The 111,113-nt window shown below is 68.7% G+C and carries 103 protein-coding genes and 2 riboswitches (2 of these 105 only partly in view); of the genes, 33 read left to right on the plus strand and 70 right to left on the minus strand.

What is annotated here, in order from left to right:
• The 3 genes from AC1RGU_RS26610 to AC1RGU_RS26620 form a co-directional block, all read left to right on the plus strand.
• Window positions 1-838 carry the 3' portion of a helix-turn-helix domain-containing protein gene (locus AC1RGU_RS26610; RefSeq protein WP_492698763.1) on the plus strand. 125 nt of this gene lie to the left of the window's left edge, so the window shows 838 of its 963 coding nt (coding positions 126-963); the start codon falls outside the window, past its left edge; the stop codon is at window positions 836-838.
• Between the two features lie 69 nt (window positions 839-907).
• Window positions 908-3,217 carry a primary-amine oxidase gene (tynA, locus tag AC1RGU_RS26615; protein WP_492698765.1) on the plus strand — a complete coding sequence of 770 codons (2,310 nt, stop codon included), beginning with the start codon at window positions 908-910 and terminating at the stop codon, window positions 3,215-3,217.
• Window positions 3,214-4,365, plus strand: coding sequence for a serine hydrolase domain-containing protein (locus tag AC1RGU_RS26620; RefSeq protein WP_492698767.1), 1,152 nt, complete (start codon window positions 3,214-3,216; stop codon window positions 4,363-4,365). Before tynA ends, AC1RGU_RS26620 begins: the two co-directional genes overlap by 4 nt.
• 34 nt (window positions 4,366-4,399) lie before the next feature.
• Here the strand turns inward: AC1RGU_RS26620 and AC1RGU_RS26625 are convergent, their stop codons facing one another.
• From AC1RGU_RS26625 to ruvA, 4 genes are all read right to left on the minus strand, one after another.
• Window positions 4,400-5,806 carry an aldehyde dehydrogenase family protein gene (locus AC1RGU_RS26625; protein ID WP_492698768.1) on the minus strand — a complete coding sequence of 469 codons (1,407 nt, stop codon included), beginning with the start codon at window positions 5,804-5,806 and terminating at the stop codon, window positions 4,400-4,402.
• Between the two features lie 124 nt (window positions 5,807-5,930).
• Complete coding sequence (locus AC1RGU_RS26630) at window positions 5,931-6,923, minus strand: helix-turn-helix domain-containing protein (protein WP_159272810.1); 993 nt, start codon at window positions 6,921-6,923, stop codon at window positions 5,931-5,933.
• Window positions 6,924-6,958: 35 nt separating this feature from the next.
• Complete coding sequence (locus AC1RGU_RS26635) at window positions 6,959-7,855, minus strand: hypothetical protein (protein WP_492698770.1); 897 nt, start codon at window positions 7,853-7,855, stop codon at window positions 6,959-6,961.
• The gene (gene ruvA / locus AC1RGU_RS26640) at window positions 7,852-8,424 is read right to left on the minus strand and encodes a Holliday junction branch migration protein RuvA (RefSeq protein WP_056577514.1); all 573 of its coding nucleotides are present in this window, start codon (window positions 8,422-8,424) and stop codon (window positions 7,852-7,854) included. The genes AC1RGU_RS26635 and ruvA overlap by 4 nt, the downstream gene beginning before the upstream one ends.
• A gap of 168 nt (window positions 8,425-8,592) precedes the next feature.
• Here ruvA and AC1RGU_RS26645 point away from each other — a divergent pair, with 168 nt between their 5' ends.
• Genes AC1RGU_RS26645 through AC1RGU_RS26655 form a run of 3 tightly spaced genes read left to right on the plus strand, consistent with a single transcriptional unit; the run spans window position 8,593 to window position 10,633 of the window.
• The gene (locus AC1RGU_RS26645; protein WP_062479248.1) at window positions 8,593-9,534 is read left to right on the plus strand and encodes a PhoH family protein; all 942 of its coding nucleotides are present in this window, start codon (window positions 8,593-8,595) and stop codon (window positions 9,532-9,534) included.
• A gap of 1 nt (window position 9,535) precedes the next feature.
• The gene (gene ybeY / locus AC1RGU_RS26650) at window positions 9,536-10,003 is read left to right on the plus strand and encodes an rRNA maturation RNase YbeY (RefSeq protein WP_159279409.1); all 468 of its coding nucleotides are present in this window, start codon (window positions 9,536-9,538) and stop codon (window positions 10,001-10,003) included.
• Window positions 10,004-10,015: 12 nt separating this feature from the next.
• On the plus strand, window positions 10,016-10,633 hold the full coding sequence (locus AC1RGU_RS26655) for a class I SAM-dependent methyltransferase (RefSeq protein WP_492698771.1): 618 nt from the start codon (window positions 10,016-10,018) through the stop codon (window positions 10,631-10,633).
• Here the strand turns inward: AC1RGU_RS26655 and dtd are convergent.
• Window positions 10,605-11,048 carry a D-aminoacyl-tRNA deacylase gene (gene dtd / locus AC1RGU_RS26660; protein WP_159279411.1) on the minus strand — a complete coding sequence of 148 codons (444 nt, stop codon included), beginning with the start codon at window positions 11,046-11,048 and terminating at the stop codon, window positions 10,605-10,607. The genes AC1RGU_RS26655 and dtd overlap by 29 nt on opposite strands.
• A complete protein-coding gene (locus tag AC1RGU_RS26665) occupies window positions 11,045-11,959 on the minus strand; it encodes a cation diffusion facilitator family transporter (RefSeq protein WP_062479235.1) in 915 nt (304 codons plus the stop codon). The genes dtd and AC1RGU_RS26665 overlap by 4 nt, the downstream gene beginning before the upstream one ends.
• 151 nt (window positions 11,960-12,110) lie before the next feature.
• Between AC1RGU_RS26665 and AC1RGU_RS26670 the strand changes: the two genes are divergently transcribed.
• A complete protein-coding gene (locus AC1RGU_RS26670) occupies window positions 12,111-12,590 on the plus strand; it encodes a FecR family protein (RefSeq protein WP_492698773.1) in 480 nt (159 codons plus the stop codon).
• A 4-nt stretch (window positions 12,591-12,594) separates the two neighbouring features.
• Window positions 12,595-13,212: an OmpA family protein gene (locus AC1RGU_RS26675; RefSeq protein ID WP_062479230.1), complete on the plus strand. Its 618-nt coding sequence runs from the start codon at window positions 12,595-12,597 to the stop codon at window positions 13,210-13,212.
• A 52-nt stretch (window positions 13,213-13,264) separates the two neighbouring features.
• Here AC1RGU_RS26675 and tyrS read toward each other — a convergent pair whose 3' ends face one another.
• The gene (tyrS, locus tag AC1RGU_RS26680) at window positions 13,265-14,497 is read right to left on the minus strand and encodes a tyrosine--tRNA ligase (protein ID WP_139706046.1); all 1,233 of its coding nucleotides are present in this window, start codon (window positions 14,495-14,497) and stop codon (window positions 13,265-13,267) included.
• A gap of 160 nt (window positions 14,498-14,657) precedes the next feature.
• On the opposite strand from tyrS, the gene AC1RGU_RS26685 reads away from it, so the two are divergent.
• On the plus strand, window positions 14,658-16,004 hold the full coding sequence (locus tag AC1RGU_RS26685; RefSeq protein ID WP_492698774.1) for a M23 family metallopeptidase: 1,347 nt from the start codon (window positions 14,658-14,660) through the stop codon (window positions 16,002-16,004).
• A gap of 17 nt (window positions 16,005-16,021) precedes the next feature.
• Window positions 16,022-17,170: an anhydro-N-acetylmuramic acid kinase gene (locus AC1RGU_RS26690; protein ID WP_492698776.1), complete on the plus strand. Its 1,149-nt coding sequence runs from the start codon at window positions 16,022-16,024 to the stop codon at window positions 17,168-17,170.
• A 6-nt stretch (window positions 17,171-17,176) separates the two neighbouring features.
• Here the strand turns inward: AC1RGU_RS26690 and mdtD are convergent, their stop codons facing one another.
• From mdtD to AC1RGU_RS26720, 6 genes are all read right to left on the minus strand, one after another.
• Window positions 17,177-18,610, minus strand: a complete 1,434-nt coding sequence (gene mdtD / locus AC1RGU_RS26695; protein WP_492698777.1) for a multidrug transporter subunit MdtD — start codon at window positions 18,608-18,610, stop codon at window positions 17,177-17,179.
• Between the two features lie 94 nt (window positions 18,611-18,704).
• Window positions 18,705-19,070 (minus strand): iron-sulfur cluster insertion protein ErpA, encoded by a 366-nt coding sequence (gene erpA, locus AC1RGU_RS26700; protein ID WP_056577477.1) that lies wholly within the window; start codon window positions 19,068-19,070, stop codon window positions 18,705-18,707.
• 197 nt (window positions 19,071-19,267) lie between these two features.
• On the minus strand, window positions 19,268-19,660 hold the full coding sequence (gene rpsI / locus AC1RGU_RS26705; RefSeq protein ID WP_062479216.1) for a 30S ribosomal protein S9: 393 nt from the start codon (window positions 19,658-19,660) through the stop codon (window positions 19,268-19,270).
• A gap of 12 nt (window positions 19,661-19,672) precedes the next feature.
• Window positions 19,673-20,104: a 50S ribosomal protein L13 gene (rplM, locus tag AC1RGU_RS26710; protein ID WP_056577471.1), complete on the minus strand. Its 432-nt coding sequence runs from the start codon at window positions 20,102-20,104 to the stop codon at window positions 19,673-19,675.
• Between the two features lie 206 nt (window positions 20,105-20,310).
• On the minus strand, window positions 20,311-21,579 hold the full coding sequence (locus AC1RGU_RS26715) for a S1C family serine protease (RefSeq protein WP_492698778.1): 1,269 nt from the start codon (window positions 21,577-21,579) through the stop codon (window positions 20,311-20,313).
• Window positions 21,576-22,205, minus strand: coding sequence for a hypothetical protein (locus AC1RGU_RS26720; RefSeq protein ID WP_492698780.1), 630 nt, complete (start codon window positions 22,203-22,205; stop codon window positions 21,576-21,578). The genes AC1RGU_RS26715 and AC1RGU_RS26720 overlap by 4 nt, the downstream gene beginning before the upstream one ends.
• Before the next feature lie 135 nt (window positions 22,206-22,340).
• On the opposite strand from AC1RGU_RS26720, the gene AC1RGU_RS26725 reads away from it, so the two are divergent.
• Entirely contained in the window at window positions 22,341-23,300 is a 960-nt protein-coding gene (locus AC1RGU_RS26725; protein ID WP_159272803.1) for a 23S rRNA (adenine(2030)-N(6))-methyltransferase RlmJ, read from the plus strand.
• A 10-nt stretch (window positions 23,301-23,310) separates the two neighbouring features.
• Here the strand turns inward: AC1RGU_RS26725 and AC1RGU_RS26730 are convergent, their stop codons facing one another.
• The 4 genes from AC1RGU_RS26730 to ahcY are packed head-to-tail and all read right to left on the minus strand — an operon-like array spanning window position 23,311 to window position 27,116.
• Window positions 23,311-23,949 (minus strand): septal ring lytic transglycosylase RlpA family protein, encoded by a 639-nt coding sequence (locus AC1RGU_RS26730; protein WP_492698782.1) that lies wholly within the window; start codon window positions 23,947-23,949, stop codon window positions 23,311-23,313.
• 53 nt (window positions 23,950-24,002) lie between these two features.
• Window positions 24,003-24,827 carry a methylenetetrahydrofolate reductase [NAD(P)H] gene (gene metF / locus AC1RGU_RS26735; RefSeq protein ID WP_492698784.1) on the minus strand — a complete coding sequence of 275 codons (825 nt, stop codon included), beginning with the start codon at window positions 24,825-24,827 and terminating at the stop codon, window positions 24,003-24,005.
• A gap of 10 nt (window positions 24,828-24,837) precedes the next feature.
• Complete coding sequence (locus AC1RGU_RS26740) at window positions 24,838-25,671, minus strand: TlyA family RNA methyltransferase (RefSeq protein ID WP_492698786.1); 834 nt, start codon at window positions 25,669-25,671, stop codon at window positions 24,838-24,840.
• A 5-nt stretch (window positions 25,672-25,676) separates the two neighbouring features.
• The gene (gene ahcY / locus AC1RGU_RS26745; protein ID WP_095947939.1) at window positions 25,677-27,116 is read right to left on the minus strand and encodes an adenosylhomocysteinase; all 1,440 of its coding nucleotides are present in this window, start codon (window positions 27,114-27,116) and stop codon (window positions 25,677-25,679) included.
• A gap of 65 nt (window positions 27,117-27,181) precedes the next feature.
• Window positions 27,182-27,250: riboswitch (S-adenosyl-L-homocysteine riboswitch) on the minus strand.
• Window positions 27,251-27,501: 251 nt separating this feature from the next.
• Here ahcY and phaP point away from each other — a divergent pair.
• The 6 genes from phaP to AC1RGU_RS26775 all read left to right on the plus strand — a co-directional run bounded on the left by phaP (window position 27,502) and on the right by AC1RGU_RS26775 (window position 32,817).
• Complete coding sequence (phaP, locus tag AC1RGU_RS26750; RefSeq protein ID WP_492698788.1) at window positions 27,502-27,999, plus strand: TIGR01841 family phasin; 498 nt, start codon at window positions 27,502-27,504, stop codon at window positions 27,997-27,999.
• A 22-nt stretch (window positions 28,000-28,021) separates the two neighbouring features.
• Window positions 28,022-28,951: an alpha/beta fold hydrolase gene (locus AC1RGU_RS26755; RefSeq protein WP_492698790.1), complete on the plus strand. Its 930-nt coding sequence runs from the start codon at window positions 28,022-28,024 to the stop codon at window positions 28,949-28,951.
• 43 nt (window positions 28,952-28,994) lie between these two features.
• Complete coding sequence (locus AC1RGU_RS26760; protein WP_492698791.1) at window positions 28,995-29,432, plus strand: hypothetical protein; 438 nt, start codon at window positions 28,995-28,997, stop codon at window positions 29,430-29,432.
• Window positions 29,429-30,502: an alpha/beta fold hydrolase gene (locus AC1RGU_RS26765; RefSeq protein ID WP_062482906.1), complete on the plus strand. Its 1,074-nt coding sequence runs from the start codon at window positions 29,429-29,431 to the stop codon at window positions 30,500-30,502. Before AC1RGU_RS26760 ends, AC1RGU_RS26765 begins: the two co-directional genes overlap by 4 nt.
• A 26-nt stretch (window positions 30,503-30,528) precedes the next feature.
• Entirely contained in the window at window positions 30,529-31,122 is a 594-nt protein-coding gene (locus tag AC1RGU_RS26770) for a GNAT family N-acetyltransferase (protein ID WP_492698793.1), read from the plus strand.
• A 66-nt stretch (window positions 31,123-31,188) separates the two neighbouring features.
• Complete coding sequence (locus AC1RGU_RS26775) at window positions 31,189-32,817, plus strand: peptide chain release factor 3 (protein ID WP_095947934.1); 1,629 nt, start codon at window positions 31,189-31,191, stop codon at window positions 32,815-32,817.
• Between the two features lie 4 nt (window positions 32,818-32,821).
• Here AC1RGU_RS26775 and AC1RGU_RS26780 read toward each other — a convergent pair whose 3' ends face one another.
• From AC1RGU_RS26780 to AC1RGU_RS26800, 5 genes are all read right to left on the minus strand, one after another.
• Window positions 32,822-33,625 carry an ABC transporter permease gene (locus AC1RGU_RS26780; protein ID WP_492698794.1) on the minus strand — a complete coding sequence of 268 codons (804 nt, stop codon included), beginning with the start codon at window positions 33,623-33,625 and terminating at the stop codon, window positions 32,822-32,824.
• Window positions 33,626-33,809: 184 nt separating this feature from the next.
• A complete protein-coding gene (locus tag AC1RGU_RS26785) occupies window positions 33,810-34,850 on the minus strand; it encodes a DNA methyltransferase (RefSeq protein ID WP_492698796.1) in 1,041 nt (346 codons plus the stop codon).
• Complete coding sequence (locus AC1RGU_RS26790) at window positions 34,847-36,037, minus strand: hypothetical protein (RefSeq protein WP_492698798.1); 1,191 nt, start codon at window positions 36,035-36,037, stop codon at window positions 34,847-34,849. Before AC1RGU_RS26790 ends, AC1RGU_RS26785 begins: the two co-directional genes overlap by 4 nt.
• An 85-nt stretch (window positions 36,038-36,122) precedes the next feature.
• The gene (locus AC1RGU_RS26795) at window positions 36,123-36,905 is read right to left on the minus strand and encodes an ABC transporter permease (RefSeq protein WP_492698868.1); all 783 of its coding nucleotides are present in this window, start codon (window positions 36,903-36,905) and stop codon (window positions 36,123-36,125) included.
• Window positions 36,906-36,973: 68 nt separating this feature from the next.
• Window positions 36,974-37,969 (minus strand): ABC transporter ATP-binding protein, encoded by a 996-nt coding sequence (locus AC1RGU_RS26800; protein ID WP_492698800.1) that lies wholly within the window; start codon window positions 37,967-37,969, stop codon window positions 36,974-36,976.
• Window positions 37,970-38,064: 95 nt separating this feature from the next.
• Between AC1RGU_RS26800 and AC1RGU_RS26805 the strand changes: the two genes are divergently transcribed.
• Window positions 38,065-38,889 (plus strand): HAD-IIB family hydrolase, encoded by an 825-nt coding sequence (locus tag AC1RGU_RS26805; protein WP_492698802.1) that lies wholly within the window; start codon window positions 38,065-38,067, stop codon window positions 38,887-38,889.
• A 130-nt stretch (window positions 38,890-39,019) separates the two neighbouring features.
• On the opposite strand, the gene AC1RGU_RS26810 is transcribed toward AC1RGU_RS26805, so the two are convergent.
• The 5 genes from AC1RGU_RS26810 to uvrA form a co-directional block, all read right to left on the minus strand.
• Window positions 39,020-40,216 carry a porin gene (locus tag AC1RGU_RS26810; RefSeq protein WP_492698803.1) on the minus strand — a complete coding sequence of 399 codons (1,197 nt, stop codon included), beginning with the start codon at window positions 40,214-40,216 and terminating at the stop codon, window positions 39,020-39,022.
• A gap of 225 nt (window positions 40,217-40,441) precedes the next feature.
• Complete coding sequence (locus AC1RGU_RS26815) at window positions 40,442-41,410, minus strand: Bug family tripartite tricarboxylate transporter substrate binding protein (protein ID WP_062477370.1); 969 nt, start codon at window positions 41,408-41,410, stop codon at window positions 40,442-40,444.
• Between the two features lie 105 nt (window positions 41,411-41,515).
• Window positions 41,516-42,562, minus strand: coding sequence for a histone deacetylase family protein (locus AC1RGU_RS26820; protein WP_492698805.1), 1,047 nt, complete (start codon window positions 42,560-42,562; stop codon window positions 41,516-41,518).
• Window positions 42,563-42,596: 34 nt separating this feature from the next.
• The gene (ocd, locus tag AC1RGU_RS26825; RefSeq protein ID WP_062477364.1) at window positions 42,597-43,646 is read right to left on the minus strand and encodes an ornithine cyclodeaminase; all 1,050 of its coding nucleotides are present in this window, start codon (window positions 43,644-43,646) and stop codon (window positions 42,597-42,599) included.
• A 116-nt stretch (window positions 43,647-43,762) separates the two neighbouring features.
• The gene (uvrA, locus tag AC1RGU_RS26830) at window positions 43,763-49,513 is read right to left on the minus strand and encodes an excinuclease ABC subunit UvrA (protein WP_492698870.1); all 5,751 of its coding nucleotides are present in this window, start codon (window positions 49,511-49,513) and stop codon (window positions 43,763-43,765) included.
• Window positions 49,514-49,698: 185 nt separating this feature from the next.
• Between uvrA and AC1RGU_RS26835 the strand changes: the two genes are divergently transcribed.
• Window positions 49,699-50,829: an ABC transporter substrate-binding protein gene (locus tag AC1RGU_RS26835; protein ID WP_062477357.1), complete on the plus strand. Its 1,131-nt coding sequence runs from the start codon at window positions 49,699-49,701 to the stop codon at window positions 50,827-50,829.
• A 16-nt stretch (window positions 50,830-50,845) separates the two neighbouring features.
• On the opposite strand, the gene AC1RGU_RS26840 is transcribed toward AC1RGU_RS26835, so the two are convergent.
• The 5 genes from AC1RGU_RS26840 to AC1RGU_RS26860 form a co-directional block, all read right to left on the minus strand.
• The gene (locus AC1RGU_RS26840) at window positions 50,846-51,034 is read right to left on the minus strand and encodes a hypothetical protein (RefSeq protein WP_056577413.1); all 189 of its coding nucleotides are present in this window, start codon (window positions 51,032-51,034) and stop codon (window positions 50,846-50,848) included.
• Between the two features lie 131 nt (window positions 51,035-51,165).
• Window positions 51,166-52,860, minus strand: coding sequence for an MFS transporter (locus tag AC1RGU_RS26845; RefSeq protein ID WP_492698807.1), 1,695 nt, complete (start codon window positions 52,858-52,860; stop codon window positions 51,166-51,168).
• A gap of 213 nt (window positions 52,861-53,073) precedes the next feature.
• A complete protein-coding gene (locus AC1RGU_RS26850) occupies window positions 53,074-53,712 on the minus strand; it encodes a 2-hydroxychromene-2-carboxylate isomerase (RefSeq protein WP_492698809.1) in 639 nt (212 codons plus the stop codon).
• Entirely contained in the window at window positions 53,709-53,978 is a 270-nt protein-coding gene (locus tag AC1RGU_RS26855; protein WP_082818188.1) for a DUF1289 domain-containing protein, read from the minus strand. The genes AC1RGU_RS26850 and AC1RGU_RS26855 overlap by 4 nt, the downstream gene beginning before the upstream one ends.
• Window positions 53,975-54,463, minus strand: a complete 489-nt coding sequence (locus AC1RGU_RS26860; RefSeq protein ID WP_056577405.1) for a YbaK/EbsC family protein — start codon at window positions 54,461-54,463, stop codon at window positions 53,975-53,977. Before AC1RGU_RS26860 ends, AC1RGU_RS26855 begins: the two co-directional genes overlap by 4 nt.
• A gap of 449 nt (window positions 54,464-54,912) precedes the next feature.
• On the opposite strand from AC1RGU_RS26860, the gene nirB reads away from it, so the two are divergent.
• The 4 genes from nirB to AC1RGU_RS26880 are packed head-to-tail and all read left to right on the plus strand — an operon-like array spanning window position 54,913 to window position 60,432.
• Window positions 54,913-57,432: a nitrite reductase large subunit NirB gene (nirB, locus tag AC1RGU_RS26865; protein ID WP_492698810.1), complete on the plus strand. Its 2,520-nt coding sequence runs from the start codon at window positions 54,913-54,915 to the stop codon at window positions 57,430-57,432.
• Between the two features lie 26 nt (window positions 57,433-57,458).
• Entirely contained in the window at window positions 57,459-57,800 is a 342-nt protein-coding gene (gene nirD, locus AC1RGU_RS26870) for a nitrite reductase small subunit NirD (protein WP_062477342.1), read from the plus strand.
• 50 nt (window positions 57,801-57,850) lie between these two features.
• Window positions 57,851-58,663, plus strand: a complete 813-nt coding sequence (locus tag AC1RGU_RS26875) for a formate/nitrite transporter family protein (RefSeq protein WP_062477339.1) — start codon at window positions 57,851-57,853, stop codon at window positions 58,661-58,663.
• Between the two features lie 17 nt (window positions 58,664-58,680).
• Window positions 58,681-60,432, plus strand: coding sequence for a bifunctional protein-serine/threonine kinase/phosphatase (locus tag AC1RGU_RS26880; RefSeq protein ID WP_492698812.1), 1,752 nt, complete (start codon window positions 58,681-58,683; stop codon window positions 60,430-60,432).
• A 17-nt stretch (window positions 60,433-60,449) separates the two neighbouring features.
• Here the strand turns inward: AC1RGU_RS26880 and AC1RGU_RS26885 are convergent, their stop codons facing one another.
• The 8 genes from AC1RGU_RS26885 to AC1RGU_RS26920 all read right to left on the minus strand — a co-directional run bounded on the left by AC1RGU_RS26885 (window position 60,450) and on the right by AC1RGU_RS26920 (window position 67,425).
• Window positions 60,450-61,370, minus strand: a complete 921-nt coding sequence (locus AC1RGU_RS26885) for a hydroxymethylglutaryl-CoA lyase (RefSeq protein ID WP_159279439.1) — start codon at window positions 61,368-61,370, stop codon at window positions 60,450-60,452.
• Between the two features lie 164 nt (window positions 61,371-61,534).
• Window positions 61,535-61,831 (minus strand): acylphosphatase, encoded by a 297-nt coding sequence (locus AC1RGU_RS26890; protein WP_159279440.1) that lies wholly within the window; start codon window positions 61,829-61,831, stop codon window positions 61,535-61,537.
• 9 nt (window positions 61,832-61,840) lie between these two features.
• Window positions 61,841-63,010 (minus strand): acyl-CoA dehydrogenase family protein, encoded by a 1,170-nt coding sequence (locus AC1RGU_RS26895; protein WP_492698814.1) that lies wholly within the window; start codon window positions 63,008-63,010, stop codon window positions 61,841-61,843.
• Window positions 63,007-64,242: a CaiB/BaiF CoA transferase family protein gene (locus tag AC1RGU_RS26900; protein WP_492698815.1), complete on the minus strand. Its 1,236-nt coding sequence runs from the start codon at window positions 64,240-64,242 to the stop codon at window positions 63,007-63,009. The genes AC1RGU_RS26895 and AC1RGU_RS26900 overlap by 4 nt, the downstream gene beginning before the upstream one ends.
• Window positions 64,239-65,252 carry a Bug family tripartite tricarboxylate transporter substrate binding protein gene (locus AC1RGU_RS26905; protein WP_492698817.1) on the minus strand — a complete coding sequence of 338 codons (1,014 nt, stop codon included), beginning with the start codon at window positions 65,250-65,252 and terminating at the stop codon, window positions 64,239-64,241. Before AC1RGU_RS26905 ends, AC1RGU_RS26900 begins: the two co-directional genes overlap by 4 nt.
• A gap of 23 nt (window positions 65,253-65,275) precedes the next feature.
• Complete coding sequence (locus tag AC1RGU_RS26910; RefSeq protein WP_095746917.1) at window positions 65,276-65,665, minus strand: cupin domain-containing protein; 390 nt, start codon at window positions 65,663-65,665, stop codon at window positions 65,276-65,278.
• Window positions 65,662-66,411, minus strand: coding sequence for an IclR family transcriptional regulator (locus AC1RGU_RS26915; RefSeq protein WP_492698819.1), 750 nt, complete (start codon window positions 66,409-66,411; stop codon window positions 65,662-65,664). Before AC1RGU_RS26915 ends, AC1RGU_RS26910 begins: the two co-directional genes overlap by 4 nt.
• A gap of 93 nt (window positions 66,412-66,504) precedes the next feature.
• A complete protein-coding gene (locus AC1RGU_RS26920) occupies window positions 66,505-67,425 on the minus strand; it encodes a 2-hydroxyacid dehydrogenase (protein WP_492698820.1) in 921 nt (306 codons plus the stop codon).
• An 87-nt stretch (window positions 67,426-67,512) separates the two neighbouring features.
• On the opposite strand from AC1RGU_RS26920, the gene AC1RGU_RS26925 reads away from it, so the two are divergent.
• A complete protein-coding gene (locus tag AC1RGU_RS26925) occupies window positions 67,513-67,827 on the plus strand; it encodes an EthD family reductase (RefSeq protein ID WP_062477314.1) in 315 nt (104 codons plus the stop codon).
• Here the strand turns inward: AC1RGU_RS26925 and AC1RGU_RS26930 are convergent.
• From AC1RGU_RS26930 to AC1RGU_RS26965, 8 genes are all read right to left on the minus strand, one after another.
• Window positions 67,805-68,875: a hypothetical protein gene (locus AC1RGU_RS26930; protein ID WP_492698822.1), complete on the minus strand. Its 1,071-nt coding sequence runs from the start codon at window positions 68,873-68,875 to the stop codon at window positions 67,805-67,807. The two genes, AC1RGU_RS26925 and AC1RGU_RS26930, sit on opposite strands and share 23 nt — an antisense overlap.
• 60 nt (window positions 68,876-68,935) lie before the next feature.
• Complete coding sequence (locus AC1RGU_RS26935) at window positions 68,936-69,898, minus strand: DUF4349 domain-containing protein (RefSeq protein ID WP_492698824.1); 963 nt, start codon at window positions 69,896-69,898, stop codon at window positions 68,936-68,938.
• A gap of 59 nt (window positions 69,899-69,957) precedes the next feature.
• Window positions 69,958-71,958, minus strand: a complete 2,001-nt coding sequence (locus AC1RGU_RS26940) for an acetyl/propionyl/methylcrotonyl-CoA carboxylase subunit alpha (protein ID WP_492698826.1) — start codon at window positions 71,956-71,958, stop codon at window positions 69,958-69,960.
• Entirely contained in the window at window positions 71,951-72,622 is a 672-nt protein-coding gene (locus tag AC1RGU_RS26945) for a DUF4126 domain-containing protein (RefSeq protein WP_062478695.1), read from the minus strand. The genes AC1RGU_RS26940 and AC1RGU_RS26945 overlap by 8 nt, the downstream gene beginning before the upstream one ends.
• A 19-nt stretch (window positions 72,623-72,641) precedes the next feature.
• Window positions 72,642-73,436 carry an enoyl-CoA hydratase/isomerase family protein gene (locus AC1RGU_RS26950; RefSeq protein ID WP_492698828.1) on the minus strand — a complete coding sequence of 265 codons (795 nt, stop codon included), beginning with the start codon at window positions 73,434-73,436 and terminating at the stop codon, window positions 72,642-72,644.
• A 13-nt stretch (window positions 73,437-73,449) separates the two neighbouring features.
• The gene (locus AC1RGU_RS26955) at window positions 73,450-75,072 is read right to left on the minus strand and encodes a carboxyl transferase domain-containing protein (protein ID WP_492698830.1); all 1,623 of its coding nucleotides are present in this window, start codon (window positions 75,070-75,072) and stop codon (window positions 73,450-73,452) included.
• Window positions 75,069-76,736 (minus strand): AMP-binding protein, encoded by a 1,668-nt coding sequence (locus AC1RGU_RS26960; protein ID WP_492698832.1) that lies wholly within the window; start codon window positions 76,734-76,736, stop codon window positions 75,069-75,071. The genes AC1RGU_RS26955 and AC1RGU_RS26960 overlap by 4 nt, the downstream gene beginning before the upstream one ends.
• A gap of 68 nt (window positions 76,737-76,804) precedes the next feature.
• A complete protein-coding gene (locus AC1RGU_RS26965) occupies window positions 76,805-77,977 on the minus strand; it encodes an isovaleryl-CoA dehydrogenase (protein ID WP_062478706.1) in 1,173 nt (390 codons plus the stop codon).
• A 127-nt stretch (window positions 77,978-78,104) separates the two neighbouring features.
• Here AC1RGU_RS26965 and AC1RGU_RS26970 point away from each other — a divergent pair, with 127 nt between their 5' ends.
• Window positions 78,105-79,145, plus strand: coding sequence for an AraC family transcriptional regulator (locus tag AC1RGU_RS26970; RefSeq protein WP_095746925.1), 1,041 nt, complete (start codon window positions 78,105-78,107; stop codon window positions 79,143-79,145).
• 277 nt (window positions 79,146-79,422) lie between these two features.
• Here the strand turns inward: AC1RGU_RS26970 and AC1RGU_RS26975 are convergent, their stop codons facing one another.
• The 4 genes from AC1RGU_RS26975 to AC1RGU_RS26990 form a co-directional block, all read right to left on the minus strand.
• Window positions 79,423-79,749, minus strand: a complete 327-nt coding sequence (locus AC1RGU_RS26975) for a thioredoxin family protein (protein ID WP_492698835.1) — start codon at window positions 79,747-79,749, stop codon at window positions 79,423-79,425.
• Between the two features lie 86 nt (window positions 79,750-79,835).
• On the minus strand, window positions 79,836-80,528 hold the full coding sequence (locus AC1RGU_RS26980; protein WP_492698837.1) for an HAD family hydrolase: 693 nt from the start codon (window positions 80,526-80,528) through the stop codon (window positions 79,836-79,838).
• 89 nt (window positions 80,529-80,617) lie between these two features.
• Window positions 80,618-82,501 (minus strand): phosphomethylpyrimidine synthase ThiC, encoded by a 1,884-nt coding sequence (gene thiC, locus AC1RGU_RS26985; protein WP_492698839.1) that lies wholly within the window; start codon window positions 82,499-82,501, stop codon window positions 80,618-80,620.
• A 93-nt stretch (window positions 82,502-82,594) separates the two neighbouring features.
• Window positions 82,595-82,700, minus strand: a riboswitch (TPP riboswitch).
• A gap of 27 nt (window positions 82,701-82,727) precedes the next feature.
• Window positions 82,728-83,159, minus strand: coding sequence for a YchJ family protein (locus AC1RGU_RS26990; RefSeq protein ID WP_095746929.1), 432 nt, complete (start codon window positions 83,157-83,159; stop codon window positions 82,728-82,730).
• A gap of 178 nt (window positions 83,160-83,337) precedes the next feature.
• Here AC1RGU_RS26990 and AC1RGU_RS26995 point away from each other — a divergent pair, with 178 nt between their 5' ends.
• Window positions 83,338-83,748, plus strand: a complete 411-nt coding sequence (locus AC1RGU_RS26995; protein WP_159272773.1) for a hypothetical protein — start codon at window positions 83,338-83,340, stop codon at window positions 83,746-83,748.
• Window positions 83,749-83,781: 33 nt separating this feature from the next.
• Here the strand turns inward: AC1RGU_RS26995 and AC1RGU_RS27000 are convergent, their stop codons facing one another.
• The 9 genes from AC1RGU_RS27000 to AC1RGU_RS27040 form a co-directional block, all read right to left on the minus strand.
• Window positions 83,782-84,522 (minus strand): hypothetical protein, encoded by a 741-nt coding sequence (locus AC1RGU_RS27000; protein WP_492740812.1) that lies wholly within the window; start codon window positions 84,520-84,522, stop codon window positions 83,782-83,784.
• Between the two features lie 461 nt (window positions 84,523-84,983).
• Window positions 84,984-85,343 (minus strand): hypothetical protein, encoded by a 360-nt coding sequence (locus tag AC1RGU_RS27005; RefSeq protein ID WP_492698842.1) that lies wholly within the window; start codon window positions 85,341-85,343, stop codon window positions 84,984-84,986.
• Between the two features lie 129 nt (window positions 85,344-85,472).
• Entirely contained in the window at window positions 85,473-86,306 is an 834-nt protein-coding gene (locus AC1RGU_RS27010) for a metallophosphoesterase (protein ID WP_159272770.1), read from the minus strand.
• A gap of 8 nt (window positions 86,307-86,314) precedes the next feature.
• Window positions 86,315-87,445, minus strand: a complete 1,131-nt coding sequence (locus AC1RGU_RS27015; protein WP_492698844.1) for an acyl-CoA dehydrogenase family protein — start codon at window positions 87,443-87,445, stop codon at window positions 86,315-86,317.
• A 40-nt stretch (window positions 87,446-87,485) separates the two neighbouring features.
• Entirely contained in the window at window positions 87,486-88,733 is a 1,248-nt protein-coding gene (locus tag AC1RGU_RS27020) for a glutamate carboxypeptidase (RefSeq protein ID WP_447747411.1), read from the minus strand.
• A gap of 90 nt (window positions 88,734-88,823) precedes the next feature.
• Entirely contained in the window at window positions 88,824-90,008 is a 1,185-nt protein-coding gene (locus tag AC1RGU_RS27025; RefSeq protein ID WP_095746933.1) for an acetyl-CoA C-acyltransferase, read from the minus strand.
• Window positions 90,009-90,070: 62 nt separating this feature from the next.
• Window positions 90,071-91,891: a bifunctional isocitrate dehydrogenase kinase/phosphatase gene (gene aceK / locus AC1RGU_RS27030; RefSeq protein ID WP_062478759.1), complete on the minus strand. Its 1,821-nt coding sequence runs from the start codon at window positions 91,889-91,891 to the stop codon at window positions 90,071-90,073.
• Window positions 91,892-91,926: 35 nt separating this feature from the next.
• Window positions 91,927-92,661 (minus strand): carbonate dehydratase, encoded by a 735-nt coding sequence (gene can / locus AC1RGU_RS27035; protein ID WP_062478745.1) that lies wholly within the window; start codon window positions 92,659-92,661, stop codon window positions 91,927-91,929.
• 12 nt (window positions 92,662-92,673) lie between these two features.
• Window positions 92,674-93,117, minus strand: coding sequence for a MerR family transcriptional regulator (locus AC1RGU_RS27040; RefSeq protein ID WP_070062936.1), 444 nt, complete (start codon window positions 93,115-93,117; stop codon window positions 92,674-92,676).
• Window positions 93,118-93,211: 94 nt separating this feature from the next.
• Between AC1RGU_RS27040 and AC1RGU_RS27045 the strand changes: the two genes are divergently transcribed.
• The 4 genes from AC1RGU_RS27045 (at window position 93,212) to AC1RGU_RS27060 (ending at window position 97,392) form a co-directional block, all read left to right on the plus strand.
• Window positions 93,212-94,270, plus strand: coding sequence for an MBL fold metallo-hydrolase (locus tag AC1RGU_RS27045; protein ID WP_307696343.1), 1,059 nt, complete (start codon window positions 93,212-93,214; stop codon window positions 94,268-94,270).
• Between the two features lie 23 nt (window positions 94,271-94,293).
• Entirely contained in the window at window positions 94,294-95,607 is a 1,314-nt protein-coding gene (locus tag AC1RGU_RS27050) for a leucine-rich repeat-containing protein kinase family protein (RefSeq protein ID WP_492698847.1), read from the plus strand.
• Window positions 95,604-96,533, plus strand: a complete 930-nt coding sequence (locus AC1RGU_RS27055; protein WP_492698849.1) for a pseudouridine synthase — start codon at window positions 95,604-95,606, stop codon at window positions 96,531-96,533. Before AC1RGU_RS27050 ends, AC1RGU_RS27055 begins: the two co-directional genes overlap by 4 nt.
• Window positions 96,534-96,621: 88 nt before the next feature.
• Entirely contained in the window at window positions 96,622-97,392 is a 771-nt protein-coding gene (locus tag AC1RGU_RS27060) for an SDR family oxidoreductase (protein ID WP_062478757.1), read from the plus strand.
• 714 nt (window positions 97,393-98,106) lie between these two features.
• On the opposite strand, the gene AC1RGU_RS27065 is transcribed toward AC1RGU_RS27060, so the two are convergent.
• The 5 genes from AC1RGU_RS27065 to glyQ are packed head-to-tail and all read right to left on the minus strand — an operon-like array spanning window position 98,107 to window position 103,566.
• A complete protein-coding gene (locus AC1RGU_RS27065) occupies window positions 98,107-99,054 on the minus strand; it encodes a M48 family metallopeptidase (protein ID WP_492698872.1) in 948 nt (315 codons plus the stop codon).
• A gap of 57 nt (window positions 99,055-99,111) precedes the next feature.
• On the minus strand, window positions 99,112-99,891 hold the full coding sequence (locus AC1RGU_RS27070) for a lysophospholipid acyltransferase family protein (protein ID WP_095947897.1): 780 nt from the start codon (window positions 99,889-99,891) through the stop codon (window positions 99,112-99,114).
• The gene (gmhB, locus tag AC1RGU_RS27075) at window positions 99,891-100,469 is read right to left on the minus strand and encodes a D-glycero-beta-D-manno-heptose 1,7-bisphosphate 7-phosphatase (protein ID WP_070062939.1); all 579 of its coding nucleotides are present in this window, start codon (window positions 100,467-100,469) and stop codon (window positions 99,891-99,893) included. Before gmhB ends, AC1RGU_RS27070 begins: the two co-directional genes overlap by 1 nt.
• A 37-nt stretch (window positions 100,470-100,506) precedes the next feature.
• A complete protein-coding gene (gene glyS, locus AC1RGU_RS27080) occupies window positions 100,507-102,642 on the minus strand; it encodes a glycine--tRNA ligase subunit beta (RefSeq protein WP_492698874.1) in 2,136 nt (711 codons plus the stop codon).
• Between the two features lie 15 nt (window positions 102,643-102,657).
• Window positions 102,658-103,566: a glycine--tRNA ligase subunit alpha gene (gene glyQ / locus AC1RGU_RS27085; protein ID WP_062481784.1), complete on the minus strand. Its 909-nt coding sequence runs from the start codon at window positions 103,564-103,566 to the stop codon at window positions 102,658-102,660.
• A gap of 227 nt (window positions 103,567-103,793) precedes the next feature.
• Here glyQ and AC1RGU_RS27090 point away from each other — a divergent pair, with 227 nt between their 5' ends.
• From AC1RGU_RS27090 to AC1RGU_RS27100, 3 genes are read left to right on the plus strand one after another with little or no spacing between them, the layout of a single operon-like run.
• Entirely contained in the window at window positions 103,794-104,762 is a 969-nt protein-coding gene (locus AC1RGU_RS27090) for a diacylglycerol/lipid kinase family protein (protein ID WP_492687425.1), read from the plus strand.
• The gene (locus tag AC1RGU_RS27095) at window positions 104,759-105,586 is read left to right on the plus strand and encodes a metallophosphoesterase family protein (RefSeq protein WP_492698851.1); all 828 of its coding nucleotides are present in this window, start codon (window positions 104,759-104,761) and stop codon (window positions 105,584-105,586) included. Before AC1RGU_RS27090 ends, AC1RGU_RS27095 begins: the two co-directional genes overlap by 4 nt.
• Before the next feature lie 53 nt (window positions 105,587-105,639).
• On the plus strand, window positions 105,640-106,434 hold the full coding sequence (locus AC1RGU_RS27100) for a phosphatase PAP2 family protein (protein ID WP_492698853.1): 795 nt from the start codon (window positions 105,640-105,642) through the stop codon (window positions 106,432-106,434).
• 7 nt (window positions 106,435-106,441) lie between these two features.
• Here the strand turns inward: AC1RGU_RS27100 and AC1RGU_RS27105 are convergent, their stop codons facing one another.
• The 4 genes from AC1RGU_RS27105 to AC1RGU_RS27120 all read right to left on the minus strand — a co-directional run.
• Window positions 106,442-107,512, minus strand: coding sequence for an asparaginase (locus AC1RGU_RS27105; protein WP_070062943.1), 1,071 nt, complete (start codon window positions 107,510-107,512; stop codon window positions 106,442-106,444).
• 111 nt (window positions 107,513-107,623) lie between these two features.
• A complete protein-coding gene (chrA, locus tag AC1RGU_RS27110) occupies window positions 107,624-108,871 on the minus strand; it encodes a chromate efflux transporter (RefSeq protein ID WP_492698856.1) in 1,248 nt (415 codons plus the stop codon).
• Window positions 108,872-108,907: 36 nt separating this feature from the next.
• On the minus strand, window positions 108,908-110,536 hold the full coding sequence (gene lnt, locus AC1RGU_RS27115) for an apolipoprotein N-acyltransferase (RefSeq protein ID WP_492698857.1): 1,629 nt from the start codon (window positions 110,534-110,536) through the stop codon (window positions 108,908-108,910).
• Window positions 110,536-111,113, minus strand: the 3' portion of a protein-coding gene (locus tag AC1RGU_RS27120) for a CorC family transporter (RefSeq protein WP_062482253.1). The gene runs 301 nt beyond the window's last position; the window shows 578 of its 879 coding nt (coding positions 302-879); its start codon lies off the right edge, out of view — the gene reads right to left on this strand; it ends in the stop codon at window positions 110,536-110,538. The genes lnt and AC1RGU_RS27120 overlap by 1 nt, the downstream gene beginning before the upstream one ends.

The raw sequence follows: 111,113 nt of genomic DNA on the forward strand, positions 1-111,113 counted from the left end.
AGACCTGCACCTGGATTTCGTGCAGGTGTTCCACGAACACGCCAACCAGACGGTGCTGCAGCACGGCCACGGCCGCCCGGGCGCCCTGTGCCTGGCCGTGATCGACGTGACGGCCCCGGGCAGCTGGTACTGCGGCCACGACCTCGACGGGCGGCGGCTCATCGCGCTGTCGCCGCAGCGCGAGTTCGAGCTGCTGGCCGGCGCCGGCATGGACCTGATGGCCGTGTGCGTCGACACCGAACCGCTGGCGAAGCTGGCCACCACCCTGTTCGGCCCCGACTTCGCGCTGCGCATGCCCGCGCCCGCGCCGGTGCAGCACCCCGGCTTCGACGAAACCGCCTTCACCCGCCTGCTGGGCGCCGCCCTGTCGCTGGCGCGCGACAACCTCGCGCAGCTCGAACAGCCGGCCGCGCGCCACATGCTGTCGCTGTCGCTGGCCGACGCGGTGCTGCAGTGCATGGGCTCGAAGGCCTTCGAGGCCCGGCTGCCCGCCAGCACGGCGGCGCGCCGCCACATCGTGGCCAAGGCGCGCGAGTACATGCAGGCGCACGCCGACGAGCCCATCAGCGTGCCCGACCTGTGCGCGGCCACGGGCGTGTCGCGCCGCTCGCTGCAGTACGCCTTCGAGGACGTGCTGCACCTGAGCCCCGTCACCTACCTGCGCGTGATGCGCCTGAACCGCGTGCGCTGCGAGATGCAGGCCTGCCGCGAGGACACCATCGGCGACATCGCCGCGCGCTGGGGCTTCTGGCACCTGTCGCGCTTCGCCATCGACTACGCGCGCCTGTTCGGCGAGCTGCCGTCCGCCACGCGCGCGCGGTGGTTTGCCAAATCTTGATAACGCCCGCGCCGGCGGCGCTCTTACCTTCGCGGTTGTCCACCACAACACGCGAAGAAGGATGCAGCCATGCGCAGCAGCTACCACCGAACGCCCGGCCGCGGCGCCGCACGGCGTCTCCTGGGCACCGCCCTGGCCTCTGCCCTGGCGCTCGCCCTCGGCCCCCTGAGCACTGAGCCGGCCCTGGCCCACGGCGGCGCGGCCCACATGGTGCCGCTGAAGAAGACGGTGGAAGACTTCGGCGGCACGCTGCGCTGGGACAGCTTTGCCAACGTGTTCACCGTGGCGCGCAACGGCACGCTGGTGCGCCTGAAGCCCAGCTCGAAGACGGCGCTGGTCAACGGCCAGCCGATGCAGCTGGACGTGCCCGTCGTCATGCGCAAGGGCGCGGCCTACGTGCCGCACGACTTCGTGAACCAGGTGTTCCAGTCCAGCCTGGACAAGACCTTCGTGGTCGAGCGCGTGCCCAACCCGTTGAACCCGCTCACCGAGGCCGAGATCCAGGCCACGCTCGAGGTGCTGAAGGCCTCGGGGCGCCACAAGGCCGGCCTGCGCTTCACCGAGATCAGCGTGAAGCGCCCGCCCAAGGACGAGGTCTGGAACTTCGCGCTCACCGGCCAGCCCGTGCGCGCGCCGCGCCAGGCGGCCTTCGTGGCGCTGGACGGCAAGAAGGTCATCGAGGGCACGGTCGACCTCGCGGCGCGCACGCTCACCGCATGGAAACCCATCGAGGGCGCGCACGGCATGGTGCTGCTGGACGACTTTGCCACCGTGCAGAGCGCCATCGAGGCCAGCCCCGACTACGCCAAGGCGCTCGCCACGCGCGGCATCGCCGACGTGAAGAAGGTGGTGGCCACGCCGCTCACCGTGGGCTACTTCGACGGCAAGGATTCGCTGCGCCAGGAAGACCGCCTGCTGAAGGTCGTGAGCTACCTGGACGTGGGCGACGGCAACTACTGGGCCCACCCCATCGAGGGCCTGGTGGCGGTGGTCGATCTGGAGCAGAAGAAGGTCATCAAGATCGAGGACGGCGGCCTGGTGCCCGTGCCGCTCAAGCCCACGCCCTACGACGGTCGCGACCGCGCGGCCACGCCCGCGCCCAAGCCGCTGGAGATCACCGAGCCCGAGGGCAAGAACTACACGATCACCGGCCACACGATGCACTGGCGCAACTGGGACTTCCATGTGCGGCTCGACTCGCGCGTGGGCCTGGTGCTGTCCACCGTCACCTACAACGACAAGGGCACGAAGCGCAAGGTGATGTACGAAGGCTCGCTGGGCGGCATGATCGTGCCCTACGGCGACCCCGACACCGGCTGGTACTTCAAGGCGTATCTCGACTCGGGCGAGTACGGCATGGGCACGCTCACCTCGCCCATCGAGCCGAACAAGGACGCGCCGCAGAACGCCGTGCTGCTGGACGCCACGCTGGCCGACTACACCGGCGCCCCCACCAAGGTGCCGCGCGCCATCGCCGTCTTCGAGCGCTATGCCGACCCCGAGTTCAAGCACCAGGAAATGGGCAAGCCCAACATCAGCACCGAGCGGCGCGAGCTGGTGGTGCGCTGGATCAGCACGGTGGGCAACTACGACTACCTGTTCGACTGGGTGTTCGCCGAGAACGGCACCATCGGCATCCACGCCGGCGCCACCGGCATCGAGGCCGTGAAGGGCGTGAAGGCGCGCACCATGCAGGACCCCACGGCCGCCGAGGACACGCGCTACGGCACGCTGCTGGACCACCACATCGTCGGCACCACGCACCAGCACATCTACAACTTCCGCCTCGACTTGGACGTGGACGGCGAGCAGAACACGCTCACCGAGGTCGACCCCGTGGTGCTGCCCAACACGCGCGGCGGCCCGCGCACCAGCACCATGCAGACGGTGCAGCGCACGGTGCGCACCGAGCAGCAGGCGGCGCAGAAGTTCGACCCCTCGACCATCCGCCTGCTGAGCAACCCGTCGCGCAACAACAAGGTCGGCAACCCGGTGTCGTACCAGCTGGTGCCGTACGCGGGCGGCACGCACCCGATTGCCAAGGGCGCCAACTTCGCGAAGGACGAGTGGATCAACCACCGCTTGAGCTTCATGGACCGCCAACTGTGGGTGACGCGCTACGACCCCGAGGAGCTGTTCCCCGAAGGCAAGTACCCGAACCGCTCGAACAAGGACACGGGCCTGGGCCAGTTCACGGCCGACAACCAGGAGATCGTGAACACCGACAACGTGGTGTGGCTCACCACCGGCACCACGCACGTCGCGCGCGCCGAAGAGTGGCCGATCATGCCGACCGAGTGGGTGCATGCGCTGCTCAAGCCCTGGAACTTCTTCGACGAGACGCCGACGCTGGGGCTGAACCGGCCTGCCGCGAAATGACAGCGAACGACGAGGCCATCGGCCGCTACGAAGACCTGATGACGCTGCCGCCTGCGCTGCAGGCGCCGACCTACCGCCAGATGGACCGGCTCTACGCGACGCGCGCGATCCGGCGCGGCACGCAGGTGCATCCGCTGCCCGAGGGCACGCCCGTCGACGCGCAGCGCTTCGGCATCGACGGCTTCATGGCGCGCAACCACACGGCCGGGCTGCTGGTGATCAAGGACGGCCACGTCGTGCTCGAGCGCTACGCCATGGGCAACGACGCGGCGACGAAGTGGCTGTCGTTCTCGGTCGCGAAGTCGCTGACCTCCACACTGGTCGGCGCGGCCGTGAAAGATGGCCACATCGCCAGCCTCGACGACCCGGTGGTGCGCTACCTGCCCGCGCTGCGCGGCTCGGCGTACGACGACGTGACGGTGAAGCAGGTGCTGCAGATGAGCTCGGGCGTGGCCTGGAACGAGGACTACCTCGACGCCGACTCCGACCGGCGGCAGCTGATGCGCGTGCAGCTCACGCGCGAAAAAGGCGCGGTGCTGGCGTTCATGGCGAAGCGCCCGCGCGTGGCACCGGCGGGCACGCGCTTCAACTACAGCACAGGCGAGACCTGCCTGGTCGGCGAGATCCTGGCCAGCGCGATCCGCCGGCCGATCAGCGACTACCTCTCGGAAAAAATCTGGGCGCCCTTCGGCATGGAGGCCGATGCGTACTGGCAGCTCGATGCGGTCGATGGCCAGGAGTTCACCGGCAGCGGCGTGAACGCCACGCTGCGCGACTTCGGGCGCTTCGGCCTGTTCGTGCTCGGCGGTGGCATGGCCGGCGGCCAGCAGGTGCTGCCCGACGGCTGGGTGGCCGATGCCACGCGCGTCGATGCGGCCAGCCACCTTGCGCCCGGCACGCTCGCGGGCTTCGAACCGATGGGGTACGGCTACCAATGGTGGACCTTCCCGACCGGCGAGAAGGCGCTGCCCGAACTCGACGGCGGCCTGTTCGCCGCGCTCGGCATCTTCGGCCAGCAGGTCTACATCCATCCGAAGGAACGGCTCGTGGTCGCGATCCACAGCACGTGGCCGGCGCCGATCCATCCGCCGAGCCTGGTCGAGACCGATGCGCTGCTCGGCGCACTGACCGCCGCGCTGCGCACCTGAACAGAGCGTGGCGCACGCCACGCTCTGCAACGCGTCAGGAGAAGATCACCTGCGCGTCGGTGTACTCCTTCAGCCCTTCTTCCGCGAACTCCACGCCGAGCCCCGAGGCCTTCACGCCGCCGAAGGGCGCGTTGGGCTGGATGGCGCCGTGCTTGTTGATCCACACCGAGCCGCACTCCAGGCGCGAGGCGATGCGCCTGGCATGTTCGATGTCCTTGGACCACACGGAACCGCCGAGGCCGTTCTCGCTGTCGTTGGCGGCGCGGATGGCCTCTTCGACGTCGGTGTAGCGAATGACGGGCAGCGCGGGCCCGAACTGTTCTTCGTCGACCAGCGCATCGCCGTTCTTCAGGCCCGCGACGATGGTCGCGGGGAAGAACAGGCCCTCGCCCGGTTCGCCGCCCGTGAGCACCTGGCCCTTCTTTTTCGCATCGGCCACGAGCCGCGCGACCTTGTCGAACTGCATGCGGTTCTGCACCGGGCCGAGCACGTTCTTCTCGTCCATGCCGTCGCCCATCGGCACCTGCTTCGCAAAGGCCGCGAGGTGCTCGCACACCTCGTCGTGGATGCTGGCGTGCACGTACAGGCGCTTCATGGCCGCGCAGGTCTGGCCGTTGTTGAGGAACGCGCCCCAGAACAGGCCTTCGGCAATGGCCTTGGGGTCGGCGTCGGGCAGCACGATGCCGGCGTCGTTGCCGCCGAGTTCGAGCGTGAGCCGCTTCATGGTGCTGGCGGCCGACTGCATCACCTTCTTGCCGGTGGCGCAGGAGCCGGTGAACACGATCTTGCGGATGACGGGGTCGCTCGCCATGTCGGCGCCGAGGTTGGAGGTGCGGTCGTCGCAGCTCACGCTGTTGACGACGCCTTCGGGCAGCACTTCGTTGAGCAGCTCGACAAAACGCAGCGTGGCCAGCGGCGTGTAGGGCGAGGGCTTGATGACGACCGTGTTGCCCGTGCGCAGCGCCGGCAGCACGTGCCACACGGCGATCAGCACGGGGAAGTTCCACGGCGTGATCGAGCCGACCACGCCCACGGGCTTGCGGAAGATCTCGACGTGGCCCTGCGCGTTGTCCTGCAGCACGCGCGGCGGCAGCGACAGCGCCGCGGTGGCGCCGGCCCAGGCCGCGGCGCCGCCCAGCTCCCAGCGCGACCCCAGGCCGTTGAGCGGCTTGCCCTGCTCCAGCGTGAGCAGGCGCGCCAGCTCTTCGGCATGCGCGCCGATCTTCTCGGTGACGGCGCGGCAGGCCGCGGCCAGTTCGTCGTCGGACTTTCGCGACCAGCTCGTGAAGGCCTTTTGCGCGGCGGCCACGGCGGCGGCGAGGTCGTCGCGCGAACCGTTCGGCGCGGTGCCGATCACCTGGCCGTTGGCGGGGTTGCGCACTTCGAAGGAGGCCGTGCCTGGCACCGCGCGACCGCCGATCGTCATTCTTGTCTCTTGCATTGCTTTGTCCTGGTTGGGTTGACGCTGGCGCGCGCCGCCGCAGGGCGGGCGCGCCAGGCCAATGTAGGAAAAGCAGGGGCCGGCGTCTTGGAGCCAGGCGTCAGCGAATGGACTCAGGCGTCAGTCAGTGCGCAAGCGGCCCGAGGGCGAGGCGTCCCGGCGGCACGCCGTAGCGCTTGCGGAACTCGCGGTAGAAGAACGACAGGTCGTTGAAGCCGCAGTCGTAGGCGACCACCGCGATGGCCGGCGCGGGGCCGCCCTGCCGGGCCGCCGCATCGAGCGCGGCACGCGCCGCCGCCAGCCGGGTGTCGAGGATGTGGCGGCTCGGCGAAACGCCCAGCGCCTCGAAGGCCCGCTGCAGCAGCCGCGGCGACACGCCCAGGTGCCGCGCCAGTTCGCCCGCGTGAAAGGCCGGGTCGTGGAACTGCAGCGCCACGTGGTCCATCGCGCGGCGCAGCACGCCCTCGCCCGCGTTGCGCGACAGCAGCGCCGGCGCCTGCCGCGCGCGCTCGACCAGCACCGAGCCGAACACGCCGAGAAAGGCTTCGACCAGGTGCGCGTCATCGGACTGCCCGCTGTCGAGCAGGCGCGCGAGGATGGCGCGCATCGCGAAGCCCAGCGCATCGCCGCGCCGCACGCACACGCCGCCCTGCAGCGTGGGGCCGAAGCGCGCGAGCATGTCGGCGCGCGGCAGGTGCACCGACACCTGCTGCGAGCTGGCGCCGTCGTAGACGAACTCCGAGGGCCGCGCCGAATCGATCAGCACGATGTCGCCGGCCTGCACCGCGATCTGCTGCGCGCCCTGGCACATGAGCGCACCGCCGTGGTCCTGGAACACGAGGAAGAAATGCTCGCGGTCGTCGCGCCGGATGGCCTGCGCATCGCGGTGCACGCGCTGCAGGTTCTGGCCGATGAGCGCCACGTCGACCCCGCCGGCGCGCCGCACCTCGATGCCGCCCGAGACGGTCTGCTGGCGCGGCATGGGCACGGGCGTGAAGTTGCCGCACACGGCCTGCAGGCGCGGGCCGACGAGCTCGAACGGCATCTCGGCGCGCATCCGCGGCGTCAGCGGGCCGCCGCTCAGGTGCGCGGGCGAATCGAAGAAAGAAGCGCTCACAGAGGGTGTCTCCTTGCAGGGCGCCGGGCCAGCGCTCAGTCCTCGTCCATGACCCGCGAGCGGCCGAACCAGAAGCCGAGCACCAGGCCGACCGTGGCGGCACCGATGCCGCCCCACAGGCTCAGGAAAGTGTAGACGTTGTAGCGCCCCGGATGCTGCGCGAGCGCACTCGCCAGTGCGGGTTCATTGAGGCCGCCGAGCCCGCGCGCGGCGGCGTAGTCGAAGCCCGCGGCACCCAGGAAATGCGGTGCCACGAGGATCGGCAGCGCCGTGAAGAACGGAAACCACGCGCCGCGCATCCGGCGCCAACGCATGAAGATCGCCGCGACGAGCAGCACCGCGCCGACCGCGACGGTGCCGAGCGCGAAGGGCTGGCGCGCGAGCGGCAGCAGCCAGGGCCAGATCCACGGCAGCGGGTACAGCGGCCATTCGGCGCGCGGCGCCAACCCACCCGGCCGCGCGACGACCGACCAGCCCAGCGTGTCGAGGCCGCTGAACACCAGCGCCGACACGCAGGCCACGGCCGCGACGAGCAGGCACACGCTGCGAAACGGAGACGCGCTGCCTTGCAGAAAGCCGGGCGATGGCTCCGGTGGCAACGCCGGCGACCGGGGCCAGCCCGACTGCCAGTGCCGCACGACGATCGACGGCGGCACCGGCGGCGGTGCCACGTCACCGCGCACCAGCCAGTCGATGAACAGGATGCCGACCGCGAAAGCCATGACCGCCGTGAGCCATGCGCAGACGCCCGGCATGTCGACGAAGCCGGCCGGCGTCAGCATCGGCAACTGGCCGTAGGCCACGCCCGCGAAGCCGTAGAGCCAGATGATCGGCACCGACAAGGCCATGGCCGTGTGCATGAGCACGGCGTCGGTTTCGGCCGACTCGTGGCGCAGCGCCTGCGCGCGCGACCACGCCTCGCGCCAACTCACTTCGCCAGGGCTTTCAGTGCCATCTTGATGCCGTCGCTCACGCTCGCGTCCTTCGGCAGCGCCTTCAGCGCGAGCGCGGCTTCCTTGTCGCTGTAGCCCAGCGCCACCAGCGCCTGCAGGATGTCGGCCTGCGCGTCGGACGCGGCATGCGCCGGCAGGCCGATGTCGGCGCCCAGCTTGCCCTTGAGCTCCAGCAGCAGCCGCTCGGCGGTCTTCTTGCCGATGCCCGGGATCTTCACGAGCCGGCCCAGCTCCTGCGTGGTGATGGCCTGCGCCAGCTCGCCCACGCTCATGCCCGAGAGCAGGCCCAGCGCGGTGCGCGGGCCCACGCCGGTGATCTTGATGAGCTGGCGGAAAGCCGCCCGCTCCTCGGCGGTGCCGAAGCCGTAGAGAATCTGCGCGTCCTCGCGCACGACGAAGTGCGTGAGCAGCGACACCTTCGCGCCGACGTTGGGCAGGTTGTAGAACGTGCTCATCGGCACGTCGACCTCGTAGCCGACGCCGTTGCAGTCCACCACCACCTGCGGGGGGTTGCGCTCTGCGAGCGTGCCGGTCAGTTTGCCTATCATTGGCTCCCCCCCGTTGCTTGCTCACTTCGTGTAGCCGCGTCCCCCCTCAAGGGGGCAACACCGGCGGCCCGGCAAAGCCGGTTCCGCGGTGTTACCCGCCTTGGATTGCGTTTTTTCGAGCGTGGCTGGTCTTGCATGGGCTGCCAATTAGATGGAAATGGATACCGCGTGATTCTGCGACACACCTTTACCCCCCTGAACAATTCGCGCCTCGGCCACCTGTGCGGCCCGCTGGATGCGCACCTGCGCCGCATCGAGGACGCCCTGGGCGTGAAGATCGCGCACCGCCACGAGCAGTTCAAGGTCGACGGCCCCAAGGCCCCGGCGCAGCGCGCCATGGAGGTGCTGCAGGCGCTGTACGAGATCGCCCAGCGCGCCATCGACCCGGCCGTGGTGCAGCTCACGCTGGCCGGCGACGGCTCGATGAGCGACGAGGACGCGGCCATGCTCGTCACGCGCCGCGCCGACCTTCGCGCGCGCACGCCCACGCAGGCGCTGTACCTGGACAACATCGCCAAGCACGACATCACCTTCGGCATCGGCCCGGCCGGCACCGGCAAGACCTACCTGGCGGTGGCTTGCGCGGTCGATGCGCTGGAGCGCGCGGCGGTGCAGCGCATCGTGCTCACGCGCCCCGCCGTGGAAGCCGGCGAGCGGCTGGGCTTTCTGCCGGGCGACCTGACGCAGAAGGTCGACCCCTACCTGCGCCCGTTGTACGACGCGCTGTACGACCTCATGGGCTACGAGAAGGTGCAGAAGGCCTTCGAGCGCAACGTGCTCGAGATTGCGCCGCTGGCCTTCATGCGCGGGCGCACGCTGAACAACGCCTTCGTGATCCTCGACGAGGCGCAGAACACCTCGGTGGAGCAGATGAAGATGTTCCTCACGCGCATCGGCTTCGGTGCCAAGGCGGTGGTGACGGGCGACGTGAGCCAGATCGACCTGCCCAAGCAGCAGCTCAGCGGCCTGATCGACGCCGAGCGCGTGCTCAAGCGCGTGGCCGGCATCGCGACCACGCACTTCACGAGCGCCGACGTGGTGCGCCACCCACTGGTGGCGAAGATCGTCGATGCCTACGACGGCCAGCGCAAGCGCTCGGGAGGCCACTGACATGGCGGCCTCTCTGCTTCCGGCCCTGTCGCTGTCGCTGCAGTTCGGGCGCTTCAAGGGCGTGGAGCGGCACCGCGCCGCGCTGCCGCGCCACAGCGTGACGCGCTGGATCCGCCACGCGCTGGACATCGACGGCGAGATCACCGTGCGCATCGTCGATGCCGAGGAGGGCCAGCGCCTGAACCGCGAGTTCCGCGGCAAGGACTACGCCACCAACGTGCTCACCTTCGACTATGCGCAGGGCCCGGTCGTGATGGCCGACCTGGTGCTGTGCGCGCCCGTGGTGGCACGCGAGGCCAAGGAAAACCGCAAGACGCTCGCCGCGCACTACGCGCACCTGCTGGTGCACGGCACGCTGCACGCGCAGGGCTGGGACCACGAAACGAGCGAGGCCGACGCGGACGAGATGGAAGCGTACGAAATCGAGATCCTCGCGGGCCTGGGCATCCGCAGCCCGTACGGGCGCTGAGCGGAGGTCGCGATGGCGTCGGGCACCGATCCCTGGCTGCCGCGCTGGCTGCCGCTGCTGCGCGCATGCGCCGGCGACGGGCCGGTGCTCGAACTGGGGTGTGCAGCGGGTCGCGACACCGCCACGCTGGTCGACGCCGGCTTGCGGGTGGTGGCGGTCGAGCTGTCGTCCGACGCCCTGGCGCAGGCGCGGCAACGCGTGCCCGCAGGGGCCGAGTTCCATTGCGGCGATTTCCGCGACGCATGGCCGCTCGCGGAGGGCGCCACGGTCGGCGCCGTGCTCGCGAGCCTGTCGCTGCACTACTTCGCGTGGGACGAGACGCTGGCACTGGTGCGGCGCATCCACCGCGTGCTGCAGCCCGGCGGCGTGCTGCTGTGCCGCCTCAACTCGGTCAACGACCGGCATCACGGCGCGCGCGGCCCGTCGACCAGCGGGCGGGACGAAGACTTTTTCTACACGGTGGACGGCGTCCCCAAGCGCTTCTTCGACCGCGCCGCGGTCGAGCGGCTGTTTGCCGACGGCTGGCAACTGCAGCACCTCGAGGAGGTGCGCGTGCTGCGCTACGACGAACCGAAGGTGGCGTGGGAAGCGGTGATCCGGCCTACGCCGTCATCTGCAGCGGGATCGTGACCGGCCCGTCGTTCAGCAGGTGCACCTGCATGTCGGCACCGAACTCGCCCGTTGCCACCACCGGGTGCGCGCCGCGCGCCTGCGCCACGAAGTACTCGTAGAGCCGGCGGCCCTCGTCGGGCGGCGCCGCGAGCGTGAAGCTGGGGCGGTTGCCGCCGCTCACGTCGGCGGCCAGCGTGAACTGGCTCACGACCAGCAGGCCGCCGCCGATGTCCTGCACGCTGCGGTTCATCTTGCCGGCCTCGTCCGAGAAGATGCGCAGCTTGAGGATCTTGGCGAGCAGGCGGTCGGCCACATTGTCGGCGTCGCCGCGTTCGGCGCACAGCAGCACCAGCAGGCCGGCCTCGATGGCGCCGACGGTCTGGCCGGCAATGTCGACGCGGGCGTGGGCGACGCGCTGGAGCACGGCTTTCATGAATGGTGGTCCTCGAGTCGGGTGGCGCGCGCTTCCATGGTGAGCGGCAGCAGTTGGATGGTCACGCGCAGGCCGGGCACGGCGTCCATGAGCGCCTGCTCCAGCTCGTCGCGCAGGTTGGCGGCGCGCTGCAGGGTCCAGTCGCCGGGCACGTGCATGTGCAGGTCGGCAAAGCGGCGCTGGCCGGCGCCGCGCGTCACCATGTCGTCGAAGCGCAGGCGGTCGCCCTCGGCATGGTTGGCGGCGAACGCGTCGAGCGTGGCGCGCACGGTGGCGAGCGTCTCGGCATCGAGCGCCTCGTCCATCAGGCCCTGCGACGAGCGCCACACGAGCTTGAAGCCCTCGCGCACGATGTTGAGCGCCACGCCGATGGCGATCAGCGGGTCGAGCCAGAGCCAGCCGCTGAAATGCACGGCCACGATGCCGACCAGCACGCCGACCGAGGTCCACACGTCGGTCATCAGGTGGCGCCCGTCGGCCTCCAGCGCGATGGAGCGGTGCGCGCGCGCCGCGCGGAACAGCACGAACGCCAGCGCCGCGTTGAAGCCCGAGCTGATCACCGACAGCGCCAGGCCCCAGCCCAGCTGCTCCAGCGGCTGCGGCGACAGCAGCCGCAGCACCGACACCCACAGGATGGCGACGGCGGCAGCCACGATCAGCAGGCCCTCGAAGCCCGACGAGAAGTACTCGGCCTTGTGGTGGCCGTAGGGATGGTCCTCGTCGGCCGGGCGCTCGGCGATGGTCACCATGGCCAGCGCGAACATGGCGCTGGCGAGGTTGACGCAGGACTCCATGGCGTCCGAGATCAGGCCCATCGAGTTCGTCAGGTAGCCGGCCCATCCCTTCAGGAGGATGGTGATCAGGGCCACCGCGACAGAGACGCGAAGCAGCGTTTTAGGGGTCAACGTCATGCAGAAAGAACAAGATCAGGTAAAAAGGGCCTGTGCGGGCGGGCATTACGTCGCAGGAATCGGCTGAATTATCAGCCGCGTGACCATATGTAACGCCTTCGCCTTAATATTTGCGCTCATTGCGAAGCAATCAGTCACAGAGAGGCAAATGATGAAGAAATTTTTGACCGCCGCCCTCGGGCTCGCCATCGTCGGCGCAGCCACCCTGGCCCAGGCCCAGGCACCCGCCGCAGCAGCGGCCGCGCCCCAGCAGGCCGGCTTCGTGAAGACGGTCCGCGGCAACGTCCAGCTGCTCGACAGCGCCGGCGCCACGCGCACGGCCGCCCCCGGCGACGCGCTGGGCGCGGTCGATCGCATCGTGACCGGCCCGGATTCGTCGGCGGCCGTCGTGCTGCGCGACAACACCACGCTGATGGTCGGCCCGTCCTCGCGCATGGACCTGAAGGAATTCCACTTCGACGGCACCACCCGCGACGGCGGCATGCTCGTGTCGCTGCTGCGCGGCTCGATGCGCATGATCACGGGCCTCATCGGCAAGACCAACCCCGACGCCGTGCGCGTCGAAACCCAGACCGCCACCATCGGCATTCGGGGCACGGACTTCATCGTGCAGACCAACGGCCAACCCTGAAAAGATGCAGACACCGCCACGCCGCTCCCCCCTTCTTCCTGCGACCGCGCTGGTCGCCCTTTTATTGGCCGCCTGCTCCTCGCCGGGCACGCGCGTGGTGCTCCTGCCCCAAGCTGACGGCACGCCCTCCGCCGTGGTGGTGCGCGCCAAGGACGGCGAAGAAGTGCTCTCCAAGCCCTACCAGCGCGCCACGGCCGCAGTAGGCGCGAGCGGTGCGCCGGTGGTCGATCAGGCCGACGCGGCCAAGGTCCAGGCCGAGAACAAGCCCCTGTTCGACATGCGCCCGCCGCTTCCGCAGCGCTACACGGTGTTCTTCGAAGTGGGCACCACCACGCTGACGGCGGCGTCGCAGCAGATCATGACCGAGGCGCTGGCCGCCGCGCTGGCCCGCAGCGGCGGCGACATCGTGGTGACCGGCCACACCGACACCAAGGGTGCCGGCGAGCAGAACGACCAGCTGTCGCGCCGCCGCGCGCAGGAAGTGGTGCAGTTGTTCGTGGAGCGCCAGTTCCCGGCGAACCGCATCGAGGCCGTCGGCCGCGGCGAACGCGACCTGGCCGTGCCGACCGCCGACGAGGTGGACGAGCCGCGCAACCGGCGCGTGACCATCGAGGTCCGCTGACACCGCCGCCCTGCCCCCATTGAAAAAGGCCCCGAAGGGCCTTTTTTTGCGATCAGCTCAGGGTCACCCGCGCAAACTTGCGCTTGCCGACCTGCACCACGTAGCTGCCCGCGGGCAGCTTCAGGCCCTTGTCGGACACCACGACCGAGTCGATGCGCACGCCGCCGCCGTCGATCAGGCGGTTGCCCTCGCCCGACGACGACGCCAGGTTGGCCTGCTTGAGCAGCTGGCCGATGCCCAGCGGGGCACCGCTGAGCGCCACCTCGGGAATCTCGTCGGGCACGCCGCCCTTGCTGCGGTTGATGAAGTCCTGCTCCGCCGCGTCGGCTGCCGCCGCGCTGTGGAAGCGCGCGGTGATTTCCTTGGCCAGCGCCACCTTGGCGTCCTTCGGGTTGCGCCCGGCCGCGATCTCGGCCTTCAGCGCCTCGATCTGCGCCACCGACTGGAAGCTCAGCAGCGTGTACCAGCGCCACATCAGCGTGTCGGAGATCGACAGCACCTTGGCGAACATGCTGTTGGCGTCCTCGCTGATGCCGATGTAGTTGCCCTTGCTCTTGGACATTTTCTCGACGCCATCGAGCCCTTCGAGCAGCGGCATAGTGAGTATGCACTGCGGCTCTTGGCCGTATTCCTGCTGGAGATGGCGGCCGACGAGCAGGTTGAACTTCTGGTCGGTGCCGCCCAGCTCGAGGTCGCTTTCGAGCGCCACCGAGTCGTAGCCCTGCATCAGCGGGTACAGGAACTCGTGCACCGAGATCGACTGGCCGGCCTTGAAGCGCTTGTTGAAGTCGTCGCGCTCCATCATGCGCGCCACCGTGTATTTGGCCGCCAGCTGGATCATGCCGCGCGCGCCCAGCGGGTCGCTCCACTCCGAGTTGTAGCGGATCTCGGTCTTGGACTCGTCCAGCACCAGCTTGGCCTGGGCGAAGTAGGTCTCGGCGTTGGCGCGGATCTGCTCGGCCGTGAGCGGCGGGCGGGTGCTGTTGCGGCCCGAGGGGTCGCCGATCAGCGAGGTGAAGTCGCCGATCAGGAAGATCACGCGGTGCCCCAGGTCCTGGAGCTGGCGCATCTTGTTGAGCACCACCGTGTGTCCGATATGAATATCCGGGGCGGTCGGGTCCAGGCCCAGCTTGATGCGCAGCGGCTTGCCGCTGGCTTCCGCCTTCTGGAGCTTCTTGACCCACTCGTCCTGCGGCAGCAGTTCGTCAGCGCCGCGGAGGGAGATTTCGAGGGCTTGTCTTACACCATCGGAGAGGCTGGTGGATGTAACAGATTCGGCGTTCATGGGCTTTTTTGGCGGTTTTTCCGGTGGCCGAAGCTATACTCAGCCCGACTTTTCAAGCGCCGGATTCTAAGCGGCGCTTTTTTCCGCACCGTCTCCTGCCGCCCTGAACGCACTGGGCCTTGCAGCACGGACCTGCAGAACCTGAGTTGGAATCCACAGTTTGATCAACGGCATCCTTGCCGCCGAGGAGCTTCTCGCTTCCCGCGTGGCGTACACATTCCGGACGTACCCCAAGCAGATCACCGCAGCGATCGCTGCGATGCTGCTCAGCGCCGGCACCCTCGCGGTCGCCTCGCTCGGTCCCGACGCGTCCGACCTCCCCATCCAGCAAGTGCTCGAAGCCACCGCGCCGGTGTCTTTCGCCGACCAGTCGGCGTCGCTCGAGAACTTCAGCTTCACGCTGTTCCGCACCGACGTCTCGCGTTCGAGCGACACGGCCGACACGCTGATGAAGCGCCTGGGCATTTCCGACCCCGCCGCCACCGCCTTCGTGCGCGGCAACGCCGAAGCGCGCATGGCGCTGTTCGCGCGCGTGGGCCGCACCGTGACGGCCGAAGCCACGCAGGAAAACCAGCTGCAAAAACTGAGCGCCCGCTGGATTCCCGACGCCGACGGCGGCTTCAAGCGTTTCGTCGTCGAGCGCACGCCCACCGGCTTCGTGGCCCGCACCGAGCGCGACATGCTGACGCCGGGCACGCGCCTGGCCAGCGGCACCATCCGCAGCTCGCTGTTCGCCGCCACCGACGACTCGCGCATTCCCGACGCCGTGGCGAGCCAGCTGGCCGACATCTTCGCGGGCGACGTCGACGTGCGCTCGCTGCGCAAGGGCGACCGCTTCGCCGTGGTCTACGAGACCTTCGAAGCCGACGGCCAGGCGCTGCGCAGCGGCCGCGTGCTCTCGGCCGAGTTCGAGAACAACGGCAAGGTCCACCAGGCCGTCTGGTTCCAGCCCCCGGGCGCGGGCCAGAAGGGCAGCTACTACCGCCCGAACGGCGACAGCCTGCGCAAGGCCTACCTGGCTTCGCCGGTCGAGTTCTCGCGCGTGTCCAGCGGCTTCGCGATGCGCATGCATCCGATTTTGAACAGCTGGCGCCAGCACAACGGCATCGACTACGCGGCGCCCACGGGCACCGCAGTGCGCACGGTCGGTGATGGCACGGTCGATTTCGCCGGCACGCAAAGCGGCTACGGCAACATCGTCATCATCAACCACCGCAACAACCAGCAGACGGCTTACGCTCACCTGAGCCGCATCAACGTGAAGGCCGGCGAGAGCGTGAGCCAGGGCCAGACCATCGGCGCCGTCGGCTCGACCGGCTGGGCCACCGGCCCGCACCTGCATTTCGAATACCGCGTCGCCGGGGCCTACCAGGACCCGACCACGATCGCGCAAGAAGGCGGCGCCCCGATCACCGCGGCCCTGCGCCCGGCCTTCGAACGCATCGCCGTGGGCGCCCGCACCGAGCTGGCTGCCGCCTTCTCGGTGATCCAGGCCAGCGCCGACTGAGCCTCGCTCCCCAAGGCATGGCCGCCGCACCGCAGCAGCCGCAGCAACGCTTCATCGGCCTGATGTCGGGCACCTCGCTCGACGGGGTCGACGGCGTCATTGCCGATTTCTCCGACGACGGCCACCTCGCGGTGATCGGCCACGCCAGCGCCGACTTTCCCGCCCCGCTGCGTGCCGAGCTGATGGCGCTCAACACCCCCGGCGACAACGAACTGCATCGCGCGGCCCTGGCCGGCAACGGCCTGGCACGGGTGTATGCCGACGTGGTCGCGCAGCTGCTGGCCAGCACCGGCACGGCACCCCGCGCCGTCACCGCCATCGGCGCCCACGGCCAGACCGTGCGCCACCGGCCGCTCGAATTCGACGGCACGGGCTACACGCTGCAGGTCAACAACCCCTCGCTGCTGGCCGAGCTGTGCGGCATCGACGTGGTCGCCGACTTCCGCAGCCGCGACCTCGCGGCCGGCGGTCAGGGCGCCCCGCTGGTGCCGGCCTTTCACCGGGCGCTGTTCGCCCGGCCCGACGCGCCCGTCGCCGTGCTGAACCTCGGCGGCATCTCCAACCTGAGCCTGCTGCCCGCCACGAACGCGCCGGCGGGTACTGCGCCCCTGCTGGGCTTCGATTGCGGCCCCGCCAACGCGCTGATGGACCACTGGTGCCAGCGCCACCTCGGCCAGCCCTTCGACCGGGGCGGCCAGTGGGCGGCCAGCGGGCGCGTGCTGCCCGAGCTGCTGGCCCGGCTGCAGGCCGAACCGTATTTCGCCAAGGCGCCGCCGAAGAGCACGGGGCGCGATTTATTCCACCCGGACTGGCTTACGGGCCATCTGGGTACGGCCACCTGGGCGCCTGTCGACGTGCAGGCCACGCTGGCGGAGCTGACCGCGAGCACCTGCGCGGCAGCACTACGCAGCTATCAAAAAGAGAGCGCCTTGCTGATCGTCTGCGGCGGCGGCGCGCTCAACGACCACCTCATGGGCCGCCTGCGCGCCCTGCTGCCAGGCGTGCAGGTGCAGGCGTCGTCGGAACACGGCCTGCCGCCCCAGCAGGTCGAAGCCGCCGCCTTCGCGTGGCTGGCCCGCCGCACCGTCCGGCGCGAACCCGGCAACCTCGCAAGCGTGACCGGCGCGCGCGGGGCGCGGGTGCTCGGGGCGATCTACCCCGCCTGAATTGCGTCAGCCCTGGCCGGAAACCTCCGGCTGCGCAGGCTGCGCCGCCCGCACTTCTGCGGGCAAATGCCAGAAGATCAACGCAGAAGCCACCGTGATGAGCCCCATGGTCGCGAACGTGGCCTGGAACGCATCGAGCGTCTGCACCGCCGTCGTGGTACCGAAAACGCCGTTGTAGCCCGCCAGCACCGCGCCGGCCGCGGCCACGCCCAGGCTCATCGCCAGCATCTGCACCATCGACAGCAGGCTGTTGCCGCTGCTGGCCATGCCGCCGTCGAGGTCCTTCAGGGTGATGGTATTCATCGCCGTGAACTGCAGCGAGTTGACCGCGCCGAACACCAGCAGCTGCAGCAGGTGCAGCGCCACCGGCTGCCCCGGCGCCGTGAGGCCGAAGCTGGCCATGGTGCAGCCGACCAGCACCGTGTTGGCCACCAGCACGCGGCGGTAGCCATGGCGCGTGATCAGCGGCGTGGCAAAGCGCTTCATCGCCATGCCGGCCAGCGCGACCGGCAGCATCATCAGCCCGGCGCGCACCGGCGAATAGCCCATCGACACCTGCAGCAGCAGCGGCACCAGGAAGGGCATGCAGCTGCTGCCCAGGCGCGAGAACAGGTTGCCCAGCAGGCCGATGCTCAGCGTCGGAATGCCGAACAGCGCGGGCGAGAACAGCGGCTCGGGCGTGCGGGCCGCGCGCAGCCAGTAGGCGACCACGCTGGCGAAGCCGAAGATCAGCACCGCCATCACCCCGCCCTGGCGCAGCCCGAGCCCCGAGACGCCATCGACCGCCAGCGAGATCGCCACCATGCCGAAGGCCAGCAGCGCGTAGCCCACGCCGTCGAAGCGCTTCTGGAGCGCGCCGCGCAGGTCCGGCATGTAGCGCAGCGTGGCGATGCAGCCCGCCAGCCCCACCGGCACGTTGATCAGGAAGATCCAGTGCCAGGAGGCGTATTGCACCAGCCAGCCGCCCAGCGTGGGCCCCAGCAGCGGCCCGATGAGCCCCGGAATGGCCACGAAGCTCATCGCCTGCAGGAACTCGCCGCGCGGCACCGTGCGCAGCAGCGCCAGGCGCCCCACAGGCAGCAGCAGCGCCCCGCCCAGGCCCTGCACCACCCGCGCCGCCACGAGCTGCCCCAGCCCCTGCGAGAGCGCGCACAGCACCGAGCCGGCGGCAAACAGCACGATGGCGCAGAAGAAGATGCGCCGCGTGCCAAAGCGGTCGGCGATCCAGCCCGAGGCCGGGATCAGCATCGCCATCGTGAGCGCGTAGGCCACCACCACCGACTGCATGCGCAGCGGGCTCTCGCCCAGGCTGGCGGCCATCGCGGGCAGCGCCGTGTTGATGATGGTGGCGTCCAGCGTCTGCATGAAGAAGCCCACGGCCACGAGCCACAACAGGCTCTTGCGGGAGGGATCGACGGGGGCGGCGGTTTCGGAGCTCATCGGGAAGGCGCGGATTCAGAAGGAAAAACGACAGGCAGCAAAAAGCCGCCCGGAGGCGGCTTTTTCGAGGGGGCTGGTCAGCAGCATCCAGGCATCAGGCCGAGAAGCTGGAACCGCAGCCGCAGGTGCTGGTGGCGTTCGGGTTCTTGATGACGAACTGGGCGCCCTGCAGGTCTTCCTTGTAGTCGATCTCGGCGCCGAGCAGGTACTGGTAGCTCATGGCATCGATCAGCAGCGACACACCATTCTTGGTCATGGTGGTGTCGTCTTCGTTGGTGATCTCGTCGAAGGTGAAACCGTACTGGAAACCCGAGCACCCGCCGCCCTGCACGAACACGCGCAGCTTCAGGTCGGGATTGCCCTCTTCGGCGATCAGGTCGGCGACCTTGGCGGCCGCGCTGTCGGTGAAGACGATCGGCTCGGGCATCTGGGTCTGGATGTTTTCGGCAACAGCGCTCATGGGGTGAAACTCCTTGGGGGGCCGCTTGGGCGGCCAATGGGACGGATGCTACTGCAATGCCGCAATCTCGGCAGGCCGACTGTGGCGAGCACCCATCGCAAGTGGGGTCGGGCGCCGCATCCGCCAAGAGCACCTGGGGGACGCGGCCACGAAAAAGCCGCCCGAGGGCGGCTTCTTGTCTCGCAACGAGCAGGGGATCAGCGCTTGCTGAACTGCTTGCGGCGACGGGCGGAGTGCAGACCGACCTTCTTACGTTCGACTTCACGTGCGTCACGCGTCACGAAGCCGGCTTGGCTCAGGACGGGCTTCAGCGAAGCGTCGTAGTCGATCAGGGCACGGGTGATGCCGTGGCGCGTGGCGCCGGCTTGACCCGATTCGCCGCCGCCGTTCACGTTGACCATCACGTCGAAAGCTTCGAGGTTGTTGGTCAGCGCCAGGGGCTGCTTGGCGATCATGATCGAGGTTTCACGGCCGAAGAACGCTTGGATGTCCTTGCCGTTGACCGTGATCTTGCCGGTGCCTTTTTTCAGAAACACACGGGCGACGCTGGATTTGCGACGGCCGGTGCCATTGTTCCATTCACCAATCATTCTCAAGGCTCCTTACAGTTCCAGCACTTTGGGCTGTTGGGCGGTATGCGGGTGCTCAGCACCACCGTACACCTTGAGTTTCTTGATCATCGCGTAACCAAGCGGGCCCTTGGGCAGCATGCCCTTGACAGCCTTTTCCAGGGCACGGCCCGGGAACTTGTTCTGCATGTCGCGGAAGTTCGTCGCCGTGATACCGCCCGGGTAGCCCGAGTGACGGTAGTACACCTTGTCGATCGACTTGGCGCCGGTGACGCGCAGTTGCGCGGCGTTGATGATGACGATGTAGTCACCGGTATCGACGTGAGGCGTGTAAATGGCCTTGTGTTTGCCGCGCAAACGGAGAGCAACTTCGCTGGCTACTCGTCCGAGGACCTTGTCGGTCGCGTCAATCACAAACCACTCGTGCGTCACGTCAGCGGGCTTGGCGCTGAACGTTTTGGTCATGAGTTTTTCTCTTGAAAGAGGGTTTGGCGAGCCCTTTTCCACGGTCGGCGTTCCTCTGCTGGGAATCTCTTAGGTGGGTTTTCACGCCTGCCTGCCCAGTGATGAGCAGGTGAACATGCCTTCGCCGCGGGGCTACAAAAACGCTGCGAAGCCCGCGATTATATGAAGAAATGGCCAAACGGCCAATTTCCGGGCTTCCGGGGGCCTCAGCGCTGGATGCGGACGAGTTCCAGGGTCTCGCTGGTCACGGCGGCATAACCGCGTCGGTACATGGCCTCGAAGTTGACGATCCGCCTCAGGTCGGGGCTATACAAGACGGTTGCCTTGAACGGCGTGCCCACGGGTGAAGCGCCGGTGCCATAGGAGACGTAGATCCAGCCGTCATAGCTGATATGAACCACATTGAGCTCCACGCCGTCCACGCGCGCCGTGTGTTCAGCGCCCACCGAGGCGTTGAGTTCATGCCGCAGCCGATCCTCGGTGGTCGCCACATAGTCGAGGTGCCAGCGCATGCCCGGCTGGACGTCGTCCTTCGGCGCCCAGCCGCCCGGCGGCGATGCGCTGTCGAACAGGCCGCCAACCGACGAAGTGAGGGTCACCACCTGCCCGTTGGCCTTCTCGATCCGGCTGCCGGCGTTGAACGACACCTCGTCGCCGCTGACCCGGTCCACCCGGTAGATCACCGGCGCCCGGTTGCCCGTCAGCCGGTCGGTGCGCAGGTACTCGAGCGCGTCGCCGGCGCGCAGCGGCTCGGTCAGCGGGATGCCCGCCCCACCGGCGTCGGCCACCCGGCGGGCGGCAGCGCCCGCAGGCTCCCGCGCGCGCGCCGCCAGCTGCGCCTGGGCGCGGGCCGGCAGCTCCGCCAGGAACTCGGCCGGCATCGCGAAATTCAGGTTGCCGCCGTCGCGGGCGGCGAAGGTGGTGATGCCCAGCAGGCGGCCGTCGCTGTCGAACAGCCCGCCGCCACTCGATCCGGGGGCGATGGCGGCCGTGGTCTGCAGCAGCCGGGCCTCGCCGTCGCCGCCGCGCAGGCCCGACAGCAGGCCTTCGCTGAGCGTGTTTTCCAGCCCGCGCGGGTTGCCGATGGCGTACACGCGCTGCCCCACCCGCGCGGTGCCAGCAGGCGCCAGCGCCACCGGCGGCGCCGTGAAGTTGGCGACCTTGATCTGGCACAGGTCGCGCCCCGGGTCCGGGTACTCGAGCGTGGCGCCGTAAGTGACGTTGTCGCGCTTGACCACGAAATTGCTGGCCTTGGCGAGCACGTGGCAGTTGGTGACGAGGCGACCGGGCGCGATCACCACGGCGCTGCCGGCGCGCAGCGGGCGCTCCTGCGCGTCGAAGGTGCGCACGGCCCAGACGCTGCCCGTCAGCTTGGCGAACAGGGCGTCGGGCTCCAGCGCGGCGGCTTGGCCGGCGGCCAGCAAGGCGCCTGCGGCACACAGCCACGGCGCGGGGTTCGTCCAGACCGGCTTCACGGCTTGGCAGGCAGCAGGCCGCGCAGGTCGTCCATCGAGACCCGGGCGTCGGGCGCCGCGGACGGCGCTGCAGGCGCGGGGCGCGCTGGAGCGGGCGGTGCGACCGCCACGGGAGGAGAAGGAGGTGGAGGAGGCGCCACCACGGCCGGCGCGGGCACAGGGGCTGCGGCGGTCTTCGGCGCCGGCGCGGCCGCCATCTCGGTCGTGCCGATCTTCATGCCGACCGTCGCCTCGTCGCCGGTCTGCGCGCTGCGGTCGAAACTGCGCACCTCGCCGAAGATCAGCCGGATCCAGCTCGGGTAGTTGAAGCCCGCCCCGGTGCCGGTGTCGATCGCCACGCCGATCAGGCCGCCGATCATCACGTTGCCGACCAGGCCGACGTTGGCGCGCGAGATCGCCTGGCCGCGAGCCGGCGGCTGGCCGGCCTGGGTGCATTCGATGCTCAGGTTCTCGCCCGAGCGCCGCACCGGCAGGGTCAGGCCGGAGCGCACCACCGCATCATTGCGGTCGTTCGAAACCCGGCAGCGGGCGCCGTCGACCACCTTGCCCTCGGGTGAAAGGGTCTCGATCTTCACGTTCTGCGTGGTGCCGTGGGTGACCGAGGCGCAGCCCGTCAAAATAGACAAAACGCCCGCGCCGACGCACAGGCCCCAAAATCGCCATCCGGCTCCTCGCATTGCTGCCCCTCGTTGTGTTTTGTAAATCAATGTAGCGCCGCGCGAGTCTAGCGCTCCCCTTTTCACTTTTTCAGGCCTCATTCCATGTTCAGTTACCGCCACGCGTTCCATGCCGGCAACCACGCCGACGTGCTCAAGCACACGGTCCTGATTGCCACCCTCGACCACCTGCTTGAAAAAGACGCCGCGCTGACCGTCGTCGACACCCACGCCGGCGCCGGCCTGTACCGGCTCGACGGCGACTACGCCGGCACCAGCGGCGAAGCGGCCGACGGCGTGCTGCGCTTCTTCCCCGCGCCGACAAAAGCGGCCGAAACGCCCGCGCCAGCCGCGAAAACGGCTGGCAAGAAAGCGGCAGCCCCCGCCGAGGAAAAGCCGGTCGCCGAAGCCATCGCCCGCTACCTCAGCGTGATCCACGACTTCAACCCCAAGGGCGGCGCCCGCGTCTACCCTGGCTCGCCGTTCATCGTGCAGCACCTGCTGCGCGACCACGACAAGCTCAAGCTGTTCGAGCTGCACCCGACCGATTCGCGCACGCTCGGCGCCAACATCGCGCAGCTCGAAGCCGGCCGGCAGATCGCCGTGTTGACCGAAGACGGCTTCGGCAGCGCCACCAAGTTCCTGCCGCCGCCCTCGCGCCGCGCGCTGGTGCTGATGGACCCGAGCTACGAAATGAAGACCGACTACGGCCGCGTGCTCGACTTCGCGGCCGAGGCGCTCAAGCGCTTCGCCACGGGCACGTATGCGGTCTGGTACCCGATCATTCCGCGCCCCGAGGCGCACGACCTGCCGCGCCGCCTGAAGACGATGGCGACCAAGGCCGGCAAGTCGTGGCTGCACGCCACGCTGACCGTCAAGTCGAGCAAGATCACGAAGGACGCCGCCTCGGGCGAAACGCAGCGTCCGGGCCTGCCGGCGAGCGGGATGTTCCTGATCAACCCGCCCTACACGCTGAAGGCGCAACTGGCCGAGGCACTGCCCCAGCTGGCCGAGCGCCTGGCGCAAGACCGCAACGCCGCCTACTCGCTCGAGAGCGGCGGCTGAGGCCGGCCGCTCAGCGGCGCTTGCGCGGCGGCACGATCACCCGCTTGCGCGCGGGTGCCGGCGCGCGAACGCGCGACGTCGGCGCCTCGGGCAACAGCGCGGGCTGCAGATCTTCCGCCGCCACGGCCTGGCCGCCGCAGCGCATGCCCTCGCGGTCGATGACCGACAGCGCCACCTGCTTGATGCCCATGCTCGTGAGACCGATGCGGTCGGCCGCGGCGCGGCTCAGGTCGATGATGCGGCCCGGCGTGAAGGGCCCGCGGTCGTTGACGCGCACCAGCACCTCGCTGCCATTGACCAGGCTGCGCACGCACACGCGGGTGTTGAAGGGCAGGCTCTTGTGGGCCGCCGTCATGGCGCCCATGTCGAAGCGCTCGCCGTTGGCGGTCTTGCGCTGATGGAACTGGATGCCGTACCACGAAGCCCCACCGCGCTCGAAGATCTCGCGCGGCTCATCGCCGGGCACGCCGTCGTCCAGCGCCTCGCCGGTGCCCGACACCGCGAGGTCGTAGCGCACCGACGGCACGGCCGAGCGCGGCGCGGCGCCGGGCGGCACGGCCAGGCCGCGTCCCAGCGGCTGCAGCCGCTTGCCGGACGCCCCCGGCGCGGCGGCGGTGTCCGCGTCTTTCTCCTGCGTGGCAGGCGGCATGGTGCACCCTGCGAGCACGCAGGAGACCGCGACGGCGACCGCGCGCAGCCCTCTCAATCCAGGCGCTCCAGAATGGCCAGCGTGGCCGCCGACTGGTTCATCGTGTAGAAGTGGATCGCGGGTGCGCCGCCCTTTTGCAGGCGCTCGCACAGGTCGGTCACCACGTCCAGGCCGAAGGCCTTGATCGAGGCCGTGTCGTCGCCGAAGCCCTGCAGGCGCAGGCGAATCCAGCGCGGGATCTCGGCGCCGCAGGCGTCCGAGAAACGCATGAGCTGCGTCGAGCTCGTGATGGGCATGATGCCCGGCACGATCGGCGTGTCGAGCCCCAGCTTGCGCGCGTCGTCGACGAAGCGGAAGTAGGCCTCGGGGCTGAAGAAATACTGCGTGATGGCCGAGTCGGCCCCCGCCTTCACCTTGGTCGCGAAGGCCTGCAGGTCGGCTTCGGGCGAGCGCGCCTGCGGGTGAATTTCGGGGTAGCAGGCCACCTCGATGTGGAAGTCGCGGCCGGTCTCCTCGCGGATGAAGGCGACCAGGTCGCTCGCGTACTGGAACTCGCCGCCGATGCCGTAGCCGCTGGGCAGGTCGCCACGCAGCGCGACGAGGCGCTTCACGCCCATGGCCTTCAGCTCGGCCAGCTGCTCGCGCACGGTGGCGCGCGTGGCGCCGATGCACGAGAAGTGGCTGGCGGCGTCCACGCCCTCGGCCAGGATCTCCTGCACCGCACCGAAAGTGCCCTGGTGCGTGGAGCCGCCCGCGCCGTAGGTGACCGAGCAGAACTGCGGCTTGCGCACATACAGCTGCTGGCGCACGGCGCGCAGCTTGACCGCGCCTTCGGGCGTCTTGGTCGGGAAGAATTCGAAACTCAGCGGAAGGCGCACCTGCGTCTCCTTAGGAACCGTCGCCCGCCTTGGCAGCAGCACGAACGGCGTGAATGAAAAACTCGCGGTTGCCGTCGCCCCCGGCGATCGGGCTGTCGAACCAGCGCAGCACCTTCAGGTCGAGCGCCACGCAGGCGTCGTGCAGGCGCTTCTCGACCACAGGGTACATCGCCTCGTCGCGCACGATGCCGCCCTTGCCGACCTGGCCGGGCTGCAGCTCGAACTGCGGCTTGACCAGCATCAGCAACTGGCCGTCGTCGGCCAGGAACTGCACCACGGCCGGCAGCACCAGCGTGAGCGAGATGAACGACAGGTCGCCGACGATGAGGTCGAAGCGCGGTTCGGCCGGGGCTTCGACAACTTCGACCGCCTCGCCAGTTTCTGCGCCTTCTTCATCGTCCACCTGAAGATCGGCCGGCGACAACGCCCGCGCATTGACGCCTTCGATGGCGACCACGCGTGCGTCCTCGCGCATGCGCGGATGCAGCTGCCCGTGGCCCACATCGATGCCCACCACCTTGGCGGCACCGTGCTGCAACAGGCAGTCGGTGAAGCCGCCGGTCGACTGGCCGACGTCCAGGCACAGCGTGCCCGTCGGGTCCACGCCGCTGGCTTTCAGCGCACCTTCGAGCTTGAGGCCGCCGCGCGACACGTAGCGTGCCTCGGCGGCGTCGGCGAGCTCGAGCTCGGCCGACTCGGGCACTTCGTCCTTGTTCTTGACGACATTGCGCCACGCGTCGCTCGTGCCCGCGTCACGCCAGCGCATGCCGCCGGCGATGAGCCGGACAGCTTGCGAACGCGAGGCGGCCATGCCGCGCTCTACCAACAGTTGATCGGCGCGCACGCGGATCAGTAGCGGTAGGTGTCCGGCTTGTAAGGGCCGTTCTTGCTCACGCCGATGTAGGCGGCCTGGGCGTCGGTCAGCTCGGTGAGCATGGCGCCGACCTTCTTCAGGTGCAGGCGCGCGACCTTCTCGTCCAGGTGCTTGGGCAGCACGTAGACCTTGCCGGCTTGATACGCATCGGGCTTGGTGAACAGCTCGATCTGGGCGATGGTCTGGTTGGCGAACGACGACGACATCACGAAGCTCGGGTGGCCCGTGCCGCAGCCCAGGTTCACGAGGCGGCCCTTGGCCAGCAGGATGATCTTCTTGCCGTCCGGGAAGGTGATGTGGTCCACCTGCGGCTTGATCTCTTCCCATTCGTACTTCTCGATCGACGCGACGTCGATCTCGTTGTCGAAGTGGCCGATGTTGCAGACGATGGCCTGGTCCTTCATCTTGACCATGGTGTCGTGCGTGATGACGTCCTTGTTGCCGGTGGTGGTCACGAAGATGTCGGCCTTGTCGGCGGCGTACTCCATGGTCACGACCTTGTAGCCTTCCATCGCGGCCTGCAGGGCGTTGATCGGGTCGATTTCGGTGACCCACACCTGGGCGCTCAGGGCGCGCAGGGCCTGGGCCGAGCCCTTGCCCACGTCGCCGTAGCCGGCCACGCAAGCCACCTTGCCGGCGATCATCACGTCGGTCGCGCGCTTGATGCCGTCGACCAGCGATTCGCGGCAGCCGTACAGGTTGTCGAACTTGCTCTTGGTGACCGAGTCGTTCACGTTGATGGCGCGGAACAGCAGCGTGCCCTTGGCGCTCATCTCGTTGAGGCGGTGCACGCCGGTGGTGGTCTCTTCGGTCACGCCGATGATCTCGGCCGACTTGCGGGTGTACCAGGTGTCGTCCACGGCCAGCTTGGCCTTGATGGCGGCGTAAAGAATGCGTTCTTCTTCGCTGGTCGGGTTGGCGAGCACGCCCAGGTCTTTTTCGGCGCGCTGGCCCAGGTGCATGAGCAGCGTGGCGTCGCCGCCGTCGTCCAGGATCATGTTCGGGCCTTCGCCCTTCGAGCCCTTGGGACCGAAGTCGAAGATGGCGTGGGTGTAGTCCCAGTAGTCCTTCAGCGACTCGCCCTTGATGGCGAACACCGGCGTGCCGGCGGCGGCGATGGCGGCGGCGGCGTGGTCCTGCGTCGAGAAGATGTTGCACGAGGCCCAGCGCACTTCGGCGCCCAGGGCTTGCAGCGTCTCGATGAGCACGGCCGTCTGGATGGTCATGTGCAGCGAGCCCGTGATGCGCGCGCCCTTCAGGGCCTGGCCCTTCGAGAACTCTTCACGGATGGCCATCAGGCCGGGCATCTCGGTTTCGGCGATCTTGATTTCCTTGCGGCCCCAGGCGGCAAGGGACAGGTCGGCAATCGCCTGGTCGGCGGTCGAGACGGGGGTGGGCTTGAGTACAGCGCTCATGTGAACTCCAAAACTGGTTTGAAAGATGCCACTGCGTACGGGGAAGAAAGACTCACCGCGAGAACAGCGGGTGAGCGTGGTTGCGATGTGGTCCGAGCCTCACGCCTGACGGCGCTGCAACGCTCCTCGGAGCGCCGGATTGTAGTCGCGGCCGCCCGGCCCGCCAATCGACCGGGGCATCCCACATCACGGAAAGCGCGGACGCCCGCCAGGCCGGGCCGTGCGGCGCGGGCCACCCCGGGAAACTCCGCAGGCAAATCCGCGCTTGGAGCGCCCTGAGCCGCGCCGGCCCGGCGTATCGTGGCGGCGGGCCCCGGCCGCCCGGCCGCTGCCTGCATCCACCCGTTCGATTGTTTTCATCACCCGACACAGGAGATTCCGCACCATGGCCATTGCCAAGAAAGCCGCCGCGAAAAAAACCACCGCCAGCAGCGCCGGCGCGAAGCAGGCGGCGCCGTCCGCCGCGGACATGCTCGATCCGATGAAGAACCTCAAGGGCATGGCCGAGCGCCTGCAGAACCTGAACCTGACCGGCGGCGCCGGCAAGCTGCTCGACAGCGGCCGCAAGGACCTGCAGGCACTGATGCAGGCCAACGAAAAGTCCTACCAGGGCCTGCAGACCGTGGTGCAGCGACAGACCGAAATGATCAAGACGGCCATCGCCGAGTGGCAGACCGCCGCCAAGGCGATGCCGGGCAAGGACCCGAAGGAAAACCTCGCCAAGCTCGACGAGCTGGGCCGCCAGTCGTTCCAGCGCGCCGTCGACGACATCAAGGAACTGGCCACCCTGGCCGCCAAGTCGCAGGCCGACGCCTTCGACGTGGTGCGCCAACGCATCCAGGCCAACGTGGACGAGGTCACGAAGCTGCTGCAGCGCAAGTAACAAGAAGCAAAGAAAGGCCCGCATGACCGCCGTCGCGCCCCGCACCGAACGGCGCACCCGCGCCAACGGCATCGAACTGGCCTGGGACAGCTTCGGCGACCCCGAGGCGCCGCCGCTGTTGCTGGTCATAGGCCTCGGCGCCCAGATGGTCGCCTGGGACGACGCGTTCTGCGCCGCCCTGGCGCAGGCCGGCGGCCACCACGTGATCCGCTTCGACAACCGCGACATCGGCCACTCCACCCACCTGCCGCACGCCGGCGTGCCCGACATCCAGGCGCTGATGCTGCAGGCCATGGCCGGGCGCCCGCTGCAGGTGCCCTACACGCTGCGCGACATGGCCGACGACTGCGCCGGCCTGCTCGACGCGCTGGGCATCGCGCGCGCCCACGTCGTAGGCGCGTCGATGGGCGGCGCCATCGGGCAGGAGATGTCCATCCATCACCCGGGGCGGATGCGCTCGCTCACCAGCATCATGTCGAGCACCGGCGACCCGGCCCTGCCGCCGCCCACGCCCGAGGCGCTGGCGGTGCTGTTCGCGCCCGCGCCGACCAGCTTCGAGGCCTACCTGCCGCACCACGCCAAGCTGTGGCGCGTGCTGCGCGGGCCCGACGCCTTTCCGCTCGACGAGGCGCGCGACGCTGAACGCGCGCAGCTGGCCTTCCTGCGCGGCCTCAACCCAGGCGGCGTGGCGCGCCAGCTGGCAGCCGTGTTCGCGTCGGGCAACCGCAAGCCGGCGCTGCGCGCGGTGCAGGTGCCCACGCTGGTGATCCACGGCGACGTCGATCCGCTGGTGCCCGTGGCCTGCGGCATCGACGTGGCCGAGGCCATTCCCGGCGCGACGCTGCTGCGCATTCCGCGCATGGGCCATGCGCTGCCGATCGCGATGTGGCCGCAGATCATCGAGGCCATCGCCGCGCACACCGCACGGGCGGCGCGGCGCGACGATCACTGAAAGAAAAAAAGAGACAACGACAAACCCAGACGGAGGTGTTTTCATGAGCCAGTTTCCGTCCCTCGATCCCATGGCCCTGTGGCGCGAGCTCACGGCCCAGTGGGAAAAAAGCACCAACGAATTCGCCAACGAAGCCATGGCCTCGGACCCGTTCCGCCAGGGCATGCACGGCGGCATGAACGCCTCGCTCACCGCGCAGAAAGCGGTGGGCGACCTGATGGCGCGCTACCTCACGCTGCTGAACCTGCCCACGCGCGCCGACTTGCAGGCGCTGGGCGAGCAGCTGCACCGCATCGACGACCACCTGGCGGGCATCCGCCGCGCGCTGGAAGGCGGGGCCGGCCCTGCCGCGCGAACCGCCGATACGGCCACTGCGCCGCCCCGGCCGCGTCGGACCAAGCAACCGCCCGCAGCGGCGGCGGCGCCTGCCGCCAAGACCGCCGCCGCAAAGAAACGCCCCGCTGGAAAGCGCCGCTCATGAGCGCGCCGCCCGACACCTTCCAACTGCCCGACATCCGCGGCGAGATCGAGCGCACGATCCAGCGCAACATCAAGGGGCTGGACTTCCTGACCTCGACCGCGCCCGCCGTCGGCCTCACGCCCAAGGACGAGATCCACCGGCGCGGCACGCTGAGCCTGTACCACTACCGCCCGATGGTCGACGAGATCTACCGCGTGCCGGTGCTCATGGTGATGGCCACCACCAACCGCGCCTACATCTTCGACCTCGCGCCGGGCCAGAGCATGGTCGAGTACCTGCTGCTCAAGGGCTACGACGTCTACGTGATGGACTGGAACGCGCCGCGCCCCGACGAGAAGCGCCTGCGCATCGAGGACTACGTGCTCGACTTCATTCCCGATTCGATCCGCCGCGTGCAGGAAGACTCGGGCGAGGACGACGTGACCATCGCCGGCTACTGCATGGGCGGCGTGCTCTCCACGCTGTACGCGGCGCTGCACCCCGGCGGGCCGATGAAGAACCTGGCGCTCTTCACCACGCCGATCGACTTCAGCCGCATGAAGCTCTTTCATGCGTGGTCCGACCGGCGCTACTTCGACGTCGACCGCCTCATCGACACCGTGGGCAACGTGCCGCCCGAGATGCTGTTCGCCTCCTTCGACATGCTGCGCCCCGCCGGGCGCGGCGCCGGGCTGGTGCAGCTGTGGGACAACATGGCCAACGACGAGTTCGTCAAGTCGTACCGCATGTTCGACCGCTGGGGCGCCGAGATGCTGCCGCTGGCCGGCGAGTACTTCCGCCAGACGGTGAAGGAGCTCATGTGGGACAACAAGCTGCACAAGGGCGAGCTGGTGCTCGGCGGGCGCCCCGTGCTGCTGAAGAACATCACCGTGCCGGTGCTGCACGCGCTGGCGCAGCACGACCACATCGTGCCCTACGAGGCGGGGCAGCCGCTGATCGCCGGCATCGGCTCCACCGACAAGGAAGAGGTGGTGCTCAAGGGCGGCCACGTGAGCCTGGCGGCCGGCACCAACGCCGTGCGGCGGCTGTGGCCCAAGCTCGACGAGTGGCTGGGCGTGCGCTCCACCTGACGAAGACAACCATCGAACACCTTCCCATGACCGCATCTTCTTCTCGCACCTACCCGCGCACCGTCACCCACGCGGACGGCGACATCGCCCTGCGCCTGATGACCGGCGCCGACGCCCCCGCCGTGCTGGCCTTCGCGCAGGCGCTGCCGGCGCACGACCTGCTCTTTCTGCCGCGCGACATCACCGAGCCCAAGGTGATGGCCGCCTGGGTCCGCGCCATCGAGCGCGGCGACATCGACAGCGTGCTCGCCGTGCGCGACGGCGCCGTGCTGGGCTGCGCCGCCGTCATCCGCGACCCGCACTCGTGGTCGGGCCATGTCGCCGAGCTGCGCGTGCTGGTCTCGCCCACGCTGCGCGGCGGCGGGCTGGGCCAGCAGCTCGCGCAGGAGGGCTGCGCGCTGGCCTTCGCGCACGGCCAGGAAAAGATCGTCGCCCAGATGACCGTCGACCAACGCGGCGCCATCGCCGTCTTCCAGGCCCTGGGCTTCCGGCCCGAGGCCCTGCTCACGCGCCACGTGAAGGACCGCGAGGGCAAGGCGCACGACCTCGTGGTGCTGAGCCAGGACGCGGCGCAGGTCGAGGCGCAGATGCGGGCGTACGGGGTGACGGAGGCGTTTTAGGCCTACAGCCCGGGGTTGGCGGGGCGGCCTCCTAAAATCGGGGGATTCCCCTGCAGATTGCCCACCTTGTCTTTTCTCGCCGAAACCCGCCGCCGTCGCACCTTCGCGATCATTTCCCACCCTGACGCCGGCAAGACCACGCTGACCGAAAAACTGCTGCTGTTCTCGGGCGCGATCCAGATCGCCGGCTCGGTGAAGGCCCGCAAGGCCTCGCGCCACGCCACCTCCGACTGGATGGAAATCGAGAAGCAGCGCGGCATCTCTGTGGCCTCGTCGGTGATGCAGATGGTGTACCGCGAGCACGTGATCAACCTGCTCGACACGCCCGGCCACAAGGACTTCTCGGAAGACACCTACCGCGTGCTCACCGCCGTCGACTCGGCGCTGATGGTGATCGACGCGGCCAACGGCGTGGAAGCGCAGACGCGCCGGCTGATCGAGGTCTGCCGCCAGCGCGACACGCCCATCATCACCTTCGTCAACAAGATGGACCGTGAAGTGCGCGAGCCGCTGGACATCCTGGACGAGGTGGAGCGCGAACTCGGCATGCCCTGCGTGCCCATGACCTGGCCCGTGGGCCAGGGCAAGAGCTTCCGCGGCATCATGAACCTGCGCACCCAGGCGATGACGGTGTTCGAGTCGGGCAGCGAGCGGCTGCCGCACGACTTCGAGACCATCCCGCTGAGCGAGCGCGACACGCTCGTCAAGCGCTTCGGTGCCGACTTCGAGCACGCCATGGAAAGCATGGAACTGGCCACTGGCGCCTCGCCCACCTGGGACCGCGAGGCCTTCCTGGCCGGCAAGCAGACGCCGGTGTTCTTCGGCTCCGGCGTGAACAACTTCGGCGTGATGGAGGTGCTCGACGCGCTGGTCGACCTGGCGCCCTCGCCGCAGTCGCGCACCAGTACCACGCTGGTCAACCGCCAGCCGGTGGTGAAAGAGATCCAGCCCGAGGACAAGGACTTCGCGGGCGTGGTCTTCAAGGTGCAGGCCAACATGGACGCCAACCACCGCGACCGCATTGCCTTCGTGCGCATGGCCTCGGGCAAGTACACGCCGGGCATGAAGCTCAAGGTGCAGCGCACGTCGAAAGAGCTGCGCCCCACCAGCGTCGTGACGTTCATGAGCCAGCGCCGCGAGGCGGTGGAAGAGGCCTACGCCGGCGACATCGTGGGCTTCACCACGCACGGCGGCGTGCAGCTGGGCGACACCATCACCGACGGCGCGAACCTGCAGTTCACCGGGCTGCCCTTCTTCGCGCCCGAGCTGTTCATGACCGTGATTTTGAAGAACCCGCTGCGCACCAAGCAGCTGCAGCAGGGCCTGGCCCAGCTGGGCGAGGAAGGCGCGATCCAGGTGTTCCGCCCCGAGGTCGGCGGCCCGATGCTGCTGGGCGCCGTCGGCCAGCTGCAGTTCGAAGTGGTGCAGCACCGCCTGAAGGCCGAGTACGACGCCGACGTGCGGCTCGAGGGCTGCCAGTACACGGGCGCGCGCTGGATCACGGCGGACACGCCGGCCGAGCTGCGCGAGTTCGTCCACGCCTACCCGGTGCGCATGGCCAAGGACGCGGCCGACACGCTGGCCTTTTTGTGCACGTCGCCGTACGACGTGCGGCTGGCGCAGGAGCGTTTTCCGAAGATCCACTTCCATCCGCTGCGCGAGCACGCGGGCCTGGCGCTGCAGAGCGCCGGCTGATCGGCTAGCTGCCCGACGAGGTGTAGTGGCGCAGCCCGAGGCGCCACGCACCGAACGCCGCCGCGAGGAACACGAAGCCCGCGAGCGGCGACACCCACCCCACCCAGGCCGGTGCGCCCAGCGGATCGGGCTTGCCCAGGATCGCCAGCACCGGGTAGTACGCCACGCAGGCCAGCGGCACGATGAAGGTCAGCACGCGGCGGAACCACTGCGCATAGAGCGCCAGCGGGTACTGCGCGGCCTGCACGCCGCCGTAGGTGAGCACGTTGGCGATCTCCAGGCTCTCGACGGTCCAGAACGACAGCGTGCCCTGCAGCACGAGGATGCCGAGGAACAGCGCGATGCCACCGGCCAGGGCGAACAGCGCGACGGCCACGGCGCTGGGCGTCCATGCGATGTCGGCCTGCACGGTCGCAAAGGCCAGCACGAGCAGGCCCTGCAGCAGACGGCCCAAGCGGCTGATGCGCACGTCGTGGCCCATGAGCTGCAGCGCAAGCGGGCGCGGGCGCAGCAGCAGCCGGTCGAAGGTGCCGGTGCGCAGGAACTCGGTGCCCAGCACGTCGAAGCCGCGGCCCAGCGCATCGGCAAGGGCGAACATGCAGTTCACGAGGCCGTAGAACAACGCGACTTCGCCGATGCCCCAGCCCTGCACCTCGCCGAAGCGATGGAACAGCGCCCAGACGGCGACGACCTCGATGCCTGTGCCGAGGAACTGGCCGAGGGTCAGCAGCAGTGCGGACGCGGGGTACCTGGCCTGGCCGCTGATGGAAGCGGCCATGAGGCGGAGGAAAAGGGGAAGTGCGCCCATCTTCAGTGGCCCTCGCCGCTGTTCAGGGCGCGTGCACAGGCCACCGGGTACTTCCCTCCGCGAATGTCCCCCGGGCTTCGCCCTCCTCCTTGATTTCGCTGCGGGAAGCACCCAGTGTCCTGCGCACACCGAGCGCGGTCGTGGTGCGGGTCGATCCACCGCCGTGCGGATTGCGTCATGCCACTCATTGCTCGTAGCAGATGTCGAGCCTGATCAATGCGCCGCGCGCATCGATGCGATCGGCGCGGAAATAGAAGCGGCCGCGGTAGCTGTCGAGGTGAAGGGGCACGGTGACCGGGTCGCCCCAGCTCGTCACCGAGAAGCCCTGCCCTTGCAGCCATCGCAGCAGGGCGTCCAGGCGCTGCGGGTCGGCGTCGACGCGGATGTCGGCGTCTGCGGGCGGCGTGCCCTGTGGGTCCTGCTGCCAGCGCGCGAAGCTGCCGAACAGCGTGAAGACGTGTCCTTCTTCGCGCATCGCATGGAGCAGCGCGGCCGTGGCCGGCAGGTCGATGCGCTCGCGCTGCTTGCGAAAGACCAGCGCGTGTTCGTGGCGCCGGTCGGTGCGGGCATCGGTGTCGTTGTCTGCCGCGTCGTGCGGATAGACCAGCACGCGCTCCTCCTCCATCGTGAAGAGCGAACCCAGGATGCGGGCGAGATCGAAGGCCAGCGGCAGCACGCGATCGCCGAGCCGCAGGTTCTCCACCATCGCGATGCAGGCACCGCCCTCGCGCAATCCGGCGCGCACGCGGTGGAAGACGTTGCGCAGGCCATCGAGGTGCTGCGCGTAGCTCGGGCTGTCGTAAAGCTGGGACGTTGCCTGCGCACCGGTCCAGCGGCAACCGAAGTAGGGGACGTTCGTCAGGCACAGGTCGAAGGGCGGCAGCGCGGCGTCTTCGAGCGCATCGCACGAGGCGTGCAGGAGCGTCGTGCCGTGGGCGAGGCCGTGGCGTGCCAGCCGCTCGCGGATGAGGTCGATGCGGCCTGCATCGACTTCGCAGCCCAAGGCCCGTCGGTCCTCGAGGCGTGCCGCGAGCAGCGTCGTTCCGAAACCGGCGAACGGGTCGAACACCGTGTCCCCCGGTTGCGAGAACCGGCGCACGAAGGGCAGCATCTGCTCGACCCATCCGCAATCGCGCCCGCCCATCGGGTCCCGCGCGCGCAGGTCGTCCGGCAGCCGGTAGCGCGGCGATTCATGGTCGAGCATCAGCCAGCTGTGACTGCTCATAGGCAGGCCTTCGCGGTGCGCGTGTCGAGCAGCACGTCGTGCCCCGGCTCCCAGCCAGCGCACAGCTGTCCGTCGGCAAAGTAGACGAGCTTGTAGACATCGCCGGTCGCGTGGCGCGCGTGCATGGCGCCGTAGTCGGCGCTTTCGAAGACGACCTTCAGGCCGCTGTCGGCGCGCAGGCGCAGGTTCCAGAAGTAGTAGCCCTCGGTGAGGCTTTCGAGGGTCCACCCGCGCGAGATGTCGGGAGCGTCGAGGCAGGCCGTCAGCAGCGCGTCCATCGAGACCCGCTGCGTGCGCAGATAGCGCGCGGTGGCGTTGTCGCGATAGCCCTCGTCGAGCCGCGAGAACTCCCGGAAGACGACGGTGCCGGCGCCGCATTGCCGTGCCCACGCGAGGTACGCGGCCACGTCGGTCGGCTGCGCGACGCCGCCGCGCTGGAGGATGCACACGAGCCGCAGCGCCACCGCATCGGCGAGCTGGCGCGCGGTGCGCTCGAACACGACGGGATCGCCGATGGCCACCTCGGGCCGGAATCGCATGATGGCCTGGTTGACCGCGCCGTCGTGGTGGTGGCGGGACAGCTCCAGCCAGCTCATTCCGAAGCCTTGCAGCGCGCGCCGCAGCACCTCGCCCTGCGGGCCGGCAAAGCCTGCGCCGTTGGTGTAGAGCACACGGTCTTCGACCACCGGGCCTTCGCTTTCGCCCGCGGCCAGCGTGTGCAGCAGCCGGAGCATCCAGTCGGCGTCGTCGCTCGTTTCCAGGCCCGAGAGCGACCACGACAGCGGCACGCCGCGCAAGGCCCGCAGCGCACGGGACAGGCCGTCGAAGTAGTCGGGCGCCGGACGCAGCCGGGACGCCGAGGTTCCGCCGTCGGTCTTGCGCAGGTTTTCCGAGCAGAAGCCGCAACGTGCCGAGCAAGGCTTCACGGACGCGTACGGCGTGAACGTGAGGGGCAGCGCAAAGCGTCGCTCAATGCCGCCGATCGTGTGCGTGTGCCAGCGCGCGGCCTCGTTCGAAGGCGGCGTGCGAAGGGTCACCCCGCGCACGGAGCGGTGAAGGCGTTCGAAGAGCGGGGAACTCGCGCTGCGCGGCAGATCGGCCACGGCGATCTGGTCGATCGCGCAGGTCACGGTCCGCGCAACGAGGGACACCGGCGTATCGGCTTCAACGGGAATGACGGGACGCATGGCAGGGGTGGGGTTGTCGCACCCGCCACCATACGACAGCGCTGCCTCCGAGGGCGGGAGTGGCTCCCTGCGCGCGCCCGTCACCCTAGCCACCTTGCACCTGCAGACTGCGCATCGTGCGCCCCATCGCCATCCGCCCGAACGCGACCAGCGCGACGATCCAGAAGCACTGCAGCCCCAGCGCGGCCAGCGCATGCCAGCCGCTCAGGTGCCCGAAGTACAGCCGCGCCGGAATGTCGAACAGCCCCGCCAGCGGCTGCACCAGCAGCGCGGTCTGCCAGGCGTCCGGCAGCAGCGCCAGCGGCAGCAGGTTGCCCGAGAACACGATGACCACGGGCGTCGCCACCGCCTGGATGCCGCGTTCGTTGAGCGCCGCCGTGGTCGCCACGTTGAGCAGCATCACCATCGCGGTCGAAAGCAACAGGCCCAGCCCCACCGACAGCAGGAACGCCGCGCCGGCCAGCGCGTTCGCAGGCAGCTGCCAGGCCCAGTCGCCCAGCCCCACCAGCGGCAATGCGACCGCGGCGAAGGCCGCCATCAGTGCCACGCGCGGCAGCAGGCGCGCCGCGATCCAGCCTGCGGTGCGCGCGAACCACAGCGCGTAGGCGTCCACCGGGCGCAGCCGGTCGTAGGCGACGGCGCCGGTGCGCGCGGCCTGCGCCACTTCGGGGTCGCCGAGCCAGGGCATGAGCACCAGCAGGCCCTGCGCGAGCCAGGTGTAGGTGATGGCCTGGGCCAGCGACATCGACGAGGCCGCGCCCGCGATGGCGCTGCCGCTGTAGAACGCGGCGAACACCATCACCTTGATGCCGCCCCACCAGCACTGCGTGGCAAAGCCCGCGAGCGCCGCCGTGCGGTACTGCAGCATCTGCAAAAAGCGTGAGACGAACGCCGCGACATACGGCCGGGCGAGGTCGCGCGGGCCCAGGGCCGGCCTCACGCCTCGGCCGCTCCGTGCATGGCGTAGAAGCGCGCGATCACGGCTTCGATCGCGAGGCCTTCGAGGCGGATGTCTTCCACGGCGTGCGCGCCGGCGATGCGCGCGATGAGCGCGGGCGCGGGGGTCTGCTTGGGGTCGAAGTCGAGCACCAGCGTCTGGCCGTCGCGCGAATGCACGGTGGCGCCGTCGACCTGCGCGGGCAGCGTGGCGCCCTGTGCAAAGTCGACCACCAGCCGGCGCTCGGCCATCACCTGCGCGCGCAGCGCCTCGACCGGGCTGTCGGCCAGCACGCGGCCGTGGCCGATGACGATCACGCGCTGGGCCAGGGCCTCGATGTCGTGCATGTCGTGCGTGGTCAGCAGCACGGTGGTGCCGCGCTCGCGGTTGGCGCGGCGCACGAAGTCGCGCACGGCGAGCTTCGAAGGCGCGTCGAGGCCGATGGTCGGCTCATCGAGGAACAGGATGTCGGGCTCGTGCAGCAGCGCCGCCGCGATCTCGGCGCGCATGCGCTGGCCCAGCGACAGCTGTCGCACCGGCTGGTCGAGCACGCGCTCCAGGTGCAGCAGCGCGACCAGCTCGTCGCGCGTGCGGCGGTAGCGTTGCGGATCGACGCGGTAGATGTCGCGCAGCAGGTCGAAGCCGTCGCCCACGGGCAGGTCCCACCACAGCTGCGTGCGCTGGCCGAAGACCACGCCGATGCGCGCCACGTGCCGTTCGCGGTCGGCAAAGGGGTCGCGGCCGTCGACTTCCACGCGCCCGCCGTCGGGCCGCAGGATGCCCGAGAGGATCTTGATGGTGGTCGACTTGCCCGCGCCGTTGGGCCCGATGAAGCCCAGCAGCTCGCCGCGCTCCAGCGCGAACGACACGCCCGACAGCGCCTCCACCGTGCGGTGACGGCGCTGCAGCAGGCCTCGCAGCGCACCGCGCAGACCGGGGTCGCGCTCGGACACCCGGTAGGTCTTGCGCAGGTTGTCGACGAGGATGTGAGGCATGGTGGAAGGTGCCGCGCCGGCCTGAAAGCGCGGCGGGGGCGGGATGCTACACGAAAGCGCCGGTACGATCACGGGCCCTTTCGAGAATCCTGTCCATGTCTTCGCCTCCCCTGCCCGCCTCGCCCCACCACCTGCTGCCGCTCACGCGCTGGCCCGCCGACGCGCGCGCCGCGCTGGTCGGCGTGTTCACTGACATCGACGACACGCTCACCACCGATGGCGCGATCACGCCCGACGCGTTGAAGGCGCTGGCCGACCTGAAGGCCGCGGGCCTCGCGGTGGTCGCGATCACCGGCCGGCCCGTGGGCTGGAGCCTGCCTTTCGTGAACAGCTGGCCGGTCGATGCGATCGTGGCCGAGAACGGCGCGGTGGCGCTGCGCCCGGCAGCCGATGGCGGTGTCGAGAAGCGCTACCAGCAGGACGCCGCCACGCGCGCCGCCAACTTCGCGCGCATGCAGGCCGTGCTGACGCGCATCGAGCGCGAGATTCCGGGCGCCGCCCGCGCCACCGATTCGCCGGGGCGCGAGACCGACATCGCCATCGACCACAGCGAGTTCGTGACGCTCGACGACGACACCATCGCACGCGTCGTCGCGCTGATGCGCGGCGAGGGCATGCACGCCACCGTGAGCAGCATCCACATCAACGGCTGGTACGGCGACAACGACAAGCTCGAGGGCGCACGCTGGATCGTGCGCGAGCTCTGGGGCCGCACGCTCGACGACGAGATGGACCGCTGGGCCTACGTGGGCGACTCCACCAACGACCAGCTGATGTTCCGCAGCTTCGCGCACAGCATCGGCGTGGCGAACGTCGCGCGCTTCGTGCCGCAGCTGGAGCACCTGCCGCGCTACGTGACGCAGGGCGAGCGCGGCGCGGGCTTCGCGCAGGCCGCGCAGGCGGTGCTGTCGGCGCGCTGAGCCACGCACGCCGCGCGGGCGTCGCGCACGAAAAAAAGGCCCGCGCAGGGCGGGCCGAATGGACCGGTTGAACGACCCTTGGAGAAACTTGCAGTGGTGAGGGTCGCGCGGTGCGCGACCCTTCAGGACATCAGAACGTGTGGCGGATGCCGAACTCGTAGCCCATCGAGCTCTTGGCCTGCAGCGCGGTGCGGTTGAACGTGGTGGCGTACGACGGGCCGGCACCCACCGTGAGCGCCGCGCCGTTCTTGTTGCTGACGCGCGCGACCGTGCCGTACAGCGCGGTGCGCTTGGACAGGTTGTGCACGTAGCCCAGCGCGAGCTTGTTGGCCTTCGGATCGGCGTTGTTCACGCCGAACACGGGCACGCGGTTGAAGTCGTACTTGACCTGCGAATACGACGCGCGGATCACGCCCGGGCCGACCGGCACGGTCACGCCCAGCAGGTAGCCGGTGAGGTCCACGTCCTGGCCGGGCGTGAAGATGTTCAGCGCGTTGCGCTCGTCCTTCGAACGCGAGATCTCGCCGAACAGCTTGGCCACGCCGAAGTCGTAGGTCGCACCGAGGTTGAAGGTCTTGACCTTGCCCGGGCGCGCCACGGCGGCGGCGCCGCTGCCGGTCGTGAAGCTGGTGTCGTTCTGCGCGTAGCTGGCGGCGATGTCGAACGGGCCCGTCGTGTAGCCCAGGCGACCGCCGATGTGGCGGCCGGTGTTGGTGCTGGCGGCGGTGTCGGGCGACAGGCGCGTCTGCTCGGCCAGGCCGTAGGCCACGTTGCCGTAGAAGCCGCCCAGGCGCGGCAGGAAGTACTGCACCATGTTGCTGGCGCGCTTGTAGGTGCCGTTGCTGCCGTAGCCGCTGCCCGGCACGCTGGCTTCGTTGGCGTCGATGATCAGCGAGCCGCCGATGCCGGTGTCGCCGAACGGGTCGAACTGTTCTTCGTTCATCACCGTCGCGGTCTTGTCGCGGCCCAGGCGCAGTTCGCCGAAGCTGCCTGCCAGGCTCAGGGTCGAACGGCGGGTGAAGTTCGAGACGCCGGTGGCGCCGTCGTCGTTGGTGATCGGGGCTTCGAGCCAGAAGCTGGCCGACAGGCCGCCGCCCAGGTCTTCCACGCCGCGAAAGCCGAGGCGGCTCGAGCTCAGGCCCGAATTCGCCAGCTCGCTGCGGCTGGCCTTCACGCTGTAGGCGGGACCGAAGGGGGTGGTCGAAACGCTCTTGTTCGCTACGTTGCGGTAGGCGGCATCGACCACGCCGAACAGGGTCACGGTCGATTGCGCCGACGCGGCGCCGCAGGCTGCGATGGCAGCCAGAACAAGCAGGGATTTTTTCATTGGTGTCACTCCAGGAGGGGGATGTCGCTGCGCCGAGACCGGGCGCGACTTTGGGACGTCCGGGCCTTGTTGCCGCGAGACTGGGTCCGAGTTTTCCCTCACTGGAAGACAAAGGGATTACATAGGGTTAACGCCTAGATTACGGAGGGATATAGGGGGTGAGTTCAGGACAGCGGTCGCGGATCGGGGTAGGCGCCGCGCACGCCTCCCCTTTTCCGGCGGCGCTTACTTCTCCTTCGCCAACCCCAGCTTGTCGATGATCACCTTCTCGCGCACCACCGTGTCCTGCGCGAACTTGGTGTACGTGGCCGAGCTCATGTAGTTGGGCAGCATGTCGTAGCGCCCGAGCGAAGCCACGTAGCTGGGCTCTTCCATCGCCTGCTTGAAGGCGTCATGCAGCTTCTTCACGACCTCGGGCGGGGTGCCCTTGGGGGCGCCGATGCCGAAGGGCGAGTTCTGCACCACGTCGTAGCCCAGCTCTTTCAGCGTGGGCGCGTCGGGGAACTTGGCCAGGCGCTTCTCGCCCCAGGTGTTGAGCACGCGCAGCTTGCCGGCCTCGACCTGCGGCGCGAAGCCGGTGCTGTCGGCCGCGGCCATCAGCTGGCCACTGACCACGGCCAGCATCAGGTCGGCGCTGCCCTTGTAGGGCACGTGCTGCAGCTGGATGCCGGCCTTCTGCGCCACGATCTCGGTCGTGAGGTGCGGGCTGGTCAGGTTGCCGGTCGAGCCGTAGGTGAGCTTGCCGGGGTTGGCCTTGGCGTAGGCAACGAAGTCGGCCCAGGTCTTGAAGGGGCTGTCGGCCGGCACGACGATGCCGAAGGCATAGCCGGTGACGTTCAGCACGTAGCTGATGTCCTTGAGCGGGTCCCAGTTGATCTTGGTGGTGTAGCCCAGGCGGAACACACCCAGCGGAATCTGCGCGACGGTGTAGCCGTCGGGCTGCGCGGTCTGCAGCGCCTGCGCGGGCAGCGTGCCGCCGGCGCCGGGCTTGTTGTCGATGATCACGGGCTGGCCCAGGATCTTGCTGGCGTTGTCGGCCAGTTGGCGCATGGTGATGTCGGTCGGGCCGCCCGCGGGAAAGGCGATCACGAGCTTGATGGGCTTCGCGGGAAAGGCCTGTGCAAGCACCGCCAGCGGCGCGGCGAGGCCGCAGGCGGCCAGCGTGGCGGCACGGAGAAGGGAACGGCGAAACATGACGGAAGGCTCCTGAAGCGTGGATCGAGCCGCGCATTGGGCCCTGCCCCGCCCGGTGCAGCAATCGGGGCTCACCCGACTGCTGTCGCCGAAGCAACTCCGCCTTCAGCCCGCGGCCTGCGCGAAGCCTTCGAGAACGTTGACCGCGTTCACACCCACCTCGGCGACCGCGTAACCGCCCTCGAACACGAACACGGTGGGCAGGCCCGCGCGCGCGAGGTCTTCGCCCATGCGCAGGTAGTCGTCGCTCTTCAGCTTGAAGCCCGAGATCGGGTCACCCTCGAAGGTGTCGACGCCCAGCGAAACCACGAGCGCGCCGGCCTTCACCTTCGCGATGCCGTCGAGTGCCGTCTTGAGCGCCGCGCGCCAGGCCGTGAAGTCGGTGCCGCGCGGCAGCGGCAGGTTGTGGTTGAAGCCCTCGCCCGCGCCCGCGCCGCGCTCGTCGGCATGGCCCAGGTAGTACGGGTAGTCGGTCAGCGGGTCGCCGTGCAGGCTCGCGAAGTGCACGTCGCTGCGTTCGTAGAAGATGGCCTGCGTTCCGTTGCCGTGGTGGTAGTCGACATCGAGCACGGCCACGCGTTCGACGCCCGCATCGCGCAGCGCCTGCGCGGCCACGGCGGCGTTGTTGACGAAGCAGTAGCCGCCGAAGAAGTCGGCGCCCGCATGGTGGCCGGGCGGGCGCGTGAGCGCGAAGGCGCTTCGCTCGCCGCCGACGACGCGCTGCGTCGCCGTCCACGCGCAGGCGGCGCCGTGGCGCGCGGCGGCCCAGCTGCCGGCCATCAGCGGCGTGCCGGCGTCGAACGCAAAGAGGCCCAGGCGCGCGGGAAAACTCTTCGGCAGCACGTCGGTGCGCATGCCGCGCGTGGGCCAGTACGAGGGCAGCGCGTCGCGCGTGGCGTTGGCGGCGTCGAGCGCCACCCACTCGTCCCAGGCATGGGCGATGAAGTCGAGGTAACGCGGCGCATGCACCTTCGCCAGCAGCGCGTCATCGAACGCGTCGGGCACCTGCAGCGGGCCGAGGCCGCGCCGCTCCAGTTCATGCCTCACATGGTCGACGCGGGCGGGCACCTCGAAGCAGGGCACCAGCTCGCCCCGGAACATTTCGACTTGGCCTTGGTGCAGTGCGTGCTGGTCGTTGTAGATGGTGAGCATGAAGCGGCGAAGGGCGTGACGACAGGGCCTGCCATCATGCCGCACGCCGCAGCACCGCCCGGCGCCGCCCCGAGGCGGTGAGGCCGAACAGGTCCTTCGGGTCGTCGAGCTCGGGCACCAGCGCGATCTGCCGGCCCACGCCGCGCTCCAGCGCCAGCTGCTGGATGCAGCGCAGCGCCGTGTAGTCCTCCAGCGCGAAGCCGACCGAGTCGAACACCGTCACCTGCTCCGGCCGCTCGCGGCCCGGCACTTCGCCCAGCAGCACGCGCCACAGCTCGTGCACCGGGAAGTCGGGCGCCAGCTGCTGGATCTCGCCCTCGATGCGGGTCTGCGGCTCGTACTCGACGAACACGCGCGCGCCGCGCAGCACGTCGGGGTGCAGCTCGGTCTTGCCGGGCGAATCGCCGCCCACGGCGTTGATGTGCATGCCGGGCTCGATCATGTCGGGCGTGAGCACGGTCGCGTGGCCCTGGTAGGCGGTGATGGTGGTCACGATGTCGGCGCCGCGCACCGCCTCGGCGGTGGAGTCGGCGCGCACGATCTCCATCGGCGTGCAGGCCGCGAGGTGGCGCACCAGCTTGTCGGTGGCGCGCGGGTCGATGTCGAACACGCGCACCTGCTCGATGCCCAGCAGCGCATGGAAAGCCAGCGCCTGGAACTCGCTCTGCGAGCCGTTGCCGATGAGCGCCAGGCTGCGCGCATCGGGCCGCGCCAGCGCCTTGGCGGCCATGGCCGAGGTGGCGGCCGTGCGCAGCGCGGTGGTGAGCGTGAGTTCGGACAGCAGCACGGGGTAGCCCGTGTCGACCTCGGCCAGCACGCCGAAGGCCATGACCGTGGGCAGGCCGACCTGCGTGTTGTGCGGGTGGCCGTTGACGTACTTGAAGGCATAGGCGCCATCGTCGGCCACGGGCATGAGCTCGATCACGCCCAGGTGCGAATGGCTGGCCACGCGCGCCTTCTTGTCGAACTCGCGCCATCGCAGGAAGTCGTCGCGCAGCGCGTCGGCCAGCGTGACGAGGAATTCCGGGACGCCGGTCTCATCCACCAGGCGAACCAGGCTGTGAACATCGATGAAGCGGGTCATGGCGCGGCTCCTTGCGTAGCCCTGACACGGCGCTTCATCCGTTCACACGGTCTCCACCATGGCTGATTCAGGATGCGCCTGCGCCAAGGGTTCAAGCCATTGTGCGCCTGTGCGCGTCAACGTGCCAACACGGCCTTAAGAGCTACGCCAGTGTGCGTACCCAATCGCACCACCTCCTCCGGCGGCGCCGCCGCCACGATGCGCCCGCCGGCGTTGCCGCCCTCGGGTCCGAGGTCGAGAATCCAGTCGGCTTCGGCGATCAGGTCGAGGTCGTGCTCGATCACCACCACGCTGTGGCCGCCGTTCACCAGCCGGTGCAGCACGTGGATCAGCTTCTCGACGTCGGCCATGTGCAGGCCCACGGTCGGCTCGTCGAGCACGTACAGCGTGTGCGGCGCCTTCTGGCCGCGGCGGGTGATGTCGTCGCGCACCTTGCTCAGTTCGGTCACCAGCTTGATGCGCTGCGCCTCGCCGCCCGACAGCGTGGGCGACGGCTGCCCCAGCGTGAGGTAGCCCAGGCCCACGTCCTTCAGCAGCTGCAGCGGATGCGCGATGTTGGGCATGCTGGCGAAGAACTCGACCGCCTCGTCGACCTCCATCTTCAGCACGTCGCCGATGCTCTTGCCGCGCCAGCTCACGGCCAGCGTCTCGGGGTTGAAGCGCGCGCCGTGGCAGACCTCGCAGGGCACCTTCACGTCGGGCAGGAAGCTCATCTCGATGGTGCGCACGCCCGCGCCTTCGCAGCCCGGGCAGCGGCCTTCGCCGGTGTTGAAGCTGAAGCGCGCCGGGCCGTAGCCGCGCGCCTTGGCTTCGAGCGTGTCGGCGAAGAGTTTGCGGATGGTGTCCCAGAAACCGATGTAGGTGGCGGGGCAGCTGCGCGGCGTCTTGCCGATGGGGGTCTGGTCGACCTCGAGCACGCGGTCGATGACCTCGTAGCCGTCGACGCCGCGGCAGCCGACCCAGGCCGGGCGCTTGCCCGCGGCATCGGCGTCGCGGCCGGCCTTGGTCATGCGCTGCACCACGATGCCCTGCACGCTGGCCAGCAGCACGTCGCGCGCCAGCGTCGACTTGCCCGAGCCGCTCACGCCCGTGACCACCACGAGGCGGTGCAGCGGCAGCGTGGCGGTCACGTCCTGCAGGTTGTGCAGGTCGGCGCCATGCACGGTGAGCCAGTTGCCGCTGTCCTCGGCCTTCGGGTCGGGCGAGGGAATGAGGCGGCGCGCCTGCAGCGGGTGCTTGATGGCATCGCGCAGGTAGCGGCCGGTCTGCGAATCGCCGGCCTTCTGGATGTCGGCCACCGTGCCCTCGGCCACCAGCCGGCCGCCGCGCTTGCCGGCGCTGGGGCCGATGTCGATGATGTGGTCGGCGCGGCGGATGGTGTCTTCGTCGTGCTCCACCACCACCAGCGTGTTGCCCTTCTCGCCGAGCTTGTGCAGCGCGTTCAGCAGGATCTGGTTGTCGCGCGCGTGCAGGCCGATGGTCGGCTCGTCGAGCACGTAGCACACGCCCTGCAGGTTGCTGCCCAGCTGCGCCGCCAGGCGGATGCGCTGCGCCTCGCCGCCCGAGAGCGTGGGCGCGCCACGGTCGAGCGTGAGGTAGCCCAGGCCCACTTCTTCGAGGAATTCGAGGCGGCTCTTGATCTCGGGCACGAGGTCGCGTGCGATCTCGGCTTCGCGGCCGTTGAGCACCAGCCCTTCGAACCACTGGCGCACCTCGGTGACGCTCATGCGCGCGAGCTGCGTGATGCCGATGCCGCCCGAGCCGTCGGCCGCGGTGCCGAAGCCCACGGCGCGCGCGGTGGCGTTCAGGCGCGTGCCTTCGCAGGTCGGGCAGGCCACGTCGGCGAGGTCTTCCACCTCGGGCTCGGCGAAGGTCTGTTCGCGGCCCTTGCTGTCGTCGTCGCGGATCGAATCGTCGAAGACCTTGCGCTGGTCCTTGCTGAGCTTCACGCCCGTGCCCACGCAGTCGGGGCACCAGCCGTGCTTGCTGTTGTAGCTGAACAGGCGTGGATCGAGCTCGGCGTAGCTGGTGCTGCACACCGGGCAGGCGCGCAGCGTGGAGAACACCTGCACGCGGCCGATGCCCACGGCGGACACGCCGGCCATCATCGCGGCGCGCAGGCCGTCGAGTTCGCTCAGCACGTGCACCACGCCCTTGCCGTGCTCGAGCGCCTTGGTGAGCGCCGCGCGCAGTTCGTTCTCCTGCGAGGGCAGCACGTCGAGGCTGGCCACGGGCAGCTCGATGCTGTGTTCCTTGAAGCGGTCGATGCGCGGGAAGCCCGTGGTCGGCAAAAAGTCGCCGTCCACGCGCAGGTGCGTGAAGCCGCGCGGACGCGCCCAGTCGGCCAGCTCGGTGTACACGCCCTTGCGGTTGCTCACCAGCGGCGCGAGCAGGCCGATGTGCTGGCCCTTGAAGTTGCGCATCAGCTGCGCGGCGATGCTGTCGGGCGTCTGCGGCTGCACGGCGGCGCCGTCGTGAATGCAGTGCTGGATGCCCAGCTTCACGTACAGCAGGCGCAGGAAGTGCCACACCTCGGTGGTGGTGCCCACCGTGCTCTTGCGGCCGCCGCGCGACAGGCGCTGCTCGATGGCCACCGTGGGTGGAATGCCGTACACCGCGTCCACCTCGGGCCGGCCCGCGGGCTGCACGATGCTGCGCGCGTAGGCGTTGAGCGATTCGAGATACCGGCGCTGGCCTTCGTTGAAAAGAATGTCGAAGGCTAGCGTCGACTTGCCCGAGCCGCTCACGCCCGTCACCACGCTGAACTTGCCGCGCGGAATGTCGACGCTGAGGTTCTTCAGGTTGTGCTCGCGCGCATTGACGATCTCGATGGCGTTGCCGCCGGGCGCCGTCTTGGCGTTGGCGATGTACCGGCGCGCGGCGCGCTCGGCCACCTTGTAGGCACCGGGGCCGACGGCGAGTTCGTAGTCGGCCAGCGCCGCGCCGGTGAGCGAGGCGCGGTTCTCGCGCAGCTGCTCGGGCGTGCCCTCGGCCACCACCTGGCCGCCGGCATCGCCGCCTTCGGGGCCGAGGTCGATGAGCCAGTCGCTGGCGCGGATCACGTCGAGGTTGTGCTCGATGACGATGAGCGAATGGCCCGCGTCGAGCAGCTTGCGCAGCGCGCGCATGAGCCGCGCGATGTCGTCGAAGTGCAGGCCGGTGGTCGGCTCGTCGAACAGGAACAGCGTGCCCTTGCGCGCCACCATCTGGCGGCTCGCGGTCGCGCTCTTGGCGGCTTCGGCCAGGAAGCCCGCGAGCTTCAGGCGCTGCGCCTCGCCGCCCGACAGCGTGGGCACGGGCTGGCCGAGCTTCACGTAGTCCAGGCCCACGTCGACGATGGGCTGCAGCACGCGCAGCACGTCGCGGTCGGTGTCGAACAGCGCCGCGGCCTCGGCCACGGTGAGCTCCAGGATGTCGGCCACGTTGTAGCCCTTGCCCTTGCGCTCGATCTTCACTTCGAGGATCTCGGGCCGGTAGCGCTTGCCGTCGCAGTCGGGGCAGCGCAGGTACACGTCCGACAGGAACTGCATCTCGACGTGCTCGAAGCCCGAGCCGCCGCAGGTGGGGCAGCGCCCGTCGCCGGAGTTGAAGCTGAACTTGCTCGCGGTGTAGCCGCGCTGGCGCGACAGCGCCGCGGTGGCGAAGATCTCGCGGATGGCGTCCCACGCGCCCACGTAGCTCGCGGGGTTGGAGCGCGCGGTCTTGCCGATGGGCGACTGGTCGACGAACACCACGTCGCCCAGGTGGTCGGCGCCGAGCATGCGGTCGTGCGCGCCCGGCGTCTCGGTGGCCTTGCCGAAGTGGCGCATGAGCGCGGGCGCCAGCACGTCCTGGATGAGCGTGGACTTGCCCGAGCCGCTCACCCCGGTCACGCACACGAGGCGCGCGAGCGGAAAGTCGACCGTGATGTTCTTCAGGTTGTGCTCGCGCACGCCCTCGAGGATGAGCCGGTGCGTGTTCTCGCTCACGAGCCGCTTGAAGCCCATGCCGATCTTCTTGCGCCCGCCCAGGTACTGGCCGGTGAGCGTGTCGGCGTCGCGCAGCTGGTCGGTGCCGCCGTCGAACACGATCTGGCCGCCGCGCGCGCCGGGGCCGGGGCCCATGTCGATCACGCGGTCGGCCGCGAGCATCACGGCCGGGTCGTGCTCGACCACCACCAGCGTGTTGCCGGCATCGCGCAGGCGCAGCATGGCCTCGGTGATGCGGTTCATGTCGCGCGGGTGCAGGCCGATGCTGGGCTCGTCGAGCACGAACAGCGTGTTCACCAGCGAGGTGCCCAGCGCCGTCGTGAGGTTGATGCGCTGCACCTCGCCGCCGCTGAGCGTGCGGCTCTGGCGGTCGAGCGTGAGGTAGCCGATGCCCACGTCGTGCAGGTAGCGCAGGCGCGTGGTGATTTCCTCGAACAGCAGCTTCAGCGCCTGTGCCTCGCCTTCGCTGGCGGGGCTGCCGTTGCCGTGGTGCTCCACGCGGTCGAAGAACTTGCGCAGCCGCTCGATGGGCAACAGCATCAGGTCGTGCAGGCACAGGCCGGGCAGCGCCTCGAGCTGCGCGCGGCTCCACTTCGCGCCGGTGGGCAGGAAGCGCTTTTCAGGCGGCAGCACCGCGTCGGCGTCGTCCTTGCTGCCGATGCGCCACAGCAGCGGATCGAGCTTCAGGCGCGCGCCGCTGCACACGGGGCACGGCGTGTAGCTGCGGTACTTCGACAAGAGCACGCGGATGTGCATCTTGTAGGCCTTGCTCTCCAGGTAGCCGAAGAAGCGGCGCACGCCGTACCACTGCTTGTTCCAGTTGCCGTCCTTGTAATTGGGCGTGCCCTCGATCACCCAGTGTTTCTGCTCCTCGGTGAGCTTGTTCCACGGCGTGTCGCGCGGAATGCCGGCGGCCTCGGCGTGGCGCATGAGGTCGTCCTGCGCCTCTTTCCACGCGGGCGTCTGGATGGTCTTGATGGCACCGGCGCGCAGCGTGAGCTTGTCGTTCGGGATCACGAGCCCCAGGTCGACGCCGATCACGCGGCCGAAGCCGCGGCAGGTGTCGCAGGCGCCCACCGCCGAGTTGAACGAGAACATCGACGGGATGGGGTCGGTGTAGCGGATGTCGCTTTCCGGGCAATGCAGGCCGGTGGAGAACTTCCACACGTCGGTCGGTGCGTTTTCCTCGGCGCCCGTCGCATGCACGGTGACGCGCCCGCTGCCGCGCTTGAGCGCCACCTCGATCGCTTCGACCACGCGCGCGCGCTCCGCGCTCGAGATGCGGAAGCGGTCGGCCACCACGTCGAGCACCTTGCGCGGGCCGGTGGGCGTGGCCACCTCGCGCTCGGCCTGCACGCGCGTGAAGCCGCTGGCCGACAGCCACTGCGTCACTTCTTCGGCCGTGGTGCCGGCCGGCAGCTCGACCGGGAAGGTGATGACGATGCGCGGATCGCCCGCGGCGGCCGCCCGCTCGGCGATCTGCGCATAGATGCTGTCGGGCGAGTCGTGGCGCACCGGCAGCGCGGTCTCGCGGTCGAACAGCTGGGCCGCGCGCGCGTAGAGCAGCTTCAGGTGGTCGTTCAGCTCGGTCATCGTGCCGACCGTGGAGCGCGAGGAGCGCACCGGGTTGGTCTGGTCGATGGCGATGGCGGGCGGCACGCCCTCCACCTTGTCGACGGCGGGCTTGTCCATGCGGTCCAGGAACTGGCGCGCGTAGGCGGAAAAGGTCTCCACGTAGCGGCGCTGGCCTTCGGCGTAGAGGGTGTCGAACACGAGGCTCGACTTGCCCGAGCCACTGGGCCCGGTGACCACGGTCATCTCGCCGGTGCGGATGTCGAGGTCGAGGTTCTGGAGGTTGTGCTGGCGCGCGCCGCGAATCCGGATGGAGCCCTGTGTCATGAGTGCCTTGGGGGGTGGGGCAAACATTCTAGGGAGTGCTTCGTGACGCTTCGGCCCACGCCGGCGCATGGGCGGCGCCCGCGCAGGGGTTTGTCTGGATGCGTTCAAAGACACTTTATGAAACAAATGCGACATTTGTTTTCACAATTGTTCAGCGAGTCTCCCGAAGGCTCCGAAAGGCTTTCATGACGAAGAAGAAAGTGGCAGGTTCACGGCACGCGCTCGGCGTGGCCGCCCTGCTGGCGCTGTGCGCGATGGGCGCCTCGGCCCAGATCGTGATCGGCCAGACCGCGGGCATGACCGGCTCGGTGGCCGCCAGCGTGAACGAGACCATCGGCGGCGCGCAGCTGGTGATCGACGCGGCCAATGCCCAGGGCGGCATCCACGGCGAGAAGATCGAGGTGATCCGCATGGACGACGCCTTCGACGTCAAGCGCGCCGGCGATAACGCGCGCGTGCTGATCGAGGACAAGAAGGTGCTCGCGCTCTTCATGAGCCGCGGCACGCCGCACTCGCAGGCCATCATCCCGTACCTGGACAAGAACGAGGTGGCGCTCATCGGCCCCTCGACCGGCGCGATGGTGCTGCACAAGCCGCTGCAAAAGCATGTGTTCAACGTGCGCGCCACCTACCAGCGCGAGGCCGAGAAGGCGGTGCAGCACCTGCTGACCATCGGCCTCACGCGCATCGCCGTGGTCCACGTGACCGACTCGTTCGGTGCCGACGCGCTGCAGGGCGCGATGAACGGCTTCACCAAGGGCAAGGCCCAGCCGATCGCGACCGTGCCGGCCGACCGCGAGAAGCCCGACTACAAGACCATCGTGCCCGCCATCATGAAGGCCGATGCGCAGGCGGTGGTGTGGATCGGCTCGGGCGTGGCGGTGGTCGACGGCATCAAGGCGCTGCGCGCCGCGGGCTCGGCGGCGCAGGTGGTCACGCTGTCGAACAACGCCTCGTCGGGCTTCATCAAGCAGCTGGGCGACGCCAGCCGCGGCGTGATCGTGACGCAGGTGTTCCCCAGCGAACGCTCGATGGGCCAGCCGATGGTGAAGGAGGCGCTGACGCTGGCCCGCGCCAAGGGCCAGGGCGAGCTGTCACCGGCCGCGCTCGAAGGCTTCGCCTCGGCCAAGGTGCTGGTGGAGGCCTTGCGCCGCGCCGGCCCCAAGCCCACGCGCGCCAAGGTGCTGGCGGCGCTCGAAAGCCTCAAGGGCTACGACCTGGGCGGCGGGCTCGAGGTGAGCTACTCGCCGCAGGACCACAGCGGCATCGACTTCGCGGACCTCGCGATCATCAGCGAAGGCCGCTTCAAGCGCTGACGCGCGCCCCGTTGCGTTACTTCGCGGCGGAGGCCGCGGCGGCCGGTGCCGATGCGCCAGGCGCCGGCGTGGCCGCCGGTGCGGGGGCGTGCGTCGTGTCGCCGCCGTGCTTCTCGCCGGACATGTCGATCTTGTCGCCGCCCATCGAAATCACATACAGGGCAATGGCGGCGAAGATGACGAAGCCGACAACGATTTTCCACATGGGTACTGTCTCCTGAAAAGGTGAGGAAGAGGCAAGAAAGGGTTCAAGAAAAAGGCCTCATGCCGCGGGGCATGAAGCCTCTTTGTTGAACGGAGGGCAGCCGCCGCGCGGCCCCCTCCAGATGCCGCCGATCAGTCGTTGGCGTAGATGTCCACGTCCTTGGTCTCGCGGATGAACAGCGTGCCGATCACCAGCGTGATGCCCGCGATGATGATCGGGTACCACAAGCCGTTGTACATGTTGCCGGTCGAGGCCACGATGGCGAAGGCGGTGGTCGGCAGCAGGCCGCCGAACCAGCCGTTGCCGATGTGGTACGGCAGGCTCATCGAGGTGTAGCGGATGCGCGTGGGGAACATCTCGACCAGCATCGCGGCGATCGGGCCATAGACCATGGTCACCAGCAGCACCAGCCAGAACAGCAGCACGATGGTCAGCACCTTGTTGATCTTGCCGGGGTCGGCCTTGGACGGGTAGCCCGCGACCTTCAGGTCTTCGGCCACGCCCTTCTTGAAGGCGGCGATGGCCTTGACGCTGGTCTCGTCGAACTTGGAGTTCGCGACCACGCCGGTGGGCGCCTCGACGGTCTTGTCGCCGATCTTCACGACGGCCGCGGAGCCGGGCGCGCCGGCCACGTTCTCGTAGCTCACCGAGTTCTGCACGAGGTAGCGCTTGGCGATGTCGCACGAGCTCTTGAAGTCGATCTCGCGGGCCACCGGGTTGCCCTGGAACGAGCAGGTCTTCGGGTCGGCCGTCACGGTGACGCCGGCCGTGGCTTGTGCGCGGGCCAGGTCGGGGTTGGCGGCTTCGGTCAGCATCTTGAAGACCGGGAAGTAGGTGACCACGGCCAGCAGGCAACCGGCCATGATGATCGGCTTGCGGCCGATCTTGTCGGACAGCGTGCCGAACACCACGAAGAAGGGCGTACCCAGCAGCAGCGCGGCGGCGATCATCAGGTTGGCGGTGGTCGCATCGACCTTGAGCTGCTGCGTCAGGAAGAACAGCGCATAGAACTGGCCCGAGTACCAGACCACGGCCTGGCCGGCCGTGAGGCCGATCAGCGCCAGGATCACGATCTTCAGGTTCTTCCACTGACCGAAGGATTCGGCCAGCGGTGCCTTCGAGGTCTTGCCCTCGGCCTTCATCTTCTGGAAGGCGGGCGACTCCGACAGCGTCAGGCGGATCCACACCGAGATGGCCAAGAGCAGGATGGAGACCAGGAACGGAATGCGCCAGCCCCACTCGCCGAAGGCCTGCTCACCGAGCCAGGTGCGCACGCCCAGGATCACGATCAGGCTCAGGAACAGGCCGAGCGTGGCCGTGGTCTGGATCCACGAGGTGTAGGCACCGCGCTTGCCGTGCGGCGAGTGCTCGGCCACGTAGGTGGCAGCACCGCCGTACTCGCCGCCGAGCGCCAGGCCCTGCAGCATGCGCAGCGCGATCAGGATCACCGGCGCCGCGACGCCGATGGTCGCGTAGCTGGGCAAGAGGCCGACGATGAAGGTCGACAGGCCCATGATCAGGATCGTCACCAGGAAGGTGTACTTGCGCCCGATCATGTCGCCCAGGCGGCCGAACACGATGGCGCCGAACGGACGCACCAGGAAGCCGGCGGCAAACGCCAGCAGCGCGAAGATGAAGGCCGCGCCCGCATCCAGGCCGCTGAAGAACTGCTTCGCGATGATCGCGGCGAGCGAACCGTACAGATAGAAGTCGTACCACTCGAACACGGTGCCGAGCGAGGAGGCGAAGATGACCTTCTTCTCCTCCGCGGACATGGGCCGGGGGGCCGGATGCGGCACTCCCCTTGAATCTAGCGTGGCTGCCATCGTCGTCTCCTGGTGTGTATGTATGCGTCCATCGGTTCCCGGCATTCGGGACCGTGGGGCATTCTTGGAGGCGCGACTGACCCGAGGCTTTCGCGAAACTGAACGGGCGCTTACGGTTTAGGGTGAAACCCGCGCTGCTCGTTTCAGCTTGTAAGAAACAAGGACCCTGCGCGGGTTTGTCCTCAGTCCTTGCTGCGAAGCAGCAAAAAAGCCTCAACTCTTGCGCAGCAACGAGGGGCGCTGGTCGGCGCCGGTCCATTGCGGACCGTCGAACCAGGCATCGCCCTGCAGGTAGGCGCGCAGCATCGCCAGGCCGTCGAAACCCCAGAACAGGCGACCGTCGACCACGTAGCAGGGCACGCCGAACACGCCCTGCGCCACGGCCTCGTCGGTGTTGCGCTTGAGCAGGGCCTTGCTCTCGTCGCCGTTCACGTCGCGCTTGGGTTGCAGCTGCGCCGTGAGCGCGGCCAGCCGCGTGGCGTCGCCCGCTTCTTCGCCGCCGCGCCACACGTGGCGAAAGAGGGTCTCGGCCGCCAGGCGGCTGATGCTGCCGTCGTCGCCCGTGGCCACGGCCAGGCGCAGGTGCGGCAGCGGGTTGTAGGGGTGCGAGGCCGGCATCTCGATGGGGATGCCGTGCGCCTGGCCCAGCCACAGCACGTGGCGGTAGGTCCAGCTGCGCTTCGAAGGAATCTCGGCCGGCCCGAGCTGGCCGTGGTGCTTGAGCAGCGCGCCCAGCAGCACCGGCTTGTAGGCCACGCTCACGCTCAGGCCTTCGAGCGCCTCGGGCAGGTGCTCGAACGCCAGGTGCGCGTAGGGCGAGATGAAATCGAGATAGAAGTCGATGTGCTTCATGCGTCGTGGTCTCCTGTGGTGGGTTCGGGCACGCGCCAGATGCCGGCCTGGGCCCGCAGTTCGATCGCGCGCCACACCTGGCGGCGGCTGTCGTCTTCCATCTTGCTCCAGCCGGCGATCTCGGGAATGGTGCGCAGGCACCCTTCGCAGAAGCCGCTCAGGCGGTCCATGCGGCACACCGACGAGCACGGCGAAGGCACCTCGCCGTCCATGCGCTGCACGGTGCCTGCGCGCTCGGCGAGCGCATGCGCTTCGTCGAAGTTCACACCACGTCGGCCACCGGCGCGCCGGTGAGCTTCTCTAAATCGTTCGGGTGCAGCTGGAACACGGCGTGCGGATGGCCCGCGGCGGCCCAGATCTCCTCGAAGCGGAACAGCTCGCGGTCGATCAGCACCACCGGCTTGGTCACATGGCCCACCGGCGACACGCCGCCGATGGTGAAGCCGGTGCGCGCCTTCACGAAGTCGGCGTCGGCGCGGCCGGTCTTGCCGACGATGGCATCGACCTTCTTCTCGTCGACGCGCTTGTCGCCCGAGGTGATGACCAGCACCGCCGCCTCGTCGCTCTTGCGGCGGAAGATGATGCTCTTGGCGATCTGCCCGACCGAGATGCCGAGCGCGTCGGCGGCCTGCTGCGCGGTGCGGCAGGCGTCGTCGAGCATGCGGGGCGCATGGGGATGGCCGGCGTCCTGCAGCACGCGGGAAACGCGCTGGACACCTTCAGGGAGGGAATGGAGTTCGGAGCCGCACATGGCAAGTTCTTCGAGGTTCGTGGGGGCGTTCGCCCTGCGTTGCAAGGCCCCGAGCATACGGAAAAGCCCCGCGCACCGGCGCCGCCGCCCCCTTGCGCCCCTGCACCCCGGCGCACCAATGCGGAGAGCGCCGGCGCACGACGCCCGTGCGCGGCGTGCCGGCCCCGGTCCGCTTTCGGTGCGCCATCGGCCGACAAGGCCCGCCACACGGGCTTTTGAGCGCGGCACGCTTATTGCTGAACACGGTGGCGACCCACCGGCCTCTGCGGCGGGTTCGCAATGCCTCCGCTAACGACGGCGGGGTTCAAGCGCACCGATGGCCGCCCGCCGCCGGTTCGTCTGCTCCAACCCATTTCGCATCCGTTCCGTCGCGGGGGCCCCAACGACGCTGTCTGTTCGACAGCGGCTGCGGGGGCGCCTTCCAGGGCCGGTTGCGTGCAGGACCCCCAATGAAGATCGCAGTCATCGGCCACGGCATGGTCGGCCACAAGTTCCTCGAGCAACTCCACACGCTCGGCATTCCCGGCGCACAGGTCACCGTGCTGTGCGAGGAGCCGCGCCCGGCCTACGACCGGGTGCACCTGTCCGAATATTTCTCCGGCAAGACGGCCGACGACCTGTCGCTGGTCGAGCCCGGCTTCTTCGAGCGCAGCGGCTTCACACTGCGCCTGGCCGCGCGGGCCGTGGCCGTCGAACGGCGCAACAACACCGTGACCACGGCCGACGGCGAGGTGATCGCCTACGACAAGCTGGTGCTGGCCACCGGCTCCAACCCCTTCGTGCCGGCCGTGCCGGGCCGCGACCGACCGAACTGTTTTGTCTACCGCACCATCGAGGACCTCGACGCCATGAAGGCCTGCGGCGCCAAATCGCGCAGCGGCGTGGTGGTGGGCGGCGGCCTGCTGGGCCTGGAATGCGCCAAGGCGCTGCGCGACATGGGCCTGGAAACGCACGTGGTCGAGTTCGCACCGCGCCTGATGGCGGTGCAGGTCGACGAAGGCGGCGGCCGTGCATTGCGCGGCAGCATCGAGGCGCTGGGCCTGCACGTGCACACCGGCCGCAACACGGTGGAGATCGTCGACGGCGCGAGCGCGCGGCACCGCATGGTGTTCGCCGACGGCACACACCTGGAGACCGACATGATCGTGTTCTCCGCCGGCATCCGCCCGCGCGACGAACTGGCGCGCCAGAGCCTGCTGGCCGTGGGTCCGCGCGGCGGCGTGGCGATCGACAGCCACTGCCGCACCAGCGACCGCAATGTCTACGCCATCGGCGAATGCGCGTCGTGGAACGAACAGACCTTCGGCCTCGTCGCGCCGGGCTACGACATGGCGCGCGTGGCCGCCCGCCACATCGCCGGCCAGGACGACGCGGCCTTCACCGGCGCCGACCTGAGCACCAAGCTCAAGCTGATGGGCGTCGATGTGGCCAGCATCGGCGACGCGCACGGCAAGACGCCGAAGTCGCGCGCCTACCAGTACATCGACGAGCGCAAGCAGGTCTACAAGAAGATCGTGGTCAGCGAAGACGGCAAGCAGCTCTTGGGCGCGGTGCTGGTCGGCGACGCCGGCGAGTACGGCACGCTGCTGCAGCTGGCGCTCAACGGCATCGCGCTGCCCGACGAACCCGAGTTTTTGATCCTGCCGTCGAGCGACGGCAAGGCGAAACCGGGCCTGGGCGTCGAGGCCCTTCCCGACACCGCACAGATCTGCTCGTGCAACAGCGTCACCAAGGGCCAGATCTGCGAGGCCGTGGGCCAGGGCGTGTGCACGCCCGCCGAGATGAAGGCCTGCACCCAGGCCGGCGCCACCTGCGGCGGCTGCGTGCCGCTGGTCACGCAGGTCATGAAGATGGAAATGGCCAAGCGCGGCATGGCCGTGAACAACCACCTCTGCGAACACTTCCCCTACTCGCGCCAGGAGCTGTACCACCTCATCCGCGTGGGCGAGATCCGCAGCTTCGCCGACCTGCTGGCCAAGCACGGCAAGGGCCTGGGCTGCGACATCTGCAAGCCGACCGCCGCGAGCATCTTCGCCTCGTGCTGGAACGAGTTCGTGCTCAAGAAAGACCTGGCCGGCCTGCAGGACAGCAACGACTACTTCCTGGGCAACATCCAGAAGGACGGCACCTACTCCGTGGTGCCGCGCATGCCCGGCGGCGAGGTCACGCCCGAGGGCCTGATCGCCGTGGGCCAGGTCGCGAAGAAGTACGGCCTGTACACCAAGATCACCGGTGGGGCGCGCGTGGACATGTTCGGCGCGCGCGTCGAGCAGCTGCCGGCCATCTGGGAAGAACTCATCGCCGCCGGCTTCGAGTCGGGCCATGCCTACGGCAAGTCGCTGCGCACGGTGAAGAGCTGCGTGGGCTCGACCTGGTGCCGCTACGGCGTGGACGACAGCGTGGGCCTGGCCGTGGAACTGGAGAACCGCTACAAGGGCCTGCGCGCGCCGCACAAGATCAAGTTCGGCGTGTCGGGCTGCACCCGCGAATGCGCCGAGGCGCAGGGCAAGGACGTCGGCATCATCGCCACCGACAAGGGCTGGAACCTCTATGTGTGCGGCAACGGCGGCATGAAGCCGCGCCACGCCGAGCTGCTGGCGAGCGACCTGAGCAAGGCCGACCTCATCCGCATGATCGACCGCTTCCTGATGTTCTACGTGCGCACGGCCGACCGCCTGCAGCGCACCAGCACCTGGCGCGAGAACCTCGAGGGCGGCCTCGACTACCTCAAGGGCGTGCTGCTGCAGGACACGCTGGGCCTGGGCGCCGAGCTCGAGGCGCAGATGCAGCACGTGGTCGACACCTACCAGTGCGAATGGAAGACCGCGGTGAACGACCCCGCCACGCGCCAGCGCTTCCGCTCCTTCGTGAACAGCGAGAAGCCCGACGAGCACATCGTCTTCGTGCAGGAGCGCGGCCAGAACCGCCCTGCGCGCCCCGAAGAACGCCGCGAGACCAGCGCCGCCTGAGCCAACGACAAGGAAGAAAACCCGCCATGACCACCGACACCCTGAACTGGACCGCCGTGTGCGCCGCCGGCGACATCCTCCCCGACACCGGCGTGTGCGCGCTGGTCGACGGCGTGCATGTCGCGATCTTCCGCGTCGGCCAGGAGCCCTCGCTCTTCGCCATCGACAACGTCGACCCGAAGGCCGGCGCCAGCGTGCTCTCGCGCGGGCTGGTCGGCAGCCTGGGCGAGCGCATCGTCGTGGCCTCGCCGCTCTACAAGAACCACTTCGACCTGCGCAGCGGCGAATGCCTGGAGGCGCCCGAGCACTCGGTGCGCGCGCATGCGGTGCGCGTCGAGGACGGCCGCGTGCTCGTCGCCCTGGCCTGACGCCGCTTCGCCCTCTTCCGATTTTTTCAGCCTCTCTCCAAGGACCCCGAATGGCCTACCTCGCCCCTGCCGAATTCGTGACCAAGATGGTCGACGCCGGTGAATCCAAGCTGCTGATGTCCACGCGCGACACGCTGATCCGCTCGTACATGGCCGGCGCCATCCTCGCGCTGGCCGCGGCCTTCGCCGTGAGCATCACCGTGAACACCGGCAACGCGCTGGTGGGCGCGATGCTGTTCCCGGTCGGTTTCATCATGCTGTACCTGCTGGGCTTCGACCTGCTCACGGGCGTGTTCACGCTGGCACCGCTGGCCGTGCTCGACAAGCGCCCCGGCGCCACCTGGGGCGGCGTGATGCGCAACTGGAGCCTGGTGTTCGTGGGCAACTTCGCGGGCGCACTCACGGTCGCGGTGTTCATGGCGATCATCTTCACCTTCGGTTTCAGCGAGGCGCCCAACGCCATCGGCGAGAAGCTCGGCCACATCGGCGAAGGCCGCACCGTCGGCTATGCGGCGCACGGCGCGGCCGGCATGCTCACGCTGTTCATTCGCGGCGTGATGTGCAACTGGATGGTCTCGACCGGCGTGGTCGCGGCCATGATGTCGACCACCGTGTCGGGCAAGGCCATCGGCATGTGGATGCCCGTGATGGTCTTCTTCTACATGGGCTTCGAGCACTCGATCGTCAACATGTTCCTGTTCCCCGCCGGCCTGATGCTGGGCGGCAAGTTCACCTTCATGGACTACCTGATCTGGAACGAACTGCCCACCGTGATCGGCAACCTCGTCGGCGGCCTGACCTTCGTGGGCCTCACGCTGTACGCCACGCACTACAAGACGGCGGCCAAGCGCGTCGCCGGCTGAGCCACCGCATCGTTCGCATGCCCGCGCCGCCGCGCAAGCAGCTGCGCGTGACGCTCGGCCAGCATTCGCTGGCGGGGCTTCACGCGCCGGTCAACCAGGACTTCCACGGCGCCATGCTGCCCGAGGGCGCGCTGCTTCTTTCCAAGGGCATCGCCGTGGCGCTGGCCGACGGCATCGGCTCCAGCCGCGTGAGCCAGGTGGCGAGCGCGGCCGCCGTGCGCGGCTTTCTCGACGACTACTACGCCACCTCCGACACCTGGTCGGTGCAGCGCGCGGCGCAGCGCGTGCTGGGCGCCACCAACGCCTGGCTGCATGCGCAGACGATGCGCAGCGACGCGCGCTTCGACAAGGACAGCGGCTACGTCTGCACCTTCAGCGCGCTGATCCTCAAGGGCCGCGACGCGCACCTGCTGCACGTGGGCGACGCGCGCATCCACCGGCTGCATGCCGGCGCGCTCGAACAGCTCACCGAGGACCACCGCGTGCGCGTGTCGTCGGTGGAGTCGTACCTCGGGCGCGCGCTGGGCGCGGGCGCCCATGTGGAGATCGACCACCGCTGCTGGGAAGCCGAGGTGGGCGAGGTCTACCTGCTGGCCACCGACGGCGCCTACACGCACCTGGACGCCGCCGCCGTGCACGAGGCGCTGGCGCTGCATGCCGACGACTTCGACGAAGCAGCACGCTGGCTCGCGGAGGCCGCGCGCACCCGGGGCAGCACCGACGACATCACGGTGCAGCTGCTGCGCATCGACGAACTGCCCGACGCCGCCGCGCCGCCCGCGCAGCTGCAGCGCGAGGGCCTGGCGATGCCACCGGCGCTGGCGCCGCGGGCCCGCTTCGAGGGCTTCAGCCTCGTGCGTGAGCTGCACATGAGCGCGCGCAGCCACGTCTACCTGGCCACCGACGACGCCACCGGCCAGCCCGCCGTGCTGAAGCTGCCGTCGGTCGACCTGCGCGACGACCCCGGCTACCTCGACCGCTTCGTGCTCGAGGAGTGGGTGGCGCGGCGCATCGACAGCCCGCACGTGCTCAAGGCCAGCGCCATCGAGCGCCCGCGCGCGCACCTGTACGTGGCCATGGAATACGTCGACGGCCACACGCTCGCGCAGTGGATGGTCGACCACCCCCGGCCCGACCTGGACAGCGTGCGCGGCATCGTCGCGCAGCTGGTGCGCGGGCTGCAGGCGCTGCACGGCAAGGAGATGCTGCACCAGGACCTGCGGCCCGAGAACGTGATGATCGACCGCGCCGGCACCGTGAAGATCATCGACCTGGCCGCGACCCACGTGGCCGGCCTGGCCGACGGCAGCGGCGAAACCCGCGCGCTGGCCATCGAAGGCACGCTGCAGTACACCGCGCCCGAGTACTTCACCGGCCACGGCGGCAGCGCGCGCTCCGACCTGTTCTCGCTGGCCGCGATCGTCTACCAGATGCTGTGCGGCCAGCTGCCCTACGGCCTGCAGGTGTCGCGCATCCGCACGCAAGCCGACGTGGGGCGGCTGCGCTACGTGCCGGTGCGTCACCTGCGGCCTGAGCTGCCCGCCTGGGTCGATGCCGTGCTGCAGAAGGCGCTGCACCCGCAGGCCGCGAAACGGCAGCAGGCGGTGTCGGAGTTCGCGCACGACCTGCGCGCGCCGGGCCCGGAGTTCTGGAGTGCGCGGATGCCGCCGCTGATCGAGCGCCGCCCCGTGCTCTTCTGGCAGTGCACCACCGTGCTGCTGGCCGCGGCGGTGGTGGTGCTGCTGGGGCTGCGCGCCTTCGGGCGCTGAGAAGAAAGAAGGAAGGCTCAGCCCGCGCGCTTGGTGCGGATGGCCTTCGAGGCGCGCGAGTTCGGCTCGCGGCCCAGCGCTTCGCTGATGTACACGCCCGCGTCGATCAACTTGTCCAGGTCGATGCCGGTGGCGATGCCCATGCCGTGCAGCATGTAGACCACGTCCTCGGTCGCGACGTTGCCCGTTGCGCCCTTGGCGTAGGGGCAGCCGCCCAGGCCGGCCGAGGACGACTGGAAGTTCCACACGCCGAGTTCGAGCGCCGCCAGCGTGTTGACCAGCGCTTGCCCGTAGGTGTCGTGGAAGTGGCCGGAGATGGCATCGACATCGAAGTGCGCCAGCGTGGCCTCCATGGCCGCCTGCACCTTGCGCGGCGTGCCCACGCCGATGGTGTCGGCCACGTCCACGCGCTGCACGCCGATGCCCTTCATCAGTTGCGCGAGGTAGCCGACCTTGGCCGGCGCGATCTCGCCTTCGTAGGGGCAGCCCACGGTGCACGACATGGCGCCGCGCACGGCGATGCCCTTGGCGCGCGCCGCCTCGACCACGGGCGCGAAGCGCTCGATGCTCTCGGCGATCGAGCAGTTGATGTTCTTCTGGCTGAAGGCCTCGCTCGCGGCGCCGAACACCACGATCTCGTCGGGCCACTCTTCGCGCGGCGCGGCAATGGCGGCCTCGAAGCCCTTCATGTTGGGCGTGAGCACCGAGTAGAGAACGCCCGGCTTGCGCGTGATGCCGTGCATCACTTCGGCGTTGTCGGCCATCTGCGGCACCCACTTGGGCGAGACGAAGCTGGTGACCTCGATCTCTTTCAGGCCGGCGTCCTGCAGGCGGTGCACGAGGCCGATCTTGACCTCGGCGGAGACGGGTTGCTTTTCGTTCTGGAGGCCGTCGCGCGGACCGACGTCGACGAGCTTGACCTGGGTGGGGAGTTTCATGGGATGTCTCTGGTGTCGCTGTCGCGGGAGGGGGATGAAAAACCGGCTTCGATTGTCTGACACATGGGCTTGCGCTGCTTGGTACACAAGTCGCGGAAGGTAGCAATGCGCGCCTGTGGGGTTGCAAATGGTGCCAACCGGTCGGCCCCGCCGGAAAACAGCCGCTAGACGGTCTCGCGCTGCGCGAAGCCGTCGGGCAGATTGCTCGCGGCTTCGGCCTCGCTCACATCGACCGCCTCCACGCGCGCACCGGCCGGCCCCTGGCGCGCCCAGTGCACCAGCGCCTCGACCGCATCGGCCTTGCCGGCCACGAGCGCTTCGACCTTGCCGTCGCGCCGGTTGCGCACCCAGCCGCGCACGCCGAGCCGCTGCGCGGCCTGCACCATCGACCAGCGATAACCCACGCCCTGCACGAGGCCGTGGACGACGAGATGGCGGGTGATGGTGGCGTGTGGGTTCATGGGCAATGGTCAGTACGACTTCGGCAGCCCCAGTGCCTTCTCGGCGATGAAGTTCAGGATCATCTGCGGGCTGACCGGCGCGATGCGCGGGATGTAGCTCTCGCGCAGCAGGCGCTCGACATGGTATTCCTTCGCGTAACCCATGCCACCCAGCGTGAGCACGGCGTTCTGGCAGGCGTCGTGCGCCGCCTCGGCCGCGAGGTACTTGGCGGCGTTGGCCTCGATGCCGCAGGGCTCGCCCGCGTCGTAGAGCGTGGCGGCCTTGAGCATCATCAGGTCGGCCGCCTCCAGGTTGGCCCAGGCGCGCGCGAGCGGATGCGCCACACCCTGGTTCTGGCCGATGGGGCGGCCGAAGACGACGCGCTCCTGCGCGTACTGCGAAGCGATGCGCAGCGCGGCGCGGCCGATGCCGATGGCTTCCGCCGCGATCAGGATGCGCTCGGGGTTCAGGCCGTGCAGGATGTATTCGAAGCCCCGGCCCTCCTCGCCGATGCGGTCTTCCTCGGGCACTTCGAGGCCGTCGATGAAGAGCATGTTGGAGTCGACCGCCGCGCGGCCCAGCTTGTGGATCTCGCGCACCTCGACCTTGTTGCGGTCCAGCGCCGTGTAGAACAGCGTGAGGCCCTGCGTGGGCTTCTTCACCTGATCGAGCGGCGTGGTGCGCGTGAGGATCAGCATGCGATCGGCCACCTGCGCGGTCGAGATCCAGATCTTGCGGCCGTGCAGCAGGTAGCTGCCGTTCGGCTGGCGCACCGCCTGCGTCTTGAGGCTGGTGGTGTCGAGCCCCGCGTCGGGCTCGGTCACGGCGAAGCAGGCTTTCTCGGTGCCCGCGATCAGCGGCGGCAAAAAGCGCTGGCGCTGCGCCTCGGTGCCGAACACCACCACCGGGTTGAGGCCGAAGATGTTCATGTGCACCGACGACGCGCCCGACATGCCCGCGCCCGACGCGCTGATGGCACGCATCATCAGCGCCGCCTCGGTGATGCCCAGCCCCGCGCCGCCCTGCGCCTCGGGCATGGCGATGCCGAGCCAGCCGCTGTCGGCGACGGCGCGGTGGAATTCGTACGGGAACACGGCGCGGTCGTCGTGGTCGCGCCAGTAGTCGACGGGGAAGTCTTCGCACAGGCGCTCGATGGCCGCGACGAGCGAGCGCTGGTCTTCGTTCAGGGAGAAATTCATTCGCTGTTGTCTTTCAGGGGTTCCGGCTGCAGCGTGACGCCGCGCGCGAGCAGGCGGTCGATGGCGTCGTCCGCATAGCCCGCTTCGCGCAGCAGCTCCACGCTCTGCTCGCCGATGCGCGGCGCGGGCCGGCGGATGGCCGCGGGCGTGGCGCTGTAGCGGCCGACGGGCGCGAGCGTGCGGATGCGGCCTTCGCTCGGGTGGTCGAACTCGGGGAAGAAATCGACGGCGCGCAGGTGCGGGTCGTCGAGCAGGCTCTCGGTGGTGTGCAGGCGCGCGACCGGGATGTCGGCGGCTTCGAGCAGCGCCATCCATTCGTCGCTGCCGCGCGTGGCCATCACCTCGGCCACGAACGCATAGACCGCGCCGATGTTCGCGGCGCGCGCCGTGTGCGTGCCGAACATCGGCGAGCTGCGCAGCTCGGGCCGGCCGATCACGTCGAAGAAGGCCTGCCAGTGCTTGTCGTTGTAGATGAGCACGCCGAGGTAACCATCGGCCGTGGCGTAGGGCTTGCGGTGCTCCGCGAGCAGGCGCGCGTAGCCGGTGGGCCCGAGCGGCGGCTCGAAGCTGTGGCCGCCGAGGTGGTCGCCCATGACGAACTGCGAGAGCGCCTCGAACATCGGCACTTCCACGGCCTGGCCTTTGCCGGTGCGCTGCGCGCTGAGCACAGCCGCGAGCAGCGCGATGGCGGCCTGCAGGCCCACGGCGCGGTCGGCCAGCGTGACGGGCGCGTAGCGCGGTGCCCCGCCGCTTTGCTGCGCGAAGAGCGAGGCGACGCCGGCCGCGCCCTGGATGAGGTCGTCGTACGCGGGCTTGCCGGCATAGGGGCCTTCTTCGCCGTAGCCGAAGGCGCCGAGGTAGACGATCTTCGGATTGACCGCGGCCACGGCCTCGTAGCCGAGCCCCAGCCGCGCCATCGCCTGCGGGCGCGTGTTGTAGATGAGCGCATCGCAGCCCGCCGCGAGCCGCAGGCAGGCCTCGCGGCCTTCGGGTTGCTTGAGGTCGAGCACGATGGAGCGCTTGTTGCGGTTCAGGTGCATCGCCATCGCGCCCATGCCCGCATGACGCATCGGGCCGACGGCACGCAGGTTGTCGCCCGACGGCGGCTCGACCTTGATGACGTCGGCGCCGAGGTCGCCGAGGGTCTGCGTGGCGTAGGGGCCCATCACCACGGCCGTGAGGTCGAGGATGCGGATGCCTTCGAGAGGGCCGAGAGGTCCGGTCGTGCTCATTCGGGTTGGATGCCCGCGGCCTGGATGAGCTTCTTCCACTTCGCCAGCTCGGAGACGGTGAAGGCCCCGAGTTCTTCCGGCGTGCTGCCGAACGCATCGAAGCCCAGCTTCGTCACGCGCTCGCGGAAGGCAGCGCCGTTCGCCATCTCCGACAGCGCCTTGTTGAGCTTGAGCACGACATCGCGCGGCGTGCCGGCCGGCGCGAACACGCCGTTCCACGAAGTGATGTCGAAGCCCTTGAGCTCGGGCGTGTCGGCCAGCGGCGGCAGTTCGGGAAAGAGCTTGGTGCGCTCCTGCGTGGTGACCGCAATGGCGCGCATCTTGCCGGCCTTGACCGTGGCGAGCCCCGCGGCGAGATCGACCACCATCATCGACACCTGTCCGCCGATGAGGTCGGCGATGGCCGGCGGCGTGCTCTTGTAGGGCACGTGCAGCATCGGGATGCCGCTCATGCGCGACAGCGTGGCGCCGCTCACGATGCCGGTGCTGTTGCCGCTGGCGTAGGTCAGCTTGCCGGGATGCGCGCGGCCCCAGGCCAGCAGCTCGGCCACGCTCTTCACGGGCAGGTCGTTGTTCACCACCAGCATGAACGGCAGGTTGCCCATGCGGCTGACGGGCGCGAAGTCTTTCACCGGGTCGTAGGGCAGCGACTTCATCAGGCTCGGGTTGGCCGAGTGCGTGGTGTTGGTCGTCATGAAGAGCGTGTAACCATCGGGCGGCGCCTTGGCCACCAGCTCGGCCGCGATCACGCCGCTGGCGCCGGCCCGGTTGTCGACGATCACCGAGGCCTTGAGCGTCTCGCCCAGCATCTGCGCGGTGATGCGCGCCACCGCGTCGGTGCCGCTGCCGGCGGCGAAGGGCACGACGAGCTTGATCGGCTGCTTCGGGTAGCCACCGTCCTGCGCAAAGGCCCAGGGCGCGGCGCCCGCCAGGCCCGCGGCAGCGCCGATGGAAATGAAACGGCGGCGGCTTTCCACCGCGACTGTTTCTGTCGCGTTCTTCGTCTGCATGGTTGTGTCTCCGGGGTTGTCGTTCAGGGCCGGATCACGCGCTCCGGCGATTCCTCGTACGGCGGGCTGTAGATCACCAGCACGCGCACCGGCTCGTCGCTCACCACCGTGAAGGTGTGCATCGCGTCGGCCGGAAAAAAGCAGCTGTCGCCAGGGTGCAGCTCCTGCCGCTGGCCGCCCACCTCGGCGACCGCGCGGCCTTCGAGCATGTAGCAGACCTGTTCGATGCCCGGGTGCGCATGCGGCAGCGCGCCCTTACCCTTCTGGATATGGCCCACCAGCACCTCGAGCTGCTTGGCACCCACCGTCTCGGGGCCAATGAGCCGCTTGTTCAGCGTGCCGGTGTGGTTGGCGGGGTGGTAGCCGGTGATCTCGTCCTCGCGGACAAAGTAGCGTGCAGCGGTTGCGGTCATCGGGGGCTTTCTGTCTTGGGTTCGATCGCGAGGCACGCCGAGCGCAGCATCGCGGCGATGTCGTCGATGCGCGCTTCCATGCGGTAGCGCGGGCCGGCCACCGAGATCGCGTAGGCCTCGCCGCCGATGCGCAGCGGCCATGCCAGGCCGATCAGGTCGGGAATGCTTTCGCCGAGGTTGCCGTACCAGCCGCGCGCGGCGCCGCGCTGCAGCTCGGCTTCGATGGCATCGGCGGTGGTGAGCGTGGCGTCGGTGAGCGGCGCGAGCGTCATGCCCTCGAGCCGCTTGCGACGCGCCTCGGGCGCGAGCGTGGACAGCAGCGCGCGGCCCAGCGAGTTGGCGTACGCGGGGCGCGTTTCGCCCGACTCGGCCGTGTAGCGGATGCGCTGCGGTGCGCTCAACACGTCGAGGTAGACGACGTGCTCGGCATCGCGGAACTTGCCGAACACCACCGTTTCGCAGGCGGCGTCGCGCAGTTCTTCGAGCGTGGCCTTCACCCGGTCGAGCACGGGGTCGTGCGCGGCGATGACCTGCGCCATGGCCAGCAACCGCCCCGTCGGGTAGTAGCCCTGGCGGCGGCCGGTCTCGTACATGTAGCCCTGCTCTTCGAGCGTGCGGATCAGGCCCAGGCAGCTGGACACCGGCATGTCGAGCAGCCGCGCCATCTCGGACAGGGCCAGCGGCTGCTTCTCCCGGGCAAAGAGCTCGACGATCTCGATCACGCGAAACGCTGTTTTCACAACCATGAAGAAATTTTCTCGTATGTGAAAAACAAAAGCGTCGGGGTTTTCCCCCGCCGGCCGCGTGTCAGCCGGACCGTCGTCGTCGGCGCAGGGCCGTCAGTAGCCGCGGACGGGATCGACGATGCCGGCGATCGGCAGGCCCTGCTCCATCGCGCGGATCTTCCCGGCGATCTGGGCGATGGACTCCTCGCGCAGCGTGCGCGCCGAGCCGTGCGGCGTGACGGTGATCTTCGGATGCCGCCAGAAGGCATGGTCGGCCGGCAGCGGCTCGACCTGGAACACGTCGAGCGTGGCGCCCGCGAGCTGGCCGGCGTCGAGCATCGGGATCAGGTCGTCTTCGACCAGGTGGCCGCCGCGCGCGATGCTGATGAGGTAGCCCTCGGGCTTGAGCTTGCCCAACGTCGTGCGGTTCAGGATGCCGCGCGTGGACTCGGTCAGCGGCAGCAGGTTGACCAGCACGCGCGTGGAGGCCAGGAACTCGTCGAACTGCGCCTCGCCGCTGAACACCTGCACGCCGTCGATGGCCTTGGCAGAGCGGCTCCAGCCGAGCACCGGAAATTCGAACTGCGCCACGGCCTTGGCCACGCGCTCGCCGAGCACGCCCAGGCCCATGATGCCGACCGGAAAGTCGCGCCGCAGCTTCGGCTTGCGGTAGCTCCACTTGCCCTCGCGCGCATCCGCTTCGTACACGTCGAACTCGCGGAAGTGGCGGATGAGCGTGTGGCACACGTACTCGGCCATCTGCACCGACATGCCCGCGTCGTCCAGGCGCACGATGCGCGTGTGCGCCGGCACCTTGAGCTTGAGCAGCGCATCGACGCCCGCGCCGATGTTGAACAGGCCGCGCAGGTCGGGCTGCTCGTCGAGGAACTGCTGGGGCGGCGCCCACACCACGCCGTGGTCGGCCTGCGGCGCGCCGGGCGTCCAGGCTTCGATGGTGGCTTCGGGGAGTTCGGCCTTCAGGCCATCGATCCAGGGATCGGGACGGTTGTCGGTGAGGTAGACGGAGATTCGCATGGGCGCCATCTTAGAAGGCACCGGCTTGTTGCGTCGCGCGCCATCTCCTATGCTCGACCGCATTCAGCCACCCAGGAGACACCCCAAATGATCAAAGTCAGCGTGATGTACCCCCACACCCCCGGCGCGCGGTTCGACCACGACTACTACCGCGACCAGCACATGCCGATGCTCAAGGCCCGCATGGGCGACGCCTGCCTCTCGTACACCATCGACAAGGGCCTGGGCGGCGGCGCACCGGGCTCGCCGCCCACGTATGTCGGCATGTGCCACGTGTTCGCCGAATCGGTCGAGTCCTTCCAGAAGGCCTTCGGCCCGCACGTGAAGGAGATCATGGGCGACGTGAAGAACTACACCGACATCGCGCCGGTGATGCAGATCAGCGAAGTGGTGGTGGGCTGACGGGCTCCGGTCCCAGGTCCATCGGAACGCGGGCCATCAACCCCACGCCCGGCAAGTAACCCCGGTCCGCTTCGTCGAGCCGCGTCGGGTCGACACTCCACGCATCGGCAAGCGCCGTGACGTCCTCTTCGCCGGGCACGACGCTACGGCCAGTCGGACGGACCTGGCGGTCGGCGTCGCGCCGCGACATGCCTGAGGCGACCAGCGCTGCCTCCCGTGCGAATTCATCCTCGAGCAGGTCCGAGAGCCGATCGCGCGCATCGACCGGCGACAGTCCGCTGAGCACGGCAAAGCCCAGTGCGGCTTCCTCGGCGCTCTGGGCGCCCACGTTCGCATACACCTCGCCGCTGCTGCCTGCATAGCAGAACTGCCGCCCGGGCTCGCCGCGGCGTGCGCGCGCCCAGGTGACGAAGTCGGCGACACGGTGGCTGCCAAAGAATTGCGCTTCGCCGCAGTGGTCCTTCAGGCGCGTGAAGATCACGTCGAAGGCCTGCCCGATGCCTTCGAGGCGGTCCTCCGGGTACACGGCGGGATACGGCAGGCCGTCCCCCACGAGAAGCACCCAGCCCTCGACGGGCGGTGATGCGAACACCCAGGGGGCCTGTCCGCCAGACGTCCGGCGGTAGGCCGCCGCGATGCCGGTGTGCCAGTTGGCCGGCCCTTCGGACGCCCACCCGAGGGCATCGAGCACTTGTGCGGGGTCCGAGGCTCGCACGGCAAACCAGCAGACCTTGTAGCCGAAGGGCTCCGGCAGGTCCGGTGTCGCGTCGAACTGCGGCGGAGGTGCCTCGACGGGTGGCGCGGGCGGGTTCCGTGGTGGGCGCTTCAAGGGCTTCGGCGGCGTCGGGGGCGCCGAGGCCCATGGGGCGGCGATCAACCGCGCCATGGGCTGGGCGGGTTTGACGTCGAAGGTGTAGCGCAGTGCAGGGGGCGCTGCGGGCGGTGGCGCCGGTTCAGGCGCAGCCGGCACAGAGGCAGGCACCGCCCCATCGTCCTGCGCCTTCCCCAGGCCCAGTCCCGCAAGAAACTTCCGAAATCGACCCACCATGCGGCCCCTCCTTCTTGTCGTGCGGCCACCCTGCGTCGGGTGCGGCCGGCGCGCAGTGTCTCACGCCGACTTGGCGCGGCGGCGACGCCACAGCACCCGCACCAGCCACCCCACGGGCAGCACCACCAGCAGCAGCCACGGCAATGCAGCGGCCACGAAGGTGATGAGCGCGCCCACGCTTTCGGCCAGCACGTCGCCGGCGTTGCGCAGCGCGTGCGCCATCGGGCTGTAGCCGTCGCTGCCGCTGACCAGCGCGCGCTTGGGCGTGAACTGGATCTGGATGTGCTGCTTGCTGGTCTGCTGCGCCAGCACCTTGCGCTGGGTGGCGATGGCGTCGAGCTCGGCCTGGGTGTCCGACAGCGTGCGCTGGATCGCCAGCAGGTCGGCCATGGTGCGCTTGGTGACGGTGTCGCGCAGCATGACGCGCAGGCTGTCGCGGAACTCGGTGCGGTTCTTGATGCGGGCCTCGACGTCGATCACCTCGGAGGTCTTGTCCTCGCTGGTGGTGGTGTGCGAGACCACGTTCGCCACGCCGGCCAGGCCGCCGAGCAGCTTGTCGACGTCGGCGGGCTCCACGCGCATCTCGAGCAAGGCGTTGCCCGGCTGCTGCGGCGTCTCGCGCAGCAGCGAAGACGACAGCAGCTCGCACTTCAGCGTGCCGCACAGGTCGCGCACCTTGCCCCAGGCATCGGCCAGCTGTTCAGCCGGCACTTCGACATTCAGGTCCTGCCGCACGGCCAGAAAGCGCTGCAGCGCGGTCTCGCTACTGCCGCCCCGCGCCTCGTCGGACTGCGACGCGGCGATCTCGGCCTGCGGTGCGCTCGCCCGCTGTGCTTTCATGGCACCGCCATAGCCCATCGGCGGCGCCGGCATGGACGCGGAGGCCGGCGCGGCCGACTCGGCACTGCGCTGGCGGTCGCAGCCGGCCAGCGACAGGGCGGCCGCCAGGGCCAGCAGGACAGCGCCTGCGCGGTGGCGCACGGCGGCGCGAGGTGTCGACAGGGAAAGGGTGCGGCGGCTCATCAGGACTCCTTGAAAAGAATGACTACCACCGCTGATACGGGCGACGACCCGCAACGGGGTTAAGCCGCCGCAGCCATTCGCAACAATTCGTCGCCTTCCGCCACCTGCTCGCCCGGCGAGAACATCAGTTCTTCCACGGTACCGTCGGCCGGTGCGGCGATGGTGTGCTCCATCTTCATGGCTTCCATCACGGCCAGCGGCTGGCCGCGGCTGACCTTGTCGCCGGCCTTGACCGCGAAGGACACGACCTTCCCGGGCATCGGCGCCGTGAGGCGGCCGCCTTCGGCGTGGGTGTCGCCCGCATGGGCGAGGCGGTCGATGGCGGTGAGGCGCGTGGCGCCCTTCGCCGCGAACACGTGGGCGGTGGCGCCGTCCAGGTGCACGTCGAGGGTCTGGCGCGTGCCGGCGAACTCGAGCTCGAACTCGCCCGTGGGAAAGCGGCCGATGGTGAGCGGGCCTTCGACACCGCCCACGGCGAGGTTCAGGCCGCCGTCGCGGCGGTAGGTCAAGAGCGCGCTGTGCTCGGCGCCGCGGAACTCGAAGTCGAAGCGGCGCTTGTACTCGCCATGCGCGCGCCAACCGTCGCGGCGCTCGAAGGGGTCGGGCAGCTGCGTCGGCCACTCGGTGACCAGCGTGCGCGTGATGGCGGCGGCCGCGGCCAGCGGCAGGCCCAGCGGCTCGCGGTCGAACAGCACGGCGCGCTCGCGCTCGATGAGCGCGGTGTCGAGGTTGGCCTTCGAGAACGACTCGGTCGCCAGGATGCCGCGCAAAAACTGCACGTTGGTCGACACGCCCACGATCTGCACCTGCGCCAGCGCCGCGTCGAGCCGGGCCAGCGCCTCGGCGCGCGTGCTGCCGTGCACGATGAGCTTGGCGATCATCGAATCGTAGAAGGGCGAGATCTCGCCGCCCTCGCGCACGCCGTCGTCGATGCGCACGCGGCTGCGCTGGAAGGCCGTGGCCTGCGGCTTGCGGTACACGCGCAGGGTGCCGGTGGCGGGCAGGAAGTTGTTGTCGGGGTTCTCGGCGCAGATGCGCGCCTCGATGGCGTGGCCGTGGATCTGCAATTCCGATTGCTTGGCGGGCAGCGGCTCGCCCGAGGCCACGCGCAGTTGCCACTCGACCAGGTCGAGGCCCGTGATGGCTTCCGTCACCGGATGTTCGACTTGCAGGCGCGTGTTCATCTCCATGAAGAAGAAGTTCATCTCGCCGCCTTCGCGCTGCTCGACGATGAACTCCACCGTGCCCGCACCCACGTAGTTCACGGCGCGCGCCGCGGCCACGGCCGCTTCGCCCATCTGCTTGCGCATCGCCTCGGTCATGCCGGGCGCGGGCGCTTCCTCGAGCACCTTCTGGTGGCGGCGCTGCACCGAACAGTCGCGCTCGAACAGATAGACGTAGTTGCCCTGCGTGTCGCCGAACACCTGGATCTCGATGTGGCGCGGGCGCTGCACGTACTTCTCGATCAGCACCGCGTCGTCGCCGAAGCTGTTGATGGCTTCGCGCTTGCACGAGGCCAGCGCGGCCTCGAAGTCGGCGGCCTTGTCGACCGCGCGCATGCCCTTGCCACCGCCGCCGGCGCTGGCCTTGATGAGCACCGGGTAGCCGATGCGGTCGGCTTCGCGCTGCAGCAGCGCCGGGTCCTGGTCGCTGCCGTGGTAGCCGGGCACCAGCGGCACGCCGGCCTTTTCCATCAGCTGCTTCGACTCGGCCTTCAGGCCCATGGCCTTGATCGCCGAGGGCGGCGGGCCGATGAAGGCCAGGCCGGCGTCGGCGCAGGCCTGCGCGAACTCTTCGTTCTCGCTGAGGAAGCCGTAGCCCGGGTGCACCGCTTCGGCGCCCGTGGCCTTGGCGGCTTCGAGGATCTTTTCCCAGCGCAGGTAGCTGTCCTTCGGGGCGCTGCCGCCGAGGTACACCGACTCGTCGCAGGCGCGCACATGGTTGGCGTGCGCGTCGGCATCGGAGTACACCGCCACGGTGCGAACGGCCATGCGACGTGCGGTTGCTGCGACACGGCAGGCGATCTCGCCACGGTTGGCGATCAGGATCTTCTTAAACATTCGGAGTGTCTCCCGGAGGATTCTTTTTCAGTTGAAAGGCGGACGTGACACCCGGATCGGGCCGGCCACTGAAGATGCGTGCCACGCGGCTGAACAGCGCGCGCAGAAAACGCCAGCTCTTGCGGATGAGCCACACGCTGAGCACGAGCACGAAGACGAACAGCACGAGAAAGACCAGCGGATGCGCCACCGCGAGCCACAGCCCGGCCGGCACCATCGAGTCTTCGACCAGCGACGCACCGACGTTCGAGAACGGCTCGGGCGAGGTGTTGATGGCCGCGCGCGTGGTGGCCTTGGCCGCATGCGCCGTGGCCGCGAAGCCGCCACCCAGCAGCGCCGCGACGACGGCCATGGCGCCATGGTCGGCACCGAACACGCTGGCCGCGAGCGCCGCGCCGGCGGGGATGCGGATGGCGGTGTGCACCACGTCCCAGAGCGAGTCGAGGCCGGGGATCTTGTCGGCGAAGAACTCGACGAACACCATGAAGCCGCTGACCGCGAGCACGATCGGATGCGCGAGCATCTGCAGCCCCGAAGGCAGCGGCACCCAGCCGAAGTAACCGACCAGGCCGGTCAGCAGCACGACGAGGTACAGACGCACGCCGCTGGCCCAGCCGATGGCGGCGGCCAGTGCGAGCAGTTGCGGCATGTCGAGTGCGTTCATGGCGGTCCTTGGTGGGCTGTCAGCCGGCGAGCCAGGACGGCTTGCGCTTCTGCAGGAAAGCCTGCACGCCCTCGCGGCCTTCGTCGCTCGCGCGGATGTCGGCGATGCCTTCGACCGTCTTGGCGATGAGCGCGCTGTCGATCTCGCGGCCGGACACGTCGGCGATCAGCTGCTTGCAGGCGCGCACGGCGGCGGGGCTGGCGCCGGTGAGGGCCTTCAGCAGTTCGTCGACCTTGGCGTCGAGCGCGTCGGCAGCCACCACTTCATGCACGAAGCCGATGCGGTGCGCCTCGGCGGCGGTGAAGCGCTCGGCCGTGAGGAAGTAGCGCTGCGAGGCGCGCGGGCCCATCGCACGCAGCACGTACGGGCTGATGGTCGCGGGCACGAGGCCGATCTTCACTTCGCTGAGGCAGTACCACGCGGTGTCGACGCTCACGGCCATGTCGCAGGCCGCGACCAGCCCCATGCCGCCCGCGTACACGTCGCCCTGCACGCGCGCGATGGTGGGCTTGGGGCACTCGGCGATGGTGCGCAGCATGTCGGCCAGCTTGCCCGCGTCGGCGATGTTCTCGCCCCGCGTGTAGTCGGCCATGCGGCGCATCCAGTTGAGGTTCGCGCCCGCGCAGAAGGCCGGGCCGTTCGCGCCGAGCACGACGGCCTTGACCTGCGGCGCGGCGCCGGCTTCGAGGAAGGCCTGCGTCAGCTCGGCGATCACGACGTCGTCGAAGGCGTTGCGCGCGTCGGGCTGGTCGAGCCAGATGCGCGCGACCGCGCCGTCGATGGCGAGGTTCAGCTTGGTGAAGGTGCTGCTCATGCGGTGCCCCTGGTCACATGCGGAAGATGCCGAACTTGGGTTCGGGGATCGGCGCGTTGCGCGATGCGGCCAGGCCCAGTGCGAGCACGCGGCGCGTGTCGGCCGGGTCGATGATGCCGTCGTCCCACAGGCGCGCGGTGGCGTAGTAGGGGTGGCCCTGGTCTTCGTACTGCTGGCGGATCGGGGCCTTGAAGGCTTCTTCTTCGTCGGCGCTCCAGCTGCCGCCCTTCAGTTCGATGCCGTCGCGCTTCACGGTGGCCAGCACGCTCGCGGCCTGCTCGCCGCCCATCACGCTGATGCGCGCGTTGGGCCACATCCAGAGGAAGCGCGGGCTGTACGCGCGGCCGCACATGCCGTAGTTGCCGGCGCCGAAGCTGCCGCCGATGATGATCGTGAACTTGGGCACGTTGGCCGTGGCCACGGCCGTCACCATCTTGGCGCCGTGGCGCGCGATGCCTTCGTTCTCGTACTTGCGGCCCACCATGAAGCCGGTGATGTTCTGCAGGAACACCAGCGGGATCTTGCGCTGGCAGCACAGCTCGATGAAGTGCGCGCCCTTCTGCGCCGACTCGCTGAACAGGATGCCGTTGTTGGCGATGATGCCGACCGGCATGCCCTCGATCTCGGCGAAGCCGCAGACCAGCGTGGCGCCGAAGCGGGCCTTGAACTCGTGAAACTCGCTGCCGTCGACGATGCGCGCAATGATCTCGCGCACGTCGAAGGGCTTGCGCGTGTCGGTGGGGATCACGCCGTACAGCTCCTCGCGCGGGAAGTCGGGTGCGCGCACTGCGGCGCCTTCCGGCGTGTCGGCGGCCTTCGCGTTGAGGTTGGCCACCGCCGAGCGCGCCAGCGCCAGCGCGTGCAGGTCGTTCTGCGCCAGGTGGTCGACCACGCCCGACAGGCGCGTGTGCACGTCGCCGCCGCCCAGGTCTTCGGCCGACACGACCTCGCCGGTGGCCGCCTTCACGAGCGGCGGGCCGCCCAGGAAGATGGTGCCCTGGTTCTTCACGATGATCGATTCGTCGCTCATCGCCGGCACGTACGCGCCGCCGGCCGTGCACGAGCCCATGACCACCGCGATCTGCGGAATGCCCTGGGCGCTCATGTTGGCCTGGTTGTAGAAGATGCGGCCGAAGTGCTCGCGGTCGGGGAACACCTCGTCCTGGTTCGGCAGGTTGGCGCCGCCCGAGTCCACGAGGTAGATGCAGGGCAGGTGGTTCTGCTCGGCGATCTCCTGCGCGCGCAGGTGCTTCTTCACCGTCATCGGGTAGTAGGTGCCGCCCTTCACCGTGGCGTCGTTGCACACGATCATGCAGTCGACACCGTTCACGCGGCCGATGCCCGCGATGATGCCGGCGCCCGGTGCCGACTCGGCCCCCTTGGCATCGAGGTACATCGCATGCGCGGCCAGCGGCGCGATCTCGAGGAAGGGCGTGCCCGGGTCGAGCAGCTCGGCCACGCGGTCGCGCGGCAGCAGCTTGCCGCGTGCCGTGTGCTTGGCGCGCGCGGCCTCGCCGCCGCCCTGCTCCACCTTCGCGAACTGCTGCTGCAGGTCGTCGACCAGCGCGCGCATCGCGGCCGCATTGGCCTGGAAGTCGGCCGACCGTGCGTTGAGTTTGGTTTCGAGTTTGCTCATGCTGTCTTTTCTTGGCTGAGACCGAGCTGCTCGGTCATGGCGTCGCGGATCTTGAATTTCTGGATCTTGCCGGTCACCGTCATCGGGAACTCGGAGACGAACTGGATGTACCTGGGCACCTTGTAGTGCGCGATCTGCCCCTTGCAGAAATCGCGGATCTCGGCGTCGGTGGCGCTCTGGCCGGGCTTGACGATAATCCAGGCGCACAGCTCTTCGCCGTACTTCTTGTCGGGCAGGCCGACCACCTGTACGTCCTGCACCTTCGGGTGGCGGTACAGGAATTCTTCGATCTCGCGCGGGTAGATGTTCTCGCCGCCGCGGATCACGAGGTCCTTGATGCGCCCGACGATGTTCACGTAGCCCTCGGCGTCCATGGTGGCGAGGTCGCCGGTGTGCATCCAGCGCTCGGCGTCGATGGCCTCGCGCGTCTTGGGCTCGTCTTCCCAGTAGCCGTGCATCACCGAGTAGCCGCGCGTGCACAGCTCGCCCGATTGGCCCGGCGGCATGATCGCGCCGGTCTCAGGGTCGATGATCTTCACCTCGAGGTGCGGCTGCACGGTGCCCACGGTCGACACGCGGCGGTCCAGCGGCGTGTCGGTGCTGCTCTGGCAGCTCACGGGGCTGGTCTCGGTCATGCCGTAGGCGATGGTGATCTCGCCCAGGTGCATCTCGCTCACCACGCGCTTCATCACTTCGATGGGGCACGGCGAGCCGGCCATGATGCCGGTGCGCAGCGTCGACAGATCGAACTCCTTGAAGCGCGGATGGTCCAGCTCGGCGATGAACATCGTGGGCACGCCGTGCAGGCCCGTGCACTTCTCGGCCTGCACGGTCTCGAGCACCGTGAGCGGATCGAAACCGTCGTTCGGGTACACGATGGCCGAGCCGTGCGTGAGGCAGGCCAGGTTGCCCAGCACCATGCCGAAGCAGTGGTACAGCGGCACCGGAATGCACAGGCGGTCGGCCGGCGTGAGCTTCATGCACTCGCCGATGAAGAAGCCGTTGTTCAGGATGTTGCGGTGCGTGAGCGTCGCGCCCTTGGGAAAGCCCGTGGTGCCGCTGGTGAACTGGATGTTGATCGGGTCGGTGGCCTTCAGCGTCTTCTGCGTGGCGGCCACGCGCGCGTCGGCCGCATCGCCGCCGGCCAGCAGTTCGCTGAAGCGGCGCATGCCGGGCTGCTCGTCGCCCTGGCCGGGCTTGTCGATCCAGAAGGTGTGCTGCAGCAGCGGCAGCTTGGCCGGGCCCAGCTCGCGCAGCATGCCCAGGTAGTCGCTGGTCTTGAACTGCGCCATCGTCACCAGCGCCTTGCAGCCGACCTTGTTGAGCGCGTACTCGAGCTCGGAGGTGCGGTAGGCGGGGTTGATGTTCACGAGGATCAGGCCGACCTTGGCGGTGGCGATCTGCATCAGCACCCAGGGCACGTTGTTGTGCGACCAGATGCCCACGCGGTCGCCGGGCATGAGTCCCAGGCTCAGCAGTGCGCTGGCCAGCTTGTTCGACGCGGTCTGCAGCTCGCGGTAGGTGAAGCGCTGGCCTTCGTGGCGGCTGACGAGGGCTTCGCGGTCGGGCTGCTTCTCGACCATGTCGTCGAAGAAGTCGCCGATGGCTTGCTCGATGAGGGGGACGTCCGTGGCGCCTTGGGCCAGGCTCTGCGTCAGTGGCATCGTCTTGTCTCCTTGTCTGGCGCCCTCTCCCTGCGGGGAGAGGGTGGGGTGAGGGTGTGCAGCGCGGCTTATGCGGTTTCGGAGAACAGCTCGCGGCCAATGAGCATGCGGCGCACTTCGCTCGTGCCCGCGCCGATCTCGTACAGCTTGGCATCGCGCCACAACCGCTCGACCGGGAAGTCCTTGGTGTAGCCCACGCCGCCCAGCGTCTGGATCGCCTCGCCGGCCATCCAGGTCGCCTTCTCGGCCGAGTACAGGATGGCGCCGGCCGCGTCCTTGCGGAAGGTGCGCGCGTGGTCGTTGCGGTCGCAGGCCTTGCCCACGGCGTACACGTAGGCGCGGGTGGCCTGCCAGGTCGAGTACATGTCGGCGATCTTGCCCTGCATCAGCTGGAACTCGCCGATGCTCTGGCCGAACTGCTGGCGCTCGTGGATGTAGGGGATCACGGCGTCCATGCAGGCGGCCATGATGCCCAGCGGGCCGCCCGAGAGCACGGCGCGCTCGTAGTCCAGGCCGCTCATCAGCACCTTGGCGCCCATGCCTTCGCCGCCGAGCACGTTCTCTTCGGGCACTTCGCAGTTGTCGAAGAACAGCGGGAAGGTGTTGGAGCCGCGCATGCCGAGCTTGTCGAGCTTGGTGCCTGCCGAGAAGCCCTTGAAGTTCTTCTCGACGATGAAGGCCGTCATGCCGCGCGCGCCCATCTCGGGCTCGGTCTTGGCGTAGATGACCAGCGTGTCGGCGTCGCCGCCGTTGGTGATCCACATCTTGCCGCCGTTGAGCACGTAGTAGCCGTCCTTCTTGTCGGCCTTGAGCTTCATGCTCACCACGTCGGAGCCGGCGTTGGGCTCGCTCATGGCCAGCGCGCCCACGTGCTCGCCGCTCACCAGCTTGGGCAGGTATTTCTTCTTCTGCGCTTCGCTGCCGTTGCGGTGGATCTGGTTCACGCACAGGTTGGAGTGCGCGCCGTACGACAGGCCCACCGAGGCCGAGGCGCGCGAGACTTCTTCCATGGCCACGATGTGGGCCAGGTAACCCAGCTCGGTGCCGCCGAATTCTTCCTTCACCGTCATGCCGTGCAGGCCCAGCTCGCCGAGCTTTTGCCACAGGTCGTGCGGGAACAGGTTGTCGCGGTCGATCTCGGCGGCGCGGGGCGCGATTTCGTTGGCGGCGAAGTCCTGGATCGCGCTGCGCAGCGCGTCGATGTCGTCGCCCAGGTCGAAGTTGAGGCCGAAATCGTGCATGAGTCTTGTCTCCTCTGAAGGGGTCGGCGCGCAGGGCTGCCCGCGCGGATGGCGCTTGAAAAAACGCAGCTTACGCCTCGTGGCGCCGCAATTGGCGCCACAATGGTTGCAAATTGCGCCACGACCGATGCCCTCCACCACGTCGTCCCCCGCCTTCCTGCGACCCGCCCGCGCCGTCACGCCGATGGCCTTCGTGCGAGCCATCGTGCAAGGGTATGCCCGCTACGGCAAGGACCCGGCGCAGGCCCTGCAGGCGGCACAGATCGCGCCGCGCGAGCTGGCCCGTCCCGGCGCGCGGGTGACGGCCGCGCAGTTCGAGGCGCTGTCGGGCCACGCGATGCAGGAGCTGGACGACGAGGCGCTGGGCTGGTTCTCGCGCCGCCTGCCCTGGGGCAGCTACGGCATGCTGTGCCGCGCCTCGCTCACCTCGCCCGACCTGGGCGTGGCCATGAAGCGCTGGTGCCGCCACCACCGCCTGCTGACCGAGGACATCACGCTCGCGCTGGAGGTGACCGGCGGCGTGGCCACGCTGCGCATCACCGAGAACCGCCCGCTCGACCCGGCGTTCCGCGAGTTCTGCCTGGTGACCAGCCTGCGCTTCATGCACGGGTACGTGTGCTGGGCCATCGACTCGCGCATCTCGCTGCGCCAGGCCACCTTTCCGTTCGCTGCGCCGCCGCACCGCGACGCCTACCCGCTGATGTTCACGCCCGACGTGCACTTCGACGCGCCGCAGGCCAGCATCAGCTTCGACGAGCGCTACCTCGCGCTGCCGCTGCTGCGCGACGAGCGCGCGCTGCGCACCATGCTCAAGCGCGCCCTGCCGCTCACGGTGCTGCAGTACCGCCGCGATCGCCTGCTGGGCCAGCGCGTGCGCGAACTGCTGCGCGCGCGTGCCGGCGAGGCCACCACGGCGGAGGCGCTGGCGGGGCTGCTGAATGTGTCGGGGCGCACCTTGCACCGGCAGCTGCACGAAGAAGGCACCTCGCTGCAGGTGCTGAAGAACGAGGTGCGGCACGAACTCGCGGTGGAGCAGCTGCGCCGGACCACGCGGCCGATCAAGCAGGTGGCGCTGGCGGTGGGCTTTCGCAACGAGAAGAGCTTTTCGCGCGCGTTCCTGCAGTGGACGGGGCACGCGCCCAGGGACTTTCGGCAGCTGGGGTTGTAGCGAGTTTGTTCAGGGCGCGTGCACAGGCCACCGGGTACTTCCCTCCGCGAATGTCCCCCGGGCTTCGCCCTCCTCCTTGATTTCGCTGCGGGAAGCACCCAGTGTCCTGCGCACGGGAAACAGCGCTGGTGTGCGGCCGATCAACAACCGCACTGCCCCACGCTCACGCCGATGGGGTGCCTTGCGCAGCGAAATCAAGGAGGAGGGGCGAAGCCCCGGGGGACATTCGCGGAGCAAGGCTCCCCGTCGGCGGGAGCGTCGCCCTGAACAACGAAACTCAGGCCGGCAAATCGATCAACGCCAGCGCATCGGCGATCGACTGGCTGTCTTCCGGCCGCACCAGCTTCGCGACCTGTTGCCCGTCGCGCATGAACACCAGCGTGGGCCACAGCCGCACGTTGAACGAACGGCCCAGCGGGCGGCCGCTGCCGTCTTCCACCTTGATGCGGCGCACGTTCGGGTACTTGGCAAAGGCCTCGGCAATGTTCGGTTGCGCGGCCTTGCAGATGCCGCACCAGTTGGTGCCGAACTCCACCACGGCCGGGCCCTGGAGCGCGTCGATCTCGCTGCGGTCGGGTTGATCGGTCTGGTACTCGGAGGTCATGGGCAGGGTCCTTGCGAATTCGTGGGAAGGAGCGCGTGAAGGCGACGGGCGCGCCACGCGCTGACGGGCGTCATTGCACCAGAAACTCAGGCCGCCTGCAGGCCGTAGCCGGCCAGCAACGCGGGCAGTCCGGTCATGTCGCTGAACACGGCCACGGCGCCCGCGGCGCGCAGCGCGCCCGGGCCGCTGTGGCCCGACTCGCCCGTGCTGTAGCCGAACACCGTGGCACCCGCGGCCACGCCGGCCATCGCGCCGGTGACCGTGTCTTCGACCACCGCGCAGCGCCTCGGATCGACACCGAGCGCTTCCGCAGCGGCCAGGTACACGTCGGGATGCGGCTTGGAGCGCGGCATCTCGTGGCCGCTGAAGATGCGGCCCTCGAAGCAGTCGAGCAGGCCGACCTTGGCCAGCTGCAGCTCGACCTTGTGGCGGTCGGCGCCCGAGGCACAGGCGATGCGGCCCTTGAGCCGCGCATGGATCTCGCGGATGGCGGCGGGTGCATGGGGAATGGCGACGAGGTCGCGGTCCAGCGCCTCGTTGCGGCGGGCGCGGAAGCCGCGCAGCCAGTCGTCGGTGATCTTGAAGCCGGTCTTGGCCTCGATGAGCGCCGTCTCGTCCTTCACGGCCTTGCCGGTGAAGATGTTCATCGATTCCTCGGCCGTGAGCTGCCAGCCGAGCTCGCCGAGCATGTCGGCAAGCACGCGGTTGGTGATGGGTTCGGAATCGACGAGCACGCCGTCGCAATCGAAGAGAACGGCGGAAAAGGGGAAAGGGGTCATTGCGAGGCTGGAGTTCAGGGGTCTGGCCCCATGGTAGCAACGCCCCCTTTCCGCACGGGCAGACTCAGGCTATCGGGTCATTCACCACCTCAGACGACGGAGCGGATGGGGATGTAGATCTCGCCGCCGCCGGCCATGAATTCTTTCGACTTCTCTTCCATGCCCTCGGCCACGGCCTCGCGCTCCGCCACGCCCTTCTTGGCGGCGTACTCGCGCACTTCCTGCGTGATCTTCATCGAGCAGAACTTGGGGCCGCACATCGAGCAGAAGTGCGCCACCTTGCTCGAGTCCTTCGGCAGCGTCTCGTCGTGGAATTCGCGCGCCGTGTCGGGGTCCAGGCCCAGGTTGAACTGGTCTTGCCAGCGGAACTCGAAGCGCGCCTTGCTCAGCGCGTCGTCGCGCGAGCGCGCACCCGGGTGGCCCTTGGCCACGTCGGCCGCGTGCGCGGCGATCTTGTAGGCAATGATCCCCTGCTTCACGTCGTCGCGGTCGGGCAGGCCCAGGTGCTCCTTGGGCGTCACGTAGCAGAGCATGGCCGTGCCGGCCCAGCCGATCATGGCGGCGCCGATGGCGCTGGAGATGTGGTCGTAGCCCGGTGCGATGTCGATGGTCAGCGGGCCGAGCGTGTAGAACGGCGCTTCGTGGCAGTGCTTGATCTGCTCGTCCATGTTGGCCTGGATCATGTGCATCGGCACGTGGCCCGGGCCTTCGATCATGGTCTGCACGTCGTGCTTCCAGGCGATCTGCGTGAGCTCGCCCAGCGTGCGCAGCTCGGCGAACTGCGCCTCGTCGTTCGCATCCGCACCGCTGCCGGGACGCAGGCCGTCGCCGAGCGAGAAGCTCACGTCGTAGGCCTTCATGATGTCGCAGATGTCCTCGAAGTGCGTGTAGAGGAAGCTCTCCTTGTGGTGCGCGATGCACCACTTGGCCATGATCGAACCGCCGCGCGACACGATGCCCGTCATGCGGTCCGCCGTGAGGTGGATGAACGGCAGGCGCAGGCCCGCGTGGATGGTGAAGTAGTCGACGCCCTGCTCCGCCTGCTCGATGAGCGTGTCGCGGTAGATCTCCCACGTCAGGTCTTCGGCCACGCCGCCCACCTTTTCGAGCGCCTGGTAGATCGGCACCGTGCCGATGGGCACCGGCGAGTTGCGCACGATCCAGTCGCGCGTGGTGTGGATGTTCTTGCCGGTCGACAGGTCCATCACGTTGTCGGCGCCCCAGCGGATGGCCCACACCAGCTTTTCGACCTCTTCCTCGATGCTCGAGGTGACGGCCGAGTTGCCGATGTTGGCGTTGATCTTCACCTTGAAGTTGCGCCCGATGGCCATCGGTTCGACCTCGGGGTGGTTGATGTTCGCGGGAATGATCGCGCGGCCACGGGCCACCTCGTCGCGCACGAACTCGGGCGTGATGATGCGCGGAATGCTCGCGCCCATCGGGTTGCCCGCCACGCGCTTGGCGCGCTCCTCGTTGGCCAGGTACTCGGCCATCCACTCGCGCTTGCCGTTCTCGCGCAGCGCCACGTACTCCATCTCGGGCGTGACGATGCCGCGGCGCGCGTAGTGCATCTGCGTGACGTTGGCGCCCGATTTGGCGCGGCGCGGCGTGCGCTGCAGCGCCGAGGCACCGGCGCGCAGCTCGGCCAGGCGCTGCGCGTCGCGGTCTTCGTTCTTGGCGCCGTCGTCCAGTGCGTGGTGCGTGCGGCCTTCGTAGCTTTCAGTGTCGCCGCGCTCGATGACCCAGGCGCTGCGCACGTCGGGCAGGCCGCGGCGCACGTCGATCTCGACCTTCGGGTCGGTGTAGGGGCCCGAGGTGTCGTACAGGGAGACGGTTTCGCCGTTGGTCAGCGCCACGTCGCGCACGGGCACGAACAGGTCGGGCCGGCTGCCCGGAATGACGCACTTGTGCGAGGCGGGAAAGGGTTCGCGCGTCAGCGACAGCAGCGAAGTGAACTTGTCGGGGGCATTCATCGGGAGGCACTCCTTGTTGAGGGAAAGGGTGCTCCGCAATCGCTCGATGGACCTCGGGAGGCCCGCCACCAGAAAAGGGAGTGACGGACCGAAGTCAGGGAGTGCAGCTCTTCTTACGCCGGTATGACCCGGATCAAGTTCGCGGGTCGGCAGCTTTGCCATCTCAGCACACCACATGTGTGCACCCCGGAGCGGGGCCGATTGTGCGGGCCGAAGCCCGCCGCCGTCAACCCGGGGGCTGGTGCAGGTCGCCGTCGACGTAGAACCAGCGCTCGTCCTCGCGCACGAAGCGGCTGCGCTCGTGCAGGCGGAACGCCACGCCCGTCGCGCCGCGCTGGCGGGCGACGAACTCGACCTCGGCGTGGTCGGCATCGAGCACCGAGCGCGAGCGGATGTCCAGCCCCAGCCATTTGACGCCCGGCTCGAACTCCACCGACGCCGGCCGCTTCGACGCGTGCCAGGTGGCGAGCAGGTAGTCGGCACGCGCCAGCACGAAGGCCGAATAGCGCGAACGCATCAGCGATTCGGCGTCGGGCGCCGGCGTGTTCTCGAAATCGTCGAGGTAGCGCCCACAGCACAGGGCGTAGCCAATGGGCTTGTCGCGACGGTCGGTGCGGCCGCAGGGGCAGGGGCCGGGAGTGGGGTCGGTGGCGCTCATGAAGGGCTCTATTGGAACACTTGGCGCGGCGGGGGCTGAAGGTGGGGTGTGGGCGGCTTCCGGGCATGCCCGCTTTGCGGGGACCTGCCGGGGCCAAAGGCGCCGGGGCCTCTTGCGCCAATGGCTTGTGCCGCTAAAGTCGTCCGGCGTTTCGTTCCTTCAAGCTGAACACCAAAGCATGCTTTTGCGATTCCTCAAGCTGTTCTTCCTGCTCGCTGCGACCCTCTCCTTGGGCGCCTTCGCCTTTCTGCACGGATTCAATGCATGGCGCGCCGGACAAATCGTTGTCACGCGAAGGGGACGCGAACCCTTTGTCGCAGCCGCCGATGGTGCATTTCCCATCACGTTCAATATGGAAGTTTGGGGATTGATGATCATCGGGGGCGCCGTTGCCCTTTGCGGCATTGCAGGCGTCGTCAAGTTCCTCATCAACACGCCGGACCAGCGACGCACGATGCTGACCCGTATGGATGGCGTTTCGCGTCGCGAGCGCAGTGACATGGACATTCCGTGGTCGATTGGGCTTGCCATCGTCGGGGCGGTTGTGGCGTTTTTCTTGTACCTGGGATTCAGGGTCCACGCGCGATAGGCTTGTCTCGCCGCGGCCTATTTCGATCACACTTCACAGCTTGACAATTCGAGTCTGCTTTTGCTTCTTCTTGGACTCACGCCACACCTCCACGCGCAAGTGGAGGAACGGCCCCAAATCGGGTGGTGAAGGCTTCAAAGGCCGAGGTGAATGAGGGCGGGACTCCAACATCGCCTCGACTTCTTCGTCTTGCTCCAAGAATGGGAAGGGCTGCTGTTGGTGGTAGTGAGGGCAATTTCTTAAGGCGCTCGCAAGCGTGATCATGAATCCAGGTTCGGCATACGCATCATCTCCCAAGAGCGTTTCGGCGCGGATCATCGCTTCGTCAGGCGTTAGCTCGCCCCTCTGTACCTTGACGAAAAGACGTTGGAGGGCGGCCAGCGAGCCTCCGCGTTTCTTTGAAGATGCGCGGGACGGAGGGCAAGAGAACACCTGACTCGCCCGTTCAGTCAGATAGTCGCCGGTGGAGACAACCTGTTCGCCAATCGTCTTTACACCAGAAACAAAGTCGCCGTAGTTCCCGATAGCCAAATAGATCGCGCCAAGAGTTGCACCAATTTTGGCTAGGCCCTTTACTGACCCTTCTTCAACTTGCAGAAACAGCGAATAGTCGGGGACTGAAACGGACCTTTCGACAAAAGACTCCCAGGAATCGAAGAGCGCAGACGACAGTTGCTGGAGTTCCTGCTCGGGGACGCTCGGGACCGCGAGAACGAAGTTGGTTGAGCCGAGATCAAGCATGTCGCTTACAGGGCAGCTAAAGCGTTGCAGCACGAAGGAGCGTGCGCCCTACCATCGTCGGTCGTAGCCCGAGGTTTGATCGCTTGATGTGCCTTCATTTGCTCCTCCTTGCTGTGCGTTCGTACAGTACCAAGTTGCTCGGCAAGTCCGCCAAGCTGTTACAGACTGCATCCTGCCACTGCGACTCGAGTCCGCACCAGTTGTGCAGACCCTATGCAGCGTCATGTGTCGCCTTCGCGCCACTGATGCTGTCAGTCCAGCCGCATGCCCAAGCAAGCACTACATGCATTGAGACCGTCGCGGAGCAGACGCTGGCAATCGTCCGTAGTCGGCCAACTGAGAACTGCCACACACTGATAACTTCTGACACGGAAGGAGCGACCTGCCCTCACACTCGCGGACGCAGGAATTGCAAGTCTCTTTCAAGATGCAGACCTCCTTCAAGCGCAGCAACCTCTCTCTTCTGCCAGAAATACCTGCAGCTGCACCACCAGTCAAATCGTTCGCGACCCGACCAGCGCCTCGCACTGCATTTCAATCCGCGCATGCAGAAGCCCCAGCGAGACCGCAAGAAATCGCTGCAGCGAACTGCGCTGGCATGCATCGAAAAGCGGCGCGGCGCCTGCATCAGAAGAAGCGGCGTCGCGCCGATCCTCATCCCATTCGAGCAACTGAACCAACGTCTGCGCACCCTGCACCACATCGCGCGCCTCGTTGAGAAACGCCGCGTGGCTTTGCAGTGAAGGAGGGAGCCGTTCGCCTTGCACCCATTCGAAGGGTTTGAATTGAGCGTTGAAACGGGAAGACGCACAGGAACAACCGGCGTCGGTGACTGCGCTTGAAGCATTGGCCATAGGCCTCCAAGGATTGCTACGCAGGATGTCAGCGGGACGCCAATCCCGACCCCGCTCATCACGAGGGCGACGGCAATGTTCGCGGTCACCACGACGCCCGTCAAGCGCCCGCGACCACCACGCACCACCCTACCGGAACATCACCCACTCAGGCCGCATGTTGAACCGCACTGGCAGGATGCTCACGCCGAGCCCACTCGTCACGTACATCCGCTTGCCCTTGTGCGCAACCCAGCCGTAGGCCCATTCACGCGGCGCACGCCCAGGCACCACGAGTGCGCCATAGCCCGGCACGCTGATCTGCCCACCGTGCGTGTGCCCCGCCACCACGAGCCCCTGCGTGCGCGGCATGCCGGCGAAGCTGAAGGGGTCGTGCATCATGACCAGCGTGGCGGCGCCGGGTGGCACACCGGCCAGGGCCTTGTCGGGCTGCGAGTGGCCGGTGGAGTCGTCGCCGATGCCGACCACCCAGAGGTCGTGCCCGGGCAGGCGCACCGAGGCGTTCTCCAGCACGCGGATGCCCTGCGCGGACAAGGCCTTGGCGGTGCGTTCGCCGTCGTGCCACCAGTCGTGGTTGCCGAGCACCGCGTACACGCCCTGCGGCGCCTTCAGGCGGCCGAGCACGGCGGCCATGGCTTCGATGGAAAAGTCTTCGTCGTCGCCGGAGCCGGCAAGAAAGTCGCCGGGCAACAGGATCACGTCGGGCTGCGCCGCGTTGATCTGGTCGACGATGGCCGCGGCGCGGTCGGCGCTGGTCACGCGCCACAGCGAGCGCGTGCTGAGGTGCCAGTCGCTGGCCACGGCGACCTTCAGGCCGAGCGGAGGTTGCCACTGCGCCGAGCCCAAGGGCTCGACACGCGCGGCCACCCAGCGCGGCTCGATGACGACGCTCCAGGCGGCCAGCACCGCGAGCACGAGTGCCGCGGCGATCGAGCCCCAGGGTCGGCCGCCGCGCCGGCTCACGTGATCGATCAGGCGAGCGCGCGTTGAATCAACAGCTTCTGGATGTCCGACGTGCCTTCATAGATCTGGCACACGCGCACGTCGCGGTAGATGCGCTCCAGCGGAAAGTCGTTCACGTAGCCATAGCCGCCCAGGGTCTGGATGGCGGCGCTGCACACGCGCTCGGCCATCTCGCTGGCGAAGAGCTTGGCCATGGCGGCTTCTTTCAGGCAGGGCCGGCCGGCGTCGCGCAGGCTGGCGGCGTGCCAGATGAGCTGGCGTGCGGCTTCGATCTGCGTGGCGCATTCGGCCAGGCGAAAGCCCACGGCCTGTTGGTCGAAGATGGCGCCGCCGAAGGCCTGGCGTTCCTTGGCGTAGGCCACGGCCACGTCGAAGGCGCTGCGGGCCATGCCCACACTCTGCGCGGCGATGCCGATGCGCCCGCCTTCGAGCGCACCGAGGGCGATCTTGTAGCCCTCGCCTTCGGCGCCGATGAGGTTCTCGGCGGGGATGCGGCAGCTGTCGAAGTTGATCTGCGCGGTGTCGCTGCTGTGCTGGCCGAGCTTGTCTTCCAAGCGCGCCACGTTGTAGCCGGGCGCGTCGGTGGGCACGATGAACGCGCTCATGCCGCGCTTGCCGGCGCCCTTGTCGGTCACGGCGATGACGATGGCGACCTGGCCGTTCTTGCCGCTGGTGATGAACTGCTTCACGCCGTCGATCACGTAGCCGTCGCCGTCCTTGCGTGCGGTGGTGCGCAGGCTCGAGGCATCGCTGCCGGCCTGCGGTTCGGTGAGGCAGAAGGCGCCGAGCATCTGGCCCTGGGCCAGCGGCTCGAGCCATTTCTTCTTCTGCTGCGCGTTGCCGTAGCGCATGAGGATGGCGTTGACGGGGCAGTTGGTCACGCTGATGGCGGTGCTGGTGCCGCCGTCGCCGGCCGCGATTTCCTCGAGCACGAGTGCGAGCGTGAGGTAGTCGAGGCCCGCGCCGCCATGCTCCTCAGACACGCAGATGCCGTAGGCGCCCAGCGCAGCCAGGCCCTGGTGCACTTCCTTCGGAAAGCTGTGGTCGCGGTCCCACTGGGGGGCGTTGGGCCACAACTCGGCTTGCGAAAAATCGCGCACCGCGTCGCGGATGGCTTCCTGGTCTGCGCTGAGCAGCATGGCGTTGTCTCCAGTTCTTTCTTGTCGGTGGGTGCGAGGCTTACTTGCCAGCGCCCAGGTCCATGATCAGGCGCGCCGCCATGTACAGGCGGCGCGGAATGGCGCTGATGTCGACGTACTCGGCCTTGTCGCTGTGGTAGCCGAAGCCGGGCAGGCCCAGGCTTTCGATCACGGGCTTGCCCGAGAGCGCTGCGTAGGCCGCGTCGGTGCCGCCGCCGGTGCGCTCTTCAACGCCCACGGTGCCGCCGGCTTCCTTGTAGAAGACCACGGCCTTGTCGACCAGCTTCTTGCCGCCCTCGCCCGCATTGAAGGCCGGACGGCCGCGCGTGACGAGCACCTTGACGTCGGCCTCGGGCAGCTTCTTCTGCTGTGCCTTCTCTTCGAGGGTCTTCATGGCGGCGTCGAAGTCTTCGTTGCGTGCGTAGCGCACGTCGGCGTTCAGCGTGGCGCTGGCCGGGATGATGTTCGACACGTTGCCGGCCTTGGCGATGGTCCAGTTGAAGCGCAGGTTCTTCGACTTGTCGTCGATGCTCATGGTGCGCAGCACGAGGTCGGAGGCCTCGACCAGCGCGTTCACACCCAGCTCGGGCGCGGCGCCCGCGTGCGAGGCCTTGCCGGTGATGTTGACCTGCACGTAGGCGATGCCCGAGGTGCCGAGCGACATTTTTTCGTCGCCGGCGCTGGTGGGCTCGAAGGAGAGCACGTAGTCGGCCAGCTTGGCTTCTTCCTGGATCAGGTCGCGCGAGCCGAAGGAGCCTTTTTCTTCGTCGGTGTTGAACAGCACGGTGATGGTGCCGTAGTCGCGCACGCCGTAGTCCTTGAGCAGCTTGAGCGTGTGCAGGATGACGGCGTTGCCGCCCTTGTCGTCGGCGATGCCGGGGCCGTAGGCCTTGTCGCCTTCGATGCGGAACGGCGCCTTGGCGAGCGTGCCCTTGGTGTACACGGTGTCCATGTGCGACATGAGCAGCAGGTTCTTGCCGCCGCGGCCCTTGAGCTTGCCCACGATGTTGTCGCCGACCACAAGGCCGACCGACTTGCTGCGCGTGACGGTGAAGCCGAGGTTCTTCAGCTCGCCTTCGAGGTACGCGCCGGCGGCGGCCATGCCTTCGGCGTCACCGGTGCCGGTCTCGATGTTGACGAGCTTCTCGAGCGTCTTGATCACCGCCGGCTGCTCGTCGGTGGCGGCCTGGAACAGCACGTTGTCGCGCTTCTGGGCCCAGGCGCCACCTGCCACGAAGGCGGTAGCGAGCACGGCGGCAACGGCGGTACGGTGAAGGGATGGGCGCATGAAATCTCCTGCTCTACGCATGGTTTTGTTTGAAGTGTCCGGGGTGGAAACCGGCCGGCGCCCTCTCCCGGGCGCCGGCGGCTCCTGGCGTTATAGCAATTCGAGCGCGACGGCGGTGCCTTCGCCACCGCCGATGCACAGCGTGGCCACGCCGCGCTTCTTGCCGCGCGCCTTCAGCGCGTGCAGCAGCGTGACCATGATGCGCGCGCCGCTGGCGCCGATGGGGTGGCCCAGCGCGCAGGCGCCGCCATTCACGTTGACGATGTCGTGCGACACGTCGAGCTCGTGCATGAGGGCCATGGGCACGACGGCGAAGGCCTCGTTCACTTCCCACAGGTCGACGTCCTTCACGCTCCAGCCGGTCTTGGCGAAGAGCTTCTGCACGGCGCCGACCGGCGCGGTGGAGAACCACTCGGGCTGCTGTGCGTGCGTGGCGTGGCCGACGATGCGCGCCAGCGGCTTGGCGCCGATCTTCTTGGCGTGCGACTCGGTCATCATGACCAGCGCGGCGGCGCCGTCGTTGATCGACGAGCTCGAGGCGGCGGTGATGGTCCCGTTTTCTTTCTTGAACGCGGGCTTGAGCGTGGGAATCTTGTCGAGCTTGACCTTGCCCGGGCCTTCGTCGATGGAGATGACGGTGTCGCCGCCGCGGCCCTTCACGGTGACGGGCGTGATCTCGTCCTTGAAGGCGCCCGATTCGGTGGCGGCCTTGGCGCGCTGCACGCTGGCGATGGCGAAGGCGTCTTGCTGCTCGCGCGTGAAGTTGTACTTGGCGGCGCAGTCTTCGCCGAAGGTGCCCATGGAACGGCCGGGCTGGTAGGCGTCTTCGAGGCCGTCGAGCATCATGTGGTCATAGATCTTGTCGTGGCCCATGCGGTAGCCGCCACGGCCCTTGAGCATGAGGTAGGGCGCGTTGGTCATGCTTTCCATGCCGCCTGCCACGATGACGTCGTGCGTGCCGGCCAGCAGCAGGTCGTGCGCGAGCATCGCGGCCTTCATGGCCGAGCCGCACATCTTGCTGAGCGTGACGGCGCCCGCGCTGTCGGGCAGGCCGCCCTTGTAGGCCGCCTGGCGCGCCGGGGCCTGGCCCTGGCCGGCCATGAGGCAGTTGCCGAACAGCACTTCACCCACGCTCTCGGGCGCGATGCCGGCGCGCTCGACGGCCGCCTTGATGGCCGCGCCGCCCAGGTCGTGCGCGGAGAGGGACGAGAAGTCGCCCTGGAAGCCACCCATGGGGGTGCGGGCGGCGCCGACGATGACGATGGATTCGGACATGGGGGTCTCCTTCAGGAATGTGAAAGTGAAATCAAAGACAAAACGAAAACGGAATCGGGCGGTCAGAAATGCGTCGCATGGCCTTCGTGCTGGAAGCGTTGCGACTCTTCGTACGGGAACACATCGAGCATCTGGCCCGCCTGGATGCGTTCCTTGTGGTGCTGCCAGAAGGCGGCGTCGAGCAGGTCGGCGTGGTGCGCCATGAAGGCGGCGCGCACGTCCTTGTTGCCCAGCAGAAAGGGCTCGAAGGTCTCGGGGAACACGTCCTTCGGGCCGACCGAATACCAGACCTCGCCGCTCATCTCGTCTTCTTCGTTGCGCGGCGTGGGCACCTTGCGGAACTTGCAGTCGGTGACGTATTCGATTTCGTCGTAGTCGTAGAACACGACCTTGCCGCCGCGCGTGACGCCGAAGTTCTTCCACAGCATGTCGCCGGGGAAGATGTTGGCGGCCACCATGTCCTTGATGGCATTGCCGTACTCGATGACCGCATGCTCCAGCTGGTCCTTGGCGCGCCGGGCCTGGGCCGGGCTCTCGGGGTGGGCCAGCGTGTCGAAGGCTTCCTGCAGGTAGATGTTCAGCGGGATCATGCGGCGCTCGATGTAGACGTGCTTGAGCACGACCTCCATCTCCCCGTTGCCGTCGCGGTCGCCGATCTCGAGCTGGCTGGGCGCGAACTTGCGGATCTCCTCGATGAGCTCGGGCTCGAAGCGGTCGAGCGGAAAGCCCACGTTGCTGTACTCGAGCGTGTCGGCCATGCGGCCCACGCGGTCGTGCTGCTTCACGAGCATGTACTTGCCCTTGATCTGCTCGCGCGTGGTGTCCTTCTGCGGCGGATAAAAGTCCTTGATGACCTTGAACACGAAGGGGAACGAAGGCAGGTCGAACACCAGCATGACCATGCCCTTGATGCCGGGCGCGATGCGAAAGCGGTCGCTCGAGTAGTTCAGGTGCGACAAAAAGTCGCGGTAGAACAGCGTCTTGCCCTGCTTGGCCAGGCCGAGCGCGTTGTAGATTTCGGCGCGCGGCTTGCGCGGCATGAGCGAGCGCAGGAACTGCACCCAGGCCGAGGGCACTTCCATGTCGACCATGAAGTAGGCGCGCGCAAAGCTGAACAGCATCTGCAGGTCATCTTCGCCGAACAGCGCCGCGTCGATGTAAAACTTGCCGTGGGTGTCGTGCAGGATGGGCAGCGAGAACGGGATCTCGGTGAAGCCGTTCATGATCTTGCCGACCACGTAGGCGCCCTTGTTCCGGTAGAACAGGCCCGACAGCACCTGCAGCTGGAAGTTGGCGCGCAGCTTGACCTGGTGGAAGCGGTTCAGGATGACGTGCGCCACGCGCTCGGCGTCGCGCCGCTTGTTGGCGTAGCTGCCCTGCAGCGCGAAGTCGTCGAGCATCTGCTCGATGATGTCGGGTAGCGTCGCCTGCGAAGGGTAGTACGGCCGGTAGGTGGGTGCGCCGCGCGGCTCGATGTACTCGGTGCTGATGGCCGGGCGCACGAAGATGAAGTCGTTCTGGAAGTAGGCCCGGTGCAGGATCTTCGTGGTGACCGAGTTGAAGAAACTCTCGGCCAGCTCGGGCTGGTGGTGGTTCACCAAGAGGCCGATGAAGTGCAGCTTGACCTGGTGCCAGACCTCCATGGGCTGGTCGCCGGCCTTGAACTCTTTTTCGAGCCGGGCCACGGCCTCGTTCACGCGCAGGTCGTAGAACTCGATGCGCTCGCGCTGCGCGCGCTGCTGGCCGTGCCAGTCGGCGGTCTCGAAGCGGTGCTTGGCGCGCGCCGATTCGGCGCGGAACAGCCGGTAGTGCCGGTTGAACCCGTCGATCATCGCCTTCGCGATGTCGTAGGCCAGCGGGGAATCGAGGCGCTGCGGGAACATGGCGACAGGACCGGCGATGGCAGCGGCGGGTTCGCTCAGGCGGCTGGCGGGGTCTCGGTGCCTTCGGTGCCGTCGGCACCTGCCTGCGCCGACGGCGAGGCGCCTGCGGGCTTGCTCCACTTGTAGCGGATGCGCTGCACGGCGGCCTTGTAGATGGCGTCGAGCGGCTTGTCGCCCTCGACACTCAGGCCGAGGTCTTGCAGCAGGCCGTCGTGCACGCCGAAGGTCCAGCCGTGGATGCGCACCTTCTGGCCGCGCGCCCAGGCATCGACCATGACGGTGCTGACGGCCACGTTGACCACCTGCTCGGCCACGTTGAGCTCGCACAGCGCGTCGACGCGCACGTCTTCAGGCAGGCTGTCGAGCATCACGCTGTGGCGGTCGCGCACGTCCTGGATGTGGCGGATCCAGTTGTCGGCCAGGCCGATGCGCTTGCCGCTGAGCGCAGCTTTCACGCCGGCGCAGCCGTAGTGGCCGACGACCATGATGTGCTCGACCTTCAGGTGCTCGACCGCGAACTGGATCGCCGAGAGCGCGTTGAGGTCGGAGTGCACCACGATGTTGGCGACGTTGCGGTGCACGAACACTTCACCCGGCTCCAGGCCGGTGATCTGGTTGGCGGGCACGCGGCTGTCGGAACAGCCGATCCACATGTAGCGCGGCGTCTGCTGCTTGACAAGGCCGGTGAAGAAGCCGGGCCGGTCACGCTCCATCTGGGCGGACCAGGCACGGTTGTGGGCAAAGAGGTCGTCGAGGTTGTCGGAGGGCATGGTGGTCTATTGTCAGTGAGTCGTCGTGTCGGGCGTGTTTTCGCCACCTCGGGCATCCTGGACGGCCTTGGCGGCCTTCTGCGCCCTGGTCAGCGTGGCGCGGCCTTTTTTCTCGTGCTCGCGCACTTCGGCGAGATTGGCCTGCAATTCGGCCAGCTGCGCCTCGAGCTGCGCGCGGTGGGCGCCGAGCACGCCCAGGAATTTTTCCAGCTGCGGCACGGTGTCGCGCGGGCTGTCGTACATGTCGAGGATGTCTTTTGCCTCGACCAGCGTCAGGCCCAGGCGCTTGGCACGCAGCGTGAGCGTGAGCCGCGCCCGGTCGCGCGCGCTGTACACGCGCTGCAGGCCGGCCCGCTCCGGCGACAGCAGGCCCATGTCTTCATAGAAGCGGATGGCGCGCGTCGTGAGGTCGAACTCCTTGGCGAGCTGGCTGATGGTGAAGGTCTGCGCGGGCATGGGCGGCAAGGGTTGCGGGGGCGACAGCAGGTTGGCGGCGCATTCTCTACAATGTTGCCTCAACCCATGACGTTTACGTAAACGTCAATCATACATGAATCTCCTCGAACGCGAACTCCACTACCCCCTGGGCGACACCCTGCCCGCCGCCGGCGAAGCACTGGAAGTCGCGCCCGGCGTGCGCTGGATCCGCATGCGGCTGCCCTTTGCGCTGGACCACATCAACCTCTGGCTGCTGCGCGACACGATCGACGGCGTCGAGGGCTGGACGGTGGTCGACTGCTGCATCGCGCACGACGAGGCCCGCGCGCAGTGGGAGCAGATTTTCGAGACCCAGCTGCAGGGCCTGCCGATCCTGCGCGTGATCGTGACCCACATGCACCCCGACCACATCGGCCTGGCCGACTGGCTGTGCCAGCGCTGGAACGCGCCGCTGTGGATCAGCGCCACCGACTACCACGTGGCACGCGTGCTGTGCAGCGCCGGCGACACGCTCGCGGGCGGCGACGCGGCGGCCGACTTCTTCGCCTCGCACGGCCTGACCAACCCCGAGTCGATCGCCAAGATCCGCGCGCGCACCAGCTACTACACCAACATGGTGCCCAGCGTGCCCGCCCGCTACGTGCGCATGATGGACGGCGACATCGTCACCATCGGCGGACGCGACTGGCGCTGCATCAGCGGCTACGGCCATGCGCCCGAGCACATCGCGCTGTACTGCGCCGAGCCGAAGCTGCTGCTGGGCGGCGACATGATGCTGCCGCGCATCTCGACCAACGTGAGCGTGCACGCGGGCGAGCCCGAGGCCAATTCGCTGCGCCTGTTCCTGGACAGCATCGACAAGTTCAAGGCCCTGCCGGCCGACACGCTGGGCCTGCCCTCGCACGGCAAGCCCTTCACCGGCATCCACCGCCGCGTCGACCAGCTGCAGGAGCACCACCGCGACCGCCTGGCCGAGCTGCTCGAGGCCTGCCTCGCGCGCCCGATCACGGCGTCGGAGGGCCTGCCGATCCTGTTCAAGCGCGAGCTCGACCTGCACCAGATCACCTTCGCCATGGGCGAGACCGTGGCCCACCTGCACCTGCTGTGGTTCTCGGGGCAGGTGAAGCGCACGCTGGATGCCGACGGCATCTACCGCTTCGGCGCCAGGTAGCGTCGGCTGGGTAGACTTCCCGCATGGACACGCTGGCTGAGCTGCGCGCCGGCCGGCTGGCTGGCGCACGACGACTGGACCTCTCGTGCGGACTCACCGAGTTCCCGCGCGAGATTTTTGCGCTCGCCGACACCCTCGAAACGCTGAACCTCACGGGCAATGCGCTCAGTGCGCTGCCGGACGACCTCGGCCGGCTGCACAAGCTGCGCGTGCTGTTCGGCTCCGACAACCGGTTCACCGAACTGCCGGCCTCCATCGGCCAGTGCCGCCAGCTCGACATCGTGGGCTTCAAGGCCAACCGCATCGCGCACGTGCCCGCCGAGGCGTTGCCGCCCTCGCTGCGCTGGCTGATCCTGACCGACAACGCGATCGAAGAATTGCCCGACACCCTCGGCGACTGCACCCGCATGCAGAAGCTGATGCTGGCCGGCAACCGCCTGCGCGCCCTGCCGCCGTCGGTGGCGCGCTGCCGGCAGATCGAGCTGCTGCGCCTGTCGGCCAACCGTTTCGAGGCGCTGCCCGACTGGCTGCACACGCTGCCGCGCCTGGCCTGGCTGGCGTGCGCGGGCAACCCGTTCGACACCCCAGCCGAAGACGCCGCCATCGACGCGCCCACCGTGCCGCACGTCGACTGGCGCGACCTGACGCTCGGCCCGAAGCTCGGCGAAGGCGCTTCGGGCGTGATCCACCGCGCCACGCTCGCCACACCCGATGGCGCCGCGCAGCCCGTGGCGGTGAAGCTTTTCAAGGGTGCCGTCACCAGCGACGGCTGGCCGCACAGCGAGATGGCGGCCTGCATCGCGGCCGGCGCGCACCCGACGCTGATCGCCGCGCAGGGCCGCATCGACGGCCACCCCGACGGCACCGAAGGCCTGGTGATGGCGCTGGTGCCGCCCTCGTTCCGCACCCTGGCGGGCCCGCCAAGCCTGGCCTCGTGCACCCGCGACGTCTACGCCGACGACGCGCGCTGGACCACCCGCACCGCGCTGCGCATCGCGCGCGACATCGCGGCGGCCATGGCGCACCTGCATGCGCGCGGCCTGCTGCACGGCGACCTGTACGCCCATAACATCCTCTGGCATGCGCAGGACGGCGGACGGCTCGGCGATTTCGGCGCGGGTTGGATGACCGGCGCGCTCGACCCGGCACTGGCGAAGGCGCTGCAGGGCGTGGAGATGCGCGCGTTCGGTTGCCTGCTTGAGGAGCTGGCCGAGCGCTGCGACGATGCGGCTTCTTCTCCCTTGGCCACGCTCGCGGCGCGCTGCCTGCAACCCGAGGTGGCCGCACGGCCGTTGTTCGCCGAGGTGCTGTCGGTGCTGGACGCATCCGCACCATGACGCGCCCCCGCTTCGTCGTCCCCATGCCCACGCGCGACGGCGTGAGCCCGAGCTGCGTGGCGCTGTCGCACGGCCCCTGGCCGACCATCGCCGAGTTTCTGGTCGAGCGCTTTCCCGCCATCTCGCGCGAGGCCTGGCTCTCGCGCATTGAAGCGAACGACGTGTGCGACGAGCACGGCGTGCCCATCACCGCCACGCGGCGTTACGAGTCGCCGCTGCGCGTGTACTACTACCGCGCGCTCGACGCCGAGACGCCCATTCCTTTCGAAGAGTTGGTGCTGCACCAGGACGACGACCTCGTGGTGGTCGACAAGCCGCCCTTCGTGCCCGTCACGCCCACCGGCAAGTACGTGCAGCAGAGCCTGCTGGTGCGCCTGAAGCGCAAGCTCGGCCTGGACGACCTCGTGCCGCTGCACCGCATCGACCGCAACACCTCGGGGCTGGTGCTGTTCTCGGTGCGCCGCGAGACGCGCGGCGCCTACCAGGCGATGTTTCCCGAGCGGCGCATCGACAAGCACTACGAGGCCGTCGTGCCGTGGCACGAGGGCGTGTCGTCGGTACCCGCCGTGTACCGCAGCCGGCTGGTGGACGACGACCATTTCATGCGCATGCGCGAAGCGCCCGGCGAGCCGAACTCCGAGACCCGCATCGTGCTGCGGGAGGCGCGCGACGGCCATGCGCTGCTGGAACTCTCGCCCGTCACCGGCCGCAAGCACCAGCTGCGCGTGCACTGCCAGGCGCTGGGTTTGCCGATCGTGAACGACCCGTTCTATCCCACGCTGCAGCCTGCGGGGAACGACGACTTCGACAGGCCGCTGCAGCTGCTGGCGCGGTCGCTGGCTTTTGTCGACCCGCTGAGCGGCGCCTTGCGCACCTTCGAGAGCCCGCGCCGGCTGGCGCTGCCTTCTGCTCCTGCTGCCGCCTAGGTGACGCGGCGCGGGCGCGTCGCGGACTAAGCTTTCTCCTGACGGGAATTGAACTTCCTCTCTTCCACCACTCAGGAGACAACCGCACATGGACACCACCCAACTCTTCTCGCTGAAGGGCCGCAGCGCCTTGATCACCGGCGGCTCGCGCGGCATCGGCCGCATGATTGCCGAGGGCTTTCTGGCGCAGGGCGCGCGCGTGTACATCTCGGCGCGCAAGGCGGCGGCTTGCGATCAGACGGCGAAGGAGCTGTCGGCTTTTGGGCATTGCGTGTCGTTGCCTGCTGATGTTTCTACTGTGGAAGGGGCTCAGGCGCTGGTCGATGCTTATGCGAAGCATGAAGGGTCGCTCGATATCCTGGTCAACAACGCGGGGGCTGCCTGGGGGGCGCCTTATGAAGAGTTTCCGGAGAGTGGCTGGGACAAGGTTGTCGACCTGAACCTGAAGACGCCGTTCTTCCTGACGAAGGCGTTGACGCCGATGCTCAAGAAGGCGGCTACGGATCATCTGTCGAAGGTGATCAACATTGCTTCCATCGACGGGATTTCTGTGAATCCGCAGGAGACGTACTCCTATGCGGCCAGCAAGGCGGGGTTGATTCAGTTGACGCGGCGGATGGCGTTGCGGTTGGCGCAGGATCGGATCGTGGTCAGTGCGATTGCTCCCGGAGCGTTCGCTTCGGATATGAACAAGGATGCGCGGGATCATGGGGATGAGGTCAAGGGACGGATTCCTGCTGGGCGCATTGGTACGCCTGAGGACATGGCTGGTGCTGCTATCTACCTGGCTTCGCGGGCTGGGGACTATGTGATGGGGTCTACGTTGGTGGTGGACGGCGGGGTTACGCACGCTCGCTAGGTTTTTGGACTGCGTTGTGAGGTTGCTTCCCGGGGCCGGGTCTCGCCCCGGCGGGCGACCTACTTTTCTTTGCTTCGCCAAAGAAACGTAGGCAAAAGAAAGGCGACCCTACTGTCTGCGTCCCTCCGCTTCGCTGCGGGCAACCTGCGGTGCTCACGTTTCGCGGGGTCTCGCCCAAACTCGCTTCGCTCAAACAAGGGCGAGCCCTGATCCGCGAAACGCTCCGCTCCTCGGCGCATACAGAAGGGGTTTGGATACCAACGGGCCATCGCTTCGCTCGGCCAGTGGGCCGCAGCAGGCGCGTTGCGCCTGCTGCGGCTGGGGTTGGTAGCGGCGTTGGTTGGGGCGCGAACGCAGGCTCAGGCGCGAGCGAGTGCAGATGTGCCTACGAGTACCAGCACCAGCACGGGCACAGGCACGGGATTTGGCTGTTGGCAATTCCCGGGCCGAGCAAAGCGACGGCCCGCCCGGTATCAAAGCCCCTCTGGCTGCGCCGAGGAGCGCAGCGTTTCGCGGATCAGGGCTCGCAGCTGTTTGAGCGAAGCGAGTTCTGCGAGACCCCGCGAAACGCGAGCACCGCAGGTTGCCCGTAGCGAAGCGAAGGGTCGCAGACAGTGGGGTCGCCTTTTCTTTGCTTACTTTCTTTTGGCGAAGCAAAAGAAAGTGAGTCCGCCGCCGGGCGGAACTCCCGGCCTCGGGAAGCAAAAGAATCCCCTAGCCCCACCGAGGCACAGCCTCATCCTTCAACTGCTGCCTAAGCACCCCATAGTCAGGCACCACGCTTTCAACGGTCTCCCAGAACCGATGCGAGTGATCCATCACCCGCAGATGCGCCAACTCATGCGCAACAACGTAGTCGATCACCGGCAGGCGAAAGTGAATCAACCGCCAGTTCAGCCGAATCGACCCATCCGCACTCGCACTCCCCCACCGCGTAGCAGCGTTAGAGAGCGACAGCTTCTGCCATGACACCCCCAGCAGCGGCGCAAAGTGATCCAGCCGCTCGATGAACAGCTTGCGAGCCTGCCGCATCAACCAGGCCTGCGCCGCATCCCGAATCTGCGAGGGCGCCGCGTTCTGCGCCACAGCCAACCGCAGCGTCCGCGGGCCACCGCCTTCGACAGCGGGGTCGAGCGTGCCGCCAACGCTGGCAAAACCGTGCTTCGGATCGAGCCGGATCACCACCAGCTCGCCAAGAAAAGGAAACTCCGCCCCATCTTCCCAAGCAATCCGCGTCGCCTCGACCCGTGCATTGCGTTGCTGCGTCTCCGCCAGCTTGCGCAAAATCCAGTCGGCCTTCTCACGCACCGCCGCATCGACATCGCGCAAGGTGACCCACCGCGGCGCACGCACCGACAAGCCTTCGGCGCCGACCAGAAAACCGATGGTCTTGCGCTGCCCGCGCTTGAACTCGTAGGCCACCCGCGCCGACCCCAACACCACTTCACGCGTGGCCTGCGGATGTGTGAAATTCGCCAGCGTCAGCGTGTCAGCCAACGGCACCGCAGGACGCGGATCAACGGGTCCGACAGGTGAAGGCGCGACAGCCACCACCGGCGCGGGAGCAGCGGGTGGCACAGGCGCTGGCGCCTTCTTCCGCGGCCGCCGCGGCGGCGCAGCAGCAGGCGCCGGCGTGCTCCCCAGCCCCTCGAAGAGGTCCATCGTGAACTGCAGCATTCCCCGCATGTCGGGCCCGATTCAGAACAGTTGGCAGGCGCGTCAGCCCGCTTCGCGCGGCAACGTCTGCTGCGGCTGCGCCGGGGTGTCGCTGTACGCCTCAGGGTCGAGGCGGCGCATCTCGGCCTCGATCCAGGCTTCGACTTCGCGCATCAGCTCGTCGGGCTTGCGGCCCACGCTCGAGATCGCCGGGCCGATCGACACGTCGACCACGCCAGGGCGCTTGATGAAGGCCTTGCGCGGCCAGACCTTGGCCGAGGTGACGGCAATGGGGATCACGGGCACGCCGGTCTCGCAGGCCAGGCGCGTGCCGCCGCTCTTGTAGGTGCCCTTCTGGCCACGCGGAATGCGCGTGCCTTCGGGGAACATGATGATCCAGATGCCCTGCGCGAGCAGCTTGCGGCCCTGGTTCACCACCTTGTTGAACGCCTGCGCGCGCTGGCTCCGGTCGATGTGGATCATGTCCAGCCGCGCCATCGCCCAGCCGAAGAACGGCACGTAGATCAGTTCCTTCTTGAAAACGAAGGCCAGCGGATGCGGCATCAGCGTGGGCATGAGGAAAGTCTCGAGCGTGGACTGGTGCTTCACCAGCAGCACCGCGCCTGCGAGTTGGTCGGTCGGCAGGTTTTCCATGCCGGTCACGCGGGTCTTGATGCCCAGCAGCACGCGCGCGCCACCGATGGCCCAGCTGAGCCATTGCTCGGCCATCCAGTACAGCGGAATGCCACGCTTCCAGAGCGAGCTGACGCACATGATGATGCCCCAGGGCACCACGGTGACAAGCATCCACAGGGCGTGGAGAACGGAACGGAGAAACGCCATCAGACAGCCACCTGCAGTGCAGCCCGCGCTTCGCGCGCGAGCAAAAAGTCGACAAAGGCGGCGAGGTCTTCATGCACCCTCGTGTCCGCCGGATATTCGGGAGGCAGCGGGTGAACCCCGCGGCACGCCGCGCCCATGCCCGTGAGCAAGAGGTGCGGTTCGCAGCCGGCAGCAGCGCCGGCCTGCAGGTCGCGCAGGCTGTCGCCCGCGGTGGGCACGCCCTTCAGGTCGATGCCGAAGCGGTCGCCGATCTGAAGGAACAGCCCCTCCTTGGGCTTGCGGCAGTCGCAGCCTTCGTCGGGGCTGTGCGGGCAATAGAACACCGCATCCACCTTGCCGCCCACGGCCGCGAGCATCTTGTGCATCTTGGCGTGCATGGCGTTGAGCGAAGCCATGTCGAACAGCCCGCGGCCCAGGCCCGACTGGTTGGACGCGACCACCACATGCCAGCCCGCATGGTTGAGCCGCGCCACGGCCTCGAGCGCACCGGGCAGCGGCGTCCACTCGATGTCGCTCTTGACGAAATCTTCGCGGTGCACGTTGATCGTGCCGTTGCGGTCGAGGATGACGAGCTTCATGGCGGAACCGCTCCTGGTGGAGGGATGGGGCACGGGGTCAGACAGCCAGCCGCTCGAGCTGCGCCACGCGGTTCATCGCGCTGTGCAGCGACATCAGCAGGCCCAGACGGTTCAGCCGCAGGTCGGCCTGCTCGGCATTCACCATCACGTCCGTGAAGAACGCATCGACCGGTTCGCGCAGCGCGGCCAGCGTCTGCAGCGAGCCGGTGTAGTCGCCCGCGTCGAACTGGGCGTTGGCGGCGGGCACGACCTGCGCCATGGCGGCGTGCAGCGCCTTCTCGGCGGGCTCCTGCAGCAGGAGTTCGCTGACGTGCGCATCGGCCTCGGGCGCCTTCTTCAGGATGTTGCCGATGCGCTTGTTGGCGGCGGCCAGCGCGGCGGCGGCGGGCAGTGCGGCAAAGGCGCGCACGGCCGCCAGCAGCTTGGGCACTTCGCCCAGGCGCTGCGGCAGCGGGGCCAGCACGGCGTCGACTTCCTGGGCGCTGGCGCCCTGCTCGCGCAGGCTGCCGGCGAGGCGGTCGAGGATGAAGTCGCGCAGCTCGACCGTGGCCTTGCTGCTGTCGAAACCGTCGATGGCGCTGAACTGCGCGGCGGCGTCCTGCAGCAGGGCGTCGAGCCCCAGCGCGAGGTCTTTCTCGATCAGCATGCGGATCACGCCCAGCGCGTGGCGGCGCAGTGCGAACGGGTCGCGGTCGCCGGTGGGCAGGTTGCCGATGCCGAACATGCCGACCAGCGTCTCGAGCTTGTCGGCCAGCGCGACCACGAGACCCACGCTGTTGCGCGGCAGCTCGTCGCCGGCGAAGCGCGGCTTGTAATGGTCTTCGATGGCATCGGCCACGGCGGCGTCGAGGCCGTCGTGCAGTGCGTAGTAGCGGCCCATCGTGCCCTGCAACTCGGGGAACTCACCGACCATGTCGGTCACGAGGTCGGCCTTGGCCAGTTGCGCGGCCTGGGTGGCCTGAGCGGCCAGCGTCGCGTCGCCGAGCTTCTCGGCAATGCCGCGCGCGATGTGCATCACGCGCTGCACGCGTTCGCCCTGCGTGCCGAGCTTGTTGTGATAGACCACCTTGCCCAGCGATTCGACGCGCGAGGCCAGCGATTTCTTGCGGTCCTGGTCGAAGAAGAACTTGGCGTCGGCCAGGCGCGGGCGCACGACGCGCTCGTTGCCGCCGGTCACGGCGCTTGCATCCTCGGGGCTGATGTTGCTGACGACGAGGAACTTGTTGGTGAGCTTGGCTTGCGCGTCGAGCAGCGGGAAGTACTTCTGGTTGGCCTTCATCGTGAGGATGAGGCATTCCTGCGGCACTTCGAGGAACTCGCGCTCGAAGCTGCAGACCAGCACGTTGGGACGTTCGACCAGTGCCGTGACTTCGTCGAGCAGCGCGTCGTCGTGGATCGGCACGGAGCCGCCGCCCACCGTCACGGCGGCGGCCGCGAGCTGGCGTGCGATTTCGGCGCGGCGCGCTTCAAAGCTGGCGATGACGGCGCCGTCGTCCTGCAGCTGCAGGGCGTAGCTGTTGGCATCGCGCAGCACCACGGGGTCGACCGCCGCCTCGAAGCGGTGGCCGTGCGTCTCGCGGCCGGCCTTCAGGCCCAGCGCCTCGATGGGCACCACGGCGTCGGCGTGCAGCGCCACCAGGCCGTGCGCGGGGCGCACGAAGCTCACGCTGCTCCAGCCGGGCAGCTCGCAGCCGCTTTCGAGCTGGTAGCTCATCACCTTGGGAATCGGCAGCTTGGCGATGGCTTCGGCCAGCGCCTTCTGCAGGCCTTCGGCCAGCGTGGCGCCCTTGGCGGTGCTTTCGTAGAACAGGGCTTCGGCCTTGCCGTCCATGGCGCGCTTGAGGCCGGGCACGGCCGAGGCGTCGGCGCCGAGCGCGGCCAGGCGCTTGAGCAGCGCGGGCGTCGGTTGGCCCGAGGCGTCGAGCCCCACGGCCACGGGCATGAGCTTTTGCGACACGGCCTTGTCGGCGGCGCGCTCGGCCACGTGCGTGAGGTGGGCGGCCAGGCGGCGCGGCGACGCGTAGGGCGTGAGCACCGAGCCAGCCTCGGCCAGGCCTTGGGCCACGAGCTGGTCGCGCAGCACGCCCGCGAAAGCCTCGCCGAGCTTCTTCAGCGCCTTGGGCGGCAGCTCTTCGACAAACAGTTCAACCAGCAGGGAGTTCTTGTTGTTCATGGGGGTCGTCATCGCTCAGGCGGCTTTCTTCGGGGGCATCTGCGCAACCCATTCGCGCGGGGCCATCGGGAAGCCCAGGCGCTCGCGGCTGTCGTAGTAGCTCTGCGCCACGCTGCGCGCGAGGTTGCGGATGCGGCCGATGTAGGCCGCGCGCTCGGTCACGCTGATCGCGCCGCGCGCGTCGAGCAGGTTGAAGCTGTGGGCGGCCTTGAGCACCTGCTCGTAGGCCGGCAGCGCGAGCTGCTCGGTCATGAGGTGCTTGGCCTGCTTTTCGTGCGCGGCGAAGGCGGTGAAGAGGAACTCGGCGTCGCTGTGCTCGAAGTTGTAGGTCGACTGCTCGACCTCGTTCTGCTTGTAGACGTCGCCGTAGCTCAGGCCGTCGGTCCAGGTGAGGTTGTAGACGTTGTCCACGCCCTGCAAGTACATGGCCAGGCGCTCCAGGCCGTAGGTGATCTCGCCGGTGATGGGCTTGCAGTCGATGCCGCCGACCTGCTGGAAGTAGGTGAACTGCGTCACTTCCATGCCGTTGAGCCAGACTTCCCAGCCCAGGCCCCAGGCGCCGAGCGTGGGGTTCTCCCAATCGTCTTCCACGAAGCGGATGTCGTTCTTCTTCAGGTCGAAGCCCAGGGCTTCGAGGCTGCCGAGGTAGAGCTCGAGGATGTTGCTGGGCGCGGGCTTGAGCACGACCTGGTACTGGTAGTAGTGCTGCAGGCGGTTGGGGTTCTCGCCGTAGCGGCCGTCCTTGGGGCGGCGGCTGGGCTGCACGTAGGCGGCCTTCCAGGGCTCGGGGCCGAGCGCGCGCAGGAAGGTGGCGGTGTGCGAGGTGCCCGCGCCCACTTCCATGTCGTACGGTTGCAGCAGCGCACAGCCCTTGTCGGCCCAGTACGACTGCAGTTTGAGAATGATTTGCTGGAAGGTCAACATGAAGCTGGCCGGCATCGGGGGCCGGACATTGGACGGGACGGTGGCGCGGCACACGCCGCGAAAGGCGACGATTTTACGTTCGCGGGAGGGCATCTCTCCCACAGCCGCTCGGGATGCCGGCTGCCGCGACAGCCCGCGCGGCTGTGGGACAAAGCCCGCCCCCGCACGCTTTTTTGCGTTTCCCGCCGCTTTCGGCACTTTCCTGCGCTTTCCCCCTCTCTCACTGCATGGCATCGCCCCACATCGGCCCCGACACCCCGTTTTTCATCGTGCTCAATGCCGGCTCCGGCAGCGAAGACGCCGCGCAGGCCCGGCAGGTCATCGACGACGCCTTTGCCGCGGACGGCCGCCGGCACCGCGTGTTCCTCGTGGACGGCCCCGGCCGCGTGCAGGCGCTGGCGCGCGAAGCGGTCGAACGGGCCCGGGCCGTGGGCGGCGTGGTGGTGGCCGCAGGCGGCGACGGCACCATCAACGCCGTGGCCCAGGCCACGCTCGGCAGCGGCTGCCCCTTCGGCGTGCTGCCGCAGGGCACCTTCAACTACTTCAGCCGCACCCACGGCATCCCGCGCGACACGGCGCAGGCGCTGCAGGTGCTGCTCGCGCAGCAGCCCCGGGCCGTGCAGGTGGGGCTGGTGAACGACCGCGTGTTCCTGGTGAATGCCAGCATGGGCCTGTATGCCGACCTGCTGGAAGAACGCGAAAGCCACAAGGCACGCTTCGGCCGCCACCGCTGGATCGCCTTCTACTCGGGCCTGCTGACGGTGCTGCGCGGGCGGCATCGCCATTGGCAACTGCGCATCGCCTCGCACGGCCACGAGCGCGACATCCGCACGCCCACGCTGTTCGTGGGCAACAACCCGTTGCAGCTGATGCAGGCGGGCGTCGACCACGCCGAGGCGCCCGAGCAGGGCCGGCTGACCGCGGTGGCGCTCAAGCCGGTCGGCCTGCTGTCGATGCCGGGGCTGCTGGTGCGCGGCGCGCTCGGGCGGCTGGGCGATGCCGACGAGGTGCTGAGCTTTCCCTTCGAGTCGATGACGGTGAAGGCCGGCCGGCTGCGCACGCCACGCCGCGTGAAGATCGCCACCGACGGCGAGATCGACTGGGTCGACATGCCCCTGCTGTTCCGCGTGGCGCCCGACCCGCTGTGGCTGGTGCGGCCCGACAGCGCGCCCGAGCTGGAGGCGGCACGGCCATGAGCTGCCTGCTGCAAGTGTCCGACCCGCATTTCGGCACCGAGCAGCCCGAGGTGCTGCAGGCGCTCGAACGCCTGGCGCACGCGCTGGCGCCGCAGGCGGTGCTGCTGTCGGGCGACATCACGCAGCGCGCCACGCGCCGCCAGTTCGCGGCGGCGCGCGCCTTCGCCGACCGGCTGGCGGCGCCGGTGGTCGCGATTCCGGGCAACCACGACATCCCGCTGTTCCAGCTGGCGGCGCGCGTCTTCTCGCCCTACGGCCGCTACACCGAGGCCTTCGGCCCCGACCTGGAGCCAGTGTTCGCCTGCGACGACTGGCTGGTGGTCACGGTCAACACGACGCGCTGGTACCGGCACGAGGACGGCGAGGTGTCGCCCGCTCAGATTGAGCGTGTGGCGGCGCGGCTGGCACAGGCTTCGCCCCGGCAGGTGCGCGTGGTCGTGACGCACCAGCCGGTGCTGGTGACGCGGCCCGAAGACCGGCAGAACCGTCTGCACGGGCGCGAGGCGGCAGTGACGCACTGGACGGCGGCGGGCGCCGACCTGATCGTCGGCGGCCACATCCACCTGCCTTTCGTGCGCCCGCTGGACGAGCGTTTTCCGGGCTGCCCGCCCACGGCCTGGGCGGTACAGGCCGGCACCGCCGTGTCGACGCGCGTGCGCTGGGACGCGCCGAATTCGGTGAACGTGCTGCGCGCGGAGGCGTCCGGCGACGGCGCGCAGCGCGTGTGTGTGGTCGAGCGCTGGGACCATTCGGCGGCAGACAAAGCCTTCACGCGCGTCGACCTATTGCGGCTTCCGCTTGCCAGCCGCGCGACGGCCCCTTAGGGTTGCGCCGCATGCCTCCTGCGGACACTCTTCTTCTTTCTTCTTCAGCCCCCTTGGTTCTTCTTGCACAGCAGCTGGGCGAACACGCCCTGGCCTGGTTCGCGCTCGCGCTGACCGTGTCGGTGCTCGGCGCCGGCCTCGCCTGCCGGATGCTGCAACGGCGTCATCCTTTGCCCGACACGGGCGAGCCTGACGAATCGCGCCTGGCGCTCGGCCTGGGCCTGGGCTTCGTGCTGATCCTCGCGGCGGCTTTTCTGGTTGCATGGATCGCCTCGCACCTCGGCGACGGCCGCACCATGGGCCGCGCCGACCAGGCGCTGGCCGACGCCATCGCCGCCCATGTGCCGTGGGGCGCGCTCGTGAGCTTCAGCTGGCTCACGCACCTGGGCGATGCGCAACTGCTCGCGCCCGTGTGCGGGCTGGTCGCGCTGCTGCTGTGGCGCAACGCGCACCGCGGGCTGGCGCTGGGCTGGGTGACCGCACTCGGCGGCATCGTGGTGCTGAACCCCGCGCTCAAGCACATCTTTGCGCGGGCCCGGCCGGTGCACGACCACGGGCTGGCGCTGGAAACGAGCTTCAGCTTTCCCAGTGGCCACAGCGCGGGCGCGATCGTGAGCTACGGGATGCTGCTGTACCTGGCGCTGCGGCTGCTGCCGGCGCGCTGGCATGTGCCGGCCGCCATGGCCGCGGTGGCGGCCATCGTCACCATCGCCTGCAGCCGGATCTTCCTGCAGGTGCACTTCGCGAGCGATGTCGCGGCCGGCCTGCTGACCGGCCTGGGCTGGCTGCTGGTGTGCGTGAGCAGCCTGGAATACGCGCGGCACCGCAAGCGCCGCACCGCGCGCTAATCGTCGATCAGTACTCCCAGAAGATGCGCTGAAGCTCTTTGGTGTTGTTGGTCTTCGTGAGAGCCACCATCGCCAGGATGCGCGCCTTCTGCGGGCGCAGGTCGTGCGCCACCACCCAGTCGTACTTGTCGTCGGGCTGCTCGGCATTGCGGATCACGAAGCCGTCGGGCACGCGCGAGCTGCGGATGACGATCACGCCGTCGGTGCGTGCCTTCTGCAGGTTCGGCACGATCCGGTCGGCCACCGAGCCATTGCCCGTGCCGCCGTGGATCAGCGCCTTGGCGCCGCTCTTGGCGATCGCGTCGATGGCCACCGACGACACGCCTTCGTAGCCCATCGCGATCTCGACCGGCGGCAGCGCGGTGATGCTGTCGATGTTGAATTCCGAGTTCGTGGTGTGGCGCTTGACCGGCGCGCGGAACCAGTAGTTCTTGCCCTCGACGATCATGCCCAGCGGGCCCCACTGGCTGGAGAACGCGCTGGTCTTGATGTTGACGTTCTTGCTCACGTCGCGGCCGGTGTCGATGTTGTCGCCCATCGTCACGAGCACGCCCTTGCCCATCGCGTCCTTGCTGCCCGCCACGTTCACGGCGTCGTACAGGTTGAGCGCGCCGTCGGCCGACAGGGCCGTGCCCGGGCGCATCGAGCCGACCACCACGATCGGCTTGTTGGTGTGCACGGTGAGCGTCAGGAAGTAGGCGGTTTCTTCCAGCGTGTCGGTGCCGTGGGTGATGACGATGCCGTCGACGTCCGACTGCTTGGACAGCGCCGAGACGCGCTTGGCCAGCGTCATCAGGTTGTCGTTGGTGAGGCTTTCGGAGGCCACCTGGAACACCTGCTCGCCGCGCACGTTGGCGACCTTGGCCAGCTCGGGCAGGCCGGCGATCAGCTTCTCGACGCCGACCTTGGCGGCCGCGTAGGTCGCGCTGTTGACGGCCGAGGCGCCAGCGCCGGCGATGGTGCCGCCGGTCGCCAGGATCACCACGTTGGGCAGCGCCTGCTGGGCCTGCGCGAGCGCGCTGGCCGCGAGCAGTGCGGCACCGGCCGCAAAGGCACGGAAATGGGTAGAAAAATACATACGGACTCCTTGGTTTGAGGATGATTTCTCGAGGCGGCGAGGAAGATACATGAACCATGCCCGCATGCCATGCCGCTGCATGCCGGCATGGCATGCGGTCATGCGCCGGCCTTAGAGGGCCAGCAGCCAGCCCGCCACCGCCGCCAGTCCGACGACCCACACCGGCGACAGGCGCGCGTAGACCAACAAGCCGAACGCCGCCAGCGCCAGCCCGAAATCGGCCTTCGAGTGGATCGCGCTCGTCCACACCGGGTCGTAGAGCGCGGCGAGCAGCACGCCGACGACCGCCGCATTCACGCCCGCCATCGCGCGCTGGACGCCATCACGCTGGCGCAGCGTCTCCCAGAACGGCAGCGCGCCGGCCACCAGCAGGAAGGCGGGCAGGAAGATGGCCAGCAGTAGCGCCAAGCCACCCACCCAACCGCCGAACGGCCCCGGCATGGCGGCGCCGAGGAAGGCCGCGAAGGTGAACAAAGGCCCCGGCACGGCCTGCGCTGCGCCGTAACCCGCCAGGAACACGTCGTTCGAGACCAGGCCCGTCGGCACCACGCCCGCCTGCAGCAAGGGCAGCACGACGTGGCCGCCGCCGAACACCAGCGCGCCCGACCGGTAGAACGACGCAATGACGGAGAGCGGCGGCCAATCCGTCGCCGCGGCCAGCATCGGCAGTGCGACGAGCAGCGCGGCGAACAGGCCCAGCAGCGCGGCACCGGTCGCCCTGCTCACGCCGTGGTCGCGGTGCTGCGCGGCGGGCAGGTGGCCGGGCGGCAGCGCCCACCGGCCGACGAAGCCCCCGGCGACGATGGCGGCGATCTGCCCCATGGCCGAAGGCACCGCGAGCACCAGCAGCGCCGCGGCGATGGCGACGCCCGCACGCAGCCGGTCGGGGCACAGCGACTTCGCCATGCCCCACACCGCCTGCGCGACGACAGCCACCGCGACGACCTTCAGCCCGTGCACCGCGCCCGATTGCGCCAGGCCCGCCCAGTGCGTGACGCCGGCCGCAAAGAGGATGAGCGCCACGGCGGACGGCAGCGTGAACCCGAGCCACGCCGCCAGCGCCCCGCCCCAGCCCGCGCGGCCGAGCCCCAGCGCGATGCCGACCTGGCTGCTCGCGGGTCCGGGCAGGAACTGGCACAGCGCCACGAGGTCGGAATAGCGCTTGTCGTCGAGCCACTTGCGGCGCTCCACGAACTCCGTGCGGAAGTAGCCCAGGTGCGCCACCGGTCCGCCGAAGGAGGTCAGGCCGAGCTTCAGGAAAGCGAGAAAGACTTCGAGCACCGAGCCCCTGGCGCGAAGGTCGCCTGTGCCATCGACAACGGATGGCGCGGCGGGCTTGGGGCGGTGGTGGTGCTTCATGGACGACGACGTCGAATTTGCATCCGCCGGTACGCCTCAGCCCCGGGTGCGCCCGGGCCGGAAGAAGACCGCGCCCAGCGCGACGATCGCGAGCGCCGCGATCCACAGCGGCCACAGGCCGAAGGGCGCGACCCAGCGCGCGAAGGGCGTGAGCCCGCGCCGGCCCTCGACCGGCGCTTCGAGCACGCCGCGCGTGAGGCGCGGCAGCTGGTGCGTGACGCGGCCCGCGGCATCGATCACCACGGTGGCGCCGGTGTTGGTGGATCGCACCATCGGCCGCGCGAACTCGAGCGCGCGCATGCGCGAGATGGCCAGGTGCTGGTCGATGGCGACCGAGTCGCCGAACCAGGCGATGTTGCTGACGTTGAGCAGGATGGTCGGCGCCGTAGCCTCGTCGCGGAAGTTCGCGCCGATCTCGTCGCCGAACAAGTCTTCGTAGCAGATGTTGGGCGCGATGCGCTGGCCCTGCCAGACGAAGGGCGCCTGTGCGAGGCCGCCGCGCTCGAAGTCGCCCAGCGGGATGCTCATCATGCGGATGAACCAGCGAAAGCCCGGCGGAATGAATTCGCCGAAGGGCACGAGGTGGTGCTTGCTGTAGGCGTAGGGCTGCGCCGCGCCACCGGGCATGAAGCCGAGCACGGCGTTGCGGTAGGTGCCCGGCCCGTCGCCGAGCGGCAGGCCGACGATGGCGGCCTGCTGCGAGCCCGGCTGGCCGTAGCGTTCCTGGATGCTGTCGAGGTAGCCGGCGGGCAGCTGGCGCGGCAGCAGCGGCAGCGCCGTTTCGGGCGTGACCACGAGTTGGGCCTTGGCGTCGCGCAGCTGTTCGGCGTACCAGCGCAGCGCGGTTTCGATGCCGCCGCCGGGAATGAATTTCTCGTCCTGCGGGATGTTGCCCTGCAGCAGCGCGACCTGCAGCGTGCCGGTGGTGCCCTGCGCGCCGCGCGCGTCAGCGGGCAGCGGCGAGACAACGTTGGGCAGCACGAAGACCGCGGCGAGCAGCGCTGCAGCCAGCGCCGTCGGCACCACGCCGCGCAGCGGCAGGCGCCGCGCGACCAGCGCCACGGCCAGCGCCGCCGCGGCGCCGATGCCGTACACACCGACCCACGGCGCCAGCGCGGCCAGCGGGCCGTCGACATGGGCGTAGCCGCCCGCGCCCCAGGGAAAGCCGGTGAACCAGCTGCCGCGCACGAGCTCGGCCAGCGTCCACAGCGCGGCGAACACGAAGGCACCGGCGACGCGCCCCGCCGGCCCGCGCACCACGAACCAGGCGCAGGCCACGGCGTAGTAGAGCCCGAGCGCCGCCGCCAGCGCGAGCACGGCGATCACCGCCAGCGGCGCCGGCAGGCCGCCGTAGGTGTGCATCGAGATGAAGAGCCACCAGAAGCTGCCGGTGAGCCAGGCGGTCGCGAACACCCAGCCGTGCAGGCCGGCGCGGCGCCAGCCCGCGCCCTGCGCGCGCATGCCGTCGAGCAGCCAGACCAGCCCGGCCAGCGACAGCAGCTGCAGCCACCACAGCGGACGGCCGTCGCCCGGCCAGGCGATGGACAGGGCCTGCGCCACGCCCGCCAGGCCGAAGCCGAGCAGGCGAAGCAGCCCGGAGGCGGCGGAGGAAGGGGGAGAGGTGGGCGAGACGCGGGCCGGGGCCGCTGCTGCGGGCGCCGGCATCAGTCGGCCGCGTCGCCGCCGCGCGCCGGCGACACCCGGAACCAGCGCACCGCGCCGCCCTTGGTGTGCAGCACGACGAAGTCGAAGCCGCCGATGGCGTGGTGCTCGCCGCGCTTGGGCACGTGGCCCATCTCGTGCGCGATGAGTCCGCCGATGGTGTCGAAGTCTTCGCTGAGCTGTTCTTCGTTGAAGACGATGCCGAAGGCCTCCGCCACGCGCTCGATGGGCGTGTCGCCCGAGACGCGGTAGGTGTGGTCGGCCAGGCCGAAGATGTCGCCCTCGTCTTCGGCGATGTCGAACTCGTCCTCGATCTCGCCGACGATCTGCTCGAGCACGTCCTCGATGGTGATGAGGCCGGCCACGCGGCCGAACTCGTCGATGACGATGGCCAGGTGGTTGCGGTTGCCGCGGAACTCGCGCAGCAGGTCGTTCAGGCCCTTGCTCTCGGGCACGAAGGTGGCCGGGCGCAGCAAGGCGCGGATGTTCAGGCCCGGCGCGCGCTGCAGCTTGAGCAGGTCCTTCGCGAGCAGGATGCCGATGATGTTTTCTTTTTCGCCCTCGTAGACCGGAAAGCGCG

The organism is Variovorax sp. GW823-FHT02B07 (assembly GCF_058797695.1).

Excerpts from the sequence above, each read along its gene's own strand:
- AC1RGU_RS26795 (WP_492698868.1), bottom strand. The coding sequence starts at position 36,905 with ATGCTGCAGTACCGCACGGCGGCGCTCGCGGGCTTTGCCACGCAGTGC.
- AC1RGU_RS26920 (WP_492698820.1), bottom strand. The coding sequence starts at position 67,425 with ATGCGAATCTCCGTCTACCTCACCGACAACCGTCCCGATCCCTGGATC.
- AC1RGU_RS27060 (WP_062478757.1), top strand. The coding sequence starts at position 96,622 with ATGGACACCACCCAACTCTTCTCGCTGAAGGGCCGCAGCGCCTTGATC.
- aceK (WP_062478759.1), bottom strand. The coding sequence starts at position 91,891 with ATGTTCCCGCAGCGCCTCGATTCCCCGCTGGCCTACGACATCGCGAAG.
- AC1RGU_RS26845 (WP_492698807.1), bottom strand. The coding sequence starts at position 52,860 with ATGGCAGCCACGCTAGATTCAAGGGGAGTGCCGCATCCGGCCCCCCGG.
- uvrA (WP_492698870.1), bottom strand. The coding sequence starts at position 49,513 with ATGACACAGGGCTCCATCCGGATTCGCGGCGCGCGCCAGCACAACCTC.
- AC1RGU_RS26925 (WP_062477314.1), top strand. The coding sequence starts at position 67,513 with ATGATCAAAGTCAGCGTGATGTACCCCCACACCCCCGGCGCGCGGTTC.
- AC1RGU_RS26690 (WP_492698776.1), top strand. The coding sequence starts at position 16,022 with ATGGCCGCCGCACCGCAGCAGCCGCAGCAACGCTTCATCGGCCTGATG.
- ybeY (WP_159279409.1), top strand. The coding sequence starts at position 9,536 with ATGGCGGCCTCTCTGCTTCCGGCCCTGTCGCTGTCGCTGCAGTTCGGG.
- AC1RGU_RS26755 (WP_492698790.1), top strand. The coding sequence starts at position 28,022 with ATGACCGCCGTCGCGCCCCGCACCGAACGGCGCACCCGCGCCAACGGC.
- AC1RGU_RS27105 (WP_070062943.1), bottom strand. The coding sequence starts at position 107,512 with ATGTATTTTTCTACCCATTTCCGTGCCTTTGCGGCCGGTGCCGCACTG.
- AC1RGU_RS26780 (WP_492698794.1), bottom strand. The coding sequence starts at position 33,625 with ATGGGCGCACTTCCCCTTTTCCTCCGCCTCATGGCCGCTTCCATCAGC.
- tynA (WP_492698765.1), top strand. The coding sequence starts at position 908 with ATGCGCAGCAGCTACCACCGAACGCCCGGCCGCGGCGCCGCACGGCGT.
- AC1RGU_RS26770 (WP_492698793.1), top strand. The coding sequence starts at position 30,529 with ATGACCGCATCTTCTTCTCGCACCTACCCGCGCACCGTCACCCACGCG.
- AC1RGU_RS26875 (WP_062477339.1), top strand. The coding sequence starts at position 57,851 with ATGGCCTACCTCGCCCCTGCCGAATTCGTGACCAAGATGGTCGACGCC.
- AC1RGU_RS26980 (WP_492698837.1), bottom strand. The coding sequence starts at position 80,528 with ATGACCCCTTTCCCCTTTTCCGCCGTTCTCTTCGATTGCGACGGCGTG.
- AC1RGU_RS26990 (WP_095746929.1), bottom strand. The coding sequence starts at position 83,159 with ATGAGCGCCACCGACCCCACTCCCGGCCCCTGCCCCTGCGGCCGCACC.
- glyS (WP_492698874.1), bottom strand. The coding sequence starts at position 102,642 with ATGAACAACAAGAACTCCCTGCTGGTTGAACTGTTTGTCGAAGAGCTG.
- AC1RGU_RS26820 (WP_492698805.1), bottom strand. The coding sequence starts at position 42,562 with ATGCTCACCATCTACAACGACCAGCACGCACTGCACCAAGGCCAAGTC.
- chrA (WP_492698856.1), bottom strand. The coding sequence starts at position 108,871 with ATGAAGCACCACCACCGCCCCAAGCCCGCCGCGCCATCCGTTGTCGAT.
- AC1RGU_RS26860 (WP_056577405.1), bottom strand. The coding sequence starts at position 54,463 with ATGTGCGGCTCCGAACTCCATTCCCTCCCTGAAGGTGTCCAGCGCGTT.
- AC1RGU_RS26625 (WP_492698768.1), bottom strand. The coding sequence starts at position 5,806 with ATGCAAGAGACAAGAATGACGATCGGCGGTCGCGCGGTGCCAGGCACG.
- AC1RGU_RS27045 (WP_307696343.1), top strand. The coding sequence starts at position 93,212 with ATGAATCTCCTCGAACGCGAACTCCACTACCCCCTGGGCGACACCCTG.
- mdtD (WP_492698777.1), bottom strand. The coding sequence starts at position 18,610 with ATGAGCTCCGAAACCGCCGCCCCCGTCGATCCCTCCCGCAAGAGCCTG.
- AC1RGU_RS26955 (WP_492698830.1), bottom strand. The coding sequence starts at position 75,072 with ATGAGCAAACTCGAAACCAAACTCAACGCACGGTCGGCCGACTTCCAG.
- rplM (WP_056577471.1), bottom strand. The coding sequence starts at position 20,104 with ATGACCAAAACGTTCAGCGCCAAGCCCGCTGACGTGACGCACGAGTGG.
- AC1RGU_RS26800 (WP_492698800.1), bottom strand. The coding sequence starts at position 37,969 with ATGCCTCACATCCTCGTCGACAACCTGCGCAAGACCTACCGGGTGTCC.
- AC1RGU_RS26895 (WP_492698814.1), bottom strand. The coding sequence starts at position 63,010 with ATGAATTTCTCCCTGAACGAAGACCAGCGCTCGCTCGTCGCGGCCATC.
- AC1RGU_RS26725 (WP_159272803.1), top strand. The coding sequence starts at position 22,341 with ATGTTCAGTTACCGCCACGCGTTCCATGCCGGCAACCACGCCGACGTG.
- AC1RGU_RS26760 (WP_492698791.1), top strand. The coding sequence starts at position 28,995 with ATGAGCCAGTTTCCGTCCCTCGATCCCATGGCCCTGTGGCGCGAGCTC.
- nirB (WP_492698810.1), top strand. The coding sequence starts at position 54,913 with ATGAAGATCGCAGTCATCGGCCACGGCATGGTCGGCCACAAGTTCCTC.
- AC1RGU_RS26620 (WP_492698767.1), top strand. The coding sequence starts at position 3,214 with ATGACAGCGAACGACGAGGCCATCGGCCGCTACGAAGACCTGATGACG.
- AC1RGU_RS26670 (WP_492698773.1), top strand. The coding sequence starts at position 12,111 with ATGAAGAAATTTTTGACCGCCGCCCTCGGGCTCGCCATCGTCGGCGCA.
- AC1RGU_RS26965 (WP_062478706.1), bottom strand. The coding sequence starts at position 77,977 with ATGCACGATTTCGGCCTCAACTTCGACCTGGGCGACGACATCGACGCG.
- ocd (WP_062477364.1), bottom strand. The coding sequence starts at position 43,646 with ATGACCCGCTTCATCGATGTTCACAGCCTGGTTCGCCTGGTGGATGAG.
- ahcY (WP_095947939.1), bottom strand. The coding sequence starts at position 27,116 with ATGAGCGCTGTACTCAAGCCCACCCCCGTCTCGACCGCCGACCAGGCG.
- AC1RGU_RS26890 (WP_159279440.1), bottom strand. The coding sequence starts at position 61,831 with ATGAACCCACACGCCACCATCACCCGCCATCTCGTCGTCCACGGCCTC.
- tyrS (WP_139706046.1), bottom strand. The coding sequence starts at position 14,497 with ATGAACGCCGAATCTGTTACATCCACCAGCCTCTCCGATGGTGTAAGA.
- AC1RGU_RS26815 (WP_062477370.1), bottom strand. The coding sequence starts at position 41,410 with ATGTTTCGCCGTTCCCTTCTCCGTGCCGCCACGCTGGCCGCCTGCGGC.
- AC1RGU_RS26765 (WP_062482906.1), top strand. The coding sequence starts at position 29,429 with ATGAGCGCGCCGCCCGACACCTTCCAACTGCCCGACATCCGCGGCGAG.
- AC1RGU_RS26975 (WP_492698835.1), bottom strand. The coding sequence starts at position 79,749 with ATGACCTCCGAGTACCAGACCGATCAACCCGACCGCAGCGAGATCGAC.
- erpA (WP_056577477.1), bottom strand. The coding sequence starts at position 19,070 with ATGAGCGCTGTTGCCGAAAACATCCAGACCCAGATGCCCGAGCCGATC.
- AC1RGU_RS26785 (WP_492698796.1), bottom strand. The coding sequence starts at position 34,850 with ATGAGCAGTCACAGCTGGCTGATGCTCGACCATGAATCGCCGCGCTAC.
- AC1RGU_RS26905 (WP_492698817.1), bottom strand. The coding sequence starts at position 65,252 with ATGCAGACGAAGAACGCGACAGAAACAGTCGCGGTGGAAAGCCGCCGC.
- AC1RGU_RS26730 (WP_492698782.1), bottom strand. The coding sequence starts at position 23,949 with ATGCCGCCTGCCACGCAGGAGAAAGACGCGGACACCGCCGCCGCGCCG.
- AC1RGU_RS26915 (WP_492698819.1), bottom strand. The coding sequence starts at position 66,411 with ATGGTTGTGAAAACAGCGTTTCGCGTGATCGAGATCGTCGAGCTCTTT.
- AC1RGU_RS27020 (WP_447747411.1), bottom strand. The coding sequence starts at position 88,733 with ATGCGCCCATCCCTTCACCGTACCGCCGTTGCCGCCGTGCTCGCTACC.
- lnt (WP_492698857.1), bottom strand. The coding sequence starts at position 110,536 with ATGCCGGCGCCCGCAGCAGCGGCCCCGGCCCGCGTCTCGCCCACCTCT.
- AC1RGU_RS26900 (WP_492698815.1), bottom strand. The coding sequence starts at position 64,242 with ATGAGCACGACCGGACCTCTCGGCCCTCTCGAAGGCATCCGCATCCTC.
- AC1RGU_RS27040 (WP_070062936.1), bottom strand. The coding sequence starts at position 93,117 with ATGCCCGCGCAGACCTTCACCATCAGCCAGCTCGCCAAGGAGTTCGAC.
- AC1RGU_RS26950 (WP_492698828.1), bottom strand. The coding sequence starts at position 73,436 with ATGAGCAGCACCTTCACCAAGCTGAACCTCGCCATCGACGGCGCGGTC.
- AC1RGU_RS26930 (WP_492698822.1), bottom strand. The coding sequence starts at position 68,875 with ATGGTGGGTCGATTTCGGAAGTTTCTTGCGGGACTGGGCCTGGGGAAG.
- AC1RGU_RS26995 (WP_159272773.1), top strand. The coding sequence starts at position 83,338 with ATGCTTTTGCGATTCCTCAAGCTGTTCTTCCTGCTCGCTGCGACCCTC.
- AC1RGU_RS26810 (WP_492698803.1), bottom strand. The coding sequence starts at position 40,216 with ATGAAAAAATCCCTGCTTGTTCTGGCTGCCATCGCAGCCTGCGGCGCC.
- AC1RGU_RS26840 (WP_056577413.1), bottom strand. The coding sequence starts at position 51,034 with ATGTGGAAAATCGTTGTCGGCTTCGTCATCTTCGCCGCCATTGCCCTG.
- glyQ (WP_062481784.1), bottom strand. The coding sequence starts at position 103,566 with ATGTTGACCTTCCAGCAAATCATTCTCAAACTGCAGTCGTACTGGGCC.
- AC1RGU_RS26790 (WP_492698798.1), bottom strand. The coding sequence starts at position 36,037 with ATGCGTCCCGTCATTCCCGTTGAAGCCGATACGCCGGTGTCCCTCGTT.
- rpsI (WP_062479216.1), bottom strand. The coding sequence starts at position 19,660 with ATGATTGGTGAATGGAACAATGGCACCGGCCGTCGCAAATCCAGCGTC.
- AC1RGU_RS27095 (WP_492698851.1), top strand. The coding sequence starts at position 104,759 with ATGAGCTGCCTGCTGCAAGTGTCCGACCCGCATTTCGGCACCGAGCAG.
- AC1RGU_RS27090 (WP_492687425.1), top strand. The coding sequence starts at position 103,794 with ATGGCATCGCCCCACATCGGCCCCGACACCCCGTTTTTCATCGTGCTC.
- AC1RGU_RS26910 (WP_095746917.1), bottom strand. The coding sequence starts at position 65,665 with ATGACCGCAACCGCTGCACGCTACTTTGTCCGCGAGGACGAGATCACC.
- AC1RGU_RS26805 (WP_492698802.1), top strand. The coding sequence starts at position 38,065 with ATGTCTTCGCCTCCCCTGCCCGCCTCGCCCCACCACCTGCTGCCGCTC.
- dtd (WP_159279411.1), bottom strand. The coding sequence starts at position 11,048 with ATGAAAGCCGTGCTCCAGCGCGTCGCCCACGCCCGCGTCGACATTGCC.
- AC1RGU_RS26935 (WP_492698824.1), bottom strand. The coding sequence starts at position 69,898 with ATGAGCCGCCGCACCCTTTCCCTGTCGACACCTCGCGCCGCCGTGCGC.
- ruvA (WP_056577514.1), bottom strand. The coding sequence starts at position 8,424 with ATGATAGGCAAACTGACCGGCACGCTCGCAGAGCGCAACCCCCCGCAG.
- AC1RGU_RS26665 (WP_062479235.1), bottom strand. The coding sequence starts at position 11,959 with ATGACGTTGACCCCTAAAACGCTGCTTCGCGTCTCTGTCGCGGTGGCC.
- thiC (WP_492698839.1), bottom strand. The coding sequence starts at position 82,501 with ATGAATGCCCCCGACAAGTTCACTTCGCTGCTGTCGCTGACGCGCGAA.
- AC1RGU_RS27050 (WP_492698847.1), top strand. The coding sequence starts at position 94,294 with ATGGACACGCTGGCTGAGCTGCGCGCCGGCCGGCTGGCTGGCGCACGA.
- AC1RGU_RS27065 (WP_492698872.1), bottom strand. The coding sequence starts at position 99,054 with ATGGACCTCTTCGAGGGGCTGGGGAGCACGCCGGCGCCTGCTGCTGCG.
- AC1RGU_RS26970 (WP_095746925.1), top strand. The coding sequence starts at position 78,105 with ATGCCCTCCACCACGTCGTCCCCCGCCTTCCTGCGACCCGCCCGCGCC.
- gmhB (WP_070062939.1), bottom strand. The coding sequence starts at position 100,469 with ATGAAGCTCGTCATCCTCGACCGCAACGGCACGATCAACGTGCACCGC.
- AC1RGU_RS26835 (WP_062477357.1), top strand. The coding sequence starts at position 49,699 with ATGACGAAGAAGAAAGTGGCAGGTTCACGGCACGCGCTCGGCGTGGCC.
- AC1RGU_RS27025 (WP_095746933.1), bottom strand. The coding sequence starts at position 90,008 with ATGTCCGAATCCATCGTCATCGTCGGCGCCGCCCGCACCCCCATGGGT.
- AC1RGU_RS26885 (WP_159279439.1), bottom strand. The coding sequence starts at position 61,370 with ATGAAACTCCCCACCCAGGTCAAGCTCGTCGACGTCGGTCCGCGCGAC.
- AC1RGU_RS26850 (WP_492698809.1), bottom strand. The coding sequence starts at position 53,712 with ATGAAGCACATCGACTTCTATCTCGATTTCATCTCGCCCTACGCGCAC.
- can (WP_062478745.1), bottom strand. The coding sequence starts at position 92,661 with ATGCCCTCCGACAACCTCGACGACCTCTTTGCCCACAACCGTGCCTGG.
- AC1RGU_RS26880 (WP_492698812.1), top strand. The coding sequence starts at position 58,681 with ATGCCCGCGCCGCCGCGCAAGCAGCTGCGCGTGACGCTCGGCCAGCAT.
- AC1RGU_RS27015 (WP_492698844.1), bottom strand. The coding sequence starts at position 87,445 with ATGCTGCTCAGCGCAGACCAGGAAGCCATCCGCGACGCGGTGCGCGAT.
- AC1RGU_RS26675 (WP_062479230.1), top strand. The coding sequence starts at position 12,595 with ATGCAGACACCGCCACGCCGCTCCCCCCTTCTTCCTGCGACCGCGCTG.
- AC1RGU_RS27005 (WP_492698842.1), bottom strand. The coding sequence starts at position 85,343 with ATGGCCAATGCTTCAAGCGCAGTCACCGACGCCGGTTGTTCCTGTGCG.
- AC1RGU_RS26960 (WP_492698832.1), bottom strand. The coding sequence starts at position 76,736 with ATGCCACTGACGCAGAGCCTGGCCCAAGGCGCCACGGACGTCCCCCTC.
- phaP (WP_492698788.1), top strand. The coding sequence starts at position 27,502 with ATGGCCATTGCCAAGAAAGCCGCCGCGAAAAAAACCACCGCCAGCAGC.
- AC1RGU_RS26655 (WP_492698771.1), top strand. The coding sequence starts at position 10,016 with ATGGCGTCGGGCACCGATCCCTGGCTGCCGCGCTGGCTGCCGCTGCTG.
- nirD (WP_062477342.1), top strand. The coding sequence starts at position 57,459 with ATGACCACCGACACCCTGAACTGGACCGCCGTGTGCGCCGCCGGCGAC.
- AC1RGU_RS26945 (WP_062478695.1), bottom strand. The coding sequence starts at position 72,622 with ATGAACGCACTCGACATGCCGCAACTGCTCGCACTGGCCGCCGCCATC.
- AC1RGU_RS26940 (WP_492698826.1), bottom strand. The coding sequence starts at position 71,958 with ATGTTTAAGAAGATCCTGATCGCCAACCGTGGCGAGATCGCCTGCCGT.
- AC1RGU_RS27055 (WP_492698849.1), top strand. The coding sequence starts at position 95,604 with ATGACGCGCCCCCGCTTCGTCGTCCCCATGCCCACGCGCGACGGCGTG.
- AC1RGU_RS27070 (WP_095947897.1), bottom strand. The coding sequence starts at position 99,891 with ATGGCGTTTCTCCGTTCCGTTCTCCACGCCCTGTGGATGCTTGTCACC.